Source organism: Metapseudomonas otitidis, assembly GCF_900111835.1.
Lineage (GTDB): Bacteria > Pseudomonadota > Gammaproteobacteria > Pseudomonadales > Pseudomonadaceae > Metapseudomonas > Metapseudomonas otitidis.
In genome coordinates this window covers 1-111,761 of sequence record NZ_FOJP01000013.1, presented here as the reverse complement: position 1 = coordinate 111,761, position 111,761 = coordinate 1, and the positions used below count along the sequence as shown (strand labels likewise).

At 67.5% G+C, this 111,761-nt stretch carries 104 protein-coding genes and 2 pseudogenes (1 of these 106 running past the window's edge); 58 read left to right on the top strand and 48 right to left on the bottom strand.

Annotated features, from left to right (window positions below):
* From BM198_RS17895 to BM198_RS17875, 5 genes and pseudogenes are all read right to left on the bottom strand, one after another.
* Window positions 1–383: the 5' portion of an REP-associated tyrosine transposase gene (locus BM198_RS17895; protein ID WP_074971589.1), read on the bottom strand. 82 nt of this gene lie to the left of the window's left edge; 383 of the gene's 465 nt are visible here — the first part of the coding sequence; its start codon is at window positions 381–383; its stop codon lies off the left edge, out of view.
* Window positions 384–456: 73 nt separating this feature from the next.
* Window positions 457–1,032: a cob(I)yrinic acid a,c-diamide adenosyltransferase gene (locus BM198_RS17890; protein ID WP_074971588.1), complete on the bottom strand. Its 576-nt coding sequence runs from the start codon at window positions 1,030–1,032 to the stop codon at window positions 457–459.
* A gap of 1 nt (window position 1,033) precedes the next feature.
* On the bottom strand, window positions 1,034–3,046 hold the full coding sequence (locus tag BM198_RS17885) for a sensor histidine kinase (protein WP_074971587.1): 2,013 nt from the start codon (window positions 3,044–3,046) through the stop codon (window positions 1,034–1,036).
* A 49-nt stretch (window positions 3,047–3,095) separates the two neighbouring features.
* Window positions 3,096–4,007 (bottom strand): putative 2-dehydropantoate 2-reductase, encoded by a 912-nt coding sequence (locus BM198_RS17880; protein WP_074971586.1) that lies wholly within the window; start codon window positions 4,005–4,007, stop codon window positions 3,096–3,098.
* A pseudogene (locus BM198_RS17875) lies at window positions 4,004–4,975 on the bottom strand (response regulator); the annotation flags it as partial. The gene BM198_RS17880 and the pseudogene BM198_RS17875, both read right to left, overlap by 4 nt.
* A 215-nt stretch (window positions 4,976–5,190) precedes the next feature.
* Between BM198_RS17875 and BM198_RS17870 the strand changes: the two are divergent.
* Both BM198_RS17870 and BM198_RS17865 read left to right on the top strand, forming a co-directional pair.
* Entirely contained in the window at window positions 5,191–5,670 is a 480-nt protein-coding gene (locus tag BM198_RS17870) for a YajQ family cyclic di-GMP-binding protein (protein WP_044409504.1), read from the top strand.
* 104 nt (window positions 5,671–5,774) lie between these two features.
* A complete protein-coding gene (locus BM198_RS17865) occupies window positions 5,775–6,599 on the top strand; it encodes a mechanosensitive ion channel family protein (RefSeq protein ID WP_074971585.1) in 825 nt (274 codons plus the stop codon).
* A gap of 40 nt (window positions 6,600–6,639) precedes the next feature.
* On the opposite strand, the gene BM198_RS17860 is transcribed toward BM198_RS17865, so the two are convergent.
* Window positions 6,640–8,385 carry an AmpG family muropeptide MFS transporter gene (locus BM198_RS17860; protein ID WP_074971584.1) on the bottom strand — a complete coding sequence of 582 codons (1,746 nt, stop codon included), beginning with the start codon at window positions 8,383–8,385 and terminating at the stop codon, window positions 6,640–6,642.
* A 75-nt stretch (window positions 8,386–8,460) separates the two neighbouring features.
* On the bottom strand, window positions 8,461–8,829 hold the full coding sequence (locus BM198_RS17855) for an MGMT family protein (RefSeq protein ID WP_044409498.1): 369 nt from the start codon (window positions 8,827–8,829) through the stop codon (window positions 8,461–8,463).
* A gap of 171 nt (window positions 8,830–9,000) precedes the next feature.
* Between BM198_RS17855 and BM198_RS17850 the strand changes: the two genes are divergently transcribed.
* Window positions 9,001–10,005, top strand: coding sequence for a DUF481 domain-containing protein (locus tag BM198_RS17850; RefSeq protein ID WP_044409495.1), 1,005 nt, complete (start codon window positions 9,001–9,003; stop codon window positions 10,003–10,005).
* Between the two features lie 60 nt (window positions 10,006–10,065).
* Here BM198_RS17850 and BM198_RS17845 read toward each other — a convergent pair whose 3' ends face one another.
* The gene (locus BM198_RS17845; RefSeq protein ID WP_044409491.1) at window positions 10,066–10,824 is read right to left on the bottom strand and encodes an SDR family oxidoreductase; all 759 of its coding nucleotides are present in this window, start codon (window positions 10,822–10,824) and stop codon (window positions 10,066–10,068) included.
* Between the two features lie 112 nt (window positions 10,825–10,936).
* Here BM198_RS17845 and BM198_RS17840 point away from each other — a divergent pair, with 112 nt between their 5' ends.
* The 8 genes from BM198_RS17840 to BM198_RS17805 all read left to right on the top strand — a co-directional run bounded on the left by BM198_RS17840 (window position 10,937) and on the right by BM198_RS17805 (window position 18,118).
* Window positions 10,937–11,668, top strand: coding sequence for a HugZ family pyridoxamine 5'-phosphate oxidase (locus tag BM198_RS17840; RefSeq protein WP_074971583.1), 732 nt, complete (start codon window positions 10,937–10,939; stop codon window positions 11,666–11,668).
* 66 nt (window positions 11,669–11,734) lie between these two features.
* Window positions 11,735–12,184: an FxsA family protein gene (locus BM198_RS17835; RefSeq protein WP_044409485.1), complete on the top strand. Its 450-nt coding sequence runs from the start codon at window positions 11,735–11,737 to the stop codon at window positions 12,182–12,184.
* Window positions 12,185–12,403: 219 nt separating this feature from the next.
* Window positions 12,404–12,697 carry a co-chaperone GroES gene (locus BM198_RS17830; protein ID WP_044409482.1) on the top strand — a complete coding sequence of 98 codons (294 nt, stop codon included), beginning with the start codon at window positions 12,404–12,406 and terminating at the stop codon, window positions 12,695–12,697.
* 40 nt (window positions 12,698–12,737) lie between these two features.
* Window positions 12,738–14,378: a chaperonin GroEL gene (gene groL / locus BM198_RS17825; RefSeq protein WP_044409479.1), complete on the top strand. Its 1,641-nt coding sequence runs from the start codon at window positions 12,738–12,740 to the stop codon at window positions 14,376–14,378.
* A 225-nt stretch (window positions 14,379–14,603) separates the two neighbouring features.
* Entirely contained in the window at window positions 14,604–15,287 is a 684-nt protein-coding gene (locus tag BM198_RS17820) for a response regulator transcription factor (RefSeq protein ID WP_044409476.1), read from the top strand.
* Window positions 15,277–16,563: a sensor histidine kinase gene (locus BM198_RS17815; protein WP_074971582.1), complete on the top strand. Its 1,287-nt coding sequence runs from the start codon at window positions 15,277–15,279 to the stop codon at window positions 16,561–16,563. The genes BM198_RS17820 and BM198_RS17815 overlap by 11 nt, the downstream gene beginning before the upstream one ends.
* A 251-nt stretch (window positions 16,564–16,814) precedes the next feature.
* Window positions 16,815–17,039, top strand: a complete 225-nt coding sequence (locus BM198_RS17810; RefSeq protein WP_074971581.1) for a hypothetical protein — start codon at window positions 16,815–16,817, stop codon at window positions 17,037–17,039.
* A 377-nt stretch (window positions 17,040–17,416) separates the two neighbouring features.
* Window positions 17,417–18,118 carry a lipopolysaccharide kinase InaA family protein gene (locus tag BM198_RS17805; RefSeq protein ID WP_074971666.1) on the top strand — a complete coding sequence of 234 codons (702 nt, stop codon included), beginning with the start codon at window positions 17,417–17,419 and terminating at the stop codon, window positions 18,116–18,118.
* A 55-nt stretch (window positions 18,119–18,173) separates the two neighbouring features.
* Here BM198_RS17805 and BM198_RS17800 read toward each other — a convergent pair whose 3' ends face one another.
* The 7 genes from BM198_RS17800 to BM198_RS17770 all read right to left on the bottom strand — a co-directional run bounded on the left by BM198_RS17800 (window position 18,174) and on the right by BM198_RS17770 (window position 29,684).
* Window positions 18,174–21,233: a multidrug efflux RND transporter permease subunit gene (locus BM198_RS17800; protein ID WP_074971580.1), complete on the bottom strand. Its 3,060-nt coding sequence runs from the start codon at window positions 21,231–21,233 to the stop codon at window positions 18,174–18,176.
* Window positions 21,234–21,254: 21 nt separating this feature from the next.
* A complete protein-coding gene (locus tag BM198_RS17795; protein ID WP_074971579.1) occupies window positions 21,255–22,409 on the bottom strand; it encodes an efflux RND transporter periplasmic adaptor subunit in 1,155 nt (384 codons plus the stop codon).
* A gap of 239 nt (window positions 22,410–22,648) precedes the next feature.
* Window positions 22,649–24,280: a methyl-accepting chemotaxis protein gene (locus tag BM198_RS17790; protein WP_044409464.1), complete on the bottom strand. Its 1,632-nt coding sequence runs from the start codon at window positions 24,278–24,280 to the stop codon at window positions 22,649–22,651.
* A 242-nt stretch (window positions 24,281–24,522) separates the two neighbouring features.
* A complete protein-coding gene (locus tag BM198_RS17785; RefSeq protein ID WP_074971578.1) occupies window positions 24,523–25,617 on the bottom strand; it encodes a DUF1513 domain-containing protein in 1,095 nt (364 codons plus the stop codon).
* A 1-nt stretch (window position 25,618) separates the two neighbouring features.
* A complete protein-coding gene (locus tag BM198_RS17780; protein WP_074971577.1) occupies window positions 25,619–26,683 on the bottom strand; it encodes an imelysin family protein in 1,065 nt (354 codons plus the stop codon).
* Window positions 26,684–26,693: 10 nt separating this feature from the next.
* The gene (locus BM198_RS17775) at window positions 26,694–28,121 is read right to left on the bottom strand and encodes a di-heme oxidoreductase family protein (RefSeq protein WP_074971576.1); all 1,428 of its coding nucleotides are present in this window, start codon (window positions 28,119–28,121) and stop codon (window positions 26,694–26,696) included.
* Between the two features lie 225 nt (window positions 28,122–28,346).
* Window positions 28,347–29,684, bottom strand: a complete 1,338-nt coding sequence (locus BM198_RS17770; protein WP_074971575.1) for an imelysin family protein — start codon at window positions 29,682–29,684, stop codon at window positions 28,347–28,349.
* 184 nt (window positions 29,685–29,868) lie between these two features.
* Between BM198_RS17770 and BM198_RS17765 the strand changes: the two genes are divergently transcribed.
* Complete coding sequence (locus BM198_RS17765) at window positions 29,869–30,441, top strand: LemA family protein (RefSeq protein WP_074971574.1); 573 nt, start codon at window positions 29,869–29,871, stop codon at window positions 30,439–30,441.
* Window positions 30,441–31,349: a GIDE domain-containing protein gene (locus BM198_RS17760; protein ID WP_074971573.1), complete on the top strand. Its 909-nt coding sequence runs from the start codon at window positions 30,441–30,443 to the stop codon at window positions 31,347–31,349. Before BM198_RS17765 ends, BM198_RS17760 begins: the two co-directional genes overlap by 1 nt.
* 37 nt (window positions 31,350–31,386) lie before the next feature.
* Here the strand turns inward: BM198_RS17760 and BM198_RS17755 are convergent, their stop codons facing one another.
* From BM198_RS17755 to BM198_RS17740, 4 genes are all read right to left on the bottom strand, one after another.
* On the bottom strand, window positions 31,387–33,453 hold the full coding sequence (locus BM198_RS17755) for a putative bifunctional diguanylate cyclase/phosphodiesterase (RefSeq protein ID WP_044409444.1): 2,067 nt from the start codon (window positions 33,451–33,453) through the stop codon (window positions 31,387–31,389).
* A gap of 339 nt (window positions 33,454–33,792) precedes the next feature.
* On the bottom strand, window positions 33,793–34,374 hold the full coding sequence (gene sodB, locus BM198_RS17750; RefSeq protein WP_044409441.1) for a superoxide dismutase [Fe]: 582 nt from the start codon (window positions 34,372–34,374) through the stop codon (window positions 33,793–33,795).
* A 193-nt stretch (window positions 34,375–34,567) separates the two neighbouring features.
* Window positions 34,568–35,170, bottom strand: a complete 603-nt coding sequence (locus BM198_RS17745) for a LysE/ArgO family amino acid transporter (RefSeq protein WP_044409437.1) — start codon at window positions 35,168–35,170, stop codon at window positions 34,568–34,570.
* 3 nt (window positions 35,171–35,173) lie between these two features.
* Window positions 35,174–35,578 carry an ACT domain-containing protein gene (locus tag BM198_RS17740; protein WP_074971572.1) on the bottom strand — a complete coding sequence of 135 codons (405 nt, stop codon included), beginning with the start codon at window positions 35,576–35,578 and terminating at the stop codon, window positions 35,174–35,176.
* A gap of 100 nt (window positions 35,579–35,678) precedes the next feature.
* Between BM198_RS17740 and BM198_RS17735 the strand changes: the two genes are divergently transcribed.
* Window positions 35,679–36,569: a LysR family transcriptional regulator ArgP gene (locus tag BM198_RS17735; protein WP_044409431.1), complete on the top strand. Its 891-nt coding sequence runs from the start codon at window positions 35,679–35,681 to the stop codon at window positions 36,567–36,569.
* 99 nt (window positions 36,570–36,668) lie between these two features.
* Entirely contained in the window at window positions 36,669–37,661 is a 993-nt protein-coding gene (locus tag BM198_RS17730) for an NAD-dependent epimerase/dehydratase family protein (RefSeq protein WP_074971571.1), read from the top strand.
* A gap of 1 nt (window position 37,662) precedes the next feature.
* On the opposite strand, the gene BM198_RS17725 is transcribed toward BM198_RS17730, so the two are convergent.
* A complete protein-coding gene (locus BM198_RS17725; RefSeq protein WP_044409426.1) occupies window positions 37,663–37,923 on the bottom strand; it encodes a hypothetical protein in 261 nt (86 codons plus the stop codon).
* Window positions 37,924–38,260: 337 nt separating this feature from the next.
* Here BM198_RS17725 and BM198_RS17720 point away from each other — a divergent pair, with 337 nt between their 5' ends.
* Window positions 38,261–39,115, top strand: coding sequence for an ATPase (locus BM198_RS17720; protein ID WP_074971570.1), 855 nt, complete (start codon window positions 38,261–38,263; stop codon window positions 39,113–39,115).
* A gap of 177 nt (window positions 39,116–39,292) precedes the next feature.
* Here BM198_RS17720 and BM198_RS17715 read toward each other — a convergent pair whose 3' ends face one another.
* The 3 genes from BM198_RS17715 to BM198_RS17705 all read right to left on the bottom strand — a co-directional run bounded on the left by BM198_RS17715 (window position 39,293) and on the right by BM198_RS17705 (window position 41,929).
* The gene (locus BM198_RS17715) at window positions 39,293–40,342 is read right to left on the bottom strand and encodes an alkene reductase (protein ID WP_044409422.1); all 1,050 of its coding nucleotides are present in this window, start codon (window positions 40,340–40,342) and stop codon (window positions 39,293–39,295) included.
* 15 nt (window positions 40,343–40,357) lie between these two features.
* Entirely contained in the window at window positions 40,358–41,521 is a 1,164-nt protein-coding gene (locus BM198_RS17710) for an MFS transporter (protein ID WP_044409420.1), read from the bottom strand.
* A gap of 84 nt (window positions 41,522–41,605) precedes the next feature.
* Window positions 41,606–41,929 carry an ArsR/SmtB family transcription factor gene (locus BM198_RS17705; RefSeq protein WP_044409417.1) on the bottom strand — a complete coding sequence of 108 codons (324 nt, stop codon included), beginning with the start codon at window positions 41,927–41,929 and terminating at the stop codon, window positions 41,606–41,608.
* Between the two features lie 150 nt (window positions 41,930–42,079).
* Here BM198_RS17705 and BM198_RS17700 point away from each other — a divergent pair, with 150 nt between their 5' ends.
* Window positions 42,080–42,658, top strand: coding sequence for an acyl carrier protein phosphodiesterase (locus tag BM198_RS17700; protein ID WP_044409415.1), 579 nt, complete (start codon window positions 42,080–42,082; stop codon window positions 42,656–42,658).
* Between the two features lie 93 nt (window positions 42,659–42,751).
* Complete coding sequence (locus tag BM198_RS17695) at window positions 42,752–43,609, top strand: universal stress protein (RefSeq protein ID WP_044409412.1); 858 nt, start codon at window positions 42,752–42,754, stop codon at window positions 43,607–43,609.
* Between the two features lie 9 nt (window positions 43,610–43,618).
* Here the strand turns inward: BM198_RS17695 and BM198_RS17690 are convergent, their stop codons facing one another.
* Together BM198_RS17690 and olsB are read right to left on the bottom strand one after the other, a co-directional pair.
* Complete coding sequence (locus BM198_RS17690) at window positions 43,619–44,392, bottom strand: lysophospholipid acyltransferase family protein (protein ID WP_074971569.1); 774 nt, start codon at window positions 44,390–44,392, stop codon at window positions 43,619–43,621.
* Window positions 44,393–44,396: 4 nt separating this feature from the next.
* The gene (gene olsB / locus BM198_RS17685; RefSeq protein ID WP_044409407.1) at window positions 44,397–45,167 is read right to left on the bottom strand and encodes an L-ornithine N(alpha)-acyltransferase; all 771 of its coding nucleotides are present in this window, start codon (window positions 45,165–45,167) and stop codon (window positions 44,397–44,399) included.
* A 139-nt stretch (window positions 45,168–45,306) separates the two neighbouring features.
* On the opposite strand from olsB, the gene BM198_RS17680 reads away from it, so the two are divergent.
* From BM198_RS17680 to BM198_RS17605, 16 genes are all read left to right on the top strand, one after another.
* Window positions 45,307–46,194 carry an acyl-CoA dehydrogenase family protein gene (locus tag BM198_RS17680; RefSeq protein WP_074971568.1) on the top strand — a complete coding sequence of 296 codons (888 nt, stop codon included), beginning with the start codon at window positions 45,307–45,309 and terminating at the stop codon, window positions 46,192–46,194.
* A 119-nt stretch (window positions 46,195–46,313) separates the two neighbouring features.
* Window positions 46,314–47,099 (top strand): oxygen-binding di-iron domain-containing protein, encoded by a 786-nt coding sequence (locus BM198_RS17675; protein ID WP_044409827.1) that lies wholly within the window; start codon window positions 46,314–46,316, stop codon window positions 47,097–47,099.
* A gap of 223 nt (window positions 47,100–47,322) precedes the next feature.
* Complete coding sequence (locus BM198_RS17670) at window positions 47,323–48,438, top strand: serine hydrolase domain-containing protein (RefSeq protein WP_074971567.1); 1,116 nt, start codon at window positions 47,323–47,325, stop codon at window positions 48,436–48,438.
* Window positions 48,435–48,767, top strand: coding sequence for an amidase (locus tag BM198_RS17665; protein ID WP_074971566.1), 333 nt, complete (start codon window positions 48,435–48,437; stop codon window positions 48,765–48,767). Before BM198_RS17670 ends, BM198_RS17665 begins: the two co-directional genes overlap by 4 nt.
* A gap of 119 nt (window positions 48,768–48,886) precedes the next feature.
* Entirely contained in the window at window positions 48,887–50,089 is a 1,203-nt protein-coding gene (locus BM198_RS17660; RefSeq protein WP_074971565.1) for a M20 aminoacylase family protein, read from the top strand.
* Between the two features lie 13 nt (window positions 50,090–50,102).
* Window positions 50,103–51,437 (top strand): citrate-proton symporter, encoded by a 1,335-nt coding sequence (locus BM198_RS17655; RefSeq protein WP_074971564.1) that lies wholly within the window; start codon window positions 50,103–50,105, stop codon window positions 51,435–51,437.
* Window positions 51,434–52,921, top strand: a complete 1,488-nt coding sequence (locus tag BM198_RS17650) for an amidase (RefSeq protein WP_074971563.1) — start codon at window positions 51,434–51,436, stop codon at window positions 52,919–52,921. Before BM198_RS17655 ends, BM198_RS17650 begins: the two co-directional genes overlap by 4 nt.
* 70 nt (window positions 52,922–52,991) lie before the next feature.
* Entirely contained in the window at window positions 52,992–53,762 is a 771-nt protein-coding gene (locus BM198_RS17645; RefSeq protein ID WP_074971562.1) for an IclR family transcriptional regulator, read from the top strand.
* 172 nt (window positions 53,763–53,934) lie between these two features.
* On the top strand, window positions 53,935–55,242 hold the full coding sequence (locus tag BM198_RS17640) for an OprD family outer membrane porin (RefSeq protein ID WP_074971561.1): 1,308 nt from the start codon (window positions 53,935–53,937) through the stop codon (window positions 55,240–55,242).
* Between the two features lie 109 nt (window positions 55,243–55,351).
* Window positions 55,352–55,933 (top strand): YceI family protein, encoded by a 582-nt coding sequence (locus BM198_RS17635; RefSeq protein ID WP_074971560.1) that lies wholly within the window; start codon window positions 55,352–55,354, stop codon window positions 55,931–55,933.
* A complete protein-coding gene (locus BM198_RS17630; RefSeq protein WP_074971559.1) occupies window positions 55,930–57,087 on the top strand; it encodes a phospholipase D-like domain-containing protein in 1,158 nt (385 codons plus the stop codon). Before BM198_RS17635 ends, BM198_RS17630 begins: the two co-directional genes overlap by 4 nt.
* A 76-nt stretch (window positions 57,088–57,163) precedes the next feature.
* The gene (locus BM198_RS17625) at window positions 57,164–57,715 is read left to right on the top strand and encodes a DUF2846 domain-containing protein (protein WP_044409350.1); all 552 of its coding nucleotides are present in this window, start codon (window positions 57,164–57,166) and stop codon (window positions 57,713–57,715) included.
* 85 nt (window positions 57,716–57,800) lie between these two features.
* Entirely contained in the window at window positions 57,801–58,382 is a 582-nt protein-coding gene (locus tag BM198_RS17620) for a DJ-1/PfpI family protein (protein ID WP_044409348.1), read from the top strand.
* A 142-nt stretch (window positions 58,383–58,524) separates the two neighbouring features.
* The gene (locus BM198_RS17615) at window positions 58,525–58,827 is read left to right on the top strand and encodes a ribbon-helix-helix domain-containing protein (RefSeq protein WP_044409347.1); all 303 of its coding nucleotides are present in this window, start codon (window positions 58,525–58,527) and stop codon (window positions 58,825–58,827) included.
* A 143-nt stretch (window positions 58,828–58,970) separates the two neighbouring features.
* A complete protein-coding gene (locus BM198_RS17610; protein WP_074971558.1) occupies window positions 58,971–59,471 on the top strand; it encodes a hypothetical protein in 501 nt (166 codons plus the stop codon).
* 102 nt (window positions 59,472–59,573) lie between these two features.
* Entirely contained in the window at window positions 59,574–60,890 is a 1,317-nt protein-coding gene (locus tag BM198_RS17605) for an Nramp family divalent metal transporter (RefSeq protein WP_074971557.1), read from the top strand.
* A 4-nt stretch (window positions 60,891–60,894) separates the two neighbouring features.
* Here the strand turns inward: BM198_RS17605 and BM198_RS17600 are convergent, their stop codons facing one another.
* On the bottom strand, window positions 60,895–61,293 hold the full coding sequence (locus BM198_RS17600) for a nuclear transport factor 2 family protein (RefSeq protein ID WP_044409344.1): 399 nt from the start codon (window positions 61,291–61,293) through the stop codon (window positions 60,895–60,897).
* A gap of 110 nt (window positions 61,294–61,403) precedes the next feature.
* On the opposite strand from BM198_RS17600, the gene BM198_RS17595 reads away from it, so the two are divergent.
* Together BM198_RS17595 and BM198_RS17590 are read left to right on the top strand one after the other, a co-directional pair.
* The gene (locus tag BM198_RS17595) at window positions 61,404–61,994 is read left to right on the top strand and encodes a GNAT family N-acetyltransferase (RefSeq protein ID WP_074971556.1); all 591 of its coding nucleotides are present in this window, start codon (window positions 61,404–61,406) and stop codon (window positions 61,992–61,994) included.
* Window positions 61,991–62,863, top strand: coding sequence for a carbon-nitrogen hydrolase family protein (locus tag BM198_RS17590; protein ID WP_074971555.1), 873 nt, complete (start codon window positions 61,991–61,993; stop codon window positions 62,861–62,863). The genes BM198_RS17595 and BM198_RS17590 overlap by 4 nt, the downstream gene beginning before the upstream one ends.
* Here BM198_RS17590 and BM198_RS17585 read toward each other — a convergent pair.
* From BM198_RS17585 to BM198_RS17570, 4 genes are all read right to left on the bottom strand, one after another.
* Window positions 62,860–63,402 (bottom strand): hypothetical protein, encoded by a 543-nt coding sequence (locus BM198_RS17585; protein WP_074971554.1) that lies wholly within the window; start codon window positions 63,400–63,402, stop codon window positions 62,860–62,862. The two genes, BM198_RS17590 and BM198_RS17585, sit on opposite strands and share 4 nt — an antisense overlap.
* Window positions 63,368–66,184 carry a M66 family metalloprotease gene (locus BM198_RS17580; RefSeq protein ID WP_074971553.1) on the bottom strand — a complete coding sequence of 939 codons (2,817 nt, stop codon included), beginning with the start codon at window positions 66,182–66,184 and terminating at the stop codon, window positions 63,368–63,370. Before BM198_RS17580 ends, BM198_RS17585 begins: the two co-directional genes overlap by 35 nt.
* A 54-nt stretch (window positions 66,185–66,238) precedes the next feature.
* Window positions 66,239–68,563: a type II secretion system secretin GspD gene (gene gspD, locus BM198_RS17575; RefSeq protein WP_074971552.1), complete on the bottom strand. Its 2,325-nt coding sequence runs from the start codon at window positions 68,561–68,563 to the stop codon at window positions 66,239–66,241.
* Window positions 68,564–68,976: 413 nt separating this feature from the next.
* Complete coding sequence (locus tag BM198_RS17570) at window positions 68,977–70,500, bottom strand: fumarate hydratase (RefSeq protein ID WP_074971551.1); 1,524 nt, start codon at window positions 70,498–70,500, stop codon at window positions 68,977–68,979.
* A 223-nt stretch (window positions 70,501–70,723) separates the two neighbouring features.
* Between BM198_RS17570 and BM198_RS17565 the strand changes: the two genes are divergently transcribed.
* From BM198_RS17565 to BM198_RS17555, 3 genes are read left to right on the top strand one after another with little or no spacing between them, the layout of a single operon-like run.
* On the top strand, window positions 70,724–71,851 hold the full coding sequence (locus BM198_RS17565; protein ID WP_074971550.1) for a GGDEF domain-containing protein: 1,128 nt from the start codon (window positions 70,724–70,726) through the stop codon (window positions 71,849–71,851).
* Window positions 71,844–72,785 carry an iron-sulfur-binding ferredoxin reductase gene (locus BM198_RS17560; protein WP_074971549.1) on the top strand — a complete coding sequence of 314 codons (942 nt, stop codon included), beginning with the start codon at window positions 71,844–71,846 and terminating at the stop codon, window positions 72,783–72,785. The genes BM198_RS17565 and BM198_RS17560 overlap by 8 nt, the downstream gene beginning before the upstream one ends.
* A gap of 24 nt (window positions 72,786–72,809) precedes the next feature.
* Window positions 72,810–73,583 (top strand): enoyl-CoA hydratase, encoded by a 774-nt coding sequence (locus BM198_RS17555; RefSeq protein ID WP_044413062.1) that lies wholly within the window; start codon window positions 72,810–72,812, stop codon window positions 73,581–73,583.
* A 95-nt stretch (window positions 73,584–73,678) separates the two neighbouring features.
* Here BM198_RS17555 and pyk read toward each other — a convergent pair whose 3' ends face one another.
* Both pyk and BM198_RS17545 read right to left on the bottom strand, forming a co-directional pair.
* Entirely contained in the window at window positions 73,679–75,130 is a 1,452-nt protein-coding gene (gene pyk / locus BM198_RS17550; protein WP_074971548.1) for a pyruvate kinase, read from the bottom strand.
* Window positions 75,131–75,226: 96 nt separating this feature from the next.
* Entirely contained in the window at window positions 75,227–76,033 is an 807-nt protein-coding gene (locus BM198_RS17545; RefSeq protein ID WP_074971547.1) for a tetratricopeptide repeat protein, read from the bottom strand.
* Window positions 76,034–76,201: 168 nt separating this feature from the next.
* On the opposite strand from BM198_RS17545, the gene BM198_RS17540 reads away from it, so the two are divergent.
* The 3 genes from BM198_RS17540 to BM198_RS17530 are packed head-to-tail and all read left to right on the top strand — an operon-like array spanning window position 76,202 to window position 77,443.
* Entirely contained in the window at window positions 76,202–76,570 is a 369-nt protein-coding gene (locus BM198_RS17540; RefSeq protein WP_074971546.1) for a tetratricopeptide repeat protein, read from the top strand.
* Window positions 76,571–76,599: 29 nt separating this feature from the next.
* Complete coding sequence (locus BM198_RS17535) at window positions 76,600–77,025, top strand: DUF4124 domain-containing protein (RefSeq protein ID WP_074971545.1); 426 nt, start codon at window positions 76,600–76,602, stop codon at window positions 77,023–77,025.
* A gap of 58 nt (window positions 77,026–77,083) precedes the next feature.
* Entirely contained in the window at window positions 77,084–77,443 is a 360-nt protein-coding gene (locus tag BM198_RS17530) for a PilZ domain-containing protein (RefSeq protein WP_044413075.1), read from the top strand.
* Between the two features lie 15 nt (window positions 77,444–77,458).
* Here BM198_RS17530 and BM198_RS17525 read toward each other — a convergent pair whose 3' ends face one another.
* The 7 genes from BM198_RS17525 to BM198_RS17495 form a co-directional block, all read right to left on the bottom strand.
* A complete protein-coding gene (locus tag BM198_RS17525; protein WP_074971544.1) occupies window positions 77,459–78,793 on the bottom strand; it encodes a DUF58 domain-containing protein in 1,335 nt (444 codons plus the stop codon).
* Window positions 78,790–79,926: an AAA family ATPase gene (locus BM198_RS17520; RefSeq protein ID WP_244165710.1), complete on the bottom strand. Its 1,137-nt coding sequence runs from the start codon at window positions 79,924–79,926 to the stop codon at window positions 78,790–78,792. Before BM198_RS17520 ends, BM198_RS17525 begins: the two co-directional genes overlap by 4 nt.
* On the bottom strand, window positions 79,923–81,254 hold the full coding sequence (locus BM198_RS17515) for a DUF4350 domain-containing protein (protein WP_074971543.1): 1,332 nt from the start codon (window positions 81,252–81,254) through the stop codon (window positions 79,923–79,925). Before BM198_RS17515 ends, BM198_RS17520 begins: the two co-directional genes overlap by 4 nt.
* The gene (locus BM198_RS17510; RefSeq protein ID WP_074971542.1) at window positions 81,251–82,891 is read right to left on the bottom strand and encodes a DUF4129 domain-containing protein; all 1,641 of its coding nucleotides are present in this window, start codon (window positions 82,889–82,891) and stop codon (window positions 81,251–81,253) included. The genes BM198_RS17515 and BM198_RS17510 overlap by 4 nt, the downstream gene beginning before the upstream one ends.
* Window positions 82,878–83,855 (bottom strand): stage II sporulation protein M, encoded by a 978-nt coding sequence (locus tag BM198_RS17505; RefSeq protein WP_074971664.1) that lies wholly within the window; start codon window positions 83,853–83,855, stop codon window positions 82,878–82,880. Before BM198_RS17505 ends, BM198_RS17510 begins: the two co-directional genes overlap by 14 nt.
* Window positions 83,852–84,589: an RDD family protein gene (locus BM198_RS17500; protein WP_044413092.1), complete on the bottom strand. Its 738-nt coding sequence runs from the start codon at window positions 84,587–84,589 to the stop codon at window positions 83,852–83,854. Before BM198_RS17500 ends, BM198_RS17505 begins: the two co-directional genes overlap by 4 nt.
* Before the next feature lie 94 nt (window positions 84,590–84,683).
* Window positions 84,684–85,436, bottom strand: a complete 753-nt coding sequence (locus tag BM198_RS17495; protein ID WP_074971541.1) for a DUF2189 domain-containing protein — start codon at window positions 85,434–85,436, stop codon at window positions 84,684–84,686.
* A 163-nt stretch (window positions 85,437–85,599) separates the two neighbouring features.
* Between BM198_RS17495 and sbcB the strand changes: the two genes are divergently transcribed.
* Window positions 85,600–87,030, top strand: a complete 1,431-nt coding sequence (gene sbcB / locus BM198_RS17490) for an exodeoxyribonuclease I (protein ID WP_074971540.1) — start codon at window positions 85,600–85,602, stop codon at window positions 87,028–87,030.
* 64 nt (window positions 87,031–87,094) lie between these two features.
* On the opposite strand, the gene mvaT is transcribed toward sbcB, so the two are convergent.
* Window positions 87,095–87,472, bottom strand: coding sequence for a histone-like nucleoid-structuring protein MvaT (gene mvaT, locus BM198_RS17485; RefSeq protein WP_044413100.1), 378 nt, complete (start codon window positions 87,470–87,472; stop codon window positions 87,095–87,097).
* Between the two features lie 301 nt (window positions 87,473–87,773).
* On the opposite strand from mvaT, the gene purU reads away from it, so the two are divergent.
* From purU to BM198_RS30195, 3 genes are read left to right on the top strand one after another with little or no spacing between them, the layout of a single operon-like run.
* Complete coding sequence (gene purU, locus BM198_RS17480) at window positions 87,774–88,625, top strand: formyltetrahydrofolate deformylase (protein ID WP_044413103.1); 852 nt, start codon at window positions 87,774–87,776, stop codon at window positions 88,623–88,625.
* A gap of 30 nt (window positions 88,626–88,655) precedes the next feature.
* Window positions 88,656–89,075 carry a CBS domain-containing protein gene (locus tag BM198_RS17475; protein WP_074971539.1) on the top strand — a complete coding sequence of 140 codons (420 nt, stop codon included), beginning with the start codon at window positions 88,656–88,658 and terminating at the stop codon, window positions 89,073–89,075.
* Window positions 89,076–89,085: 10 nt separating this feature from the next.
* The gene (locus BM198_RS30195) at window positions 89,086–89,262 is read left to right on the top strand and encodes a hypothetical protein (RefSeq protein WP_167368475.1); all 177 of its coding nucleotides are present in this window, start codon (window positions 89,086–89,088) and stop codon (window positions 89,260–89,262) included.
* Window positions 89,263–89,287: 25 nt separating this feature from the next.
* Here the strand turns inward: BM198_RS30195 and BM198_RS17470 are convergent, their stop codons facing one another.
* The 6 genes from BM198_RS17470 to BM198_RS17445 all read right to left on the bottom strand — a co-directional run bounded on the left by BM198_RS17470 (window position 89,288) and on the right by BM198_RS17445 (window position 97,601).
* The gene (locus BM198_RS17470; protein ID WP_074971538.1) at window positions 89,288–91,165 is read right to left on the bottom strand and encodes a methyl-accepting chemotaxis protein; all 1,878 of its coding nucleotides are present in this window, start codon (window positions 91,163–91,165) and stop codon (window positions 89,288–89,290) included.
* Between the two features lie 216 nt (window positions 91,166–91,381).
* Window positions 91,382–92,854, bottom strand: a complete 1,473-nt coding sequence (locus tag BM198_RS17465) for an inorganic phosphate transporter (protein ID WP_044413111.1) — start codon at window positions 92,852–92,854, stop codon at window positions 91,382–91,384.
* 153 nt (window positions 92,855–93,007) lie between these two features.
* Entirely contained in the window at window positions 93,008–93,205 is a 198-nt protein-coding gene (locus tag BM198_RS17460; RefSeq protein ID WP_044413114.1) for a hypothetical protein, read from the bottom strand.
* A gap of 427 nt (window positions 93,206–93,632) precedes the next feature.
* On the bottom strand, window positions 93,633–95,042 hold the full coding sequence (gene mapR / locus BM198_RS17455) for a GntR family transcriptional regulator MpaR (protein ID WP_074971663.1): 1,410 nt from the start codon (window positions 95,040–95,042) through the stop codon (window positions 93,633–93,635).
* Between the two features lie 78 nt (window positions 95,043–95,120).
* Window positions 95,121–96,530, bottom strand: coding sequence for a cytochrome c oxidase accessory protein CcoG (gene ccoG, locus BM198_RS17450; protein WP_044413121.1), 1,410 nt, complete (start codon window positions 96,528–96,530; stop codon window positions 95,121–95,123).
* A gap of 603 nt (window positions 96,531–97,133) precedes the next feature.
* Window positions 97,134–97,601, bottom strand: a complete 468-nt coding sequence (locus BM198_RS17445; protein WP_074971537.1) for a BRO-N domain-containing protein — start codon at window positions 97,599–97,601, stop codon at window positions 97,134–97,136.
* A gap of 565 nt (window positions 97,602–98,166) precedes the next feature.
* Between BM198_RS17445 and BM198_RS17440 the strand changes: the two genes are divergently transcribed.
* The 6 genes and pseudogenes from BM198_RS17440 (at window position 98,167) to pbpG (ending at window position 102,428) form a co-directional block, all read left to right on the top strand.
* Entirely contained in the window at window positions 98,167–99,210 is a 1,044-nt protein-coding gene (locus BM198_RS17440; protein WP_139233649.1) for a hypothetical protein, read from the top strand.
* Window positions 99,211–99,698: 488 nt separating this feature from the next.
* On the top strand, window positions 99,699–100,121 hold the full coding sequence (locus BM198_RS17435; RefSeq protein ID WP_082078335.1) for a GNAT family N-acetyltransferase: 423 nt from the start codon (window positions 99,699–99,701) through the stop codon (window positions 100,119–100,121).
* A 98-nt stretch (window positions 100,122–100,219) separates the two neighbouring features.
* Window positions 100,220–100,429: pseudogene (locus BM198_RS17430) on the top strand (4-hydroxy-2-oxovalerate aldolase); the annotation flags it as partial.
* Window positions 100,430–100,606: 177 nt separating this feature from the next.
* Entirely contained in the window at window positions 100,607–100,897 is a 291-nt protein-coding gene (locus BM198_RS17425; RefSeq protein ID WP_208610373.1) for a hypothetical protein, read from the top strand.
* Between the two features lie 127 nt (window positions 100,898–101,024).
* Window positions 101,025–101,360 carry a hypothetical protein gene (locus BM198_RS17420; RefSeq protein WP_074971534.1) on the top strand — a complete coding sequence of 112 codons (336 nt, stop codon included), beginning with the start codon at window positions 101,025–101,027 and terminating at the stop codon, window positions 101,358–101,360.
* 135 nt (window positions 101,361–101,495) lie between these two features.
* Complete coding sequence (gene pbpG / locus BM198_RS17415; protein ID WP_074971533.1) at window positions 101,496–102,428, top strand: D-alanyl-D-alanine endopeptidase; 933 nt, start codon at window positions 101,496–101,498, stop codon at window positions 102,426–102,428.
* A 1-nt stretch (window position 102,429) separates the two neighbouring features.
* Here the strand turns inward: pbpG and BM198_RS30675 are convergent, their stop codons facing one another.
* The gene (locus tag BM198_RS30675) at window positions 102,430–102,555 is read right to left on the bottom strand and encodes a hypothetical protein (RefSeq protein WP_256548389.1); all 126 of its coding nucleotides are present in this window, start codon (window positions 102,553–102,555) and stop codon (window positions 102,430–102,432) included.
* A gap of 179 nt (window positions 102,556–102,734) precedes the next feature.
* Here BM198_RS30675 and BM198_RS17410 point away from each other — a divergent pair, with 179 nt between their 5' ends.
* On the top strand, window positions 102,735–103,421 hold the full coding sequence (locus BM198_RS17410; protein WP_074971532.1) for a tellurite resistance TerB family protein: 687 nt from the start codon (window positions 102,735–102,737) through the stop codon (window positions 103,419–103,421).
* Here BM198_RS17410 and BM198_RS17405 read toward each other — a convergent pair.
* On the bottom strand, window positions 103,414–105,081 hold the full coding sequence (locus BM198_RS17405; protein ID WP_074971531.1) for a diguanylate cyclase domain-containing protein: 1,668 nt from the start codon (window positions 105,079–105,081) through the stop codon (window positions 103,414–103,416). The genes BM198_RS17410 and BM198_RS17405 overlap by 8 nt on opposite strands.
* Window positions 105,082–105,247: 166 nt before the next feature.
* Here BM198_RS17405 and BM198_RS30670 point away from each other — a divergent pair, with 166 nt between their 5' ends.
* From BM198_RS30670 to BM198_RS17385, 5 genes are all read left to right on the top strand, one after another.
* Window positions 105,248–107,257, top strand: a complete 2,010-nt coding sequence (locus tag BM198_RS30670) for a VIT domain-containing protein (protein WP_074971530.1) — start codon at window positions 105,248–105,250, stop codon at window positions 107,255–107,257.
* The gene (gene xrtQ / locus BM198_RS30310) at window positions 107,254–108,585 is read left to right on the top strand and encodes an exosortase Q (protein ID WP_208610372.1); all 1,332 of its coding nucleotides are present in this window, start codon (window positions 107,254–107,256) and stop codon (window positions 108,583–108,585) included. Before BM198_RS30670 ends, xrtQ begins: the two co-directional genes overlap by 4 nt.
* Window positions 108,586–108,674: 89 nt before the next feature.
* Window positions 108,675–109,770, top strand: a protein-coding gene (gene prfB / locus BM198_RS29705; protein WP_107330352.1) for a peptide chain release factor 2 whose coding sequence is annotated in 2 segments (ribosomal slippage) — window positions 108,675–108,746 and window positions 108,748–109,770 — 1,095 coding nt in all. Because the reading frame shifts where the segments join, the coding sequence is not laid out codon by codon here.
* A 123-nt stretch (window positions 109,771–109,893) separates the two neighbouring features.
* Window positions 109,894–111,399 carry a lysine--tRNA ligase gene (gene lysS, locus BM198_RS17390; protein ID WP_044413139.1) on the top strand — a complete coding sequence of 502 codons (1,506 nt, stop codon included), beginning with the start codon at window positions 109,894–109,896 and terminating at the stop codon, window positions 111,397–111,399.
* A gap of 96 nt (window positions 111,400–111,495) precedes the next feature.
* The coding region (locus BM198_RS17385) for a helix-turn-helix domain-containing protein (protein ID WP_074971528.1) at window positions 111,496–111,761 on the top strand (266 nt) is incomplete at its 3' end.

Here is a 111,761-nt window from a genome sequence, read left to right as displayed (position 1 = left end):
ACGACATAGCGAGCCAGGTCGATCACATCTTCTTCTGCGCGCAGCGCATGGTCGTGATAACCCTTCTGCCAAGCCCGCCCGTGCGTTCCAAGGTGTTGATTGACTGCCTTGGCACTTCGGGACTTGAAACGTCGCATCAGGCTTTCCAGCGAGTCGTGCTCCAGTTGCACCAGCCAGTGCAGGTGATCCGGCATCAGTACCCAGCAAAGCGTCTGAGCCAGTCCGCTGGACTGAGTTTCGCGCAGTTGCTCGACTACTTTTCGCCCGGCATAGACGTTGTCGAAAAGTAGCTGTCGTTCGTGAGTGACTGTCGTCAGCAGGTAGATCCGGCCCGTTTCGGACACGCGTCCACGACGCAGGGCGCTGCTTTGATAACGCTGCACATCGAATTCCCTCTCCTGGCGGCAAGGTTCGTTCTACTGCGTAGGAGCGAGCTCTGCTCGCGAAGCCGTGGTTTCAGGCCTTTGCCGCTGCCTGCCACAGCACTTCGCCGATCCCCTGTCGCCGGGCGATCAGGCGGGCGGCGACGAAGAGCAGGTCGGAGAGGCGGTTGAGGTAGGCGAGCAATTCCCCACGCAGGGGCTCCTCGGCGTTGAGGGCCTGGGCACGGCGTTCGGCGGTGCGGGCGGCGGAGCGGCAGACGTGGGCCTGGGCCACCAGGCGCGAGCCGCCGGGCAGGATGAAGTTCTCCAGGGGGCCGAGCTCCTCGTTCCAGCGGTCGATGGCCACTTCCAGCCGCTCCACTTCGCTGGCGCGCAGCGACTGGTACTCGGGCATCGAGAGTTCACCACCCAGGTCGAACAGGCGGTGCTGGCAGGGCGCGAGCACTTCGATCACCTCGGCCAGTCCGGGCCAGTCGGCCTGGCGCTCAGCCATCTCGGCCAGCAGCAGCCCGATCTGGCTGTTGAGGCTGTCCACCTCGCCGATGGCTTCGATGCGGGGGTGGTTCTTGGAGACGCGACGGTTGCCGGAGAGGCCGGTCTGCCCCTGGTCGCCGGTGCGGGTGTAGATCTTCGAAAGGCGGTTTCCCATGTCAGGCTCCTGGGGCGCTGGCATTCAACGGTAGGCGCAGGGTGAAGCAGGTGCCCTGTCCGGGCTTGGACTGCACTTCCATCTGGCCTTTGTGGTTGTTGGTGATGATGAAGTAGGAGACGGAGAGCCCGAGCCCGGTGCCCTGGCCCACCTCCTTGGTGGTGAAGAAGGGTTCGAAGATGCGCTTGCGCACGTTCTCGGGGATGCCCACGCCGTTGTCCTCCACCTGGATTTCCGCCCAGGGCGGCGCCAGGCGGGTGCGCAGGGCGATATGGCCTTCCTGTTCATCCTCGCGCTGGTGGATGGCCTGGGCGGCGTTCTTCAGCAGGTTGAGCAGCACCTGTTCCAGTTCGTTGGCGGTGCCGGGCACCGGGCCCAGCTTCGGGTCGAACTCGCGGGTGATGCGCATGCCCTTGAAGTCGAAGCCCTCGGTGAGGTCGAAGTCGTTGCTGGCGATCTCCACGGCCTGGTCCAGCAACTGGGGCAGTTGGCAGGGCTCCATCTGACGGTTGCTGCGGCGGCTGAACGCCAGCATGTGGGTGACGATCTTGGCCGCGCGGCTGCCGGCCTGGTGGATGCCGTCCAGCAGCTTGGGCACCTCGCGTGCTTCCAGGTACTGGTTGACGGCCTCCAGGCGTATGCCGGTGGCCTCGGCCTGCTCGCGGTTCTTCTCCAGCTCGGGGGAGAGGCGGCGGCGGATGTTCTGCACGTTGTGCAGGATGGCGCCGAGGGGGTTGTTGATCTCGTGGGCCATGCCGGCCGCCAGGCCGCCGACGGAGAGCATCTTCTCCGACTGCACCATCAGCTCTTCCATGGAGAGGCGCTGGGTGATGTCGTCGATGCGGATCACCACGCCACGCCCGGTGCCGCCCATCAGCGGGTAGAAGGTCAGCGCGTAGTGGTGCACCTCTTCCCCCATCAGCCAACTGACCCGCTCGACCTTCTCCACCCGGTGATACTCGGCAGTGCGCTTGATCTGCGGCAGGAAGGGCTTGAGCGAGGGGAAGGCGAGGAACACCGGCTGGTTGAGCGCGTCGTCCAGCGGGGTGCCGGAGAGGGCGGTGGCTTCCTGGTTCCATTGGGTGACGTAGAGCTGCTCGTCGAGGGCGATCAGCGCCGACGGCATCGAGTCGATGATGCTGTTGAGGTAGTTCTGGAACCCCGTCAGCTTCTTTTCGATCTTGCTGCGCACCTGCACTTCCAGCTCCAGCTTGCGGTTGGAGTGGCGTGTCTCCTCGGCCAGGGCCTGGGCCTGGTTGAAGGCCGCCTGGGACTCGTCCCGCGCGCGCTTGAGCTGCTGTTCGCGGGCTTCCATGCGGCTGAGCATGGTGTTGAAAGCGTCGGCCAGGCTGCCGATCTCGTCGCGGTGGCCGCGCTCGGCACGCAGGGAGTAGTTCTCCTCCCGGGTCACCTGGCGCGAGAGTTCTTCCAGTTCGTGGATCGGCCGGGTGATCAGGCGGCGGATCTGCCGGGCCACCAGCATCCACATCAGGACGCTGCAGGCGAGGATCGCCAGGCTGGCGCTGAGGGTGCCGGTATAGAAGGCGCCGGGCAGTTCGCTGGAGGCCACCAGCAGCAGGTGGCCGGGTGGGCCTGCCGGTTGCGGCAGCTCCACCACCTGGGTGGTGCGGAATTCATGCAGGCGCCAGCGCTTCAGGGCGTCGGCGTGCTGCGGGAGCTTCAGGCCGCTGCCGCTGATCCGTTCGGCCAGGCGCTGGCCCTGGCTGTCGTAGATCGCGGCGGCGCGCAGCGGTCCGTAGCCTTCCAGCTGGATGAGCAGATGCTCGGCGGCCTTCGCCGAGGACAAGGCTTCGCCAGCCAGTTGCGGGGTGGCGATGAGGCGGCCGAGGGTCTGCAGGGCCTGGGGCGCCATGCTCTCCTGGGAGATCCAGTAGGCGGCGCTGATGAAGGCCAGGTTGGCGATCAGCAGCACGGTGGCCAGCAGGACCAGCAGGGCGGCCAGCAGTTTGCGGCCGACGGACAGGTTCTCAAGGCGTTGGCGCAGGCTGTTCACGGGCAGGATCCAGGCAGGGCGCGGGGAAGGCGGCAGGTTAGCGCGGGGCTCAGTCCTGGGGCAATCCGTGGGCGGCCAGGTGCTGGCGCAGGGCGTCCAGCAGCTGTTCCAGGCGTGGCAGCGACACGCCCAGGCGCCGTGCCTCGGCAGTGGCGTGGCCGATCAGGTAGCGGATCTCGGTGCGCTGGCCGCGCGCCACGTCCTGGTACATGGAGGAGTAGTTGGCGGCGGTGGCGTCGATCACCCGCCACACCTCCTGGCGCAGGTCGTGTGCGGCGTCGGTCTGGCCGCAGGCCTGGAGCAGCCGGGCGAGCTCGTCGCACAGGCCGTTGACCGCCTCCGGCTCGGCGGACAGTTCGCCGTTGCGGCAATGGTGCAGCACCGTCAGCGGGTTGATCGCGCAGTTGAGCGCCAGCTTGCGCCAGAGCCGGGTTTCGATGTCGGCGGTCCAGCCGTGGGGGATGCCGGCTGCCTCCAGTTCGCCCAGCCAGGCCGGCGGGGCGGAGGCGAGTGGGTCGCCCAGCCAGGTGAAGCCCTGCCCTGCGAACACCACGCGGAAGTCCGCCTCGCGGAAGGCACCTTCGGTGCTGGAGGCGAGGATGCAGCGGGCCTGGGGCAGGCTGTCCGCCACGGCCTGCTGGCTACCGAGGCCGTTCTGCAGCAGCACCACCTCGGCACCGGGGGCCAGCCGTGCACGGACGCTGGCCACGGCGGCTTCGGCGTCATAGGCCTTGCAGGCGACTAGCAGGCGCTGGATCGGGTCGGGGGCGCTGGCGAGTTCGGCTGGCAGGGCGCAAGTCCGGGCCTGGCCCTGGGTCACCAGGGTCAGCCCGCCCGCCTGGCGGTAGGCGGCCAGGCGGGCTTCGTCACGCAGCAGCAGGCGCACGTCCAGGCCCGCCTGGGCGAGGCGGCAGGCCCACAGTGTGCCGAGGCTGCCGCTGCCGAGGATGTACCAGGTCATGCGCTGGGCAGGCGTACCGCGCTGACCCTGCCGCTGGCGTAGGAGTCCGGCAGGAGACGCTCGGCCCGTTCGAGCAGGGCCTCGACCTCCACCGGCAGGGCCTTGGCGTCCAGGCCCACCAGGCTGATGCCGGCCTTGAGGGTGATGAAGCCTTCGCTGGTCTTGAAGGCCTTGAGGTTCAGGCTTTCATGCAGGCGCTTGAAGCTGCTGGGGGAGCACTCGTGCAGGTCGCCCAGCAGGGTGATCAGGCCGAAATGGTTGTCGTCCAGCCGGGTCAGCACGTCCAGCGGGCGGACCAGCTGCTGCAGCCGGCGGGAAACGCCCTGCAGCAGTTCGTTGTAGAACGCCGGGCCGTACTGGTTGCGCAGCTGCGGCGCGTCCTGCAGGCCGATCAGCAGGTAGCACAGGGCGCCGCCACGGGACTCCACCTGGCGCAGGCTGTCGGCCAGCTTCTGCCGCAGGTAGCGGGGGTTGCCGAGGCCGGTGAGGGAGTCCACCAGGTTGCGCTGCTCCAGGCTGGCGATGTTCTGGGTCATCAGCCGGTTCTCGTGGAGCAGGCGCTGCAGGGTGTTGCACAGGCGGTCGGCGGCGTAGACGCGCGGCACCAGTTGCTCGTTCATCGAGGACTTGCTGATGAAGTCGTCCACGCCGCGGTCGAAGGCCTCGCCCAGCACGTTCTCGCCTTCCTTGCCGGTCAGCAGGATGACGTAGGTGTAGTGGTCGATCATCTCGTCGAGCTGGCGCACCCGCGCGGTGAGTTCCAGGCCGTCGATCTCGGGCATCAGCCAGTCCGCCAACAGCACGTTCGCCGGTCGCTCTTCCAGCAGGCGCAGGGCCTCGCCCGCACTGTTGGCGAAGCGGACGTCCTGATAGCCAGCCTGGCTCAGCGCCCGGCCGATCATCGCACTGGAGAACTTGGCGTCATCCACCACCAGGATGCTGAGGTGAGGGTTGGGCATGGCAGGCTCGCAAGAAAGGCAGAAGAGGGGAGGTTGATGGCTTGGTGATATCAGTGCCTATTTCAGCAGGTTTTCATGCCGACGGTTAGCGCTGAATGTGTCGCTGCCACGCATTCCCGCAAAAAAGGGAATCCTGATCGTTATAATGGGCGCCCATTCTCACCCGTCAAGCCAGGCGCATTCCTTACGTGATGTGGGTCGCGCCGTCTATCTGGAGGAAACCCATGCCATCGTTCGACGTGGTGTCCGAGCTGGACAAGCACGAACTCACCAACGCCCTCGACAACGCCACCAAGGAGCTGGAGCGCCGCTTCGACCTGCGCGGCAAGTGCAGCGTGGAGTGCAAGGACAAGTCCGTCACCATCACCGCCGAGGCCGATTTCATGCTGGAGCAGGTGCTGGACATCCTGCGTAGCTGCCTGATCAAGCGGAAACTCGACATCCAGTGCATGGAGCTCAAGGACCCGTACCCGTCCGGCAAGGTGGTCAAGCAGGAAGTGAACTTCCGCGAGGGCATCGACAAGGAGCTGGCGAAGAAGATCGTCGCCCTGATCAAGGACAAGAAGCTCAAGGTCCAGGCCGCCATCCAGGGCGAGCAGGTGCGTGTCACCGGCAAGAAGCGCGACGACCTGCAGGAAGCCATCGCCCTGCTGCGTGGCGAATCCCTCGGCATGCCGCTGCAGTACACCAACTTCCGCGACTGACCCGGTTGAACCTTCGCGGTCTCCCCGCGTCGCACATAGGCCCGCTTGCCGCCCTGCTGGCCAGGGCGGCTGCGGTTTTCTCGAGTCGATAGAAGGAGGTCCGCATGGACATGAACCTCGACAACCTGGTCAGGCAGTCCGAAGCCTGGCTCCCCGTCATTCTCGAATACAGCGGCAAGGTCACCCTCGCCCTGGTGACGCTGCTGGTCGGCTGGTGGCTGATCAACCTGCTCACCAACCGGGTCAGTGCCCTGCTGTCGATGCGCCGGGTCGACCTGACCCTGCACCGCTTCATTTCCAACCTGGCCAACATCGCCCTCAAGGTGCTGCTACTGGTCAGCGTCGCCTCGATGATCGGCATCGAGACCACCTCCTTCATCGCCGCCATCGGCGCAGCCGGCCTGGCCATCGGCCTGGCGCTGCAGGGTAGCCTGGCGAACTTCGCCGGCGGGGTGCTGATCCTGTTCTTCCGGCCGTTCAAGGTGGGCGACTTCATCGAGGCCCAGGGCATCTCCGGGACGGTCGACAGCATCCAGATCTTCCACACCGTGCTGCGCACCGGCGACAACCGCACGGTGATCGTGCCCAACGGCGCGCTGTCCAACGGCATCATCACCAACACCTCCAGCCAGCCCACCCGGCAGGTGATGTACGAGGTGAAGGTCGACTACGCCAGCGACCTGGGCAAGGCGCGCGAGGCCCTGCTGGCCCTGGCGGACGATCCCCGTGTGTTGCCTGATCCGGCACCCGTAGTGGTGGTGGCTGCGCTGACGGATACGGCTATCAACCTGTCCCTGCGTCTGTGGACGGCTGCAGGCGACTACGGTGCGGTGATCTTCATGCTCAACGAGCAGGTGCGTGACCGCTTGCGCGCAGCCGGCGTGGAACTGGCCCAGCCGCCCAGGCTGGTGCAGGTCCAGCCGGGCTAGGCCCGGATGATGGAAAAGGCCGGCGTGATGCCGGCCTTTTTCATGGGCGTTCGGAGGAGGGGGGCGGTGCCGGCTCCTCGGCCTTGGGGTCGGCGGGCTGCACGGATTTGCGCGATTCGCGGCTCCACTGGATGGCGATCAGCACCAGGGTCGGGATGCCGAGGATGGCAGTGAGCTGGAAGAACTGGTGATAGCCCAGGCTCTCCACCATCACCCCGGAATAGCCGCCGATCAGGCGTGGCAGCAGCATCATCAGCGAACTGAGCAGCGCGTACTGGGTCGCCGAGAACTTCAGGTTGGTCAGGCTCGACAGGTAGGCCACGAAGGCCGAGGTGGCGAGCCCGGCGCTGAAGTTGTCGCAGGAGATGGTGAGGATCAGCATCTGCAAATGCGCGCCCATGTCGCTGAGCACCACGAACATCAGGTTGGTGGCCGCCGACGCGGCACCGCCGATGAACAGGATGGGCAGGATGCCGAAGCGCACGATCAGCACCCCGCCGGCGCCGGCGCCCAGCAGCGTCATCACCAGGCCGAAGACCTTGCTGACGCTGGCGATCTGGTCCTTGGTGAAGCCCTGGTCGATGTAGAAGACGTTGGCCATCACCCCCATCACCGTGTCCGACATCCGGTAGGTGGCGATCAGCCCCAGCAGCAGCAGGGCCTGCCAGCGGTAGCGCTGGACGAACTCGCTGATGGGGGTCACCACCGGCGCCATCAGCAGGCGCCCCGGTGCGGAGAAGCAGGCCAGGGTGATCAGCACGAACAGCGTGCCCCGGGGCCAGGCGCCCGAGGCGTAGGCCTTGATGGCCGCCGCCGTGGTCACCAGGATCACGATCAGCACGATCATCGACACGGCCTGGTGCACGAAATCGAAGTTGGGAATCACCTTTCCCCGCGCTGCCGCCAGCAGTTGCCGGCGTTGCTGGCTGAGCAGGTCGCGCACCGGGGCGATCTGGCGGCGCCCCCAGGGCGACAGGCACGCCACCAGGAACAGGAAGTACAGCAGGGCCCGTGGCCAGGCGCGGTCGAGCATGCCGGTGATCATCGCCGGCAGGGAAATCAGCATCACCAGCAGGATCAGCACCGAGGCGAGCTGGTCCTTGAGGCGGAAGCGCGAGGTGCTGGTCTGCACCTGGGCGTCGATGTGGGGTTCTCGCATCCACAGGCTGGTGATCAGCCCCGGCAGCATCAGCAGCGCGAACACCAGGTAGGTGCTGGCCCAGGCGCCGTATTCATAAGCACCGGCGGTGGAGCCGAACCCCTCGGCGAAATACAGGGCGCCCGCCGTGGCGAGCAGGGCCGAGACCCGGTAGCCCAGCATGTAGCTGGCGGCCAGGGCGGCCTGGCGGCTGTCATCGGCGATTTCCAGGCGGTAGGCATCCACCGCGATGTCCTGGGTGGCCGAGGCGAAGGCCACCACCACCGCGAGGCCGATCAGCCAGGTCAGGTGTGCCTTTGGGTCGGCGAGGGCCATGCCGATCAGGCCGAGTGCAACCAGCGCCTGGGACAGCACCAGCCAGGAACGGCGACGGCCGAGGCGGCCCAGCAGCGGCAGGCGGAACTGGTCCAGCAGCGGCGACCAGATCCATTTGAAGGCGTAGGCCAGGCCAATGAGGCTGGCGAAGCCGATGGTCTCGCGGGCGACGCCGGCCTCGCGCAACCAGACGGAGAGGGTGGAGAACACCAGCATGTACGGCAAGCCTGCCGCAAAGCCCAGCAGGAGCAGGGCCAGGGTGGCCGGGCTGGCATAGGCGGCCAGGGCGGCGCGCCAGGTTCGGTGGGACATCAGGCGTGAGATCCAGAGGGCACGGGGCGGTCCTTGACGGCGTGCGCGCCTGGGGACCGCAACAAAGCGCGCACTCTAACCCTTGGGTGGCATGGGAAGCCAGCCGTGCCGACGCATGTCCACCCGTTCGTTGTGGATGAAGACCCCTTCGGCCCGCAAACGTGCCCGTTGTTCGTCACCGGAGACGGTTCCGGCGGGCAGGCTGAGCCGTCCGCCCGCCGCGATCACGCGGTGCCAGGGCAGGCGGGTGCCCTCCGGCAACTGGCCGAGGGTACGGCCCACCCAGCGCGCCGCGCGGCCCAGTCCGGCCATTTCGCCCAGTTGCCCATAGCTGACCACCTTGCCGGGCGGAACCTGGGCCAGCGTGAGGTAGAGGGCTTCGCGACGGGCTTCCGGGCTGGAGAGCCGCAAATCGTCCTGGGCAGGGGGCGTTGACGGGGGCATGGCGGGTTCCGGCGGGCGGTGGCGGCCAGCATAGGGCGGCGCCAGGGGAGGGGCAATGTGGGAGGCGGCGACGGGAACTTGGCGACGATACGTCGGTCAGTCCTTGCTCAGCCGCCGGGCTTGCGGATAATGCCCGGTTTTTCCGCAAAGTCCTGAGCCTGCGTATCCGCCATGTTGTCCAGAAAACTCCTTTGCCTGGCCCTTGCTGCCGCTTCGACCTCCACCTTCGCCGACACCGTCTGGATGAAGAACGGTGACCGCCTGACCGGCAAGATCCGCGTCTTCGACGGCGGCAAACTGATGTTGCAGACCGACTACGGCGGCTCCATCCCGCTGGACTGGTCCAAGGTCGCCACCCTGCAGAGCGACCAGGAACTGATGGTCAAGCAGGACGACCTCACCGGCGAGCGCGCCAAGACCCTGATGCCGGCCGAGCCGGGCAAGGTGATCCTGGCCAACGGCGAGGCGCCCAAGACCGTCGAGCTGGCCAGCATCGAGCAGATAATGAAGCCCAAGCCCTTCGTCGAGGACCTGACCTGGACCGGCAACGTCGACGTCTCGCTCGACTACAAGCGCGCCGAGAAGGACACCGACGACTACGACGTCGACTTCAAGACCAAGGCCCGTCATGGTCGCTGGCGGCACAACGCCAACGGCGAGTACAACCGCGAATTCCAGAACGAGGTGAAGACCACCGAGAACTGGGAGCTGGAGTACGCCCTCGACCGCTTCATCACCGACAAGTTCTTCTGGCAGGGCCGCGCCGGCTACAAGCGCGACAAGATCGAGGAGCTGCGTCGCCAGCGCACCGTGGGTACCGGCCCCGGCTACCAGTTCTGGGACGACGAGCTGGGCGCCTTCTCCCTGGCCTCCCTGATCAACCGCACCGACTACCAGTACGACACCGGCGAGAAGGACAACTTCTATGCCCTCGGCGTGAAGTGGGACTACAACCGCTACCTGGTGGGCAAGACCGTCGAGTTCTTCACCACCGGCGAAGTGGGCCGCCCGCTGGGCAACGCCGCCGATTACTCCCTGGATGCCGAGGTGGGCCTGCGCTACAAGGTCACCGACTGGGCGTCGCTCAACATGAAGGCCGAGCGCGACCTGGTCAGCGGTGCCGAAGGGGACACCGACCGCACCCGCTACACCGTGGGCTTCGGTATCGGCTGGTAACGCCGACCGGCATGAAAAAGCCCCGCTTCGGCGGGGCTTTTTCGTGGAGCGGGGCGTGCCTTACAGGCGCAGGCCACCGTCCAGTTCCAGCACGCGGCCGGTGAAGTAGTCGTTCTCCAGGATGTAGGCCACCGAGTGAGCGATCTCCATCGGCTTGCCCAGGCGCTTGAGCGGGATGCCTGCGGTCATCTTCTCCAGGGCCTCGGGCTTCATGCTGGCGACCATCTCGGTCTCGATGAAGCCGGGGGCCACGGCACCGACGCGGATGCCATAGCGTGCCAGCTCCTTGGCCCACACCACGGTATCGGCCGCCACACCGGCCTTGGCCGCGGAGTAGTTGGCCTGGCCCATGTTGCCGGCGCGGGAAATGGAGGAAATGTTGACGATGGCGCCTTCGTTCTTCAGCTCGATCATCTTGGCGGCCACTTCGCGGGTGCAGAGGAACACGCCGGTCAGGTTCACGTCGATCACCGCCTGCCACTGGGCCAGGCTCATCTTGGTCAGCTCGCCGTCCTTGACCTTGATGGTCAGGCCGTCGCGCAGGATGCCGGCGTTGTTCACCAGGCCGTTGATCGCGCCGAAGTCATCCGCCACCTGGCTGACCAGGTGGGTCACCTGCTCTTCGTTGGCCACGTTGCACAGGTAGGCGCGGGCGTCGCCACCGGCTGCCTTGCAGGCCGCCACGGCCTCGTCCAGGCGCTCTTGGTTGAGGTCGACCAGCGCCAGGCGTGCGCCCTTGGCCGCCAGGTATTCGCCCATGGCCCGGCCCAGGCCCTGGCCGCCGCCGGTGATGATGATGACCTTGTCTTTCAGCTGCATGGTGTAGCCCCTCGAACTGGGAATTATGGATCGCTGTGCCCCGCTGGCAGCCCGGAACCGTTATCCTGAGCGCCCGTCCGTTTACGACGGATTCTCTGCGAGGAGTCAGAAGGTGAGCGTGAAAGCCGCAAAGAATGCCCGAGAATTGCTGCTCAAGGAATACCGGGGCGTGCTCTCGACCCAGTCCAAGGCCATGCCCGGCTACCCCTTCGGATCGGTGGCCCCCTATTGCCTGGACGCCGAGGGGCGGCCGCTCATCCTCATCAGCCGCATCGCCCAGCACACCCACAACCTGCAGAAGGACCCGAAGTGCTCGCTGCTGGTGGGCGAGCGTGGTGCAGACGATATCCAGGCCGTCGGCCGCCTGACCCTGCTGGCCGAGGCGCGCCAGTTGACGGAGCCCGAGGCCATCGCCGCCGCCGGTGCGCGCTACTACCGCTACTTCCCCCAATCCCGTGACTACCACCTGACCCATGATTTCGATTTCTGGGTACTGGAGCCGGTGCGTGCCCGTTTCATCGGCGGCTTCGGCGCCATCCACTGGATCGACGAGGTGGCCCTGGCCAACCCCTTCGCCGGGGAAAGCGAGACCGGGATGGTGGAGCACATGAACGCCGACCATCGCAGCGCCATCGACCACTACCTGGTCCTGCGCGGCCTGCCGGCCGATCCGGCGGCCGAACTGGTGGGCATCGACAGCGAAGGCTTCCATGTCCGGCTGGGTCAGAGCATTCACTGGCTGCCCTTCCCAACATCCTGCAACACACCGGGTGCAGTCCGTCAGGCCCTGGTGGCGCTGGCCCGGGCCGACCGCTGGCCGGATGCCGAGGCCCCCGACGCTTGAATTCGCCGGAGGCCGGCTTCATGTAGCTGTCTTACCGGAAGCCGTTCTTCCGCGAAGGAAACTTTCATGCGTGTCTTTGCGTTCCTCTTCCTGCTGTTCCCGCTCATCGAGCTGGCCGTCCTGATCAAGGTCGGCAGCGTCATCGGCGTCTTCCCGACCCTGCTGCTGCTGGTGGCCACTGCCTTGCTGGGCAGCTTCATGCTGCGCATCGCCGGCGTCGCCACCGCCTGGCGCGCCCGTGAGCGGCTGGCCCGGGGCGAACTGCCGGAGCAGGAGATGCTCGAGGGTTTGATGATCGCGGTCGGCGGCGGCCTGCTGCTGCTCCCCGGCTTCATCAGCGACCTCTTCGGGCTGGTCTGCATCATTCCCTTCACACGTCGCCTGATCATCCGTCGTGTCCTGCAGCGTGCCGCTCGACAGGCCGAACGCCAGCGTGCCTTCTCCGACGACCCGCTGGCGCGCAATCAGCCGCGCCATAACGTCATCGAAGGCGAATACGAGCGTCGCGACGACTGATTCCGCCCCGTTATCGGGCGGCCCGAGGAATTTTTTTCGGGTGCCCCTTGAAATGCCGCCAGGCGACCCTATCTATCCGACACCGCAAGGTTACTGCCCCCAGGGGCAGTTCAGACTTCCGCAGCGTGCCTGGCGCGCTGCTGCCGGCACCGCCGGCTTTTGCTAACCCGCCGGTGATTTTCACCGGCGCCGGAAAACACTGATTGGGAGAGTTAGACCATGAAGCTTCGTCCCCTGCATGACCGCGTCGTGATCCGTCGCAGCGAAGAAGAAACCAAGACCGCTGGCGGCATCGTGCTGCCGGGCTCGGCTGCCGAGAAGCCGAACCGCGGCGAAGTGGTTGCTGTCGGTACCGGTCGCGTGCTGGACAACGGCGAAGTCCGTCCCCTGGCTGTGAAGGTCGGTGACCAGGTTGTGTTCGGCCCCTACTCCGGCAGCAACACCGTGAAAGTCGACGGTGAAGACCTGCTGGTCATGGGCGAGAACGAAATCCTCGCTGTCATCGAAGCCTGAACCCGACCCCTTTCCCACTTAGAGATTCGAGGAAGACAACATGGCTGCTAAAGACGTCAAATTCGGCGATGCCGCTCGTAAGAAACTGCTCGTAGGCGTTAACACCCTGGCTGATGCCGTTAAAGCCACCCTCGGCCCGAAAGGCCGCAACGTGGTCCTGGAGCGCAGCTTCGGTGCTCCGCTGATCACCAAGGACGGCGTTTCCGTCGCCAAGGAAATCGAGCTGAAGGACCGCATCGAGAACATCGGCGCCCAGCTGGTGAAAGACGTGGCCTCCAAGGCCAACGACGCTGCCGGTGACGGCACCACCACCGCCACCGTTCTGGCCCAGGCCATCGTCACCGAAGGCCTGAAAGCCGTCGCTGCCGGTCTGAACCCGATGGACCTGAAGCGCGGCATCGACAAGGCCACCACCGCCATCGTTGCCGAGCTGAAGAACCTGTCCAAGCCGTGCACCGACACCAAGGCCATCGCCCAGGTCGGCACCATCTCCGCCAACTCCGACGACTCCATCGGCAACATCATTGCCGAAGCCATGGAGAAAGTAGGCAAGGAAGGCGTGATCACCGTTGAAGAAGGCTCGGGCCTGGAAAACGAACTGTCCGTCGTGGAAGGCATGCAGTTCGACCGTGGCTACCTGTCCCCCTACTTCATCAACAAGCCGGACACCATGGTGGCCGAGCTCGACGGCCCGCTGCTGCTGCTGGTCGACAAGAAGATCTCCAACATCCGCGAACTGCTGCCGGTTCTGGAAGCCGTTGCCAAGTCCGGCCGTCCGCTGCTGATCGTGGCTGAAGACGTCGAAGGCGAAGCCCTGGCTACCCTGGTCGTCAACAACATGCGCGGCATCGTCAAGGTTGCTGCCGTCAAGGCCCCGGGCTTCGGCGACCGCCGCAAGGCCATGCTGCAGGACATCGCCATCCTGACCGGCGGTACCGTCATCTCCGAAGAAGTCGGTCTGTCCCTGGAAAGCGCCACCCTGGAGCACCTGGGCAACGCCAAGCGCGTCGTCCTGAGCAAGGAAAACACCACCATCATCGACGGCGCTGGCGCCCAGGCTGACATCGAAGCCCGCGTTGCCCAGATCCGCAAGCAAGTCGAGGAAACCTCCTCCGACTACGACAAGGAGAAGCTGCAAGAGCGTCTGGCCAAGCTGGCCGGCGGTGTTGCCGTGATCAAGGTCGGTGCGGCTACCGAAGTCGAGATGAAAGAGAAGAAGGCCCGCGTGGAAGACGCCCTGCACGCCACCCGTGCTGCAGTGGAAGAAGGCGTGGTTCCTGGCGGTGGCGTGGCACTGGTTCGTGCCCTGTCCTCCATCAAGGACTTGACCGGTGCCAACGAAGAGCAGACCGCAGGTATCAACATCCTGCGTCGCGCTGTCGAGGCTCCGCTGCGCCAGATCGTCACCAACGCCGGTGACGAGGCTTCCGTGGTTCTGGACAAGGTCAAGCAGGGTTCCGGCAACTACGGCTACGACGCTGCCACCGGCCAGTACGGCGACATGATCGAGTTCGGCATCATCGACCCGGCCAAGGTCACCCGTACCGCGCTGCAGGCTGCTGCCTCCATCGCCGGCCTGATGATCACCACCGAAGCCATCGTGGCTGACCTGCCGGAAGACAAGCCGGCTCCGGCCATGCCCGACATGGGCGGCATGGGCGGCATGGGCGGCATGATGTAAGCCACCCCAGCTCACGCTGATCGAAAAGCCCCGCCTTGTGCGGGGCTTTTCTTTTGGGACGCTCAACCAGGCCCCTGCGCCGACCGAGATGCCCCGCAACGTGGCTCTGCGCTTCCCAACCCAGGCCGCTCTCGCCAGAATGAGCGCCATTCACGGAACCTGCGTCCCGGCCGTGGTCAAAGGCCGGCGCCGCGACGTGCGGGCAACCTGTTCGAGGAGGGGGCGATGCGCATCCTGCTGGTAGAAGACAACAAGGACATCCTGGCCAACATGGCCGATTACCTGGAGCTCAAGGGCTACACGGTGGACTGCGCCCAGGATGGCCTGTCCGGCCTGCACCTGGCGGCCAACGGGCATTTCGACCTGATCGTGCTGGACGTGATGCTCCCCGGCCTGGACGGCAACAGCCTGTGCCAGCGCCTGCGGGAAGAGGCCCGCCTGGACACACCGGTGATCATGCTCACTGCCCGCGATGCCCTGGACGACCGCCTGCAGGGCTTCCGCTCCGGTGCCGACGACTACCTGGTCAAGCCCTTCGCCCTGTCTGAGCTGGCGGCCCGCATCGAGGCCGTCCTGCGGCGCAGCCGGGGCGGCGGCAAGCGTGCCCTGCAGGTGGGCGACCTGCACTACGACCTCGACACCCTGGAGGTCAGCCGGGGTGGCAAGCCGCTCAAGCTCAACCCCATCGGCCTCAAGCTGCTGGCGGTGCTGATGCAGAAGAGCCCGCACCTGGTGCGCCGCGAAGTGCTGGAAGAGGCCCTGTGGGGCGACGACTGCCCCGACAGCGATGCCCTGCGTAGCCATATCCACCAACTGCGCCAGGTCATCGACAAGCCCTTCGGCAAGCCCCTGCTGCACACCCTGCACGGCCTCGGCTACCGGCTCTCGGAGTCGATCGATGGAGTTTAGGCAGAGCCTCGCCCGCCGCATCGTCATCGCCTTCACCCTGATGACCGTGCTGGTGGGTGGCACCTTCTCCCTGGGCATCATCGAAGTGGTGCACGTGATCGAGGAGCAACTGATCTCCCGCGACCTGAGCAACGAGCTGGATCGCGTGCTGGAGCAGAACATCTACCAGGGGCGCCCGCCGATCCTGGACAGCGACACCCGTTTCTACATGGATGACGGCGGCCACAACCGCTATTCCATGCCCGAGTCCTACCGCGAGCTGAGCGAGGGTTTCCACGAGATCTTCGAGGGCGCGCTGTCCTACCACGCCCTGGTGCGGGATGTGCACGGGCGCCGCTACATGCTGCTGCAGGACCAGAGCGACTTCGAAGACCGCGAGCGCGTGCTCTACGGCGTGGTGCTGGTGGGCTTCGTGCTCAGCGTGCTGCTCTCCGCCGTGCTCGGTTGGCTGCTGGCGCGCAAGGTCATCGAACCCGTGGTGCGCCTGGCCCGCCAGGTCCGCCACCGCGACCAGTTGCTCGGGCTCGCGCCGCCACTGGCGCCGGACTACGCCACCGACGAGGTGGGTCAACTCGCCCAGGCGTTCGACGACACCCTGGGCCGTCTGCACCAGGTGCTGACCCGCGAGCGCCTATTCACCAGCGACGTCAGCCACGAACTGCGTACCCCGCTGATGGTGATGGCCTCCTCCTGCGAGTTGCTGGAGGAGAACCGCAGCCTCGACGGTCGTGCCCAGGCCCAGGTGGAGCGTATCGCCCGTGCCAGCGAGGAGATGCGCGACCTGGTGCAGACCTTCCTGATGCTCGCCCGCGCGCGCCAGGAAGAGGTCAACCTCGGTCCCCAGGCCAGCCTGCGGGAAGTGGCCGATGAGCTGGATGCCCTGTGGCGGCCCGCCATCGAGGACAAGGGCCTGGCCTTCACCTACCTGCCCGGCGAGGCGGCCAGCGAGGTGCGCTACAACGCTGCCTTCCTGCGCTCGGTCATGGGCAACCTGCTGCGCAACGCGCTGCACTACACCGACAGCGGCAGCATCCGCCTCGAGCTCTCCGGTGCCGCCTTCGTGGTGCAGGACACCGGCGTCGGCATCCCCGAGGAAGACCGCGAGGCGATGTTCCAGCCCTTCGTCCGCGGCGGCGCCAAGCGGGGCGATGGGCTGGGGCTCGGCCTCTCGCTGGTGCAGCGGATCTGCGACAACCAGGGCTGGAGCATCGCCCTCACCGCCGTGGAGCCCAATGGCTGCCGCTTCGAGGTCGTGCTCGGCAAGCGCCCGACCTGAATTGACGCTTTTTTCACCTCCGTTTGATCTCCCCTTGACCCCCATCCGCGTAGCGTACTGACGCGCGGATGGGGGTGGCAGGGAACCTCTAACTGAAACAATTGTCTGCCAGCCTCTGCCGTTGATTTTCTGCGGCGGTGTGCCGAGCACCCCGGACCCGAAGGACCGTTCGTCACTCCAGGTCACGGCCACCGCCAGGTGTTCTACGGTTAAGTCACAGCGTTTGGCAGCGCTATCAAGGGGTTGCGATCATGAAATTAGAAATCACGCGAGCTTTGTTCCTCGCCGGCGCCCTGGGAGTCGCCTCTGCGGCGGCAGCGGCCTGGCACGAGCCATCGCCCTCGGTAGTCAGTTCCAACGGTCTCGGCTACTGTCCGGTACCGCCCAACGCCCGCCACAAGCCCCTGGCCAGGCCCGACGATAACCTCCTGCTGCTGATGTACGGCCTGACCCAAGGGCTGCGCGGCCAGTCCTGATCCTCGCCATGGCGCTCCTCCCTCACCACAGGGAGGAGCCCGTCAACACCCTCCCTCCTCCTGCTCCAATCGCCATTCCTCGATTCCCTGCTTCAATACCCTGCTAGCGGTACGGCCTTTGCAGCATCGTCCGCTACGAGCCGACGAGCGCAGGGATGCTTCGGTGCAACTCCCGGACTAGAGACGCTGCCGTCCATCCAGGCGATGCGATTCGGGGATTGCCGTCGTGAATGGGGTTACCCCGTGCACGGTCCTGTTACCGCAGGCGACACAAAAAAGGGCAGGAATCATTCGCCCACTCGGACGGTCTCGATCAGAACGATGACCTGGAATTCACCAGGCGACGAACGGAGGGGTACCTGATGGCGGCAGGCGTGATGACGTTGACGAGGGCCATGGATGACCGGTTCGAACAGTTCTGGGATTGGCGAGGCGAATGGGTCGAGCCGCCGAACCTGAGGCGCGGCGGCGAGAGCGGGGTGGAGCGGGTGCGCCGCGACGACGGTGTGCTGCTCTACTGCAAGCGGCAGTGCGGCCACCTCTACCGCAGCCTGCTGCACCCCTTTGGGCGCCCGACGGTACTGCGTGAGCGGGATGCCATCCGTGCCTTCGAGCGCCTGGGCGTGCGCGTGCCACGGCTCGTCTACTGCGGTGCCCGGCGTGGCGGGGAGGCCGGTTGGCAGGCCCTGCTGGTGACCGAGGCGCTGGATGGCTTCATCGATTTCGAATGCTGGTACGCCTCCCTGGCGGGGCGGCCGGATACCGAGGATGAACGTGCCCGGGTGCTGGACCAGATCGCCACGGTCCTGGCCCGGTTGCACCGGGGTGGCTGGCAACATGGCTGCCTGTACCCCAAGCACATCTTCATCCGTCTCGGGGAAGGGCAGGGCGCCACGCCGGAAATTGCCCTGCTCGACCTGGAGAAGAGCCGTCGCCGCTTCGCCCAAGCGCGCGCGGCATTCAATGACGTCGGCAAGATCAAGCGCCACTCCGTCATCAGCGAGGCGGACTGGGTCCACCTGCTGACTGTCTACGAACGCGCCTTCGGCCACCGCGTAGAGGCCCTGCACCGGCTTTGAGCAGCCCCGAACGAAAAAGGCCCCGCATCTGCGGGGCCTTCTCGTTCTACGTGCCTCAGTGGCTCGAGACGGGCTCGGCCTGGGGCTGGTGCTGCGGGTCCTTGCGCGTCAGCAGCGTGTAGACGCACGGCAGGACGAACAGGGTGAACAGCGTGCCGATGGACATGCCGGTGGCGATCACCAGGCCGATGTCGAAGCGGCTCACCGCGCCCGCACCCGTGGCGAGGATCAGCGGCACCATGCCGAACACCATCGCCGCCGTGGTCATCAGCACCGGACGCAGGCGGATCGACGCCGCTTCCTCCACGGCCTCGCGCGGGGACAGGGCCTTCTCGCGGCGCAGCTGGTTGGCGAACTCCACGATCAGGATGCCGTGCTTGCTGATCAGGCCGATCAGCGTCACCAGGCCCACCTGGGTGTAGATGTTCATGCTGGAGATGCCGAGGAACAGCGGGATCAGCGCCCCGCAGATGGACAGCGGCACCGTCACCAGGATCACCAGCGGATCGCGGAAGCTCTCGAACTGCGCAGCCAGCACCAGGAAGATGATCGCCAGTGCCAGGCCGAAGGTGACGTACAGCGCGCTGCCTTCCTGGACGTACTGGCGCGAGGCGCCGGCGTAGTCGAAGGCGAAGCCGCGCGGGGCCTCCTCGCGGGCGATCTGGGTCACCGTCTCCACCGCATCGCCCATGCTCACCACCGGGAAGCCCTCGATGATCGCCGAGTTCAGCTGCTGGAACTGCTTGAGCTTGGTCGGGCGGGCGGTGTCATGCACGGTGATCAGCGTGGACAGGGGCACCATGGTGCCGCTCTCGCTCTTCACGTAGTAGTTGTTCAGCCAGCCCGGGTTGTCGCGGTAGGCCCGCTCCACCTGGGCGATCACCTTGTAGCTGCGGCCGTCGATGGTGAAGCGGTTGATCTCGCCTTCGCCCAGCAGCAGGGCCAGGGTGGAACCCAGGTCCTGCATGGAGACGCCCATCTGCGCGGCCTTCTGCCGGTCGATGTCCACCACCACCTCGGGCTTGTCGAACGCCAGGTCGATGTTCAGGAAAGCGAACTTCCCGGACTCCTCGGCGCGCTTCTTGATGCGCTCGGTCACCTGCAGCAGCGACTCGTAGTCGTTGGGGGTGTTGACCACGAACTGGAACGGCAGGCCCTCGCCGGTACCCGGCAGGGACGGCAGGTTGAAGCCGAAGATCTGCAGGCCGGGGATCTTGTCCAGCTTGGCCTGGACCTGCGGCAGCAGCTCCATCTGGGTACGCTCGCGCTCGTCCCAGGGCTTGAGCAGGAAGCCGCCGATACCCGCCTGCACGCCGTCGAAACCGTTGATCTGGAACGACGAGTAGTACTCGGGGAAGGACTTGAACAGGTCCACGAACTGCGCCGAGTAGGCGTTCAGGTAGTCCAGGTTGGTCGGCTGCGGCGCCTTGGCCATGAGGAACACGATGCCCTGGTCCTCGTCGGGGGCCAGTTCGCTCTTGGTGAACATCATCAGCACCGGGATCAGGCAGAACACCAGCACGGCGAACACCACCACCACCGGGCGGGTGTTGAGGGTGCCGTGCAGGGCGCGCTGGTAGCGGTGCTTGAGGCGCTCGAAGATCAGGTCCAGCCGGTGGGCCAGGCCGCTCGGGTTCTCCTCGTGGCGCAGCAGCTTGGAGCACATCATCGGCGACAGCGTCAGGGCGACGATGCCGGAGATGATCACCGCACCCGCCAGGGTCAGGGCGAACTCGCGGAACAGCGCACCGGTCAGGCCTTCGAGGAAGCCGATGGGGGCGTACACCGCCGCCAGGGTGATGGTCATGGAGATGACCGGCACGGCGATCTCGCGGGCACCCTCGATGGCGGCGTCGAAGGGCGTCTTGCCCTCCTCGATGTGCCGGTGGATGTTCTCCACCACCACGATGGCGTCGTCCACCACCAGGCCGATGGCGAGCACCATGGCCAGCAGCGTCAGCAGGTTGATGGAGTAGCCCATCAGCTGCATGAAGAACAGCACGCCGATCATCGACAGCGGGATGGTGATCACCGGGATCAGCACCGAGCGGAAGGCGCCGAGGAACAGGAACACGACCACGATGACGATCAGCACCGCCTCGCCGAGGGTCTTTACCACCTCGTCGATGGAGGCCTGGATGAAGCGGGTGGCGTCGTAGGCGATGGACACCTTCAGGTTCGGCGGCAGCTGCGCTTCCAGTTCGGGCATGATCGCGCGCACGTGCTTGATCACGTCCAGCGGGTTGGCGCTGGGGGTGCCCTTGATGCCGATGTACACCGAGGGGATGCCGTCGAAGGAGCTGATGGAGTCGTAGTTCTCCGCGCCCATCTCGACGCGGGCGATGTCACGCACCAGCACGCGGCTGTCACCCACGGTCTTCACCGGGATGGCAGCGAAGGCCTCGGGGGACTTCAGGTCGGTGGTGGCGTTGATGCTGGTCACCACGTACTCGCCCTTCACTTGGCCGGCGGCCGAGAGGAAGTTGTACTTGCGCACCGCATCGCTCACGTCGGTAGCGGTGACCCCGTAGGCGGCCATCTTCACCGGGTCCAGCCACAGGCGCATGGCGAAGACCTGGTTGCCGAGGATCTCCGCCTCCGCCATGCCCGGCAGGGTCGCCAGCTTGGGCTGGATGACCCGCGACAGGTAGTCTGTGATCTGGGGGTTGGACAGCTCGTCGCTGTAGAAGCTGATGTACATCAGCGCCGAGGCGTCGGCCGACTCCTTGGACAGCACGGGGTCTTCGGCGTCCTGAGGCAGCTGGTTCTTAACCTCGTTGGCCTTGGCCAGCAGCTCGGTGAACAGCCGGTCCGAGTTGGCGCCGATGCGCGCGTAGATCGAGATGACCGACATGTTCTGCTGGCTCGACGACGTCATGTAGTCGATGCCTTCGGCACTCGCCAGGCTCTGCTGCAGCGGCTGGGTGATGTAGCCCTGGATGGTCTCGGCGTTGGCCCCCGGGTAGGCGGTGGTCACCGTGATCAGGGCGTTCTCCATCTGCGGGTACTGGCGGATGACCAGCTTGCTGAACGCCTGGAAACCGAGCAGGACGATGAGCAGGCTGACCACGGTCGCCAGGACCGGTCGACGGATGAAGGGATCTGTGAAAGCCATATGCGATTCCTTGGCGTCGCCTTATTGGGCAGCGCTGGCTTGATCTTCCGTTTTGGGGGCGAGGACCGGGTCGTCCACCACCGCGACGTGGGAGCCGTTGTCCAGCTTCAGCTGGCCGGAGGTGACCACCTGCTCACCGGTCTTGAGGCCCTTGAGCACCACCACCTGGCTGTCGCGGCGCTCGCCGGTCTCGACGAAGCGGCGCTCGACCACCAGGTAGGGTTCGCCCTTGTCGTCCTTCTGCTCCTGGCCGTCCTCGCCCTTCTTCGGTGCGATGACGTACACGGAGTTGCCGTACAGGGTGTAGGTGATAGCGGTCTCCGGGACCACCACGCGTTGCTCTTCACCCGGCAGCAGCACGTCGAGGTTGGCGAACATGCCCGGCAGCAGCTTGTTGTCGGGGTTCTTCAGTACGGCGCGGACCTGCAGGTTGCGGGTGGTGTCCTCGACCTTCGGGTTGATCGCCGAGATGATGCCTTCGAACACCTCGCCCGGGTACGCCGCCACGCTCACCCGCACGCGCTGTTCCAGGGCCAGCTTGGGCACGGCCTGCTCGGGCAGGAAGAAGTCCACATAGAGGTTGTCCAGGTCCTGCAGGGTGGCGATGGTGGTGCCGGAGGAGAGGAAGTCACCCACGTCCACCTTGCGGATGCCGATGGTGCCGCCGAAGGGCGCGAGGATGCGCTTCTTGTCCAGGGTCGCCTTCAACTGGGCCACCGAGGCGTTGGCCTTCTGCAGCTCGGAGGACAGGCGGTCGAACTCGCTCTTGGAGATGTTCTGCCGGTTGACCAGGCTGCGGCCGCGCTCGAATTCGACGCGGGCCAGGGACAGGGTCGCCTCGGCGGTGGCCAGGCTGGCCTTCTCCACGTCGCTGTCCATCTGGATCAGCGGCTGGCCCTGGCGCACCTTCTCGCCGGAGCGGAACAGCACGTCCTGCACGGTGCCGGAGACCTCGACGGTCAGGTCGACGCCCTGGAAGGCCTTGAGCGAGCCGATCGCCGGCAGGCGCTCCTGCCACGGACGCTGTTCGGCCAGGGCGGCCGACACGCTGATGGCCGGTTTGGGCGCGGTGAACATCGCGATCTGTTGCTTGATGGAGAAGGCTTTGTAGGCGGCAAGGGCGAGCACCACGAGGATGACCGCGCCGAGCATGATGAGCATGCGGCGGAGCAACATATTCCGGTTCCTTGGCAAGGCAGAGTCGGGCCTGGGAATAGGCGAGGCGTGCACCTTATTCCTACCGGCGGGGGCAAGTCAAAGCCCCGGAATTGCAAAAGATTGCGCTTGGCGGGCGGTTTGCTGGCTGCTGTTCATGATCGGCGAGGATCGCCGAATATCGCGGATTTTATTTTGGCCGGTAGGCCGGCGCCGAACAGGCGAGGGGGAGGGGAAGGCACATCCCTGTGCCGGGAGAATCAGGCGCTGAAGCGGCGGGTGACGTCGTTCAGTTCGCCCGAGAGGCCATGCAGCCGCTGGCTGGCGCCTTCGGTGCGTTGCACGTTCTCGTTGTTGGTGTTGGCGATGGCGGTGATCTCGGTGAGGTTGCGGGAGATGTCCTCGGCCACCGAGGTCTGCTCCTCGGCTGCGGTGGCGATCTGCCGGTTCATGTCGCGGATCGCCTCCACGGCCTCGGTGATGCGCTGCAGCATCGCACCGGCCTCGGTGACCTGGGTGACGCTCTGCTCGCTGCGGTTCTGGCCGTTCTCGATGGCGCGCACTGCATTCACCGCGCCGGTCTGCACCGTGTCGATGATCTGGTGGATCTCGGCGGTGGATTCGGCGGTGCGCTGGGCCAGGGTGCGGACCTCATCGGCCACCACCGCGAAGCCACGGCCCTGCTCGCCGGCGCGGGCTGCCTCGATGGCGGCGTTGAGGGCCAGCAGGTTGGTCTGCTCGGCGATGCCACGGATCACTTCCAGCACCTTGCTGATGCGCCCGCTGTCGCTTTCCAGGCGACGGATCACCTCTGCGGTGGAGGCGATCTCGCCGCGCATGCCGGTGATGCTCTGGATGGTGGCCTGCATCACCCGCTCGCCCTGCTGGGCGGAGGTATCGGCCTGGTCGGCAGCGCCGGCGGCTTCGGCGGCATGGCGCGCCACTTCCTGGGCGGTGGCGGACATCTCGTGCATCGCCGTGGCCACTTGGTCGGTGCGGGAGAACTGCTCGCGCACGCCTTGGGCCATCAGCACGGCGATGGCGTTGAGCTCGCCGCTGGCGTTGTCCAGCTCGCTGGTGCTGTGCTTCAGCCGGTTGAAGGTGTCGGCGAGGAAGTCCCGCAGCACGTTCGCCGAATTGGCCAGGCTGCCCAGCTCATCCTTGCGGCTGCTGTCGACGCGCTCGCCGAAGTTGCCCTGGCTCAGGCGGGCGATGTGCTCGATGAGGGTGCGGATCGGCGCGATCAGGCGGCGGTTGATCAGCCACAGGGCCAGCACGCCGATCACCAGGCTGGACAGCAGCATGGTCACCAGGCCGCCAGTCACGGTAGCGCCGGCACTGGCGCTGATCTCGGCCGATTGCTGAATGCCGCGGTCATGCAGCTGGGTGACCAGGGCGGTCATCTGGTCGCTGGCGGCGCGGTCGATGCCCTGCACCGCCTTGTCGCCGGCGGTCGGGTCGGCCCCGGCGGCAAGGAAGGCCTCGCGGCCCTTGCGGTAGGCCGCCCCCAGGCTCTGGTGCTCGGTGCGCAGGCGCTCCACCTGGGTCTGCAGGTCGCGGTCGCCCATGTCGCGGGCTTCATTGACCAGCTTGCCGAGGATGTCCTGGACCTTGCGTTCCTGGTCCTCGAACTGGCCCCAGTACTTGGCCAGGGCGGCCGGGTCCTTGCCGCGCAGCAGCACGTTCTTCCATTCCTGGACCTGGCCTTTGAATTCGACGTTGGCGCTGTCGACGAGGCCGGACGCTTCCAGCGTGCCACCTACGAGATTGCGATAGGACTGGATACCACCAGACAGTGAATTGAAGCAGGCAAGCGCGACCACCAGGATCAGCAACAGGCTGCCACCCAACAGCGCGAGGAGCTGGCCTCGCAGGGAGTTTTGCAGGGACATGGAAGAACGCCTCAGGGAGGAGGAAGGGAAGTGCAGACAAAGTATAGGTCGGCCGCCATGGCCGAGGCGTTAGCAGGCTGTTGAAAAACTAACTGCGTTGCCGCTGCGGCGTTGAAAACGCCCTCAAAATGCTCATTTACCGTACGTAAACTGCGCTTTTTCGGGCGTTTTCGCCTTGCATCGGCTGCCTCGTCGACGCTTTTCAACGGCCTGTTGAACCATGGCGACGAAATGCTCGGGTTTCACGCCAGGTGCAGGTGGTTGTCCCAGAGCCCGGCGGGCAATTGCAGCGGTGTGGCGGTGGGGGCGGTCTGGCGGCAGTCGTAGAGGCGGCAGCGCCCCTGGCCGGAGGTGACGACGAAGCCGTCCTTCACCGCGCCCACGCCGGCGCAGTCGGGCAGTGGGGCGTCCAGGCGCAGGGCGCCGCTGTCCAGGTCCCAGATGAAGAAGCGATTGCCGCGTGGGGCGGTCAGGGCCACCAGGCGCAGTTCGTCGTGCACCGCCACGCTGGCGGTGTACTGGGCCATGGCCAGGCGCTGTTCGTCCGCCACGGGGAATGCGACGAACGGCTGGCCAGGGCGCTTGATGGCCAGCAGGTCGGCGTGGTCCCCGCCATCGCCCATGTACTGCTGGCCTGCCACCACGGTGCCGTCGGCGGCGACGGCCAGGTGGCGGATGCTGTTCATCTGCTGCGGCAGGGTCTCGCGGCTGATCAGGCTGCCGTCGCGACGCATCAGCACCAGGCTCGGCTCCATGGCGTCGAGGTTCATTTCCTTGCGGCTTTCCGCTTCGGTGCGGATACCGCCGTTGGCCACCACGAAGGTCTCGCCATCCGGCATCCAGGACACCTGGTGCGGGCCGAGGCCGTGGGTGGACAGCTCGCCCTGGAAGCTCAGCTGGCGGTTGGCATAGGCGTAGACGCCCAGCACACCGCGGCCGGGGTCGCGGGTGTCGTTGTCGGTGACGTACAGCCACTCGCCGCTCTTGTGGAACACGCCGTGGCCATAGAAGTGCCGGTCCGGCTGCGAGCGCAGGGTCTGCAGCAGGCGGCCGTCCTCAAGATCGATCAGGTAGCTCTCGGTGCCCGGGCGACGGGCGACGAACAGGGCCACCGCTTCGCTGGGGTGCTGGACGATGTCGTGGCAGCGCTGGGCGACCCGGGTGGCGAACACCTGGGTGCCGTCCAGGCGGTAGCCCACGGCGTAATGGCCGCCGTCGGCATCGTCACGGGCGGAGAGCAGCAGGGGCTCGCGCCCCTTGCGATTGAGCGACCAGCCGCCCAGCGTCACCGCGCCGAGCAGCAGGCTGCCGAGTGCGACCACCTGGCGGCGCAGCATGTCAGTCACCATCGTTGGCGTTGAAGCCCAGTTGTACGTTGAGGACGCGGGCCAGCTCGTTGGAATGCAGGCGGTGCACCACGTCCAGGCTGGCGTAGAAGACGCCCAATTGCTTGAGGCCCTCTTCGCTCTCCAGCAGCTTGCTCAGTGGCGGCTGCAGTGCGTCGAGCTTGCTGCGGGCGTCGGCATAGGCGGCGTCGATCTGCTCGGCCAGTGCCTTCTGGTCGCTGCCCAGCAGGCTGCGCAGGCCCTGGCCGTCGACGCCCTTCCACAGTTGTTCGGCGCTCAGCAGGCTGGCGCCGAGGCTGGCCAGGGAGGTGTCGCTGCGCCAACCGTCGGCCTGGTAGGGCTGGGGCACGCCCTTGCTCATGCGGCCCATGGGGGTGCCAAGCTTCTTCTTCAGGGTGTCGAGGGCAGTCACCTGCACGCGCAGCAGCTCCGAGATGGCCTCGTGGGAGTCGGCGTAGCGGGTGTTGGGGAACTTGGTCAGCTGTTCCAGCATGCCGTCCTTCTTGTTCCAGCTCGCGAGAATCTCCTCGGCCAGGGCCTTCTGGCGTTCGCCGATGGCTTCCAGCAGCGGGCAGTAGCGGGCTTTCTGCTCGGCATCGGCCAGGTCCAGGCCGCTGTCGAAGAGGATGTATTCGTAGGCGGACAGGCCCTGCACCACCACGCTGGACTTGCCCAGCCCTTCGGCGTCGATCTGCTGCTTGGCGTTGACCAGCTGTTCCACCTGGCGGCCCACCAGGTTCTTCTTGTCCGGCCAGAACTGCACCTGCCAGGCGCGGTTGCCTTCGGCCAGCGGGCCGACCATCAGCGGCTGCAGCTCGGCCCAGGCCTTCTGGGCGACGAGGAAGTCGGCGCGGGCCTTGGCCAGGTCCTCCTTGCCGGAGCAGAACGCCAGGGCGCTGGCGGCCAGGGCGCGGTCGGCTTCCACCCAGCGGCTGTAGGTGGGCAGGATCACCTGCTTGGCCAGCGCGGACGTGGCCTGGGCTTGCGGGTCCTGCGGGGCGCAGGCGCCGAGGGCAAGGGCGGCGAGGCTGGTGAAGAGCAGTTTGGGGCGGAACATGCAGGGCTCCTTACAAGGAATTCAGGAATGCCAGCAGCGCGGCTCGCTGCCCGGCGTCGTAGCGCATGACGGTCTGTTTCGCCGCCTCGGCCTCGCCACCGTGCCAGAGGATGGCCTCCAGCAGGTTACGGGCGCGCCCATCGTGAAGGAAGCGGGTGTGGCCATTGACCACCTCGGTGAGGCCGATGCCCCACAGCGGCGGTGTGCGCCAGTCGCGGCCGCTGGCCTGGAACTCGGGGCGGCCGTCGGCCAGGCCTTCGCCCATGTCGTGCAGCAGCAGGTCGGTATAGGGCCGGATCAGCTGGTTGGCCAGCTCCGGCTCGGCGGCATCGGCCCGGGTGGTGAAGCTCGGGGTGTGGCAGCCCTGGCAGCCGGCCTGGTGGAACAGGCCCTTGCCGTCCAGCACCTGCGGGTCGTTGACTCCGCGCCGCGAGGGCACGGCGAGGTTGCGGCTGTAGAACAGCACCAGGCGCAGGATGTTGTCGCTGACCTCGGGCTCGCCGCCGTTCACGGCATTCAGGCAGTCCACCTGGGTGGGCGTGCAGTCGTCGTGGGGCAGCAGGCTGGTGGTCAGGCCCATGTCGCCGGAGAAGGCGTGGGCGTTCTGCTGGTTCAGGCTGGGCTGGCCGGCCTTCCAGCCGAAGCGGCCGAGCACGGTCTTGCCGGCGGCGTCGTCCCAGACCTGGTTGGGGCGGCCGACGATGCCGGGGCCTTTGGCCTCGGACGGGCCGGCATTGGCCAGGATGGCCTCCTCGGGAATGGCCTCCAACAGGCCCAGGCCGATCATCGGCGGGGCGACCCGCGCGGAGAACATCGTCTGCGGGTGCATGGGGCCGTAGCCCAGCTGGGTGATCTCCAGGGTCGGCTTCTGCAGTTCCACCACGGTGCCGTCGCCCAGGGTGACGTTGAGCGGCTCGTAGCGCATGCGCACCTTGCCTTCCGGCGCGACGCCGGGGATGGCGACGTCCTGCAGCTGTCCGCCGTACACCGGCTCGGGCACCACGCCCAGGCGCTCCAGCATCTGCTGGTGCTCGGCCTTGGCTTCGGCGGGGATGGACAGGCGCACCAGCATCGACACGGCGTTGTCACCGCGAACGCCCGGTGGATGGCCGCGGCCGTCCTTCACGTGGCAGTTCTGGCAGGCGTTGGTGTTGAACAGCGGGCCCAGGCCATCCCTCGCGGTGGTGGAGGAGGGGGCGATCACCCAGGGGTTGCGGAAGAAGCTGTTGCCGACGTTGAAGTCCAGCCGGCGGCTCGGGGTGAGGTTGCCGGAGGCCTGGGAGAAGGCGTTGCGGTCATGCAGGTTGATGGTCGCGGCACCGCCTGAAAGCTGCTCGCCGGGTTCGGCCTGGGTGAAGCGGGGGGGCTTGTCGCAACCGGCCAGGGCAACGGCCAGCAACAGCGGCGACAGGTGGCGGAGGGCCGACGATACGGGCATTGGCGGGTCCGGCTGGGGAAAACAGGCGGGCAATGTTAGCAGGCGAACGGCTATTAAATAAGAGGGATTTGCGTTCGTGATAGCGAGTCCGGCTGGCCGCTGCGGAGCGGGTGTAACCCAGGCGTGACGTGCCTTCCAGCGAGACGAGAGGTGGATTTCCGGGCATGAAAAAAGCGGATGCGGCGATGGGCCGCATCCGCTTTGCGGGGCGCGCGGACGAGTCGATCAGAACTCGTGGTCGGCGTTGTCCGGCTTCAGGTCGCTGATGCCCAGCTTGGCAGCGGCCTGCTCGATGGCTCCGGTCTGCTTGACCAGGGCGGCGATGGCGTCACGCACCACCTGGTTGCCTTCGGCGTTGTCCGGGGCGATCAGCTGGTCGAAGTGCTCGCCTTTGTTGGCGCGGTCCACCAGGACCTGCAGCTTGGCCTCGGTGGCCTCCAGGTCGGCCTTCAGGGTGGCGTCGGCCTGGGCATCGGCTTTGGCGACCAGGGAGGACAGGCTCGGGCCGGTCAGGGTGGTGCCGTCGACCTTCTTGTACTCGCCCAGGTAGACGTTGCGGATGCCCTTGCCGTTGTAGAAGTGCGAGTTGTGGGTGTTGTCGCTGAAGCAGTCGTGTTCGTCTTCGGGCGAGTTGGCTTCCAGGGCGACCTTCATGCGCTCGCCGGCCAGTTCGCCGAGGGACAGGCTGCCCATGCCGAACAGCATCTTGCGCAGGCCGGACTCGGCCGGTTCGGCTTCCAGCTTGGCGCGGTAGTTGTCGGCCACGCCGGCTTTCCACTGGCCGACCATGTATTCCAGGTCGCTCACCAGCAGGTCGGTGACGGCCTTCAGGTAGGTGGCACGGCGGTCGCAGTTGCCGCCGGTGCAGTCCTTGCCCTGGGCGTAGTCGGTGGCCGGGCGGTTGCCGGCGCCCGGGCCGGTGCCGTTCAGGTCCTGGCCCCAGAGGAGGAATTCGATGGCGTGGTAGCCGGTGGCGACGTTGGCCTCGGAGCCGCCCAGCTCGTTCAGGCTGGCCAGCTTCTCGCCGGTGATTTCGGCGACGTCGATCTTGTCTTCGCCGACCTGGATTTCCTTGTTGGCGATGATGTTGGCGGTGGCGCCCGGGTTGCCCAGCGCGTGCTGGTAGTCCTTGGCGACGTAGTCGATCAGGCCTTCGTCCAGCGGCCAGGCGTTCAGCTGGCCTTCCCAGTCGTCCACCACCGGGTTGCCGAAGCGGAACACCTCGGTCTGCATGTAGGGCACGCGTGCGGCCAGCCAGGCTTCGCGGGCGGCTTTCAGGGTGGCGTCATTCGGGTTGGCGAGGAAGGCGTCCACGGCCTTCTGCAGGGCGACGCCGGTGGTGTGGGCGTCGGTGAACACGGCCAGGGCCAGGTCGGCGTAGTGCTTGACCACTGCCTTGGTCGCTGCCTCGTCCACCTTGGCGGCGGCCGGTGCAGCGGTGCTGCTGGCGGCTGCCGGGGCTGCGGCCTGGGGCGCGGCGGCCTTGTCCTTGTCGTCGCCGCAACCGGCGAGAGTGATGGCGATGGCAAGCAGGCTGGCGGTGGCCAGGGGCATACGACTCATGGCGGATTCCTTCGGTGGTGTTGGGAAGCGCTGCTGCGCGAAAACGGCGAACATAATGCGAAAGATTTGCATTTTTGAAAAGTGGCACTTTGTCTCGCTGTCGCGTTGGGTGTGCCCCGGGTCGCTGTGCCGGAGGGCGGTGGGCGCTAGAATCCGCCGGAACCGAAGACAAGGAGTCGTTCACATGTCCCTGAGCACCGTTGCCATCCTCGTCGCCCTGCTGCTGGCGGGCGCCTATGCCGTGATCCTCTACAACGCCCTGGTGCGCCTGAAGCACGGCGTGGGCAAGGCCTGGTCGAACATCGAGGTGCTGCTCAAGCAGCGCCACGACGAGCTGCCCAAGCTGGTGGAAACCTGCAAGCAGTACATGCAGCACGAGCGCAGCACCCTGGAGCGCGTGATTGCCGCGCGCAACGCCGTGGCCGGTGCCCGCGAGCGCGGTGATCTGGGCGCCCTGGGTCAGGCCGAGAGCGGGCTGCGGGCCGGCCTCGGGCAGCTGTTCGCGCTGGCGGAGAACTACCCGCAGCTCAAGGCCAACGAGAACTTCCAGTTCCTCCAGCAGCGCATCAGCGGGCTGGAGAACGGCATTGCCGACCGCCGCGAGCTGTACAACGAGGCGGTCAACCTGAACAACGTGCGCATCGAGCAGTTCCCTGATGTGCTGATCGCCCGCATGTTCGGCTTCCGTCCGGCGGAGCTGCTGGTGTTCAGCGAGGCCGAGAAGGCCGACGTGGACATCAAGAGCCTGTTCAGCTGATGGACGGTGGTGACGCCGGCGGCCTGGCGATGAGCCTGGCCTTCAGCCTGGGGGCCTTTCTCGGTGGCGGCTGGTGGTGCCTGAAGCGCTTCTACGAGGGGCGCCTGCTGCTGGATACGCCCACTTCGAAAATCCGCTCGGCAGCCCAGGGTTACGTGGAACTCTACGGCGTGCTGCACGAGCCGCAGCACGGCCTGTTGAGCGCGCCGCTCACCGGCAAGCCCTGCGTGTGGTGGCGTTTCCGGATCGAGGAGCGCAGCGGAAGCGACAAGGACAAGCGCTGGAAAGTGGTGGAAAGCGGCGCCAGTGACCAGTGGCTGGCGCTGGGGGACGGTACCGGCGAGTGCCTGATCGACCCGCGGGGTGCCGAGGTCCGACCCGCCTCCCGCGACGTCTGGCATGGCAGCCAGCGGCACCCGCTACGGGTGGAGTCCACCGGCTTCTTCGGCTCGCTGTTCGGTGGCGGCGACTACCGCTACACCGAGGAGCGCCTGGAACTGGGTGGCCCGCTTTACGCCATCGGCGAATTCGTCACCACCGGCGCGAGCCAGCAGGGCTTCGATGCCAGCCGCGCCGAGGGGGCGGTGATCCGCGAATGGAAAAGTGACTTCGCCGGCCTGCTGAAGCGCTTCGACAGCAACGGCGACGGCCAGCTGGACGAGGCGGAGTGGGGGCGGGTGCGTCTGGCGGCGCAGCTGGAGGCGGAGGATCGCCATCGCGCCACCAGTGCGGCACCGGCGGTGAACCGCATGCGTCGCCCGGGGGAGGCGCGGCCTTTCCTGCTGTCCAGCCATGGCGAGGACGTGCTGGCGCGGACCTTCTTCTGGCAGGCGCTGGGCGCGGGGCTGGTATGCATCGCAGGGGCAGTGGCAACGGTCTACCTGTTGCGCACCACCGGGTGGCTCTAGCGTCTGGCGGCCACCCGCAGGCGGTGCATGCGGCGTATCAGAGGGCTGCGGGGTTGGAGGCGGCGGCGCTCAGGCGGCGGGATTGCTTGAGGTAGCCGGTCAGCTCGCGGGCCGGTAGCGGCTTGCTGTAGAGGTAGCCCTGACCCTCGTTGCAGCCCTGGGCAATGATGTAGCTCTCCTGCTCGGGGGTCTCCACCCCTTCGGCGATCACCTGCATGCCGAGGCTTCGGGCCAGCTGGATGATGGCGCGGACGATGGTGGCGTCGTCCTCGTCCTCCAGCACGTCCTGGACGAAGCTCTTGTCGATCTTGATCTTGTCCAGCGGCAGGCTCTTCAGGTAGCTCAGCGAGGAATAGCCGGTCCCGAAGTCGTCGATGGCGATCAGTGCGCCGGAGCGGCGCAGGCTGAGCAGATGCTGGGCGGCGGTGGAGATGTCCTCCATCAGGCCGGTCTCGGTGACTTCCAGCTCCAGGCTGCGCGGCGGCAGGCGGTAGACCTGCAGCAGGTTGTTGACCACGCGCGGCAGCTCGGTGTGGTGCAGCTGCACGGTGGAGAGGTTCACGGCCATGCGCAGTTCGTTGAAGCCCTGGTCGTGCCAGTCCCGCAGCTGGTGGCAGGCCTGGTCCAGCACCCATTCGCCGATGGGAATGATGCTGCCGTTCTGCTCGGCCAGGGGGATGAACAGGTCCGGCGGCACGAAACCGTGTTGCGGGTGCTGCCAGCGCAGCAGCGCCTCGACGCCCACCACGCGGTGGTCGCGGTAGTCCACCTGGGGTTGGTAGACCAGTTGCAGCTCGTTGCGCTTGAGGGCTTCGCGCAGGTCCTTCTCCAGCTCGCGGCGGCGGCGCATCTCGCTGTCCACGCTGGCGATGTAGAACTGGTAGCGGTTGCGCGAGCGGCTCTTGGCCAGGGTCATGGTCTGTTCGGCTTTCTGCAGCAGCTTCTCGGTGCTGTCGCCGTCTTCCGGGAAGAGGGTGATGCCGATGGTGGCGCGCAGGCGGACTTCCTGCTGCTCCAGCGCGAAGGGGGCTTCCAGGTCGTCCAGCACGCTCTGGGCCAGCTCGGCGGCTTCATAGGGCTGCTCGATATCCGCCTGGACCAAGGCGAACTGGTCGCCACCCAGGCGGGCCAGCGCGCCGAGGCGGCCGCTGTGGCCACGCAGGCGATCGGCCAGGGCGATCAGCAACTGGTCGCCGGTCTGGTAGCTGTACTGCTCGTTGACGCCCTTGAAGTCGTCCAGGCCCACGCACAGCACGGCGACCCGGCGCTGCAGGCGGCCGGCGTCCTCGAGGATCTGGTCCAGCTGCTGCTGCAGCTGCTGGCGGTTGGGCAGGCCGGTGAGGAAGTCGTACTGGGCCATGCGCAGCAGGCTGTTCTCGGCCTCCCGGCGCAGGTGCGTATTGCGTTCGATGGACGCCAGCAGCTCGTTGGCGGTGTTGATCCACAACCCCAGCTCGTTCTTCTCGTTGCCCTTGAGCATGGGCAGCTTGTGCTCGCTGGGGCGGTCGGGGTTGATGTTGGTCAGGTGCTCGATGATCTTCGACAGCGGTTTGGTCAGCAGCCAGTGGTAGACGGAGTAGAGCACCAGGCCCATGGCCAGGGCGCGCAGCACGCCGGAGACGAAGATGATCACCGAGCTGATGACGAAGTCCTCGCCATAGGGCGCGGTGTCGAGGGTGATGGTCAGGTCGCCGTAGTACTCGCTGTACGGTCCGCGTCCCACCAGCTGGGTGGTGAAGTTCTGTTCCTTGCCGAGGATCGGGTCGGTGAGCCAGCGGGTGGGCAGCTCACTGAGCGGGCGGGTCTTCTCCGCCAGCATGGGTTCGTTGGGGTGGCCGATGCTGGCGAAGCGCACCGACTCATGCTGGAACAGGCCTTCGATCACCTGCATGCCCATTTCGCGGTCCAGGCTGTAGACGGCCTGGGTCGATGGATCGCGGAACATGCCGAGGATGCGGTGGGCGTCATTGGCCACCGCCTGGCGGGTCTTGTAGACGTCGAACACGATCTGCGCGCAGCTGAGCACCACGCCCACCACCAGTGCGGACAGCAGCACCACGCGGAGCAACTTCAGTGACAAGCTGTTTTTCAGATCCAGCTTCAAGTAGGAATTCCTTGTTCGATGCCGGTAAGTGCCAGGTGCCAGACCGCTTGAGTATTGGCAAACACGGGGTAGCCGTCAAAGGGCCAGTACGCAAAAAGCGGAACCCGGTCCCCGAATGGGACGTTCGCCAGGCTGGTGGATTAAGCGAACACGCCCCTGTGTCGGTGCGGCATCGGCTGACTTGAATGCCGGACGACGAATGGACAGCACCGCTGAGTTCAACGGGCGACCCGATTGGTTCTGCGGTTTAGGAGGGCAGGGGGAGTAGGACGACGCGAGCGCCGGCATGAACGAAAAGACCCGGCGCAAGGCCGGGTCCTTTCAGGTGCTGCGGGTGACTCAGGCGGCGAAGTTCTTGGCCACGAAGTCCCAGTTCACCAGGTTCCAGAACGCCTCGACGTACTTCGGACGCAGGTTGCGGTAGTCGATGTAGTAGGCGTGTTCCCAGACGTCGCAGGTCAGCAGCGGGGTGTCGCCGCTGGTCAGCGGGCAGCCGGCGCCGATGGTGCTGGCCAGGGCCAGGGAACCGTCAGCCTTCTTCACCAGCCAGCCCCAGCCGGAGCCGAAGGTGCCGACGGAGGTCTTGGTGAACTCTTCCTTGAACTTGTCGAAGGAACCGAAAGCAGCATTGATGGCGTCAGCCAGGGCGCCGGTGGGCTGGCCACCGCCGTTCGGGCTCAGGCAGTTCCAGTAGAAGGTGTGGTTCCACACCTGGGCGGCGTTGTTGAAGATGCCGCCCGAGGAGGTCTTGACGATCTCTTCCAGGCTCTTGCCTTCGAACTCGGTGCCCGGAACCAGGTTGTTCAGGTTCACGACATAGGTGTTGTGGTGCTTGTCGTGGTGGAATTCCAGGGTCTCGGCGGAAATGTGCGGCTCGAGAGCGTTCTTCTCGTACGGCAGCGGCGGCAATTCGAAAGCCATGTCTGTCTCCTTCATCAGGTCTGGATATGTGCGCAAGGCGCGGGGCCGTTCACGGGCGGCCGGTGAGCGGCTTTGAGTTCGTACTCTTTATGTGCCGCGAGGGCCGGATCATAGCACCCGACCAGAGGCTTAACCACGCAGTATCCGTGTGGAATAGCCCCTCCGCGGCCCGTGCTGCTTGGACCGCCCGGGTTCAGATCCCGTTCACCAATTGTGCCGCCATGGCGAACATCATCAGCGCCACGGTGAAGTCCAGCAGCCGCCAGGTGGCGGGACGGGCCAGCCAGGGGGCGAGCCAGGCAGCGCCCAGGGCCAGGGCGAAGAACCAGATCAGCGAGGCACTGGCCGCGCCCAGGGCGTAGGCACCGGGCACCGGCTGCTGGGCGCCGAGGGAGCCGATCAGCAGCACCGTATCCAGGTAGACATGGGGGTTGAGCAGGGTCACCGCCAGCGCCGCCAGCAGCACCGCCTTGCGTGAGCGTGGCCCGGCGTCGGCCTGCATCGCCAGGGTGCCCGGGCTCAGCGCGCGGCGCAGGGCCTGGCTGCCGTACCAGGCGAGGAAGGCCACCCCACCCCAGCGGGCGATGGCCAGCAGCATCGGGTTCTGTGCCAGTACGCTGGCCAGGCCGAACACCCCGGCGCTCACCAGCAGCGCGTCGCACAGCACGCAGAGCGCCGCCACCGGCAGGTGGTGCTCGCGGCGCAGGCTCTGGGCGAGGACGAAGGCATTCTGCGCGCCGATGGCGATGATCAGCCCGGCCGCCACCAGCATGCCGTTGAAGTAGCTCTGCCACATGCCTCAGCCCTCCACCGCGCTGGCGGCCAGCGCCCGCAGGATCGACACCGCGCACTCGGCGCGTTCGCGGGGCACGAACAGGTGGTCGTGGTGGTAGCCCGCCACCACGTTGCAGCTGATGTCGGCCTGGGCCAGTGCTGCCGCTACGGCGGCCGTCAGCCCCACCGCCGCCAGGGATGAGTGCACCTGCAGGGTGATCCAGGCGGCGACGTAGTCGTAGGGCAGGTCCAGGGCATCGGCCTGTTCACGCGGGAGGATCAGGCTCAACCCCTCGGCCTCGCGGATGCTGGCCACGGGTGTGCAATCGGTCGGGGCGTCAGACGCCAGGGTACAGAAGACGTAATCACCGTCGTCGAGACGGGGTTCCAGGCTGCGCAGCAGCACGGACAGGGCGGTTTCTCCGGCCATGGTCGGTTCCTTGAAAGGCGAAAGGGAATGCTGGCGAGTCTGCCGAGGGCGGCTGTATAAGGAAAACGAATCCTGCTGATCTCGCATAAGGAAAATCGATATGTTCGACTACAAGCTCCTGGCTGCCCTCGCCGCCGTGGTGGAGCAGGGTGGTTTCGAGCGGGCCGCCCAGGTGCTGGGGTTGTCCCAGTCGGCGGTGTCCCAGCGGGTCAAGCTGCTGGAGGCGCGGGTCGGGCAGCCCGTGCTGGTGCGTGCTGCGCCACCGGCACCGACGGAGATCGGCACCCGCCTGCTCAACCATGTGCAGCAGGTGCGCCTGCTGGAGCGCGACCTCCAGGCCCAGGTGCCGGCGCTGGACGAAGGCGGCCTGCCGGAGCGCCTGCGCATCGCCATCAATGCCGACAGCCTGGCCACCTGGTGGGCCCCGGCGGTGGCGGACTACTGCTCCAGCCACCGCGTGCTGATGGACCTGGTGGTGGAAGACCAGGAGGTCGGCCTCAAGCGCATGCGTGCCGGTGAAGTGGCCGGCTGCATCTGCGCCGCCGAACGCCCGGTGGCCGGGGCCCGCAGCCTGGCGTTGGGCGCCATGCGCTACCGCGCCCTGGCCAGCCCGGGGTTCGTGGCCCGGCACTTCTCCCGGGGCGTCACGGCGGAGGCGCTGCTGAATGCGCCCTCCATCGTCTATGGCCCCGACGACCAATTGCAGCACCGCTACCTGGCCGCGCTGGGCATCCAGGGCGCCTTTCCCCACCACCTCTGCCCCTCGTCCGAAGGTTTCGTCCGCCTGACCCAGGCGGGCCTTGGCTGGGGGCTGGTGCCCGAGCACCAGGTGGAGGGTGAGCTGGCCCGAGGGGAGCTGGTGGAGCTGATTCCCCAACGGCCCATCGACGTGCCGCTCTACTGGCACCACTGGCGCCACGGTGGTGAGCTGCTGGCCAGCCTCACCGACCACCTGGCCCGGGCCGGCGGGCGCTGGCTGGTACGGGACTGACCCGGGTGGCCGGCAACGGGCGCGTGCTGGCTCGCCGCGCCACGACGGCATGCCGGGGCGCTGCTAGAGTGCGCAACACACGACAGGTGGGGGACGGCAATGAAGATTCTGGTGACCGGAGCGAGTGGCTTCATCGGTGGGCGCTTCGCCCGCTTTGCCCTGGAGCAGGGGCTGACGGTGCGGGTCACCGGCCGTCGGCCCGAGGCCGTGGAACACCTGGTGCGGCGGGGCGCGGAGTTCGTCGCCGGTGACCTGGGGGACCCGCAACTGGCCCAGGCCCTGTGCCGGGACGTGGAGGCCGTGGTGCATTGCGCCGGCGCCGTGGGCGTCTGGGGCCGCTACGAAGACTTCCACCGGGCCAACGTCGAAGTCACCGAGAACCTGGTGGAAGCCTGCCTCAAGCAGCGGGTCAAGCGCCTGGTGCACCTGTCCTCGCCGTCGATCTACTTCGATGGGCGCTCCCACGTCGGCATCACCGAGGATCAGGTGCCCAAGCGCTTCTCCGACCACTACGGCGCTACCAAGTACCTGGCCGAGCAGAAGGTCTTCGCCGCCGAGGAATTCGGCCTGGAGGTCATCGCCTTCCGCCCACGCTTCGTCACCGGGGCCGGTGATACCAGCATCTTCCCGCGTCTGATCGCCATGCAGCGCAAGGGTCGCCTGTCGATCATCGGCAACGGCCTGAACAAGGTCGACTTCACCAGCGTGCACAACCTCAACGACGTGCTGTTCAGCGGCCTGCTGGCCGCCGGGCCGGCGCTGGGCAAGGTCTACAACATCAGCAACGGCGAGCCGGTGCCGCTGTGGGACGTGGTCAACTACGTGCTGCGCCGCCTCGACCTGCTGCCGGTCACCCGGCACGTGCCCTTCGGTGTGGCCTACGCAGCGGCGACCCTCAATGAAACGGTCTGCCGGCTGTTGCCGGGGCGCCCCGAGCCCTCGCTGTTCCGGCTGGGCGTGGCGGTGATGGCGCGGGACTTCAGCCTCGACATCAGCCGCGCCCGGCACTACCTGGAGTACGACCCCCAGGTGAGCCTGTGGACGGCCCTCGACGAGTTCTGCACCTGGTGGAAGGCGCAGCAGGGCGCCTGATTCAGCCGCGCAGCGGGCCAGCGTACTGGGTGTACTTGCGCACCAGCTCTTCCTCGGTCAGCACCTTCGGCACGCGTACGCCGGTCAGTTCGCTGAGGCGCTCGCCCAGGCTGATCACCGCCTCGCGCCGGGATTCGGCACAGGCCTTGAGCATCTGCTGGATGGCATCGGGTTGGCTGAGACGGATGTCCAGGGCCTGTTCCTCGCGAATCTGGCGACGAAGGCTCTGCATGCAATCCAGCACGGCTTTGGTCAGTTCCACGCGTATTCCCCCCAAGGTGTGAAGAGAGCTCCGGCCTGTCGTCCTGCCCGGACGGAGCGCGTCGGACCCGTTCAGCGGTGGGTCCGTCCGGCGCGGCACGGGCCGCGCATGGAGCGCCCCCGGACGCCCCGCAACGACCAAAGCAAGCTGCGTACCAGTTCACAATCCCAGGAACCATGGGGCCTGCAGCCGGTCCATCAGCCTGGATGCGCACCGACGAAGGGCACCCGCACCAGCATGGCGCGGCGCTGATGCCGGCCAAGCGAACCGGTATACTGGCGCCCCTCGGCCCTGGGTGCCGACCCCGATTCCTTGCTCCTCCTGCCGAAGGTCAATCATGCGTAACGATGCTCTCGATGAACTGGACGATGTCCCCAGCCTGTCAACCGACGCGCAGGACCGCGACGAGTTCGGCCACCACCCACGCCGTGTCGCCTCCACGCCGGCCCGGGGCGGTCGCACGGGGTACGAGCCCGAAGCCCGAGGCGGTGCCAGCACCGGTCCGCTGTGGGCCTTGCTGGGTGCCACGGTCATCGCCTTCTGTGGCCTCGGCTGGTGGAGCTTCCAGCAGATCTCGATGATGGAGCAGCAACTGGTGGCCACCCAGGAAAGCTTCGCCCGCATCAGCGAAGAGGCCGCCGGGCGCATCAAGGACATCAGCGGCAAGGTGGTCGCCACCGAGTCCAACGTCACCAGCGGCAGCGAGTCCATCAAGCTGGACATCCGCCAGCTGCAATCCCGCCTGGCCGAGGTGGCCAAGCAGCAGCAGGCCCTCAGCGCCCAGCTGGGCAGCCAGGACAAGCGCGTCGAGCAGCTTTCCGGCGATTTCAAGACCCAGAGCGGCTCCGCCGGCCAACTGGACAGCCGCCTGCAAAGCCTGGCCGAAGAACAGGCCCGCCTGAAGGCCGCACAAGGCGACGCCGCCAAGCTGGACGAGCGCATCAAGGCGCTGGCCGGTGAAGTGGAGGCCCTGAAGAAGCAGGGCAACCCCAGCCAGGCCATCAAGAGCCTCGAACAGGACCTGCTGGTCCTGCGCAGCCAGCTGGACAGCCGCCCGGCCCAGGCCCCGGCAGCTGCGGGCGGTGGTGCCAACCAGGCCGAGTTCGATGCCTTCCGCGCGCAGATGACCCGCAACATCAGCACCCTGCAGAGCCAGGTGCAGAACCTGCAGCAGCAGATCAACGCGCGCTGATCCATCACCGCAGTGAACGAGCCCCGCTCCGCAAGGACCGGGGCTTTTTCATGCACGGGCTACGCCGCCCCTGCAAGGGGGACCTGTAGGGGCGAGTTCATTCGCCCGCATCTACCCACTGCCACGAAAAAGCCCCGACCTTGAAGGCCGGGGCTTCGTTCATCGCAGCGTTGCCGCTTACAGGCGCGGGTAGTCGATGTAGCCGACCGGGCCCTTGCCGTAGAAGGTTTCCGGGTGCGGCTCGTTCCAGGGCGCATCCTTCTCCAGGCGGGCCGGCAGGTCCGGGTTGGCGATGAAGGGGATGCCCCAGGCCACGGCGTCGGCCTTGCCTTCGGCGATCCAGGCGTTGGCCTGGTCCTTGGTGAAGCGCTCGTTGGCGATGAACACGCCGCCGAAGGCTTCCTTCAGTTGCGGGGCCAGGCTGTCGTCGGCTTCCTTCTCGCGGGCGCAGATGAAGGCGATGCCGCGCTTGCCCAGTTCACGGGCCACGTAGCCGAAGGTCTCGGCACGGTTGGAGTCGCCCATGTCGTGGGCGTCGGCACGTGGTGCCAGGTGCACGCCGACACGGCCGGCGCCCCAGACCTTGATCAGCTCGTCGGTGATCTCCAGCAGCAGGCGCGCGCGGTTCTCCAGGGAGCCGCCGTAGCGGTCGGTGCGGGTGTTGGTGCTGTCCTGCAGGAACTGGTCCACCAGGTAGCCGTTGGCGGCGTGCAGCTCGACACCGTCGAAGCCGGCAGCCAGGGCATTCTCCGCGCCGAGGCGGTAGGCCTCGATGACGTCGGCGATCTCCTCGGTCTCCAGCGCGCGGGGCACCGGGTAGTCACGCAGCGGGCGCAGCAGGCTGACGTGGCCCTTGGCAGCGATGGCGCTGGGGGCCACCGGAGCTTCGCCGTCCAGGTAGCTCGGGTCGGAGATGCGGCCCACGTGCCACAGCTGCAGGACGATCTTGCCGCCGTTGGCGTGCACGGCCTTGGTCACGTTGCTCCAGCCCTTGACCTGATCGTCGTTCCAGATGCCGGGGGTGTCGGGGTAACCGACGCCCATCGGGGTCACGGCGGTGGCCTCGCTGATGATCAGGCCGGCGGACGCGCGCTGGCTGTAGTACTCGGCCATCAGCGCGTTGGGCACGCGGCCTTCGTCGGCGCGGCAGCGGGTCAGGGGGGCCATGATGATGCGGTTGGCCAGTTCCAGGTCGCCCACTTTGATCGGATCGAACAATGTTGCCATTTTGAACACCTCGTCTTAGTCGAGAGCGGTTTCCAGCTCGGGTTTGCGTTGGCTGAAGGTCAGCAGGGTGGCGACCAGCGCCAGGATGGCGAGTACGGCAGCGGCGAGCGGCACGCGGGTCAGACCCAGGCCCTGCTCGATCACCACGCCACCGACCCAGGCGCCGAGGGCGTTGCCCACGTTGAAGGCGCCGATATTGAGGGTGGAGACCAGGTTCGGCGCACCGGCGCCGAACGCCACCACGTTCACCTGCAGGGCCGGCACGGCCGCGAAGGCGGCGGTGGCCCAGAGGAACAGGGTGATCTCCATGGGAATCAGGTACGGGCTGGCCAGGTGCACCACGGTGGAGGTGACGGCCAGGGCGATGAACACGCCCATCAGCGTCTGTGCCAGCTTCCAGTCGGCCAGGCGGCCGCCGATGAAGTTGCCCAGGGTCAGGCCCAGGCCGATCAGCAGCAGCGTGCCGGTCACGCCGCGTGGCGACACCCCGGTGATCTCGCCCAGCAGCGGCGCCACGTAGGTGAAGATGCAGAACACCGCTGCCGAGAACAGCACCGTGGTCGACAGCGCCAGCCACAGCCCGGCCCCGCGCAGGGCGGCCAGCTCGGCGCGCATGTCGGCGGCCTCTTCGTCATCCTGGCGTGGCAGCACGCGCCACAGCCCGATGAAGGCCGCTACGCCGATCAGCGTCACCGCCCAGAAGGTCGAGCGCCAGCCCGCCACCTGGCCCAGCGCGGTGCCCAGGGGCACGCCCAGCACGTTGGCCAGGGTCAGCCCGGTGAACATCAGCGCCACCGCTGAAGCCTTGCGGTTCGGCGGTACCAGGCTGGCGGCCACCACCGAGCCGATGCCGAAGAAGGCCCCGTGGCAGAGCGCCGTCACCACCCGCGCCAGCATCAGCAGGTCGTAGTTCAGTGCCGTGGCACACAGCAGGTTGCCGAGGATGAAGATCGCCATCAGCGCCAGCAGCGCCGCCTTGCGAGGGAAGCGTGCCGTGGCCATGGCCATGAACGGCGCGCCGACCGCCACGCCCAGGGCGTAGCCGGTCACCAGCCAGCCGGCGACGGGAATGCTCACGGACAGGTCCGTGGCGACATCGGGCAGCAGGCCCATGATCACGAATTCAGTGGTGCCGATGGCGAATGCGGACAAAGCCAGGACGAGAAGCGCGGTTGGCATGGGCCAGCTCCTGAGTGAATGGGGGCAGGTGGCAAAGGGGCCGAGGTGAGCCCGCCGGGCGGGACTCTTGATCGGGTACTGCGGTCAGAGTTCGGTGCTCATCCGCTGCAGGAACGCCTCGATTACGGCCTCGTTGCGCTTGAAGAAGTTCCACTGGCCGATGCGTCGGCTGGTCACCAGGCCAGCCTTCTGCAACGTGGTCAGGTGGGCCGATACGGTGGACTGGGAGAGCCCGGTGCGCTGGTCGAACTTGCCGGCGCACACGCCGATCTCGAACGGGTGGTCCTGCTCGACGAAGTAGCGCTCCGGCTCCTTGAGCCACAGCAGCATGTCGCGCCGTACCGGGTGGGCGAGGGCCTTGAGGATCTCGCCCAGGTCGATGTCGAGGCTGTCGGGGGTGTCGGTCATGGCCGTCTCCACCAGTCATATCGGAATGGAGCGAACTATATATCGAGCAAAAACGATACGGGATCGTTTCCCGCGATAGTCATCATCAGCCCGGCTGATGGGCATGCGCCGACACAACGGAGTTTTTCAGCAGCCTGCTAAGCTGGCGCGATGAATTACCTCGCCCACCTCCACCTCGGCGGCCCCGCGCCCCACCAACTGCTCGGCAGCCTCTACGGCGACTTCGTCAAAGGGCCGCTGGATGGCCGTTGGCCCCAGGGCATCGAGGCCGGCATTCGCCTGCATCGGCGCATCGACCTGTTCACCGACACCCACCCGCTGGTGCGGGACGCCCGCGCCCTGTTCCCGGCGGCTCGGCGGCGGGTGTCCGGCATCCTGCTGGACCTGTTCTTCGACCACTGCCTGGCCCGCGACTGGGCCGACTACGCCGAGGTGCCGCTGCCCGCCTTCACCGGGCAGGTCTACCGGGTGCTGGCCGACCAGGCGGCGCTGCCCGGCGCCCTGGCCCGCATCGCCCCGCGCATGGCCGAGCAGGACTGGCTCGGCAGCTACCGCGAGTTCGACACCCTGGCAGCCGTGGTGGGTGGCATGAGCCGCCGCCTGTCCCGCCCCGAGCTGCTGGCCGGCGGCTTCGACGAACTGGCCGAGCGCTACCAGCCCCTGAGCGATCACTTCCGGCGCTTCTACCCCGAGCTGCAGCGCTTCGCCGCCCAGGCCGGCATGGCTTGACCTGCATCAAGCCCCGGTAGCGCATCGGGGCGTGCAATGCGTGGACTCCGGACCGCCCCGGTCCGGCCTGACGAGAACAGTGGAGGTGCTCCGATGAAAGCGCTGCTCCTGGCGACCGACCTGTCCAACCGCTCCGAACGTGCCCTGCGTCGTGCCGCCCAACTGGTGCGGCAGTTCCGTTGCCCCTGGACGGTGCTGCACGTGGTGGATGCCGACCAGCCCCAGGCCCTGGCCAGCGCCTGGAGCGCCCAGGTCCACGAGGCCCTCGCCTCGCACCTGGGCGAGATCGCCGAACTGGCGGGCGCCGCCCCGGCGCTGCGTGTCGAAGTGGGGGACCCGGCCGAGCGCATCGTCGACTTCGCCCGCAGCCAGGGCTTCGACCTGCTGGTGATGGGCTGCCACCGGCGCAACGCCCTGCGCGACGTGTTCGTCGGCACCACCCTGGAGCGCGTGCTGCGCACCGGGGACACACCGGTGCTGGTGGTCAACCGCGAGACCGACGGGCACTACCACGACATCCTCGTCGGCCTCGACCTCTCGCCCTGTTCGGCCCGCGCGGCCCAGGCGGCTCGTGAACTGGGGATTCTGGAGCTGGCCCGCAGCCGTGCGCTCTACGCCTTCGAGCCCTTCGCCCGGCTCACCCTGCTGGGTGCCGGGCTGTCCGACAGCGCCCTGGAGGACCATGAACAACGCGAAGCCGTGGCGGCCCGTTCGGCCCTGGCGCAGTTCCTTGGCGAGCAGGGGCTGCTGGGCGTGTTCAGCCAGCATTCGGCGGAGGAGGGGTTGCCCATCACCGTGCTGCGCCATGCACTGCAGCAGGCCGAACCGGACCTGCTGGTGCTGGGCACGCGGGGCATGAGCGGGGTCAAGCGGGCATTGATCGGCAGCGTGGCGGACGCCGCCCTGCGGGAGTTCGATTGCGACATGCTGGTGGTGCCGCCCGCCCGCTGAGGCAGCGGCTCAGGCCGCCAGCTCGTCGGACGGGGCTTCACCGAACAGCGCCACCTGCACCGCCTGCTGGGCCTCGCGGGCCAGGGCGTTGCGGTGGCGACCGCTGCTGGGGATGGGCGTCAGCAGGCGGATCTCCACCTCGCTGCACGGGCTGCGCAGCAGGCGCACCAGGTGGGACACCAGGTCATCCTCGCCAATGAACGGCGCCACGCTGTCCCGCTCGCCATCGCGCAGGTAGCGGATCGCCACCGGCTGCACCGCCACTCCGGTCTCGCAGGCGCTGGTCAGCAGGCGGCCATGGAAGGTGCGCACCAGGCTGCCATCGGTGGTGGTGCCTTCCGGGAAGATCACCAGGTTGCGGCCCAGCCCCAGGTGCCGGCCCAGTTGCTGCCCCACCAGGTTGCTCTCCCCCGAACCCCGGCGGATGAACAGCGTCCCGGCCTTGTGCGCCAGCCAGCCGGCCACCGGCCAGGCGCGCACCTCCGCCTTGGACAGGAAGGACAGCGGCGCGAGCATGCCCAGCAGCGGGATGTCGGTCCACGACACATGGTTGCTGACCCACAGCATCGGCACCGTCGGCACCTCGCCTTCCACCCGCACCCGGAAGGGCAGGGCGCCGGCCAGTCGCGCCAGGAACCAGCGGGTCAGGCGCTGCCGGCGCGGCATCAGGTCCCGTCCCCGGGCCAGCCGTTCCAGCACCACCACCCCGCTCGCCAGCAGCAGGCCGAGGCCGATCACCGCCAGCAGGCGTAGCACCCGCAGGTAGAAGCGCAGCCCGGCCACGGCGTCAGACCGCCGCCTTGAAGTGGCGGGCGTAGCGCGGGCACAGCTCGTCGCGCTTTAGCAGGATGAACACGTCGGCGACCTGGAAGTCCGGGTCCCAGCACGGCTCGCCGCAGATCTTCGCCCCCAGGCGCATGTAGGCCTTCAGCAGCGGCGGCATCTCGGCGATCACGTTGCCCGGCAGCTCCAGCGCCGGCAGCGGGGTGCGCGGCTCGGCACGCAGGTGCTCGGTGCACAGGTAGCGTTCGCGCAGGCGCTGCATGATGGCCTGGGCCTGGATGCCGCCGTCCTGCATGGGGATGCTCGCGCAGCCCATCAGGTAGCGGTAGCCGCCCTCGTTGAGCACCTCCGCCAGCTCGCTCCAGAGCACCGCGATGGTGCCGCCGTTGCGGTAGGCCGCATCGACGCAGGTGCGGCCGATCTCCAGCACCGGGCCCTGCAGCTCGCCCAGGCCTTCGAGGCGGAACTCCTCCTCGCTGTAGAAGCGGCCGATGTCGTGGGCGGCCTGGTGGTCCAGCAGGCGGGTGGTGGCCACCAGCTCACCGCTGTCCAGGTCGCGCACACCGATGTGCTGGCAGTGCGGGTCGAAGTCATCCATGTCGAGGCCGAATTCGGCGCCCTTGAGCTTGGCATCGAACTCCGCGCTGAACACCCGGTAGCGCAGGGCCTGGGCTTCACGCAGGGCAGCCACCCCGCTGAGGCGCTCGGCCTGCAGGCGGCGTGGGCTCTTGTCGCCGCGTGCGGCGTTGTCGCGGGTGATAGCGATCTGAGTCATGAGTAAGCCTCCATTTGGGCCGGCTAGATCCCGGTTGCAGCCGGACGATCTTGTTGTGCAAGCTCAGGCTAGGCAGACCCGGTGTCACCTCCGTGACGTTTCCGTGATGCTTGAATGACAGCCCCCAAGGAGACCGCCCATGACCTGGCAACGCCTGCTCGAGACCCGTGACCGCTTGCCCGCGCAGCCTCTCGAAGAGTGGTACGGCAGCCTGCTGGAGCGCCTGGGCGAGGCCACGCCCTTCGAACTCGCCATCCTCGGCGGGCGCCTCGCCGCCACCCCGGGGCTGGCCTTCCTCGCGGGCTACCAGGGCGCGCTGCGCCTGCTCTGGCCCTCCGCTCCGCGCAGCCTCGGCGCCCTCTGCGTGACCGAAGCGCGCAGCGTTCGCCCGGCGGACATGCAGGTCCGCCTCGACGGGCTCAGCCTCAATGGCCGCAAGGACTTCGTCACCGCCGCCGACGCTGCCGACTGGCTGCTGGTGGCCGCCCGCGAGGAAGCCGACGGCGAGGCCCCGCGCCTGGCCCTCACCGTGGTGCGCAACGGCGCGCCCGGCGTACGCATCGAACCCCTGCCAGCGCTGCCACTGATGCCCGACATCCCCCACGCCCGCCTGCACCTGGACGGCGCCCATTGCGAGCGCCTCGCCGGGGACGGCTGGGATGCCTACGTCAAACCCTTCCGCAGCCTGGAAGACCTCCACGTCCTCGCCGCCCTCAGCGCCTGGCTGCTGGGTGTCGGTCAGGACAGCGGCTGGCCGCCGGCCCTGCGCATGCGCCTGCTGGGGCTGCTGGCCGGCGCTGCCGAAGTGGCCCGGCTGTGCGCCACCAGCCCGGTGATGCACGTCATGCTGGCCGGCCTCTTCGCCGAGTTCGACGGCCTGCGCAGCGAACTGGACGCCGCCTTCGCCAGCGGCCCCGCGCCGTGGGCAACACTCTGGACGCGCGACCAGGGCCTGTTGGCCATCGCCGGCGCCGCACGCGCCACGCGCTTGGCCAAGGCGCGGGAGGCACTGGGGTGGGTGGATTGAGACGCAGCGCGCCTCCCTGCGACCTTTGCGCCCTTGACGAAGGGGGCGCTTGACGCAGATCAGTACGCCCGGACAAGGGGCTCCGCATGCTGTGCGCCGCAACCGAATCCGAGGTGTCCATGCGCCGTGAACCCATCGTGCTGTTCGACAACGGCACCCACCAATGCATGCTGTTCGACGATCTGGTCAGTGGGGACGGCATCCAGTCCAACCAGTTCCTGATCACCGACCATGACCAGTACCTGCTGCTCGATCCGGGCGGCGACCTGACCTACACCCCGCTGTCGCTGGAGCTGTCCAAGCACATCCCGGTGCAGGACCTGACCTACATCTTCGCCTCCCACCAGGACCCGGACATCATCGCGTCCCTGGACAAGTGGCTGCTGCACACCCGCGCCAAGGTGGTCTGCTCCAAGCTCTGGGCGCGCTTCCTGCCGCACCTGACTGCCAACTACCTGGCCATCAGCCATGGCATCTCCACCTACGACCGCATCATCGCGCTGCCTGACCGTGGCCAGTCGATCCCGCTCGGCCGTTGCAACCTCAAGGCGGTGCCGGCGCACTTCCTGCACTCGGTGGGCAACTTCCAGCTGTACGACCCGGTGAGCAAGATCCTCTTCTCCGGCGACATGGGCGCGTCCATGACCGAAGACGCCTCCCCGGTGCGCGACTTCACCAACCACGTGCCGGAGATGGAAGGCTTCCACCGGCGCTACATGGCCGGCAACAAGGCCTGCCGCCTGTGGGCCGCGATGGTCCGTGGCATGGACCTGGAGATGATCGTGCCGCAGCACGGCCGTCCCTTCGTCGGCAAGGAAATGATCAGCGCCTTCCTCTATTGGATCGAGAACCTCGACTGCGGCCTCGACCTGATGGGCCCCGAGGACTACCAGCTGCCTCGCTGACAGCCCGAGGCGAACGCACCAGCAGCAGGCTCGCGTTCGCCAGGCGTGCACATAGAAACCGGCCGGAAGCCTGCGCCTCCCGCCGGTTTTTTACGGGATCGCCCACGCCGTGGCGCCACCCCGAAGTTGTCTGGAATGGCCACCTTTCGCGGCGCGTTCGGCGCTTTTGGCTGTCATCAACCCGTGCTAGGGTCGGCCTCTTCCTACAACAAGAGGCCTGCCGATGCCCATGCCCCTGCTCCGCGCCCTGTGCCTGGCCCTTGGCCTTGCCGCCGTGCTGCCCGCCCAGGCGGAACGCTGGCCCGACCCCGACTGGACGACCACCCCCACCGCCAGCAGCCCCGCCCTCGACGCCTTCGAGCGCTACGCCTTTCCCGCCCGTGACGATGCCCAGCGCCAGGGCGTGCGCAGCGACGCGGTGGTGGTGATCCGTGATGGCGAGCTGGTCTACGAACGCTATGCCGGCCCCACCCAGGCGCAGACGCCGCACCTCACCTGGTCGGTGAGCAAGAGCCTGCTGGCCGCCACCCTGGGTGTGGCCTTTGGCGAGGGGCGCTTCAAGCTGGACGACCCGGTCGCCCGCCACTATCCCGCCTTCGCCAGCCACCCCGGCGTGCAGGTGCAGCACCTGCTGCACTGGGCCTCCGGCCTGGCCTGGCAGGAGGACTACGAGTACGCCCCGCTCAAGTCCTCCGTGGTGGCCATGCTCTACACCCGAGGCCGTGGCGACATGGCTGCCTTCGCCGCCGAGCACCCGCTGGACGCCGTGCCCGGCAAGCGCTTCCGCTACTCCAGCGGCGATAGCAACGTGCTCTCCGCCGCCCTGCGCGGCATGGTGGGCGAGGCCGCCTACCCGGACTACCCCTGGACCGCGCTGTTCGAGCCCCTCGGCATCCGCTCCGCCGTGTGGGAGCGGGACGCCGCCGGCACCTTCGTCGGCTCCTCCTACGCCTACCTCAGCGCCCGTGACCTGGCCCGGGTCGGCCTGCTCATGCAGCGCAACGGTCGCTGGGGCGAGCGGCAACTGCTGCCTGCCGAGTGGGTGGCCTTCAACCGCACGCCCTTCGCCGACTACCGGCCGGATCCGAAACAGCCCGGCGAAGCCGTCCCCGGCGGACACTGGTGGCTCAACCGCGTGGTAGAGGGCGCGCCGAAGCCCTGGTCGCATGCCCCGGAAGACGCCTTTGCCGCCCTCGGCCACTGGGGCCAGGCGCTCTACGTGCTGCCCACCGAGAAGCTGGTGATCGTGCGCTACGCCGATGACCGCGACGGCACCTACCAGCACGACCGCTTCCTCGAACTGGCCCTGGCCGCCTTCGCCCCGGAGGTGAAGCCATGATCCGCCGCCGTCCCGTGCTCAGCGTCCTCGTCCTGCTGCTGCTCCTGCTCGCCGGCCTGGCCTGGCACAACCGCGTCCACCTGCAGGCCTTCCCCGGCATCATCAGCGCCTACACCGCCAAGGAGTACTGCTCCTGCCGCTACGTGATGAACAACGCGGCGGACTACTGCCAGGGCTACGTGAAGCAGTACGTGCCCATCAGCGGCTTCCTCGACGATGCCGCCGGCAAGCGCGTGACTGCCCGTGGCCTGGGGCGCAGCAACACTGCCGCCTGGCTCGGCGAGCGCCAGGGCTGCCAGTTGCTGGCGGAGCCCGACCCGCTGCCCTGAGGCCGCGCGCTCGGGTTCCACCCTGTGGAACCACCTTCGATTGTTCTCCTCCGCCCCGCGCGGTTAGCTGGAGACCGACCGCCCCGGGCGGTCTCCACCGGACGAGGAGAACAACAACAATGACCCGCTTCGCTCCCATCCAGGCCTGGCTCGACGGCATCGCCGACGAGCTGCGTGCCTTGCGACACGACATCCACGCCCACCCCGAACTCGGCTTCGAGGAGCACCGCACCGCCGAGCTGGTGGCACGCCTGCTGCGCGACTGGGGCTATGAGGTGCACACCGGCATCGGCCGTACCGGCGTGGTCGGTGTGCTGCGCCGTGGCCGGGGTACGGCGCGGCTCGGCCTGCGGGCCGACATGGACGCGCTGCCCATCCACGAGGCCGGCGCGGCCGCCCACATCAGCCGCCATGCCGGCTGCATGCACGCCTGCGGGCACGACGGCCACACCGTGATGCTGCTGGGCGCCGCCCGCTACCTGGCCCAGGCCGGACGCCTCGACGGCACCCTCAACCTGATCTTCCAGCCCGCCGAGGAGGGGCAGGGCGGCGCCCTGGCCATGCTGGAGGACGGCCTGCTGGAGCGCTTCCCCTGCGATGCGCTGTTCGGCATGCACAACATGCCGGGCCTGCCGGCCGGGCAACTGGCCTTCCGCGCCGGGCCGGTGATGGCCTCCCAGGACCTGCTGGAGGTCACCCTCGAAGGCGTCGGCGGGCACGGCTCCATGCCGCACCTGTGCGTTGACCCGCTGGTGGCCGGTGCCGACATCGTCATGGCCCTGCAGACGGTGGTGGCCCGCCACATCGATGCGCAGCAGGCGGCGGTGGTCAGCATCGGCGCCTTCCAGGCCGGCGAGGCGGCCAACGTCATCCCGCAGACGGCCCGCCTGCGCCTGAGCCTGCGTGCGCTGGACCCAGCGGTGCGCGAGCGCCAGCTGCAGCGGGTGATGGCGATCATCCGCGGCCACGCCGCCAGCCATGGCTGCCAGGTGCAGATCGAGCACCGGCCGGCCTACCCGGTCACCGTCAACCACCCGGCCGAGACCGCCTTCGCCCGGCGTGTCGCCCTCGACCTGGCCGGTGCCGACGCCGTGCAGGACGCGCCCACCCTCATGGGCAGCGAGGACTTCGGCTGGATGCTGCAGCGCTGCCCCGGCAGCTACCTGATGATCGGCAACGGCGACGGGCCGATGGTCCACAACCCCGCCTACGACTTCAACGACGCCATCCTCCCGAGAGGCGCCGCCTACTGGGCCGCCCTGGCCGAATCCTGGCTGCAGGTGACGCCCGTGCGCCTCGCCGAACCCGCTGCCCACGCCTGACCCGGAGACCGCCATGAAACCATCCGCCAGCGGCGCCTCGCGCGGCCGCCAGGTGACGGCTGCCGTCATCGGAAACGCACTGGAGTGGTACGACTTCATCGTCTACGGCTTCCTTTCCAGCATCATTGCCCGGCTGTTCTTCCCCTCGGACGACGAGTACGCCTCGCTGCTGATGGCCCTGGCCACCTTCGGCGTCGGCTTCTTCATGCGCCCGGTGGGCGGCATCCTCCTGGGCCTCTACGCCGACCGCCGCGGGCGCAAGGCGGCCATGCAGCTGATCATCCTGCTGATGACCGTCTCCATCGCCATGATCGCCCTGGCCCCCGACTACGCCGCCATCGGCCTCGGCGCGCCGCTGCTGATCGTGGTGGCGCGGATGCTCCAGGGCTTCGCCACCGGCGGCGAATACGGCAGCGCCACGGCCTTCCTGGTGGAGAGCGCACCGGCCCATCGGCGCGGGCTGTATGGCGCCTGGCAGCTGTTCGGCCAGTGCCTGGCGGTGTTCGCCGGCTCCGGGATGGGCGCCCTGGTCACCCACGGGCTCTCGCCCGAGGCGCTGGATGCCTGGGGGTGGCGGGTGCCCTTCCTGGTGGGGCTGCTGATCGGCCCGGTGGGGCTGTGGATGCGCCGGCACATGGCCGAGACCGAAGCCTTCCTGGAGGCCCGTGACACCCAGCGCGGCGAGCACATTGGCTTCGGTCGCATGCTGCGGGAGAACGGCCGGGCCGTGCTGGTCACCCTCGGCTGCACCATCAGCGGCACCGTGGCTTTCTACGTGGTGCTGGTGAACATGCCCACCTTCGCCCACAAGCAGCTGGGGCTGCCGCTGGACCAGGTGTTCATGGTGCAGATGGCCGCCGTGGCCTGGATGACCCTGGTGATCCCCCTGGCGGGGCACCTGTCCGACCAGGTCGGGCGGCGCCCGGTGCTGCTGGTGGGCACCTTCGCCTTCCTGGTGATGGTCTACCCGCTGTTCAGCTGGGTGGCGGCCGCGCCCGGCCTCGGCCGCCTGCTGGTGATGCAGCTGCTGCTATGCAGCGCCATCGGCAGCATCTACGGCCCCGGGCCCACTGCCAGTGCCGAGCAGTTCCCGGCGGCGGTGCGCTCCACCGGGCTGGCGCTGTCGAACAACCTGGGGGTGATGCTGTTCGGCGGGTTCGCCCCCTTCATCGTCACCTGGCTTACCCAGACCACCGGCGACCCGGTGGCACCCGCCTACTATGTGGTCTTCGCCGCCAGCCTCGGCCTAGTCGCCAACTGGCACCTGCGCGAAGGCGCCCCCGCCGCCCTGGCGCGCCGTGCCCGCCGGCTTTCCCTGTCCCAGCCCACCCGGAGCCTTGCCGAATGAGCCTGACCCGACCCCCCGCACCTGCCCGCTCCCTGCGCGAGGAGATCGTCGCCCTGGACGCCCTGCCGCTGTCCGAGGCCATCCGCACCCGCCAGGTGGCCTGCCGCGAGGTGATGCAGGCCTACCTGGAGCACATCCACGCCCTCAACCCGGTGGTCAACGCCCTGGTGGACCTTCAGCCCGAGGAGCGCCTGCTGGCCGAGGCGGAGCAGCGCGACCGGCAACTGGCCAATGGGCAATGGCTGGGCTGGATGCATGGCATGCCCCAGGCACCGAAGGACCTGGCCGCCACCGCCGGCCTGCGCACTAGCCTCGGCTCGCCGCTGTTCGCCGACCAGGTGACCCGCCACGACGCCCACGTGGTGGCCCGCGCCCGGGCGGCCGGCGCGCTGTTCATCGGGCGCAGCAACACCCCCGAGTTCGGCCTCGGCTCGCACACCTACAACCCGGTGCACGGCATCACCGGCAACGCCTACGACCCCAGCCGCAGCGCCGGCGGCAGCAGCGGCGGGGCGGCGGTGGCGCTGGCCCTGCGCCTGCTGCCGGTGGCCGACGGCAGCGACATGATGGGCTCGCTGCGCAACCCGGCGGCCTTCAACAACGTCTACGGCCTGCGCCCGTCCCTGGGGCGGGTGCCCTTCGGCCCGACGCCGGAGCTGTTCGTCCAGCAGCTGGCCACCGAAGGGCCCATGGGCCGCAGCGTGGCCGACGTCGCCGCGCTGCTGCGCACCCAGGCCGGGCCGGCGGCGGGCGTGCCCCTGGCGCAGTTGTCCAGCCAGGACCTGGAGGGCTCGCTGGAGCGGGACTTCACCGGCACCCGCATCGGCTGGCTTGGCGACCTGGGGGGCCACCTGCCCATGGAGGCGGGCCTGCTGGCGCTGTGCGAGGCTGGGCTGGCGGACTTCCGCGCCTTGGGCTGCGAGGTGGAGCCGGTGGTGCCGGACTACGACCCGGAGCGGCTCTGGCGCTGCTGGTGCGTGCACCGCCACTGGCTGGTGGCCGGCAGCCTGGGGCCGCTGTATGCCGACCCGGCGCGGCGCGCGCGGCTCAAGCCGGAAGCCTGCTGGGAGGTGGAGGGCGGCCTGGGCCTCAGCGCCGAGGCGGTGCACCAGGCCTCGGTGGACCGCAGCGACTGGTACCGCGTGGTGACGGCGCTGTTCGAGCGTTACGACTTCCTGCTGCTGCCCAGCGCCCAGGTGTTCCCTTTCGACTCGGCGCAGCCCTGGCCCACCGAGGTGGCCGGCCGCGCCATGGACAGCTACCACCGCTGGATGGAGGTGGTGATCGGCGTGAGCCTCGCGGGCCTGCCGGCCATGAGCGTGCCGGTGGGCTTCGGCGAGGCTGGGCTGCCCATGGGCGTGCAACTGATCGGCCCGGCGCGTGCCGACCTGGCGGTGCTGCAGCTGGCCCATGCCCACGAGCGGCAGACCCGCTGGGTGACGCGGCGCCCGCCGGCGTTGCTGGGTTGGCCACCCGCGAACTGAGCGATCACGGGCCGGCCAAGGCCCGTATCTTGCTGGCGCCTGTCATCGCCATGGGGGAGGGGAGGCGGGTATGCAAACACGAGAAGACAACGGCACGGTGCGCTCGGTGGAGCGCGCCTTGGGCATCCTCGAACTGCTGGGCGCCCATGACGCCCTGGGATTGGAGGAGCTGCACTACCTCACCGGCCTGCCCAAGGCCACGGTGTCGCGCCTGTTGCACACCCTGCAGGAGCAGGGCTGGCTGTACCGGGGGCTGTGCGACCGGCGCTACCGGCTCACCGCCGAGCGCCTGTTCGGCGACCCGCAGCAGCGCTTCCTCCGGCAACTGGTGGAGCGCGCCTCGCCGCTGCTCTGCGAGCTGGCCGAGCGCACCGGCCTGGTGGCCGACCTGTCGTTCTTCGACGGAGACGACCTGCTGGTGGTGGAAAGCGCCGTGCCCCAGGTGCTGCGTCGGCGCTACCCGAACAACCGCCTGGTGGTGGGGCTCAAGGCCAGCCTGCACCAGTCGGCCATGGGCAAGGCCTGCGTCGCCGCCCTGGAGCCCACCGACCTGGAGCGCCTGGCCGCGCGCCATGGCCTGCCCGGCGAGGCGCTGCAGCGGGTCCATGAACAGGCCCACCGCCAGGGCTATGGCGAGCGCACCGAGGGCAGCTGGGAATATGCCGTGCGCCTGCCCTTCCTGATCCGCGCCGTGGCCTTGCCGGTGCGTCGCCAGGGGCGTGTCGTGGGCAGCGTCGCCCTGCACTGGCCCCGCGACCAGGACAGCGTCGAGCGGGTCAGCGGCCAGCACCTGCAGGACCTCGCCGGCACCGTCGACCTGTTGCAGGGCCGGCTGGCCTAGGCCGCCGGCCCACCCTCCCGCGTCCGGCTTCCTGTCGCCTGCACCATCGTCCCGCCCGCCATTCCACCCGGTGGAACCCATTTCGATTGCCTGTCGGGGGCGGCCGCCCACAATGGGCCTGCCTGTCCGGACAGCCTCACCTTTCATCCAGAACAACAAGAAGGACAACGAGATGAACCTGCGAGAGAAAGGCCTCGCCGGGCTGCTGTGCCTGGCGTCCGGCTGGGCGTGCCATGCCGAACCCTTCATCGACGACAGCCGCACGTCGCTGCGCTACAGCCAGTTCTACTGGAAGGAGAACGACGGCGGCGAGGTCGGCCCCAACCGCGACGAATGGGTGCAGGCCGCCCTGTTCAGCTTCAACTCCGGCTGGTACCGCGACCTGTTCGGCGTGGACTACGCCTACGGCCTGGCCGATGCGCTGCACGTGGGCCACGAGGCCACCAGCATCAGCAACCTGGAAGCCGGGCGCAGCGTGCAGTCGCCCCACGGCATCGCCAAGCCGGTGGAGGCCTACCTGCGCGGACGGCTCCCGGTGGCCGACGGCTACCTGCAACTGGGGCTCGGCAAGAAGAGCCGGCGCTACGGGCAGTACTACGACGACCCCTTCAGCCGCATCCTGCCGCCCTCCACCCTGGGGACGGACCTGGAGTGGCGCGCCGAGGGCCGCGCTCTGCGCTACAGCCGCCTCACCGGCTTCAGTGCGCGCAACGAGTCGGGCTGGTCCGACACCCTGCGCAACTTCCGTGGCCAGCGCATCGAGGCGCTGCACCTGGCGGCCGTGGAATGGACGCTGCCCACCACCAGCCGCCTGACTGGCGAGTACAGCCTGGCCGAAGACTACCTCAAGGTCGGCTCCATCAAGCTGGAGCACAGCCTGGCCCTGGGGGATGAGCGCTTCATCGACCTCGCGGGCACCCTCGGCGCCCAGCAGGACGCCGGGCGCCTGTTCGAGCACGAGGGCGTGCGCGGCCTGTTCGAGGCGGAGCGGCAGCACCGGGCCCGCTACACCGACCTGTCGCTGAAGTACCGCACGCCCACCTACACCCTGGGGGCGGCCTACAACCGGGTGCGGGGTGGCGACTTCGACCGCCCGTTCTTCCGCCAGGACCACGGCACCTGGAACAGCAGCGCCAAGCTGTTCTACTACTTCGGCGCCGAGGACGAGGCCATGGTCAAGCTCATGGCCGGGATGGACTTCAGCGCCTTCGGCCTGCCCCAGCTGCGGCTGGACAGCCACTACGCCTTCTCCGACCACGCCGCCGGCTACCGCGACTTCTCCCGGCGGGAGTTCCAGAGCCTGCTGCAGTACCGCTTCGACGGGCCGCTCAGGGGGCTCAGCCTGGCCTGGCTGCACAACCGCTTCCACACCGAAGGCGTACCCGACGGGGTGGACCGCCGGCAGGCCTCGCGCGGGCCGGCGGGCATCATCACCCACCACGCCGAACGTTTGTACCTGAACTACGTCTATAGCTTCTGATCCGAAGGACAGGCCGGCCCTCGCCCTGCTGGCGACGGGCCGGCGACCCTGGTTTGCAGGTGCGCTGGCCGGCGGTTTAAGGTGGCGCCGATTTGCAACAGGAGTCCCCATGCGCACGTCCATTCCCCTCGTCTTCGCCCTGCTGGGCGCCCTGGCGCTGCCGGCCCACGCGGGCTGGTACCTGGACAACGAGTCCTCGCGGCTGTCCTTCATTTCCACCAAGGGCGGCAGCCTCTCCGAGGTGCACCGCTTCCTCACCCTGCACGGCAACATCGGCGAAACCGGCAAGGCCCACCTGCGCATCGAACTGGAGTCGGTGAGCACCGGCATCCCCCTGCGGGACCAGCGCCTGCGCGACCTGTTCTTCGAGATCGAACGCAACCCCGAGGCCGAGGTGCACGCCCAGATCGACCTGCGCCCCATCACCGACCTGGCCCCCGGCGCCCAGCTGGAGCTGCGCCTGCCGCTGAAGGTGACGCTGCACGGCCGCGAGCACGAGTACCAGGCCGAGCTGCTGGCCACCCGCCTGGATGACCGCCGCTTCCAGGTGGTGACCCTGGCCCCGCTGGTGCTGCAGGCGGAGGACTTCGGCCTGATGGAAGGCCTGGGCACCCTCAAGCAGTTGGCGGGGCTCTCCTCCATCAGCAGCTCGGTGCCGGTGGGCGCCGTGCTGATCTTCACGGCGCGCTGATGGGCCACATCTTCCCCTGGAAGTCCGGCAACCGCTTTGATCTGCTGATCGACGGGCCGAGCTTCTTTCCCGCCATGCTGGCCGACATCGACCGGGCCGAGCACCACGTCAGCCTGGAGCTCTACCTGGTGGAGGACGGCCGTTGCAGCGAGGCCCTGGTGGAGGTGCTCTGCCAGGCCGCGCGGCGGGGGGTGAAGGTGCGCTGCCTGTTCGACGGCTTCGGCAGCCAGAAGCTCGGTCAGGCCCTGCGCGGGCGGCTGGCCGAGGCCGGTGTGCTGCTGCAGTTCTACAACCCCATCCGCTGGCGGCGTGGGGCGAACAACTTCTACCGCGACCACCGCAAGATCCTGGTGGTGGACGACCGCGTCGCCTACGTGGGCGGCACCGGCTCCACCGACGACTTCTGGCAGCCCGGCGAGGCCGAAAGCCATTGGCATGAGGCCATGGTGGCGATCCAGGGGCCGCTGGTGGTGCATTGGAAACTGATCTTCGACTTCCAGTGGCTGGCCAACCTGCGTCGCCGTCCCTGGCTGCCGGACGAGGCGCCGGGGCTCAGCCACCTGCCGCCCTATCCCTCGGCCGGCGTGGGCATGGGCCGGGTGGCCTACGCCGACGCCCGCCAGCACCTGGACATCGTCCAGTCCCTGGTGCGCAGCCTGCGCAACGCCAAGGAGCGGGTGTGGCTGGCCACGCCGTACTTCCTGCCCAGCTGGAAGGTGCGCCGCGCCCTGATCAAGGCCGCCCGGCGCGGCGTGGACGTGCGCCTGCTGCTCACCGGGCGCAACACCGACCACCCGCCGGTGCGCTTCGCCGGGCAGCGCTACTACCCGCGCCTGCTGCGGGCCAACGTGCGGATCTTCGAGTACCAGCCGCGCTTCCTGCACCTGAAGATGGTGCTGGTGGACGGCTGGGTCAGCGTCGGCTCGTGCAACTTCGACCACTGGAACCTGCGCTTCAACCTCGAAGCCAACGTCGAGGCCCTGGACCGGCACTTCACCGAGCAGGTGGCGGCCTCCCTCGGCCGCGACTTCGACGACAGCCGCGAGATCACCCTGGAGGACTGGCACGCCCGGCCGCTGCTCAAGCGCTTCTACCAGCGCCTGTGGGGCTGGCTCGACCGCCTGGCGGTGAACCTGCTGGACCGCCGCCGCTGAGCCGAACCTTTGTCGGGTGTCGGCAGTGGCCCGCCGCCGGCTACGCTCCCTGCACCCCATAACGAGAGATGTGCCCATGCGCCGTCCGCTGCTGTTGCCCCTGCTGGTCGTGCTGTTGTCCGCCTGTTCCACCCCCGGTGCCTTTTTCGGCGCCACCGACGGCCCGGCCTTCGAGGCGCTGGCGCCCCGGGACGGCGACCATGCCCTGGTCTACATCTACCGCCCCCGCAGCGACTGGGCCGACCAGGAGCTGGAGGCGCCTGGGCTGTTCCTCGACGGCCGGCTGATCGGCACCCTGCCGAGCAACGGCTACCTGGCCCTGGAGTTCGACGTCGCCAACTACCGCCTGGAGATGCGCCGCCCGCTGATGGGTACCTACTGGACGCTGCTGGCCGGCGGCTATTTCGACTTCACCCAGATCACCAGCTTCGCCTTCGAGGCCGGTGCCGGCGGCACCTACTACCTGCGCTACGACGAGCTCAATCCGCCGCCGAAGAACGCCGAGCTGCCGCCCCAGGGCGACGGCCCGCTGCAGCTGGTGGGCGAGGCCCTGGGCCGCCAGGAGATCGCCGCCACCCGCCAGGTGCAACCGCTGCTGCGCATCGACGCCAACGGCCAGCCGCTGTAGTAGCCGGGTGTTACCCAGGGGGCCACGCTGGGGAGGATGATTGGCTACCTTTGTCACCCTGAGCCCTGACTGGGAGGACCCCGCAATGGCAGCCAAGAAGATCCTGATGCTGGTCGGCGACTACGCCGAAGACTACGAAACCATGGTGCCGTTCCAGGCCCTCGGCATGGTCGGCCACACCGTCCACGCCGTGTGCCCCGACAAGGTCGCCGGGCAGACCGTGCGCACCGCCATCCATGATTTCGAAGGCGACCAGACCTACAGCGAGAAGCCCGGCCACAACTTCGCCCTCAACTTCGACTTCGACCGCGTCCGCGCCGAGGACTACGACGCCCTGCTGATCCCCGGCGGCCGTGCCCCCGAATACCTGCGCCTGAACGCCCGGGTGATCGAGCTGGTGAAAGCCTTCGACGCCGCGAAGAAACCCATCGCCGCCGTCTGCCACGGCCCGCAGCTGCTGGCCGCCGCCGGCGTGCTCAAGGGCCGCTCCTGCAGCGCCTACCCGGCCTGCGCTCCGGAAGTCGCCCTGGCCGGTGGCGAGTTCGTCGACATCGCCGTGGACCACGCCCACGTGGACGGCCACCTGGTCACCGCTCCCGCCTGGCCGGCCCATTCGGCCTGGCTGGCGAAGTTCCTCGAGGTGCTGGGGACGCGGATCAGCCTGTAACGAGGCGCAGAATCCCTGCGCCGTCCTGCATACTGCGGTGCGGCCGCCAGGGGCGCGACCATCACGCTGGCGCCGTGGCGCACCGCTGGGCGACCGAAGCCGCCCCTGCACGATTCAGGACCCCCGATAAAGGACCCACCCCATGTGCGAGCTCTATGTAAAGGCCGACCCGATCCTCTACGAATCCCGCTCGCGCTCCCTGCGCATCCGGGGCGTGGTCACCACCCTGCGCCTGGAGAACCAGTTCTGGGACATCCTCCGGGAGATCGCCGAGGTGGACGGCATGACCACCAACCAGCTCATCACCAAGCTCTACGACGAGGTGATGGACTACCGTGGCGAGGTGGTGAACTTCGCCTCCTTCCTGCGGGTGAGCTGCACCCGCTACCTGGCCCAGCGCAGCACGGCAGCCGGGCTGAGCCTGGTCCCGCGCCGCACCGGGTGACCGATCGGTCTGAAACATGAGGCGGTCGGCGGATCGCCCCGGCCGACTCGGTTAGTCTTGCCCCCGCGCGTGGCAGGGAGGCCACCGCCGCGCGTCCACCGGCTGCATCCGCTGTCGGGGTTCGATGGCCCCAGGAGTTGTTCATGGCTGCCAAACGCTTCATCACCCTCACCGCCCTTGCTGCCTGCCTGTTGGCCGGTGTGCCGGCCTTCGCCGAGCCGTCCCTGGCCGAGCGTCGCGCCATCACCGCGTACGAGCAGGGCGTCTACGTCGACCAGGTCAAGGCCATCCAGGCCGCTGCCGGCTACGAGCTGCCGCTGGACGTGCAATGGAACACCATTGCGCTGCCGGACCAGTCCGCCAACTACGCCCAGGACGGTTTCTGGACCCAGATCTACTTCGTGCCCCTGCAGAAGGCCCTGTCCGCCATTGCCGTGGACGACATGGGCAAGCAGGCCCTGAAAGCCAAGCTGAGCAAGGTGGTGGTGCGCTACGACGAGGCCACTGCGCCCTCCAGCGCCTACCAGGACGGCGTGGCCTTCGACGGCGGCGTGCTGGACCTGAACTTCCGCCCGTTCAGCAACGTCGACGACGTGGACGCTCGAGCCGAGGCGATCCGCAAGGCCCTCGAAGCCAAGCTCTGATTTGTGCCCGGCAACCGGCCTCCCGGCCGGTTGCCACGACGCCTTTGCCCGCGCCGGCGAGGGGTCTAAGCTGCGCTATCTCCCTTCCTGGCGCGTTCCGCGATGTACAAGCTGCCCACCACGGCCACTGCGCCGTTCTGCCCCTCCGCCGTCAGCCACAGCGTGACCATTCCCCCCGGCGCCTCCCTGGGTCGCCGGCTGATGCTGTTCCTCGGCCCGGGCCTCTTGGTCTCGGTCGGCTACATGGACCCCGGCAACTGGGCCACCGCCATCGAGGCCGGGTCGCGCTTCGGCTATGCGCTGCTGTTCGTGGTGCTGCTGGCGAGCCTGTCGGGCATGGTGCTGCAGAGCCTCTGCTCGCGGCTGGGCATCGCCACCGGGCGTGACCTGGCGCAGCTCTGCCGCGAGCGCTACCGCCCCGGCGTGGCGCGGGGGCAATGGCTGCTGGCGGAACTGTCGATCATCGCCACCGACCTGGCCGAGGTGCTCGGCGCGGCCCTGGCCTTCCACCTGCTGCTGGGGGTGTCGCTGACCGTGGGCGTGGTACTGACGGCGTTCGACACGCTGATCGTGCTGGCGCTGCAGGGCGCCAACTTCCGCCGGCTGGAGGCCATCGTGCTGGGGCTGATCGCCACCATCGGCGCCTGCTTCTTCATCGAGCTGCTGCTGGTGCGGCCGCACTGGCCGGAGGTGGCGGCGGGGCTGCGGCCCAGCTGGGAGTTGCTCAGCGGGCAGGAGCCGCTGTACCTGGCCATCGGCATCCTCGGGGCGACGGTGATGCCGCACAACCTCTACCTGCACTCCTCGGTGGTGCAGACGCGGGTCAACGGCGAGGACGAGGCCAGCAAGCGCAGCGCCATCCGCTTCGCCCGGTTCGACACCATCGGCTCGCTGTCCCTGGCGCTGCTGGTCAATGGCGCCATCCTGGTGCTGGCCGCCGCGGCCTTCCATGGCAACGGCCACACCGAGGTGGTGGAGATCCAGGACGCCTACCACCTGCTGGACCCGCTGGTGGGCGGTGCGCTGGCCAGCTTCCTGTTCGGCTTCGCGCTGCTGGCGGCGGGGCAGAGTTCCACCTTCACCGGCACCATTGCCGGCCAGGTGGTGATGGAGGGTTTCCTGCAGGCGAAGATCCCCTGCTGGCAGCGGCGCCTGATCACCCGCGCCCTGGCGCTGGTCCCGGCGATCGCCGGGGTGCTGTGGCTGGGGGAGGGGGCGGTGGGCAAGCTGCTGGTGCTGAGCCAGGTGGTGCTCAGCCTGCAACTGCCCTTCGCGCTGTGGCCGCTGATCCGCTTCACCAGCGACCGCCGGTTGATGGGGCCGTTCGCCAACAGCCTGCCGGTGGCGCTGCTGGCCTGGGCGCTGTTCGGGCTGATCGCCCTGGCGAACCTGACGCTGCTGTACTTCTGGCTGGCCTGAGGCCTCAGCTGACCTGCTCGATCCAGTCGGTCAGGTTGTAGTAGTTGGTCACCCGCGCGATCTTGCCGGCGTGCACGTGGAAGAAGGCGCCGGCCGGCAGCACGTAGGTCTGGCCGCGTGCCGGCGGCAGGCCCTCGTCACCCACCAGGTACTGGCCGTGCACCACGAACTCGGCGGCCACGCGGCTGCCGTCGGCGCTGGGCATGATGACGATGTCGGTCAGGCGCTCCTTGTAGCAGCGGTTCATCTTCTCCATGAAGGCGGCGAACACCGCCTTGCCCTGCTGGCGCTCGCCCTGGTTGATGTCGTGCACCACGTCCTCGCTGAGCAGGGCGAGGAAGGCCGGCATGTCCCCGGCGTTGAAGGCGTCGTAATAGGCTTTCACCAGTTCGGCTGCGGTCATGGTCAAGGTCCTGTCGCAAATGGGTCGGTTCGGGGTTGCGCTGCATGATAGGGTCTTGTCCGCCCCCGCTCTTAGCCAGGGGCGTCATCGAGGCTGGCAAAACGACGACCATGGACATCCGACGCTACCAGGGCGCGGCCATCGCGCCTTTCATCGACGACCTCGCACGGCTGCGCCTGACGGTGTTCCGCGAGTACCCCTATCTCTACGACGGCACCCTGGACTACGAGGCGCGCTACCTGGCCACCTACGCCGAGTCGGCCGAGAGCCTGTTCGTGCTGATGTTCGACCAGGGTCGGGTGGTCGGGGCCTCCACCGGGTTGCCCCTGGCGGACGAGACCGACGCCTTCCAGCGGCCCTTCCTTGACCAGGGCTGGGACCCGGCGCGGATCTTCTACTTCGGGGAGTCGGTGCTGTTGCCGGCGTACCGGGGCGGCGGCCTGGGCGTGCGCTTCTTCGCCGAGCGCGAGGCCTATGCCCGTGCGCTGGGGCGTTTCCAGTGGTGCGCCTTCTGCGCCGTGGAGCGCCCGGACGACCACCCGCGCCGCCCGCCCGGCTACCAGCCGCTGCACGGGTTCTGGGCCCGTCGCGGTTACCGCCACCACCCCGCCTTGCGCACCGAGTACCACTGGCGCGACCTGGACGAGCGCGAGGAAAGCGCCAAGCCCATGTCGTTCTGGCTGAAGGAGCTGACCCCGTGAAGATCGCCGCCTGCCAATACCACATCGACCTCTTCGACACCTGGGACGCCTACGCCGAGCACCTCACCACCCTGTGCGAGGCCGCTGCCGGCGAGGGCGCGGAGCTGTTGCTGCTGCCGGAGTACGCCGGCCTGGTACTGAGCGGGCAACTGCCGCCGGCCCAGCGCGGCGACCTGCAGGCCTCCATCGACGGCATCCAGCCGCTGCTGCCTGCCTGGCGGGCGCTGTGCGCGGACCTGGCGCGGCGCCTCGGCGTCTACCTGCAGCCCGGTTCGGTGGCGGTGCGCGATGCCGACGGCCAGTACCGCAACCGCGCCTGGTTCTACGGCCCGGACGGCGAGCTGGGCCACCAGGACAAGCTGATGATGACCCGCTTCGAGCGCGAGCACTGGCACATCGCGGCGGGGCAGGGGCTGCGGGTGTTCGACACGGCGTTCGGGCGCCTGGGCATCCTCATCTGCTACGACAACGAGTTCCCCCTGCTGGCGCGGACCCTGGCCGAGGGCGGCGCCGACCTGATCCTCGCCCCCAGCTGCACCGACACCGAGGCCGGCTACCACCGCGTGCGCATCGGCGCCCAGGCCCGCGCCCTGGAAAGCCAGATCGCCGTGCTGCAGTCGCCCACCGTGGGGCTGGCGCCCTGGTCCCCGGCGCTGGACGAGAACATCGGCCGCGCCGGCCTCTATGTGCCGCCGGACTACGGCATGCCGAGCAACGGCGTGATCGCCGAGAGCCCCGAGCTGTGCCCGGACGGCAGTCGCTGGCTGCTGGCCGAGCTGGACCTGGAGGAGGTGCGCCGGGTGCGGCGGGAGGGGCAGGTGTTCACCCGGCGGGACTGGCCGGAGCAGTTCGAGCGCGTGAGGAGCTAACGCCCGCTCTCGTCCGCCAGCGACGGGCATCCGCCCAGGGCCTGCAGTTCGTCCAGGGGGACGCCTCCGAGGGCGAAGGCTTCGCAGTCGGGCGGCAAGCTGGGCAGGTTGCCGGGGGCCTCGCTGGCCATGGAGGCGACGGCGCTGTCGCCCGCGCCCGGTGCGCGGCCCAGGATCACCAGTTCGCCGAGCTCACGGCCGCGCCGCAGCAGCAGGCGGTCGCGCTGGATCGCCAGCACCTCGACGCCGCCGGGCAGGCGGTCGCCGGTCCGGACGCTGAAGGGCGGCCCGTCTTCAAGGCTGAGGGTGGCGCTGCCCTGGCCATCCCCCCGACTGAACACCCCGTGCAGGCGCCATGCGCTGAGGCCGGGCAGTGCCCCCAGCGGCTGCAGGTGCAGCCGGGGTGGGGCCAGCAGCGCGGTGGGCAGCTCCACTGCGGCAAGCGGCAGGGGCAGCAGTGCCAGCAGCAGCGCCGGGCCCCATGGGGCCCGGCGCCGGTGGGCCTCAGGGGGCCACGGCTTGGGCGCGTTGCTCGGCATAGGCGGTGAAGGCGGCGATGTTGCGGCTTTGCAGCAGCGGCAGCAGGCCGTTGTCGCTGAGGGTGGGGCCGTACCATTTCTGGTTGGCGCCGCCGGTGCAGCCGTAGAGGATCAGCTTGCCGCGTCCGTTGGTGAGGTAGCCACCGGAGAGGTCCAGGCAGCGGCTGCCGGCCTTCAGCTGTGGCAGTGCGGAGAAGTCCCAGGACTGGGCGTCCTGCTGGCTGTCGCAGGCGCTCAGGCCCACGTCGTTGCTGGCGGTAAGACATTGGGTGGGCTGGGCGACGCTGCGGATGCGACCGCTGGCGTCCACCCGCCACTGTTCCTCCGCCGAGCCGGTGCACTGGGCCTTGGCCAGCACGTAGGGCTGCCAGGCGCCGTCCACCTGTTCCACCCGCACGCAGTTGCCGTTGCCTAGGGTGAAGCCCTGGCGCGGTGGCAGCAGGGTGCGGCTGTCGAACTGCAGGGTGGTCAGCAGGGCATCCAGGGCCTGGCCGGCGTCGGCGCTGCCGGCCAGCTGGGCGCCGTAGGCGTCGAGCCAGCGATTCAGGCGCAGGGCGCGGGCCTGTTGGTCCAGCAGGCGTTGGCGGACCTGCTGGGCCGTGGCCGAGAGGCCGTCGGGCTGGTCGCTGTAGCTGTCGAAGAGCACCCGTGCGTTGCCCTTGAGCGTGGGCACGAGCTGGCCGGCGAGGGCCGTGAGGGCGGCGTCGAGCTGGGGCAGTTCTTCCTGGCGCAGGGCCTGGAAGCCGGCTTCGCGACCGACGATCACCGGCGGCGGCAGGGCGGGCAGGCCCTGGGGAATGACCACGCTGGCCAGCTCGGTGGTGGCGGCGCCGGCCGTGTCGCGGCATTGCAGGGCCGCGGCGACGGGCTGTTCGGCCTGGGCCAGGTTGACGTGCAGCTTGTTGGCGTTGCTGCCCAGGCGCGTGGGGGCGACGGCGATGCGCTGGGTCCTGTCGTTGGCGAAGCTGACCTCCAGCCAGCATTGCCGGCTGGTGGCTGCGGCGTCGGGCGGCGGCAGGTCGTAGACCTGGCCCCAGTTGCCACGCAGGGCCGGGTAGAGCACGGCGGCGCCGGTCTCCGGGTCGTAGCCGCCGAGCAGGGTGATGACCGGGACGCCGAACAGGCGCGGCTTGCGGTAGGTGCCGTCGGCGCTGTTGTACCAGACGGTGCGGGAGGTCGGCGTCTTCGGCTGGAACACCTCCATCTTGCGGCTGGTGGCGTCCCACTTGCGGTAACCGGTGGGGGAGTCGGGCGCCCAGACGGCGCGGTTCAGCGCCGGCTGGATCTTCTGCCGCGTGCTGTAGCCGGTGTAGTGGGTGTAGCGCGACAGGCCGCTGGCGAAGTTACCGCCGGCCATGGCGTCGGTGGCGAAGCTGTAGGCATCGGCGTAGATCGGCATGCCGTTGAGGCCGCCGGTCTTGGCGCGGGTCCAGTGCAGGTTGGCGCGCATGCGCTTGCGGTAGGCGATGTAGCCCCAGCCGCTGTCGTGGTGGTGACCCGACCAGAAGTAGTTGTCGCCACTCTGCCCCGGGTAGTGGCCCAGGCCGTAGTGGTGGCCGATCTCGTGGCTGAATTCGTTCCCCACCGAGTCGATCAGGGTGAGGATGCCGTTGCCGCCGCTGAGGCCGTGGTTGACGGTGCCGTTGCTGTACAGGCCGCGGGCGTGGTGGATGACCGCCGAGTTGGTCAGCTGCGGCTGCTCCTGGCTGGCCATGCCGGCGCTGGTGATGCCCCAGTTGGCCAGGTTGATGCCGGTGCTGAAGGTGGACTTGGCGGTGTTCTCGCGCATGTCGCCGCTGTACACGTCGCCGGTGGTGGCGCTGACCTGGCCCTGGTCGGCGTCGTAGATCGTGCCGTTGGCCACCATCACCTTGCGCAGTAGCACGTCCTCGTACCGGCTGGCCACCATGCGGGCGATGGGCACGGTCTGGAAGTAGTCGGTGGCGGCCTGGGCCGGCTGGGTGTTGAACCAGTGCTGGCCGCCCGGGACCTCGGGGGTGAGCATGCCGATGCGGATGGCCTGGACCAGCAGTTCGGCAGGCGGGGCGAAGTCGAAGGCCTCGGCGCCGCGCTGGCCGCTGCGGCCCTGGTCGTCGCTGAGCTGCAGGCTCATGCCGGGCACCACCCAGTCCCAGGGCAGCACGGCGGACCAGGCGCGGCGCGAATACACCACGTCGGGGCGGGCGTCGCTGCCGGTGCGGTCGGCACGGTAGAGCTCGTCGGGGTGGCGCAGCGTCAGGTCGCCCTTGAGGGCGCCGTCCAACAGCACCTGCACGCGCAGGGACCTGGGCAGGGGCTGGTCCGGGTCGGGGGTTACCAGCAGCAGGGCTTCGCGCTCGCTGGTCAGGCGCGGCATGTTCTTCGCTTCGTTGCCTTGCGGGTCCACCGAGTGGCTCTGCACGAACTGCAGCATGGCCGCGAGGGTGCCGGTGAGGTCGTTGCGCACCGGGCGCGGCTGGCCGTCGGCGGTCTGGTCGTAGAAACCGAGGGCTCCGACCTCATCTACCACGGCGGCACTGGGCTCGGGGAAGCGGTTCTCCGGTTGGGTGACCGGCGGCTCGGTGGGCGGCGTGACCGGGGGCGTGACCGGTGGCTGCGGGGTCTCGGGCGTTTCCGGATCGGGGCGGGTGCCACCACCGGCGGGCGGCTGGGATGGCGTCTCCGGGGTGCTGGTGGCCGGTGGGGCGGGGTTGCTGGAGCCTCCGCCACCCCCGCCGCCGCCCAGGTCCAGGCAACCGGCCAGGCTGAGCAGTCCGTAGATCAGTACGAGCTTGCGAAACATGTCCCCTCGCTTTCAGTTCGGCTTTGTTGTGATTGTTGTGAGCCGGGGCGAGCGCTAGAGCGCCATGACCCGTCCCCGATGGCTGGGCAGTGTGGCCGGCAGGTCGCGCAGGGCGCGCTCGGCCAGGTCGGCCTGGGAGTACTCGCCGTAGAACATGCGGTACCAGTCCTGGCCGTTGCGCTGCGAATGCTGGATGCGCAGGGGCGCGCCGGGGTGGCGGGCCATCAGTGCGCGCATGTACTGCTCGCTGCTGCCTTCGATCAGGTTGATGCTGTAGCGCCGCGGGGCGGCCGGGGCTGGCGCCGGAGCGGCGGCAGGCTGTGCCGGAGCCGCGGGCGCCGGGGGTTGTGTCGCTGGCGTGGTGGCTGCCACGGGTTGGGCGCTGCGCTGCAGGGGCGTTTCAGCCGGGGCGGCGTAGGGTTGGGCCGGGGCCGGGGCCGGCTTGGGCGCAGGTGCCGGTGTTGGTGCCGGTGCCGGTGCCGTCGCGACCGGGGCGGCCGAGCGGGTGGACTTGAACAGCTGCGCCGGCTCCTGGGGCAGGCTGCGCTGGGCGTTTGGCCCGGCGGCCTGCTGCCGCAGGTCGAGGTACTTCTCCTGGCTGAGGTCGGCCAGGCGGTTGCCGTCGCGGACCACGCTGGGCCGCAGGAAGACCATCAGGTTGCGCTTGACGTTGACGTCCTTGCTGGAGCGGAACAGGCCGCCCACCAGGGGCATGTCGCCCAGCAGCGGTACCTTGCTCTCGCTGCGGGTGACGTCGTCCTGGATCAGGCCGCCGAGCACGATCACCTGGCCGTTGTCGGCCAGTACGGTGCTCTTGATCATGCGTTTGTTGGTGACCAGGTCCACCGCGCGGGAGGCGGCGCCGGTGCTGGGGGCGATGGAGGAGATCTCCTGCTCGATCACCAGGCGCAGGGTGCCGCCTTCGTTGATGTGCGGGGTGACCTTGAGGGTGACGCCGACATCCTTGCGCTCGATGGTGGTGAAGGGGTTGTTGGCCCCGGCGGCGTCGGTGGTGTAGGAGCCGGTCTGGAAGGGCACGTTCTGCCCCACGAGGATCTCGGCCTTCTGGTTGTCCAGGGTCAGCAGGCTGGGGGTGGAAAGCAGGTTGCTGTTGCCGTTGGCGGAGAGGGCGGTGATCAGCGCACCGAAGTTCTTGTTGCCGATGCCGACGATGGCGCCGTCGGGCAGGCTGACCGGGGTCTTGGCGTCGATGGCGCCGAGCAGGGTGCCCACCGAGAGCCCGGTGTTGCTGAAGTTGCTGCCGCCGATGGGGCCGCTGTCGGAGCGCCCGTCGATGGCCCACTGCACGCCGAGGGCTTCGCTGACGTCGCCGGACATCTCGACGATGGCGGCCTCCACCAGCACCTGGGCGCGGGGTACGTCGAGCTGGTGCACCAGGTCTTCCAGCTGCGCCACCATGTCCGGCTCGGCCATCAGGATGAGGGCGTTGATCCCCTCGTCGGCGCGGATCAGCACCGGGGCCTGGGTGGTGGTGGGCGAGGCGGTGCCGCGCAGTTGCTCGGAGAGGTCGCTGAGGGTCTTGGCCAGGTCCTTGGCGTCGCCATGGCGCAGGCGCACGACCCGGGTGTTGGCCGAGCGCACAGGCTGGGTGTCCAACTGGCGGGCCATCTTCAGCAGGCGCTCGCGGGCCTCGGGCGGGCCGAGCAGCAGCAGGCGGTTGGTGCGTGGGTCGGCGATCACCTGGGCGTTGCCGTTGCCGGCCGGCTGCCCGCGCCGCAGGCTCTCCTGCAGCATCGCGGCGACGTCGCGGGCCCAGGCGTGCTTGAGGTCGTAGAACACGCTGTCGTTGGCTCCGGCGCTGTCCACCTGGGCGATCAGGGCGATCAGCCGTTCGATGTTGGCGCGCTTGTCACTGACGATCAGCGAGTTGCTGGAGGGGATGGCCGCCAGGTGACCGTTCTGCGGCACCAGCGGGCGGATCAGCGGGAGCAGTTCGTTGACCGGTGTCTGCTGCACCTGCAGCAGGCGCGTCTCGAGGGTTTCCGGGCCGCTGCCGACGGGGCTGTTGGCCACGCTGCGGCCCTCCACATCGGGCACGATGCGCGCCTGGTTGCCCTGGGTGACCACGCTGTAGCCGTGGGTGCTCATCACCGAGAGGAACAGCTGGTAGACCTCGCTGAGGGTCAGCGGCGATTCGGAGATGACGGTGACCTGGCCCTTGACCCGGGGATCGAGCACCAGGGTCTGGCCACTGATGCTGGCGACCTGCTCGGTGAAGTCGCGGATGTCGGCGTCGCGCATGTTGATGGTCCAGCGCTCCTCGCCGTCCTGGCTGGCCGGCTCTGCCCACAGCAGCGGGCACAGCAACATGCAGGCCCAGGCGAGGCGGGCCAGGCAACGGGGCAGGCACAGGCTCATCGGCGGGGCTCCCGGATGCTCGGGCAATCGGCTACGGGCAGCCGCGTGCCGGCCGGAAGGCGCAGGGAGAGGGCAAAGGTCCAGGGCATAGAGAAAGCTCGACAGACTGCTGCGCATCCATGCGACGTGTTGGTTTCCTATGGCGACCTGCCTGGGGGAGACCCGACAAGCGGGCGAGAGAATAAGGAAAGCGGCACGTCCGTTCGACTGGTCGGAGTACAACTGTGCATGGGCTCACACTCCTGAAATTGACCGGTTGGTCATATCAGGATGTGGGTCCCGTTTTGGGGATTTGGTGGGCAGTAGGTTGGCGTCTGGAATCCGCTTGGCGCTGAACTGATCAGCAGCGCGTTACCGGAAGAGCGCCAAGAAAAAGCCCGGCGCGAGGCCGGGCTTTTCAATTGCGGTGTGGCTTACTTCACTTCCACCGCGAGGCTTTCGGCGATCTTCTTGTTCCAGATCGCCGGGCCGGTGATGTGCACCGACTCGCCGTTGGTGTCGACGGCGACGGTGACCGGCATGTCCTTCACGTCGAATTCGTAGATGGCTTCCATCCCGAGTTCGGCGAAGGCCAGGACCTTGGACTTCTTGATCGCCTGGGCCACCAGGTAGGCAGCGCCGCCGACGGCCATCAGGTACACGGCCTTGTTGTCCTTGATCGCTTCGATGGCGATGGGGCCACGCTCGGACTTGCCGATCATGCCCAGCAGGCCGGTGCTTTCCAGGATCTGGCGGGTGAACTTGTCCATGCGGGTGGCGGTGGTGGGGCCTGCCGGGCCGACCACTTCGTCACCGACCGGATCGACCGGGCCGACGTAGTAGATGAAGCGGCCCTTGAGGTCCACCGGCAGCTCTTCGCCCTTGTTGAGCATGTCGACCATGCGCTTGTGGGCGGCGTCGCGGCCGGTGAGCATCTTGCCGTTGAGCAGCAGGGTCTCGCCCGGCTCCCAGCTCTGCACGTCCTCGGGGGTGATGCTGTCGAGGTCGACGCGGCGGGCGCTCGGGCCGGCTTCCCAGACGATTTCCGGGTAGGCGTCCAGCGGCGGGGCCTCCAGGGCGGCCGGGCCGGAACCGTCGAGCACGAAGTGGGCGTGACGGGTGGCGGCGCAGTTGGGGATCATGCACACCGGCAGCGAGGCAGCGTGGGTCGGGTAGTCCATGATCTTCACGTCGAGGACGGTGGTCAGGCCACCCAGGCCCTGGGCGCCGATGCCCAGCTGGTTGACCTTCTCGAACAGTTCGAGGCGCATTTCCTCGATCTTGTTCTGCGGGCCACGGGCCTTCAGTTCGTGGATGTCGATCGGGTCCATCAGGACTTCCTTCGCCATCACCGCGGCCTTCTCGGCGGTGCCGCCGATGCCGATGCCGAGCATGCCCGGCGGGCACCAGCCAGCACCCATGGTCGGGACGGTCTTGAGCACCCAGTCGACGATGGAGTCGGACGGGTTGAGCATGGCCATCTTCGACTTGTTCTCGGAGCCACCGCCCTTGGCGGCCACGTCCACTTCCACGGTGTTGCCGGGGACGATGGAGTAGTGGATCACCGCCGGGGTGTTGTCCTTGGTGTTCTTACGGGCACCCGCCGGGTCGGCCAGGATGGAGGCGCGCAGGACGTTCTCCGGCAGGTTGTAGGCGCGGCGCACGCCCTCGTTGATCATGTCGTCGACGCTCATGGTGGCGCCGTCCCAGCGCACGTCCATGCCCACGCGGACGAACACGGTGACGATGCCGGTGTCCTGGCAGATGGGGCGGTGGCCGGTGGCGCACATGCGCGAGTTGATCAGGATCTGCGCCATGGAGTCGCGCGCGGCGGGCGACTCTTCGCGCAGGTAGGCCTCGTGCATGGCCTGGATGAAATCGACGGGGTGGTAATAGGAGATGAACTGCAGGGCGTCGGCGACGCTCTGAATCAGGTCGTCCTGCTTGATCACGGTCATGGGTGCGCTCCTCTTCAATTCGGGAACATCAGGAAGCGCCGGACCACGACCCGGCGCGCATTGGATTGGGGGTGAAAATGGCGCGGAAGTATACCGCGTGCTCAAGGCCGGGCACACCCGCCAAGAGTCGACCCCGGGCGCTCGGCGAACCGCTTGCGTCCCCTAGGTTTTTCGTTTTCACGCGCGTAGAGTGGCGGCATCGTGCCAGCACGGGACGGAGCCCATGAGCACATCCAGTCGAGGGTCCACCCAACGGGGCCTGCAAAGCCTGCTGCTGAAGCGCTTCGGCATGGCAGTGGCAACCTATGCGCTCGTGCTGCTGCTGTTCTGGCTGGCGGTGCTGGGTGGTTTCTACCAGCGCTCGCCCTGGGTGGCGCTGGGCTTCACCGGACTCATCGTCATTTCCCAACTCGTGTTCTTCGCGCTCCTGCGCAGCGGCCGCAACCTGCGTTTCCCCGACCCCAGCCTGACCGAGGCGCAGATCCTCGTGGCCATGACCTGGCACACCCTGCTGATGGCCGACCTGGGCGCGGCCCGGGGCGCACTGCTGGTGGTGTATGTGCTGATCCTGCTGTTCGGCGTGTTCCAGCTGCCGCCACGGGTATTCCTGCGCTGTGCGGGCTTCGGGCTGACGGCCTTCGCCGGCCTGAACCTGCTGGAGGCGTACCAGATGCGCCTGCAGTCGCCGGCCTTGGCGCTGCTGCAGGTGTGTGCGCTGTTCGTGCTGCTGGTGTGGCTGGGGCTGTTCGCCAGCTATGTCCAGGCGATGCGCCAGCGCATGCGGCAGCGGCGCTTCGCCCTGCAGGCCCACCAGGACACGCTGCGCGGGATGATGCGCCAACTGGAAGACCTGGTGGCCACCGACGAACTCACCGGGCTGTTCAACCGCCGGCACTTCCTGCGCATGGCAGCGCGGGAGATGAAGGGCGTGCCGCCGGGCCGCTTCCATGGCCTGGCGCTGATCGACCTTGACCACTTCAAGCGCATCAATGACCAGCATGGCCACGCGGCCGGCGACCGGGTGCTGCAGACCTTCGCGGCCGTGGCGCGGGCCTGCCTGCGCGATGGCGATCTCCTGGCCCGCTACGGTGGCGAGGAGTTCGTGCTGCTGTTGCCCGACTGCGATGCCGACCGCCTGACCAGCTGCTGCGAGCGGCTGCGGGAGGCTTTCGCCAGCGCCGAGCCGGTGGGGGTGCAGGTGGGGGCGCTGAGCCTGTCTGCCGGCATGACCCTGATCGGTTGCAACGATGACCTGGACGACGCCCTGCAGCGGGCCGACCAGGCGCTCTACCGGGCCAAGCGCAATGGCCGCAACCGCTGCGATGCGGCATGGGAGATCCAGGGTGCCTGAACTCGAAGCCGCCGGGCGCCGCTGGAGCGTGGCGCCCGCCAGCAACCTGCTGGATGCCCTGAATGCCGGTGGCTGCCGCGTGCCGTTCAGTTGCCGTGCCGGCAGCTGCCATGCCTGCCTGGTGCGGGTGACCGCCGGCGAGCCGGCCGATGCGCGCCCCGATGCGCTGGATGCCGAGCGTCGTGAACAGGGATGGCGCCTGGCCTGCCAGTGCCTGGTGGTGCAGGACCTGGCGGTGGAGCTGTTCGACCCCCAGCGCGACGGCACCCTGGCCCGGGTCGCGGCCTGTGACTGGCTGGGGGGCGAGGTGCTGCGCCTGCGCCTGGAACCACAGCGACCGCTGCGCTACAGCGCCGGCCAGCACCTGCTGCTGTGGACGGGGGAGGGCGTGGCCCGGCCCTACTCGCTGGCCAGCCTGCCGGGGGAGGCGCCCTGGCTGGAGTTCCACATCGATTGCCGTGCGCCGGGCGCCTTCTGCGATGCCGCCCGGGCGCTGGTGCCCGGGGATGCGCTGCGCCTGGGCGAACTGCGCGGCGGTGCGCTGCACTATGACCCGGCCTGGGACGCCCGGCCGCTGCTGATGCTGGCTGCCGGCACGGGGTTGGCACCGATCTGGGGTGTGCTGCGGGAGGCGCTGCGCCAGCATCATGCCGGCCCCATCCGGCTCATTCACGTGGCCCATGACGAGGCTGGCCACTACCTGGCGGAGCCCTTGCGTGCGCTGGCGGCCGAGCATGCCAACGTCACGGTCGAGCTGGTGACGGTGGCGCAGCTACAGGCTGTTTTGGCCGAAATCCGGCTTGTGAGCCGGCAAACCGTCGCCCTACTCTGCGGGCGGCCGGAGCGGGTCGAGGCCTTCGCCCGCCGGCTCTATCTCGCGGGCCTGCCCCGCAACCAACTGCTGGCCGACGAATTCCTGAGCCGCTCCGTCTGAGGCGGCCACCGCCGAGGACCCACCATGAGCGAACACATCCACCTGGAACGCGAGCAGGGCCTGCTGACCCTGCGCATGGACCGCGAGGACAAGAAGAACGCCCTGACCCGCGCCATGTATGGCGCCCTGGCCGATGCGCTGGACGCGGCCGACGAGGACCGCAGCGTGCGTGCGGTGCTGATCACCGGCAGCGAGACCTGCTTCACCAGCGGCAACGACGTGGCCGACTTCATCCAGGCGCCGCCGTCCGGGCTGGACAGCGAAGTGTTCCGCTTCATGAAGGCACTGTTCGACTTCAGCAAGCCGGTGGTGGCCGCCGTGAGTGGCCCGGCCGTGGGCATCGGCACCACGCTGCTGCTGCATTGCGACCTGGTCTACGTGGCGCGCGACGCCAAGCTGAAGATGCCCTTCGTCAACCTGGGGCTGTGCCCGGAGTACGGCTCCAGCCTGATCCTGCCGCGCCTACTCGGTCACGCCCGTGCGGCGGAGCTGCTGCTGCTGGGCGAGTCTTTCACCGGTGAGCAGGCGGCTGCCTGGGGCATTGCCAACGAGGCCCTGGCGGACGGCGCCGCAACCCTGGCCCGTGCCCGCGAGATGGCCCAGCGCTTCGAGCAACTGGCGCCCTCGGCGGTGGCGGTGAGCAAGCGCCTGATGCGCGAACCCGGCCGTGAGGAACTGCGCCGGGTGATCATGGAGGAGGGCGAGCTGTTCGGTCAGCGCCTGCGTACGCCCGAGGCCATCGAGGCGCTGTCGGCGTTCATGCAGCGGCGAAAACCCGATTTTTCCAAGTTCGCCTGAGTGGTCCAGCAGGGCGGGCTTCAGCCCACCCCTCCCGTTTCGGCACATGAAAAAAGGCCGCTCGATGAGCGGCCTTTTCACGTGCTGCAGATGCCTTACACCAGCGGGTCGCCGACGTGGAGGATCTTCATGGTGTTGGTGCCGCCGACGGTGTGGTAGCTGTCGCCCTTGGTCAGGATGACCCAGTCGCCCTGCTGCACGACGCCGCGCTTGAGCAGTTCGTCCACGGCAGCCTGGCTGACCTTGTCCGCCGGCAGTGCGGCCGGGTCGAAGGGGATGGTGGAGACGCCACGGAACAGCGCCACGCGCGCCTGGGTGGCGCGGTGGGGGGAGAAGGCGAAGATCGGCACCGAGGAACGGATGCGCGACATGATCAGCGGGCTGTAGCCGCTTTCGGTCAGGCAGATGATGGCCTTCACGCCCGGGAAGTGGTTGGCGGTGTACATGGTCGCCAGGGCCACGCTCTCGTCACAGCGGCTGAAGGTGTGGCCCAGGCGGTGGCTGGATTTCTGGCTGGTGGGGTGCTTTTCGGCACCGACGCAGACGCGCGCCATGGCCTTGACCGCTTCCACCGGGTATTCGCCAGCGGCGCTCTCGGCGGAGAGCATCACGGCGTCCGTGTAGTCGAGCACGGCGTTGGCTACGTCGGAGACTTCCGCGCGGGTCGGCATGGGGCTGTGGATCATCGACTCCATCATCTGGGTCGCGGTGATCACGGCTTTGTTGTAGCGGCGGGCGTGCAGGATGATCTTCTTCTGGATGCCCACCAGCTCGGCGTCGCCGATTTCCACGCCGAGGTCGCCACGGGCCACCATCACGGCGTCGCTGGCGCGGATCAGGCCGTCGAGGGCCTCGTCATCGGCCACGGCTTCGGCGCGTTCGATCTTGGCCACCAGCCAGGCGCTGCCACCGGCTTCGTCGCGCAGGCGGCGGGCCAGTTCCATGTCGGCGGCGTCACGGGGGAAGGAGACGGCCAGGTAGTCCAGCTCCATTTCGGCGGCGAGCTTGATGTCGGCCTTGTCCTTGGCGGTCAGGGCCGGGGCGGTGAGGCCGCCGCCGCGACGGTTGATGCCCTTGTGGTCGGACAGCGGGCCGCCGATCAGCACGGTGCAGTGCAGTTCGTCGGCGGTGGTGGCGTCGACGCGCATGACCACGCGGCCGTCGTCCAGCAGCAGTTCGTCGCCGACGCCGCAGTCCTTGATCAGGTCCGGGTAGTCGATGCCGACCACGTCCTGGCTACCGGCGTCACGCGGGTGGGTGACGGAGAAGCGGAACTTGTCGCCTTCGGCCAGTTCGATGCGCTTGTTGGCGAACTTGGCGATGCGGATCTTCGTGCCTTGCAGGTCGCCGAGCAGGGCGACGAAGCGGCCGTGCTTGGCCGCCAGCTCGCGCACCAGGCGGGCGCGTGCCTTGTGTTCTTCGGGGGTGCCGTGGGAGAAGTTCAGGCGGGCGACGTCGATCCCAGCGATGATCAGTTGCTCCAGCACCTCGGGTGAGTTGCTGGCCGGGCCGAGGGTGGCGACTATCTTGGTACGGCGGAAGGACATGCGAAGGCTCCAGTTTCAAAGCAGAGCCCGAGGCTACACCGCCCTTCGGCTGTAGTCTCGTTCCATTTCTACTACCCGCGCGGCGGGTGCACGGCGTCACTTCACGCCGGGGTTCAGCGCCATGTCCAGGTGCCGGGCGGCAGGCTCGGCCTGCTCGGCGTCGGGGAACTCGGCCAGCAGGCGGCGCAGGTAGCCCACGGCCTTCTGGCGGTCGGCATGGGGATTGGCCGGCGCCAGGTTCATCAGGGCCATCTGGTACAGGGCGCGGGCCTTTATATCCGGCTGCACGTGGTCGTCGATCAGGGCCAGGGCGTAAAGCTGCTCGGCTTCGCCGACCCGGTCTTTGAGTACAGCGCGGCGGGACAGCAGCGTCATGTCGGGGTCCAGGTCGCGCTGGTAGAGGTCGAGGTTCTGGCTGGGCTTCCAGTCCGCCAGCAGCTCGCGGGCGGTCTTCTGCACGGGCGCTTCGGCGCGTTTCTGGATCATCAGGATGCGCGCCTGGGCATGCTCGGCGGCGTGGGTGCCGGGGAACTCGTTGGTGACCTGGTAGAACAGGTTGAGGGCCCGGGTGTCGTCGCGCTGGTCGTTGTAGCGGCTCATGTAGATGAGGCCGATCTGGTAGAGGGCGATGGCGCGGACTTCGGGGGTGAACTGCCGGTCGCGGTAGCCGGTCATGTACAGCGCTTCGGCTTTGGCGCTGGTGCCGTCGCGGATGGCCATGGCGCTGTAGGTGAGCAGGTCGCCTTCTTCCTCCACGGCCGCTGCCATGCGGGCGTTCTTCAGGGCCTTCTGCTCCACCACTTCGTTGGTGGTGATCTGGGCGATGAACAACGGGGTGGTGGGGGCGCAGGCGGACAAGGCGAGCAGGCAACTGGCGAGCAGGGCAGGGCGGAGGTGGCGCATGGGGGCTCCAGGTGGGCTCTCGGGCCGGACGGCGGGAGTCTAGCAGCGCCGCCGGGGGCGTCGTTGCGGAGCCGTGCAAGTCCCATCGGAGGTTGTGCCCGGCCGCTGGAAGGCGTTGCAGAAATCCCCGGGAGCGCCGATATACTCGCCAACGGAGGAGACACCCCAATGCGCACGTTCATCATCCTGGCCCTGCTGGTCGGCCTTGCCGGCTGCACCCGCTGGTCCCTCGACCGTCACCTGAACAACGCCTACCAGGCCTATGACGAAGGCAACTGCGAGGAGGCGATGCTCGAGCTGTCCATGGCCGAGCGCAGCAGCCGCTCGCGCAGCTACATGCAGCCGGAGATTTCCCTGCTGCGTGGCCAGTGCCTGGAGCGCCAGAGCCTGTTCGTGGATGCGGCGCAGACCTACCATTTCATCATCAACCGCTACCCCAGCAGTGAATACGCCTTCCGCGCCAAGGCTCGTCTTGAGACCCTGGAGCGCATCGGCCAGCTGGGCAGCGCGGCCAAACCGAACGCGGCGCCCCTCTGACGGTGGGCGTGGCGGGACAGGGAGAATCCATGCGTCACCTGCTTTTCTGCCTGCTGGCCTGCTCCAGCCTGGCGTCGGCCGAGATCTACCGCTGGACGGATGCCAACGGCCGGGTGCACTTTAGCGAGCAGCCACAGGAGGGCGCGCAGCAGGTCGAGGTCCGCCCGCCGGCCCTGGATGACGACGCGCCGACCCGGGAGCGTCTGCAGCGCACTGAACAATTCTTCGATGCGCGTCGCCAGGAGAAGGAGGAGGCCCGCCGCAAGGAGGCCCAGGCCCGCAACGAGCGGGCGAGCCAGTGCGTGCAGCTGCGTTCCCAACTGTCGCAGATCAAGCGCGAGGGCAAGTATTTCAGCGTCGATGCCAAGGGAGAACGGCAGTACTACAGCGCCGAGCAGGTGGACGCCGCTCGTCGCAAACTGACCGACGCAATCAAGGAGCGTTGCGGGCGGTAGTTGGTTTGGGTGCAGTAGTGAGGCCATACTGAACGGCCATCAATAGCGATTCGCCATCATGCGTAGCCAGCGCCATATCGAACGCCATCAACTGCCGTACTACCTGAAGGTGTTCAACCGCATCACCGACAAACCCATGGGTTATCTGGGCAATGTGTCCCTGGATGGCCTGATGCTCGTCAGCCAGCTGCCCATGCTGGTGGGGGCCCGTTTCGACATGCGCCTGAAGATCCCGGCGCATGACGGGCAGATCCGCTTCATCGATTTCTACGCCACGTGCCACTGGAGCCGGGAGGATGTGAACCCCGGCAACTACGACTCGGGCTTCTCGCTGGTGGCGCCGCCGCCGGAGTACGCGGAGCTGGTCGAGGCGTTGCGTTACTACTTCAGCTTCCGCCCGTTGGCCGCCTCCGCCTGATCGGGGCGGAGCGACTCAGAAGACGCCGGCCTTCTTCCAGGCCAGGTAGCGGCTGACCAGCTCGGGACCGAGCTCGGAAGGGCGGCAATCCAGAACCGGGACACCGTGGGCGGCCAGCCGCTCGTGCAGGCCGTTGCGGGCATTGAGGTAGCTCACCGTGCCGCAGTAGCCGAGGGCTTCCTCGTAGCGCTGCACGGGCGTGTGACGGAGCGTATCGAGCACTTCCTCGCGCAGGCTGGCCACCAGCACACGGTGTTGCCGGCCCAGGCGCTTTACCGCTGTCAGCAGTTCCTCGTCGTCCTCGTCACGCAGGTTGGTCACCAGCACCACCAGGGCGCGGCGGCGTTGCTTGGCCAGCAGCGCGTCGATGGCGGTGGCGAAGTCGGCGGGGCGCTGGCTGCTTTCCAGGTCGTACACCGCGTTGAGCAGCACCGAGAGCTGGGCCTGGCCCTTGACCGGTGCCAGGTAGCGATCCGCGCCGGTGCCGGCGAAGGTCGACAGCCCCACCGCGTCGCCCTGGCGCAGGGCCACGTAGCTGAGCAGCAGGCTGGCGTTGAGGGCGTGGTCGAAGTGCGAGAGGTCGCCGTCCTGGCTGCGCATGCGGCGGCCACAGTCGAGCATGAAGACGATCTGCTGGTCGCGCTCGTCCTGGTACTCCCGGGCGATCGGCGTGCGCTTGCGGGCGGTGGCCTTCCAGTCGATCTGCCGCAGGGTGTCGCCGTCGCGGAATTCCCGCAGCTGGTGGAACTCCAGCCCCAGGCCACGGCGTGGGCGCTGGCGCACGCCGAGCTGGCTGATCCAGTCGTCCACCGCCATCAGCTGGGCGCCGTAGAGGCGGGCGAAATCGGGGTAGACGCGGGTTTCGTCGCTCATCTCCAGGCGTCGGCGATGGCCCCAGAGCCCCAGCGGGCTGGGCAGCTCCACCTCGCAGCGGGGGAAGACGAAGCGGCCGCGGGCCAGCGGGCGGACGCGGTAGCCGAATTCGGTGGTGTTGCCGGGCTGCAGGCCGACCACCTGGGGCAGGTGCTCGAACTCCATGCCTTCGGGCACGTGGTCGAACACCTTCAGTGCCAGTTCGCGGGCGTAGGGGTGGTGCACAGTCATGCGCACTTCGCCCCAGCGGCCGAGGGACAGGTTGCCGTGCAGCTGGCGCTCCAGGCGCGGCGAGGGCAGTTGCCGGAGCCAGGTGGCGTCGAGCGCGGCGATGAAGCCCAGGGCGCCGAGCAGGCCCCACCAGATGAGGTGGAGCTGCGCCGGCGCACCGACCTTGAGGGCATCCAGGGTGCCGAGCACGATGCCGAGCGCCAGCAGGACGCCCAGCAGGGCCAGCAGGAGGCGCGATGGCTTCATAGGCGGGGTGCCGGCACCTGGTCGAGCAGTTGCTGGAGGACGTCGTCGACGGAGCGGCCTTCGATGTCCAGCTCGGGCGACAGGCGCACACGGTGGCGCAGCACGGCCAGGGCGCAGGCCTTGATGTCGTCGGGGAGCACGAAGTCGCCGCCGCGCAGCAGGGCGCGGGCACGGCCACCACGCACCAGGGCGATGGAGGCGCGCGGGCCGGCACCCATGGCCAGGCCCGGCCAGCTGCGGGTGGCGCGGGCCAGGCGCACGGCGTAGTCGAGCACCTGGTCGTCGATCGGCAGTTCGCTGGCGATGCGTTGCAGGGCCTGGACGTCCTTGGCCTGCAGCAGGGTGCGCAGGGGCGCTACCTCCAGCATGTCGGCACGGGCGGAGCGGGTGACCTGGCGCACCAGGGCAAGCTCTTCGCCGGCCTCGGGGTAGTCCATGCGCAGCTTGAGCATGAAGCGGTCCAGCTCGGCCTCGGGCAGGGGGTAGGTGCCTTCCTGCTCGATGGGGTTCTGGGTGGCCATCACCAGGAATGGCTGGGGCACGGCCAGGGCGCGGCCTTCCAGGGTGACCTGGCGTTCCTGCATCACTTCCAGCAGGGCGGCCTGGGTCTTGGCGGGGGCGCGGTTGATCTCGTCCGCCAGCAGCAGGTTGGTGAACACCGGGCCCTTGCGCAGCTTGAACTGCTCGCTCTGCATGTCGTAGACGGCGTGGCCGGTGACATCGCTGGGCATCAGGTCGGGGGTGAACTGGATGCGCGAGAACTCACCGCCGAAGCAGCGCGCCAGGGCACGTACCAGGAGGGTCTTGCCGAGGCCGGGCACGCCTTCCACCAGCACGTGGCCGCCGGCCAGCAGGGCGGTGAGCACGTCGTCGATGACCTGCAGCTGGCCGACCACGGCCTTCTGCAGTTCCTGGCGCAGGGCTTGGGCCAACTGGCTGGCGCGCTGGCGCTGGGAACTGGCGGCAGTGGCTTGCGTGGGCGCCGGCTGCGGGGCAGGCGCCGGTGCGGCAGCAGCCGGTGTGGGTTGGGCGGGCTGGGGCTTGGCGGTGGCGTCCGAGGTCACGTCGGCGAGGTCCAGGTTGAGGCCTTCGGCTTCGTCGGTGATCGGCTGATCGGGCTTCTGTTCGCTCATAGGGCATTCCTGAGGCTTTGCAGGTGGGCGACCTGGCGGGTGAATTCGGAGGCGCTGAGGCGCTGCTTGGGCAGCGGCCGCATGGCCTGGCTGATGGCGCTGGGGGGCAGGCGGCTGAGGCGGCTGAGCACCTGCCACTGCTCGGCCACGCCGAGGCGTTCGAAACCGGGGTGACGACGACGGGCGCGGCGCAGGATGTCGCCCTGCAGGTGGCGCAGCAGCACCTGGTTGCCGCTGCGGCGCAGGAGGAAGTCGGCGCTGGCGCGCAGGTGCTCTTCCAGTTGCCGGCGCGCGCGGTTCGCCGGGGCGATCTGCGGGCCCTGGCGCAGGCCGACGTGCCACAGGCCGAGCAGCACCAGCAGGGCGAGGGCGGCCAGGGCTTCGGGGAAGTGGCGGCCGAGCAGGCTGGCCAGGTCGTCGCGGTCGGCGTTGTAGAGCAGCGTGGCGTGGGTGTCCTGGGTCAGGTACCAGAGCAGCCAGGCGTTGTCGTGGCTGGCGATGTTGTCGTTCTGCCAGATCCAGCTGTCGGTGAGCACGGTGACCAGGCCGTTGCCGTAGTTCATCTGCAGCATGTGGGTGGCCTTGTCGCTGTTGGCCCAGGCGTGGGCGCGGTCCTCGCTGTCGTACAGGTGGAAGCGGGTGTCGAAGTCGATGTAGGCCGGTGCGTCTTCGTTCTCCAGATACAGCTTGGTCAGCTCGGGGTAGGGCTCCTTGCTGTTCTCGCCATCCGCTTCCGGCTGCTCGTCCGCGTTCTGTTCATCGGCGGGGGCTTCGGCCTGCTGGGTCTCTTCGTCGATGCCTGCGTCGGCGTCTTCGTTGCTGTCGGCCTCGCTGTCAGCGTCTTCGCTGTCCGTTGCCTGCTCCTCGTCCGCTGCGCTCTCGGGCGCATCCTCGTCGACGTCGTCGAGTTCCTCGGCGTCGAACTGCTGGATGCCGAGGCGGTTGAGCAGCAGGTCGTCGCTGGTGCCGGTTTCCTCGTCGTAGAGGGCTTCGGCCACGAACAGCAGGTGGCCGCCTTTGCTGGCCCATTCCAGTACGCGGTCGGCCTGGGAAGGCGTCATGTTCTCGCGGCTGGCGATCAGCAGCAGGGTGTTGCCGGGGGCGGGCAGGGTGTCCAGCACGCTGAGGTTGTCGGCCCGGCTGGCTTCGATGCCCTGGCGCTTGAGGTAGTACTGGGCGGCCAGGTAGTCGTCCTGGCGGGCCTCGGGGGCTGCGCCCAGTTCGAGGGTTTCCTCGTAGGGCTCCAGGCGGCCGAGCAGGTAGATGGCAATGAGCCCGATGATCAGGAACGCAAGGGCGCCAAGGATGAACTGGCCGCGACGGCTCATGCGCTGGCCCCCTGGGCGAACAGTCGGCGCCAGCCTTCACAGAGGCCGCGCTTGAGGGTTTCCGGCGGCATCTGGTGGCCGTAGGCGAGGTTCTGCCAGTGGCGGGTCAGTACCTGGGCGAAGCGCCCGAGGTCGTCACGTTCCAGGGCCTGGACCAGTTGCAGCACTTCGCCTTCGGTGTGGGAGCCCTTGAGGGGCAGGCGGAAGTCGTGCAGCAGCCGGCTGAGCAGGGCGCGGTAGAGCAGGCCGAGGGCTTCGCGGGGGTGGTCGCTCCAGAGGCGTTCGGCTTCGGCGGCGACATCGTCGGGCAGGCTTTCGGGTGCCACTTCCAGGCCGAACAGCTGGGTGGGGGTGTCGCGGTGGATGCGGGCGGGCAGGCCGATCCGGTCGACGAAGGTGGAGAGCCATTCGCGGTAGCGCCAGACCAGCAGCAACACCAGGCTGATGACCAGGGTCCAGAGCAGGACCTCGATGACCTTGGCGAGGAAACCGAGGGATTTCCAGAAGTCCCCCAGGGCCATGAGGCCACGGATGAAGCGTTCGAAGGCGTCCTTGTCCTCCTGGCTCAGCTCTTCCTTCTTCTTCTCCGGCTTCTCGTCCTCGTGCAGGCGCCAGCGGGTCACCGTCTCGCGGTTGGTGAAGGGCGGGGCGTCGAGAATGGCCTTGATGTTGTCCCGGGAGGCGGTGCTGGTGAGGGGCTGGTTGAGCAGGCGGTCGGCGTCGGGCCCCATCGGGTCGACCTTCTCTTCCGGTTTGGCGGCCTTGTCGCCGGCAGTGGCCGTGTCGGGCACCGGCTCGGCCGTGGCCTCCTCTGCGACGGCGGGGGCGGAAGGCAGGGTGAAGGCCAGGCCGACGCTCAGGCCCAGCAGCAGGGCGTAGGCGACTCCGGTGAGGCGCTGGCGCAGGCGGCGGAACACCAGCTCGATGTCCCAGGCTTCCAGCTGGGTGCGGCGGTTCAGGTAGAGGGTGAAGCCGCAGGCGACGTAGACCGGCTCCCAGATGATCAGCACGAAGGCGTAGAACAGGTTGGACAGGTGCTCGATCCAGACCCAGTCACCTTCCTGGGCTTGCAGTAGCTTCTGCCAGTCCATGTCGATGATCAGCTGCTGGGGCAGCATCAGGTAGAGGAGGGTGATGAAGCCGGTGAACAGCGCCCACTCCAGGTGCATGCCGATGATGGTCAGCCAGGTGGCCCCGCCGGCGTCGCGCTGGCCCAGCACGGCCAGGCGCTGGCTGCGCGGGATGCCGGACAGGCCTTCGAGCTGCATGACCGGCATGTCGAAACTGCGGGTGGGGCTGAAGCGGCGCCAGGTCAGGGTGGAGATGATCTGCCGCTTGGCCAGGGTCGGCCAGGCCTTGAGCGCTTCGCGCAGGGTCGGGGTATCGCCGAACAGGGCGCGGGAGAGGATGTACAGCGGCAGGCGTTCGAACAGCGGCTTGAGCCACCAGAAGGCGATGAAGGCCCAGGTGGAGTACTTCCACAGCAGCAGGCTGATGACGATGAACACCGGCAGGGTGGCCAGCGCCCAGCTGGCCATCAGCAGGCCGGCGTGGCGGCGGGCCAGCAGGACGCCCAGGTCCATGGCTTCCCAGGCGCTGCGTGGGCGGATGGCGACGGAGGCGTCAGTCAGGCGCATGGCCACCCCGTCCGGCAAAGGTGAAATAGCTGCCCACCAGCATCCACAGGCTGCCGCCGACCACGTACTTCACCAGGGGCGTGGCGAAGGTCATGGAGGACCAGTAGGCCTCGATGAAGGCGGCGATCAGCAGCATCAGGATCACCCCGGCCACCAGGCGCACGCTGCGGGCACCGGCCAGGCGCAAAGATTCGGCACGGGTGTAGCGACCGGGTGCCAGCAGCGCCCAGCCGAGCTGCAGCCCGGCGGCGCCGGCGAAGGTGATGGCGGTGAGTTCGAAGGCGCCATGGCCGATGACGAAGGACCAGAAGGTCTCGCCGTAGCCGGCCTGGGTCAGGTGGCCGGCGATGGCGCCGATCATCAGGCCGTTGAAGAGGATGAAGAACAGGCTGCCGACCCCGAAGAGCAGGCCGCCGGCGTAAGTCTGAAAGCCGATGCCGATGTTGTTCATGATGTAGTGGCCGAACATCATCCAGTCGTCGCTGGCGTCGCGCTTGCTGGCGCCGATGCGGTGGGCGTCCGGCTCGTACATCGAATCCATCTCGCTGACCTGTTCCGGCGAGACGACGCTGTAGACCAGATCGGGGAAGCAATACACCAGCACGCCCATGAGGATGAGGGTGCCGTAGAACAGCAGGCTGGACACGGCGATGCTGCGCCACTGTTCGCGCACCAGGCGCGGGAAGCCGCCGAGGATGAAGCCGAGGATCTGCGCACCCAGGTGGCTGCGGTGGCGGTAGAACTGCTGGTGGCCACGCATGGCCAGGTGCTGCAGCTGGTCGATCAGGTGGCTGCTGTAGCCGCGCTCCTGGGCGAGGGAGAGCTGCTGGCAGAGGTGGCGATACTCCGCGGCGAAGGTCTCGCAGCTGGCGGGGTCGGCCTTGCCGCGTTCCAGGGCGTCGAGCTGGGCGGCGAAGCGGTTCCAGCCGGCCTGATGGCGGTGTTCGAAGAGGCTCTGTTTCATGGGCTTCCCAGTAGGCCGCGGGCAATGCCGTTGAGCGTGGCTTCGGCCTGTTCGGGCGGTGTTTCCAGGGGCGCGGCGAGGATGCCGGCCAGCTCGGCACGGCGGCCGCTGGAGAGGCCGGCCTGGCGCTCGGCGAAGCCGAGGATGGCGCGCTGCTCTTCCAGGCTCAGGGGCACCGGAGAGCGTAGGGGTGTGGCCTCGGGCAGGTTCGGGCGGCTGGCCTTCTCTTCGCGGTAGACCACCAGGGTCCCGGCGGCGATGTCGCCCAGGCGCTTGAAGGCCGGGTTGAGCAGGCTGCTGATCAGCCCGAGGGTGTAGCCGAAGGGCAGCAGGTCGATGAAGCGCAGCAGGTTGCGCACCAGGGAGGAGGCCCAGCCCACCGGGGTGCCGTCGTCATGCACCACGCGCAGGCCCATGACCTGCTTGCCGGGGGAACGGCCCTGGTTGAGCACCTCGAACAGCACCATGTACCACCAGTTGACGAGGAACAGCAGGATCATCCCCAGGCCGATGCCGAACTGGCCGAGCAGGGCGAGGACCACGAACATCACCAGGAGGATGCCGCCACGGATCAGCAGGTCGATGAAGAACGCCAGGGCGCGTGGCAGGAGGCTGGCGGGGCGCAGCAGCAGGTCGATGCCTTCGGGCGTCTCGACGCGGTAGCGGGTGTCCAGCGGAGCGGTCAGACCCTGCTCATTTCCGTATGGGCTGTTGTTGCCGGTCGTAGAAGACATGGTCCGACTGCGTGGAGGGGGTGGCCGATGCTAGCGAGCAACGGGGTGGCGAGGCAACCGATCCGCGCCGGCAGATCGGTCCGGGCTCCGCGGATTACTGGGGGAACTGCTGGATGCCGAAGATGCGCTGGTACAGCAGGGCCACCACCACGAAGCACATGGGCAGGGTCCAGACCAGGCCGATGAACAGCGGCAGGGCGCTGAGCATGACGATCAGGCCGAGCAGGGTGAACAGGCCGAAGCACTTGAACCAGCGCTGGCTGATGGCGCGCCGCGAAGCTTCCATCGCCTGCCAGGGCGAGAGGCCGCGCTCCACCACCAGCGGCATGGCCAGGGCATAGGCGATGCCAAGGTAGATACCGGGAATGACCAGCAGCAGGAAGCCGGCATAGACCATCAGCGGGATCAGCAGGCTGAGGATGGCCAGGGGGACGAACTTGCCGGTGTGGGCGAAGACTTCGTTGAAGTTCAGCGGTTGGCCGGTCACGTGACGCATGGCCAGCATGTACAGGCCGGCCATCACCGGCGCGGCGCAGGCACCGGCAATGATGCCGATGACCAACTGGCCGATCACCAGCAACACGCTGTCACTTGCAACGAACAGCCCCAGCACCAGGCCGAGGATGAAACTGACGAACTGGCTGACCACCGAGTAGACCAGCAGGCCGCCGATCATCATGCCCTTCAGGCCCTGGATGCGTTGCCAGCTTTCGCTGATGAGTTCGCCGATGCGGAAGTCATAGCCGCGGGCGAGTGCGTCTTCGATGCTGGGCACATTGTCTGCCGGCGGACGTTCTACCAGCTCGCTGCGCGGTGCGGAGTAGGGGTTCTGCTGGAGTTCGCTCATGACGCTTCCCTGTGCCTTGGGCCTGGATATGAATGGTGGGCGAGTTTCTGGAGTTGTCCGGGCAATTGCAATCGGCTGCATCACGATTTGGCGATTTGCCTTGGGAGGGGGCTGTTAGACTTCCGGCCCATTGCGACCCTGCGCCCGGATTCAAGGAGGCGGCGTGACCCCCAGCATCTTCTGGTACGACTACGAGACCACCGGCATCAACCCGCGTAGCGACCGGGCCATCCAGGTGGCCGGCATCCGCACCGACGAGGCCCTGAACGAAGTCGGCGAACCGGTGAACCTGTATTGCCGCGTCAGTGACGACATCCTGCCCCACCCGGCGGCCTGCCTGGTGACCGGCATCCTGCCGTCGACCCTGCAGGACAAGGGGCTGGACGAGGCAGCCTTTATCCACCGGGTGCATGCCGAGCTGTCGCGCCCGGGCACCTGCGGCGCGGGCTACAACACCCTGCGCTTCGATGACGAGGTGACCCGCTACAGCTTCTACCGCAACTTCATCGACCCCTACGCCCGGGAATGGCAGGGCGGCAACAGCCGCTGGGACCTGATCGATACCCTGCGCACGGCCTATGCCCTGCGGCCGGAAGGCCTGCAGTGGCCCACCGAGGAGGGGCGGGTGACCCTGCGTCTGGAGCGGCTGACCGCTGCCAACGGCATCGACCATGGCCAGGCTCACGACGCGCTGTCCGACGTGCGTGCCACCATCGGCATGGCCCGCCGGGTGCGCGAAGCCCAGCCCAAGCTGTACGACTACCTGTTCCAGCTGCGCAGCAAGCACAAGGTGATGGAGCAGATCCGCCTGATGCAGCCGCTGGTCCACGTATCGGGCCGCTATTCGGCGGAGCGTCATTTCCTCGCCGTGGTGCTGCCGCTGGCCTGGCTCCCGCGCAACCGCAACGCCCTGATCGTCTGTGATCTGCAGGTGGAGGTTTCGCCTTTGCTGGACCTGGATGCCGAGACCTTGCGCGCCCGTCTCTATACCCGGCGGGATGCCCTGGCCGAAGGCGAACTGCCGGTCCCACTGAAACTGCTGCACATCAACAAGTGCCCCGTGGTGGCACCGCTTTCCGTACTAAGGCCGGCGGATCGGGAGCGGATTGGCGTCGACCTGGCCGCCTGTCAGGCCAAGGCGGATGAACTGGCACGGCAACAGGCGAACTGGCAGGACAAGTTGGCAATGGTTTATGCCGAAGAGTCCTTTGCCGGCAGCGAAGATCCCGAGCAGCAACTTTATGACGGCTTCCTCGGGGATCGTGATCGTCGACTGTGCGAGCAGGTGCGCAATGCCGATCCGCAGCGACTGGCACGGGAAGTATGGCCATTCGATGATTCGCGCTTGCCGGAGTTGCTGTTCCGTTACCGGGCGCGAAACTTCCCGGAAACTTTGAGTGCGGAGGAGCAGTCGCGCTGGCAGGAGTTCTGTCGGAATCGGCTTATGCATCCCAATTACGGAGCACCCAATACCTTGGCGGCATTCACCGAAGCGGTGCTGGAGTTGCGTGCAACTGCGTCAACCGATCAGTTGGCGATTCTTGATGCCTGGCAAGCCCATGCCGAAGTAATGCGTCAGCGTTATTCGCTGTAGTCCTGTTCGAACAGGCAATAAAAAACGCCAGCATCCGCTGGCGTTTTTGTTGAAACCGACTGAATCAGCCCAGCAGGGTGGCCCAGCTTTCAACGGTTTCGGCGCCCCACTTGGCTTTCCACTCTTTCAGGGTCTTGTGGTTGCCACCTTTGGTTTCGATGACTTCGCCGGTGTTCGGGTTCTTGTACTGCTTGACCTTGCGGGCACGCTTGGTACCAGTGGCCGGCTTGGCAGCGCGCGGTTGCTTGGCGGCTTTGGCCTCGGGGTCGAGCAGGGCAATGATATCGCGCAGGGACTTCTGGTATTCGCCCATCAGGGTGCGGAGTTTGCCTTCGAATTCCAGTTCTTTCTGCAGCTTGTCGTCCTGGGACAGGTTCTTCAGGCGCTCCTGGAGTTCTTTGATGGCTTCTTCAGTGGCGCGGTATTCATTGATCAGCGACATGTCGGCGTCCCTTGGTGAATTAGGGGTGAATGATGTGGAGGGATAATAGTCAGGACACTAAACCAAGTAAACATGTCAGGAAAGTATCAATCGAATATTTTTTACCAATGAATGCAGGCGGGCCTGTTAGTTGTTCGCACGTAACTGGCATGAACAACTCCCCGCCAATTGAAGACCCGCGTGCTAATACCCATGCCCCTGGCAGGGGCACGCGGGACGTCGGATGAAGTGCTCGGGCCTGCTGAAGTTTTCACCGCGTGCCGCTAGAATGGCCGCCTTTGCGAAGTATCTGGAGTTTCCCATGCGCACATTTCGTCTGGTGATTGCCTGCCCGGACGGCGTCGGCATTGTCGCCAAGGTGAGTAATTTCCTGGCCACCTATAACGGTTGGATTACCGAGGCAAGCCATCACTCCGACAACCAGAGCGGTTGGTTCTTCATGCGGCATGAAATCCGCGCCGACTCGCTGCCGTTCGACCTGGACGGTTTCCGCCAGGCCTTCGCGCCGATTGCCCGGGAGTTCTCCATGTCCTGGCGCATCACCGATTCGGCGGTGAAGAAGCGCGTGGTGCTGATGGCCAGCCGCGAGTCCCACTGCCTGGCCGACCTGCTGCACCGCTGGCACAGCGGCGAGCTGGATTGCGAGATTCCCTGCGTCATCGCCAACCATGACGACCTGCGCAGCATGGTCGAGTGGCACGGCATCCCCTACTTCCACGTACCGGTGGACCCGAAGGACAAGGCCCCGGCCTTCGCCGAGGTGTCCCGCCTGGTCGACGCACACAATGCCGACACCGTGGTCCTGGCGCGCTACATGCAGATCCTCCCGCCGGACCTGTGCCAGCGCTACGCCCACCAGGTGATCAACATCCACCACAGCTTCCTGCCCTCCTTCGTGGGTGCCAAGCCTTACCACCAGGCCTCGCTGCGTGGCGTGAAATTGATCGGCGCCACCTGCCACTACGTCACCGAAGAGCTGGACGCCGGCCCGATCATCGAACAGGACGTGGTGCGCATCAGCCACCGCGACGACATCGAAGACCTGGTCCGCCTCGGCAAGGACGTGGAGAAGCTGGTGCTGGCCCGTGGCCTGCGCTACCACCTGGAAGACCGCGTGCTGGTGCACGACAACAAGACCGTCGTCTTCGACTGATCGCACACTGCCGGAACAAGGAACGATCCCATGCTCAAGTCCGTCCAGGTTCGTGACTACATGACCCACCACCAGGTGACCTTCCGGCCGGAGACCGACCTGTTCCTGGCTATCGAGCGCCTGCTGGAGCACCGCCTGAGCGGTGCCCCGGTGGTGGACGCCCAGGGCCACCTGCTGGGCATGCTGTCCGAATCCGATTGCCTGCGCGGCATCCTCTCCGGTGCCTACTACGATGCTGTAGGCGGTGTGGTGGGCGCGTGCATGCAGGCGCAGCTGGACAGCGTCTCCCCCGACGAGGACGTGGTCGACGTCTGCCAGCGCCTGCTGCGTGAGCAGCGCGAGGCCTTGCCGGTGGTGGAGCGGGGAGTGCTGGTGGGCGTACTCAGTCGCCGTGATGCACTGCGGGCGATCAAGGCCTTCGCCCAGCACGACGCCAGCCGCCTGGCCTAGGGGACTGCCCATGCCCGATCCGCTCGATCGCGCCACCTCGAAAGCCCCGCCCACCCTCGGCGAGGGCTGCGTGCGGCGCTATGACCCCGAGGCGCTGGACGAGGAGGACGGCACCGACTTCCCGGATGCCGAAGCCCTCTGGAAGCAGATCCAGGACGAAGCGGAAGACACGAAAAAGGCGCCTTGAGGCGCCTTTTTCATGCCCGGACGGTTCAGATGCGGAAGCTGTCCACCAGGTGCTTCAGGCGGGCGGCCTGTTGCTCCAGGTCCGCACAGGCACGCAGGGTCGCCTGCAGGTTCTCCACGCCTTCCTGGTTGAGCATGTTGATCTCGTTGATGTCCACGTTGAGGGACTCCACCACCGAGGTCTGCTCTTCCGTCGCGGTCGCCACCGACTGGTTCATGCCGTCGATCTCGCCGATGCGCAGGGTCACGCTGGAGAGACGCTCGCCGGCCTGGTTGGCGATGGTCACGCTCTCCTCGCTGTAGCGCTGGCTCTCGGTCATGGTGTTGACCGCCTCGCGAGCGCCTACCTGCAGCTCCTCGATCATCTTCTGGATCTCCTGTGCCGACTCCTGGGTACGGTGGGCCAGGTTGCGCACTTCGTCCGCCACCACCGCGAAGCCGCGCCCGGCTTCGCCCGCGCGGGCGGCCTCGATGGCCGCGTTCAGCGCCAGCAGGTTGGTCTGCTCGGAGATGCCCTTGATCACCTCCAGGATCTGCCCGATGTTCACCGTCTTGGCGTTGAGGGCCTCGATGTTGGCGCAGGAGGTGCTGATCTTCGCCGACAGGTCGCTCATGGCCTTGATGGTCTGCTCCACCACCTGGCGGCCGTCTTCCGACTGGTCCTTGGCATCGGAGGCCTGGTGGGAAGCATCCGCCGCGTTGCGGGCGATCTCCTGGGCGGCCGCGCCCAGCTCGTTGATCGCCGCCGCCACGCTGTTGGTGCGCTGCGCCTGCTCGTCGGAGTTGCTCATGGAGGAGTTCGAGGCATTCAGCACCAACTGGGCGACCTCGTTCACCTGGCGCGTGGTGGCCGAGACCTCGCGGATGGAGGCGTGGATCCGCTCGACGAAACGGTTGAAGGCCTGGGCCAGCTCGCCGAATTCATCCTGGGAATGCACCTCCAGCCGACGGGTCAGGTCGCCTTCGCCCTGGGCGATGTCGCTCATGGCACGGCCCATCAGCAGCAGCGGCTGCATCAGGAAGCGGATCAGCATGCCCAGCAGGAGGATGATGATCACCACCGAGATCACCATGACGATGATGGCCGAGGTGCGGAACTCGTTGAGCATCGAGAAGGCCTGGGCCTTGTCGATGGACAGGCCGATGTACCACTTCACCGTCGGCAGCCCCTTGATGGGCGCGAAGGTGAGGATGCTGGGCTTGCCGTCCAGCTCCGTCTCGGTGAAGTCGGTGCTGATGCGCGGGGTGTTGGTCGGGTAGACCTCCGCCAGCTTCTTCATCACCAGGTTCTTGTTGGGGTGGACCAGGATGGTGCCGTCCTCGCTCACCAGGAAGGCGTAGCCCATGCCCTGGAAGTCCAGCGAGTTGACGATCTGCTGCATGGTTTCCAGGCTCAGGTCGCCGCCCACCACGCCCTGGCCGGGCGCCGGCGTGGCGATGGTCATGATCAGCACCTTGGTCGCCGCATCGATGTAGGGCTCGGTCAGGGTGGTCGAACCGGCGGCGATGGCGTCCTTGTACCAGGGGCGCTGACGGGGGTCGTAGCCGGCCGGCATCGCCTCGTCCGGGCGCATGGTGAAGGCACCGTCCTGGGTGCCCAGGTAGGTGAAGGCGAAGGTGGATGTCAGCGCCTTCTGCTCCAGCAGCTTGGCCACTGCATCCGGCTCGGGGTGCTGGGCAATGTTCTGGGCCAGGTTCTCCACCATCAGGATCCGGCCGGAGAGCCAGTTCTGGATGTTGCCGGCGGTGACGTTACCCATTTCCTTCAGGTAACTCTCCAGGTCTTCCCGGATCGCATTCCGTTGCAGGTAGTCGTTGTACAGGGTGAACAGCGAGAAGGCCGCGATCACCACCAGCGAGGCGGCGAGCAGGATCTTGTGGCTGAACTTCATATTTTTGGTCATGGCTTCGTGCGTCCGGTTGGGGCGGGGTGCCGAGTGCGGCAAGTGCGCGGCTTCTGGTGGTCGCGTCCCCCACTGTGTCGGTCATTACCCATTAAAGCTTGAGGCTGGCGAAATGCCTGTATGTCGGAACTTTCCACAGGTATTCAGCGACGCCCCGGCCGGCGAGCAGGCATGAAAAAGGCGCCCTCAGGCGCCTTTCTCGATGAAGCCGATGACTCAGACGAACAGCGTGGTCGCCAGCCAGAACAGGCCGGCGGAGAGCGCCATCGAGGTGGGCAGGGTCAGCACCCAGGCCATCAGGATGTTGCGCACGGTGCCGCCCTGCAGGCCGCTCTTGTTGGCGACCATGGTGCCGGCCACGCCGGAGGAGAGCACGTGGGTGGTGGAGACCGGCAGGCTGTAGATGTTGGCCATGCCGATGGCGATGGCGGCGGTGATCTGCGCGCTCATGCCCTGGGCGTAGCTCATGCCCTGCTTGCCGATCTTCTCGCCGACGGTGAGCACCACGCGCTTCCAGCCGACCATGGTGCCGATGCCCAGGGCCAGGGCCACCGCGATGATCACCCAGAAGGGGGCGTACTCGGTGGTGGCGGTCAGGTCCTTGCGCAGCTTCTCCAGGTCGGCCTTTTCACGGGCCGGCAGGTCGGACAGCTTGCCCACCTTCTTCGCCGTGTCGTCCAGGCAGAGCAGGTAGCGGCGGGTCTCGACGCGCTTCTCCTCGCTCATGTCGGCGTAGCTCTGCACGCCCTGAAGGTTGCCCAGCAGGCCGGCGATGGTCGCCTCGGTCTGCTTCGGCTCGCAGCGGAACGCCTGCGGCATCTCGCTCACGTTGGCTTTGCCGAGGGCCAGCATCTCACCGAGGGTGTCGGTGTGGCGCTGGTAGAACTGGCTCAGGTGAGTGGCGGCGTCGCGGGTGCGCTCGATCTGGTAGGTGGTGCTGTTCAGGTCCAGCACGAACTTGGCCGGAACGATGCCGATCAGCACCAGCATGATCAGGCCGATGCCCTTCTGGCCGTCGTTGGAGCCGTGCACGAAGCTCACGGCCATGGCGGAGAGCACCAGTACCAGACGGTTCCAGAACGGCGGGTGTTTCTTGTCGTCCAGTTCCTTACGGGTTTCCGGCGTCTTGTGCATCTTCGACAGCGGATACAGCCACTTCAGGCTCAGCAGCACCAGGGCTGCGACCATGAAGCCGGCCGCCGGGGAAAAGATCAGCGACAGGCCGATGTCGATGGCCTTGCCCCAGTTCACGCCCTCGCCCAGGGGCAGGTCGGAGATCAGCGCGTTGGCCAGGCCAACGCCGAGGATCGAACCGATCAGGGTGTGGGAGCTGGATGCCGGGATACCGAAGTACCAGGTGCCCAGGTTCCAGGTGATGGCCGCCGCCAGCAGCGAGAACACCATGGCCAGCCCGTGGCCGGTGTTGACGTTGATGAGCAGCTCCACCGGCAGCAGGTGGACGATGGCATAGGCCACGCCGACTCCACCCAGCAGCACGCCGAGGAAGTTGAAGATGCCGGAGAGCACCACCGCCCGGTAGGGCGACATGGCCTTGGTGTAGATGACCGTGGCGACCGCGTTGGCGGTGTCATGGAAACCGTTGATGAACTCGAAGGTCAGGACGAATGCCAGGGCGAGCACCAGGCTCAGCACCAGCCAGGCATCAAGCCCGCTGAAGAGATCGAACATGAAGGTTGTATGACGGCTGGTTAGGGGGCGCGGATTATGCCAGAAAACCGCTTCCCGCCCAGCTCCGGACCGCCGATTGGTCGTATCGTTCCGTGCGTCATGGCAGCGCAGCCCTAGAAGCGAGGGCTGCGCAGGCTTTGTTTAAAAATCGTTTCAGTCCGATTGCTTGAGCTCTTTTTCCATCTTCTGGAGCTCGCGCTCGAAGGCCTGGTCCAGGTAGTTGGGGCGTTTGCGCCAGGGCTTGCGTTCGGGGTCCGGCTGGGCGGCGTAGGTGGTGACTTCCCCGCCATATACATCCTTGTAACGTTTCTCCTGGCGCTCGAGTTCGGCGCGCAGTTCGTCTTTCGTCACGTAATGATCCGCTTGTGTGCTGTTGAAATGGTCTTGATCCAAGTTCCGGTGATGAAGGGTCGAATGCCCTTTGCAACTTTCGCCGGAAGAGGAGTGTGCGTGCCTTGCACAATCCTGTTGCAACCTCGAGGTTGTCTTCGTGATCCGCCCAGGCCGCATGGCGCCTGTGTTACAGCGAGGTCGCAATGCGTATCGGGAGGTGGGCGAAGTATATAGGCAAACTTGCCGCCAGCTCTAGGCTCGCGTGAAAAGTTCATACACCGTCACAGGCGGAACATGGGGCCGCCCGCGTGATTCAAACACCGCCGCACTTCGCTGCCATGGCAACTTCGTAGCGACTGTGTATCGAACCTGAAGCATAGAACACACAAAAGCCGGCAAAGTTCAGGTCAATGAACGAGCCGGCCATTGATGTGGGGAAGGGCGCTCAGAGGGACTTGATGATGCGCCCGAGGGTCTCCACCGCCTGCTCGCTGCGGGGCGTCCAGGGGTGGCCGTAGTTGAGGCGGGCGCAATGCCCGTAGCTGCGGGTCGCGGAGAAGATCGGCCCCGGCGCGATGCTGATGCCCTGGGCCAGGGCCAGCTGGAACAGCCGCAGCGCATCCACCTGGCGGGGGAATTCCAGCCAGAGGAAGTAACCGCCGTCGGGCCGGCTGACCCCGGTCTGCTCCGGCAGGTGTCGGGCCACCGCCGCCAGCATCGCGTTCTGCTGGCTCTCCAGCGCATAGCGCAGGCGCCGCAGGTGGCGGTCGTAGCCGCCGTGCTGCAGGTAGTCGGCAATGGCCGCCTGGGCCGGCACCGAAGCGGAGATGCTGGTCATCAGCTTCAGCCGCTCGATCTCCCCGGCATAGCGCCCACCCGCCACCCAGCCGACCCGGTAGCCCGGCGCCAGGCTCTTGGAGAACGAACTGCAGTGCATCACCAGCCCTTCGTTGTCGAAGGCCTTCACCGGCTTGGGCGCGTGCTGGCCGAAGTACAGCTCGGCGTACACGTCGTCCTCGATCATCGGCACCTGGTAGCGGGCCAGCAGCCCCGCCAGGTGCTTCTTGCGTTCCTCGGTCAGGCTCGCCCCGAGCGGGTTGTGGAAGTTGCTCATGAACCAGCAGGCCTTGATCGGCAGGCTCGCCAGGCTGCGCTCCAGCACCTCCAGGTCGATGCCCTCGCGCGGGTGCACGGGGATTTCCACCGCCTTCAGCTTGAGCCGCTCCAGCACCTGCAGGCTGGCGTAGAACGCCGGTGACTCGATGGCCACCAGGTCGCCTGGCCGGGTCACCACCTGCAGGCAGAGGTTCAGCGCCTCCAGGGCGCCGTTGGTGATCACCAGCTCCTCGATGGGCAGCGGCAGCCCGCCGACCATGTAGCGCAGGGCGATCTGCCGGCGCAGGCCGTGGTTGCCCGGTGTCATGTCGGCCACGGTGGAGCGCGGGTCCATGTCGCGCACCGCATGGGCCATCGAGCGCGCCAGGCGTTGCAGGGGGAACAGGTCCGGGCTGGGGAAGGCCGAGCCGAAGGGCACCGTGTCCGGGTCACGGATCGAACTGAGCACCGAGAACACCAGCTCGCTCACGTCCACCTCGGTGGTGGCCGCCTCGCGGCTGCTCACCTGGGGCTCCTGCAGCGGCCGCTTGACGTGCTGGCAGACGAAGTAGCCGGAGCGCGCGCGGGCCATGATCAGCCCGCGGCTCTCCAGCAGGTAGTACGCCTGGAACACCGTGGAGGCACTGACCCCGTAGGTGCGGCTGGCATGCCGCACCGAGGGCACCTTCTGGCCCGGCGCCAGGACGCCGGTGCGGATCAGTTCGGCGATCTCGTCCGCGAATTTCTCGTAGCGCTTCATCTTGTCCTGGGGAAGGTTGGCCGGGGAGGCCCACTCTAAGCGCTGCGTGCGGCTACCGCCACGGCCGTGCTCCATGGCTCAGCGCCTCGGGCTGACGAAGGTGCTGCTGGCGCTGGCCTGGGCATCGCCCTCCACCGCGCGGATGCGGAACACCAGCTCGCGGGGGCCGCTGCGGCCATCGTCGTCCACCAGGGCCACCGACACCGGCAGGTCGAGGATCTCCCCGGCTTCCACCTTGATCAGCGCCGGCGCCTCCAGCTCCAGGCCATCGCCCTCGGCCAGCTCCAGGCGGTAGCGCAGGTCCTGCTGGGTCTTGTTGATCAGCTTCAGGTTGTAGATGTTCTCGATCTGCCCGGCCGCGTTCTCGCGGAACATGCCCCGGTCCTTGATCACATCCAGCGACACCTCCGAGCGCGTCGCCAGCAACCAGGCGAAGGCCCCGATCATGATCACCAGCGCAGCGGCGTAACCCACCAGGCGCGGACGCAGCAGGTGCGTGGTACCGCCTTCCAGCTCGCGTTCCGAGCTGTAGCGCACCAGGCCCTTGGCGTAGCCCATCTTCTCCATCACCGAATCGCAGGCGTCCACGCAGGCCGCACAGCCGATGCAGGCGATCTGCAGGCCATCGCGGATGTCGATGCCGGTCGGGCACACCTGCACGCACACCGTGCAATCGATGCAATCGCCCAGGCCCTGGCTCTTCGGGTCCACCCCCTTCTTGCGCGCCCCGCGCGACTCGCCCCGGGCGGTGTCGTAGGAGATCACCAGGGTGTCCTTGTCGAACATCACGCTCTGGAAGCGCGAATACGGGCACATGTGGATGCACACCTGCTCACGCATCCAGCCGGCATTGATGTAGGTGGCCGCAGTGAAGAACACCACCCAGAACAGCGCCACCCCACCGGCTTCCAGCGTCAGCAGGTTCATCGCCAGCTCACGCACCGGCGTGAAGTAGCCGACGAAGGTCACCGCCGTGGCCAGGCTAATGGCCAGCCACAGACCGTGCTTGGCCACGTTGCGCGCCACCTTCTCCGCACCCCAGGGCGCGGCGGCCAGCTTGATGCGCTGGTTGCGGTCACCCTGGGTGCGCTGCTCCACCCACATGAACATCCAGGTCCAGACGCTCTGCGGACAGGTGTAGCCGCACCACACCCGGCCGGCGAACACCGTGATGAAGAACAGCCCGAAGGCACAGATGATCAGCAACCCCGACAGCAGGATGAAGTCCTGCGGCCAGAAGGTCGCACCGAAGATGTAGAACTTGCTGTCCTCCAGACTCCAGAGCACGGCCTGGCGGCCGTCCCAGTCGAGCCAGAGGGTGCCGAAGAACAACAGGCACAACAGCCCCGCGCCCAACCGGCGCAGGTTGCGGAAGCGCCCGGTGAAGCTGCGGGTGTGGATCGGTGCACTGGAGGCATACAGGGACGTGGCAGCGGGGCGACTCGTTGGGTCGACCTCTACCTGCCGGACGGGGATGGTCTCGCTCATGATTCAGGCCTTTTGGGCTATGACGGCGAGGCGGACTATAGGGAGGCGCTGATACCGGAAACAGATTCAGGTAATCAGGCAAAAACCATATCAGATGACCCCGCAGCACCCCCTGGCCCTTGAAACCCGTGGTTCCTGGCCGCGCGGGCGAAGGCCCTGTCGGGATCGCGGCAATAGGTCGCAGTGCAGATGATCAGACGGCACGCCTCACACACAGACGCTCCACCGCAGTCACCCCGTGGGCGCGAATTCACTCGCGAAAGCCCCCCGCACGCCCCACCCGGAATACACCTGTAGGGGCGATTTCAATCGCCCAAGGGCAACGCAGTTGCCCCAAAGGCCCTTCCTGACACCGAGAGGGGCGTAGGTGCGGGGCCAAGGCAAACGCCATTAGTGGTTGGAAAGAGCGCCATCCCCTCTACGCCTGACCGCAGGCACCCCGTGGGAGTGAATTCATTCGCGAAAGCCCTCCGCCCGCCCCACCCGGCATACACCTGTAGGGGCGATTTCAATCGCCCAAGGGCAACCCCGTTGCCCAAAGAGGCCCCTCCCGATACCGAAAGGGGCCAAGCCCAGCTCAGCGACCGGCAGCCGGAGTACCGGTCACCCCGTCACCTCCGGCTCGCCAGCCATGAAGGACGGCAAATCCCGCCAGGCCACCCACAGCTCCCCTTGCCAGCGCACCACCCCCAGCCGACGCCCGCCGTAGTTCAACACCTCACGGCTGGGCGCAGCATCCGGCGTGCGGTGGTGGTCATGCAGCGTCGGCACCAGCACCTCGTTCAGCCAGCGGCCCACCTCGCCGTGCTTCGGCTGACCGAATTGGAACAGCGCCCGGTAGGCACCGATATCGCTGACCACCGCCACCTCTTCGTGGAAGTCATCGCTGTAACCCAGGCAGAGCGTTTGCTGCTCGTGAGGCTCCAGGGCCGGGAGCAGGGGTGCGGCATCGGCCAGGCCGATCAACTGCGCGAAATCATGGGCGACGAACCAGGGCAGGTTGTCGACCATCACGGCGCGCAGGCGTTGGTGGTGGTGATAGAAAACGAAAGGGGTGAAAGCCTTGTTCATGGCATGGGTTCCTTGTCGATGGACCACTTCGCCATTCCTCGCTGTCATTCGAAGGGTGGCGAATCGCGCGGGGTTGACAGACCGGGACAAGAGACCGGCAGACCGCGAGGGTCTCCCCGCGCGATCCGCCATGAAGCCGTGCAGTTGAAAACTGCATGCGTGCTCGTGCCTGCAAAAAACATTCGCCGTTTTTCGCATGCACCGTGTGGCGCACCGCGCCTTGTCATCGGGCTGTCAAACCCGGCCACGGGATTGACCGTGGCCGGGGGAGGATAGGGAGGCAGGACTTTGAGGGCAAGGGTGTGGCAGTGGTTTGCCTGGTGGATCGTGAGGCGGGCGGGCAATTAGCGCTAACTAATGAGTCTGCTGGTTGTGACTGGCAGGAAACGGCCAAGAGCGGACTTTCGGTGATGTCTACGAAATGGGCGGCGATTCAGGCAGATGATTGCTAGTAGAATTCCTGCGCTTCTCTTTGGGAGTCAGCGCCAGGTCAGGACTAGGTATTGCATAAATGGCCTGGCCGTCAGCAGTATGCGAGGAAATAAATTTTTAATAAGGGAAATTTATGGCTATATCACACCGACATGGAGTTGCCAGGGCTGCATATGCCTTTACATCTGCCTTGGCGCTCCTTTTGAAACGTTTGGGTGAGCACAATGTCATGGAGGAGCCAAATATACTGGGTATGACCCCAGATATCACATTTGGTCAGCAAGACTCGCTGACTATGATTGAAACAAAGTTTTATCGTCGCAGCTCTCCGCCGCCAGCTTCTATTTTTAAACGCGCTTTAGAGTACGCACATGAAAGTGGTAGTAAGATCGGCGCTGTCAAAGTTGTGCTGGCAATCTCCTGTCCCATGGGTGAGCGTTTTTTGAATGTGGCCCAGGCATTCCCCACTGTTGAGGTTTGGGACGAAACGAAGCTATTTGAGATGGCAGCCCCGTTCCCTGAGATCTTGACCCGATTCGAGGAGATATTCGAAGCTGACACACCTAAGAGTGCTGAAACTCTGAGCCTTAGTTCGCCAACGCCCGCGATGCCTGGTGCTGATGAACCGGCATCGGAGCCTAAAAAAGGTAAGTTGTTGGCCGAGGCCTTAGCGGCAATCGAGCGCGGCCGAGATATGGCTACAGATTTCGAGAGTGCCTGTATTAACGCCCTTAAATATCTCTTCGAAAAGGATCTACACGGTTGGCACGAGCAGTCTCGCACCGTAGACGCCTTGCATCGTAGAGATATGGTGTGCCGGATCTTGGCAAGGGCAGCCGAGGTGTGGCGTCTGATGCTCGAAGACCTAGGAAGCAGATATGTGGTCTTTGAATTTAAGAACTACAGCAAACCCATTACCCAAAACGAGATCGTCACTACAGAGCGTTATCTGTATCCCTCCGCCCTCAGGAAGGTTGCGATTGTGATTTCACATGAGGACTGTGCAGACTCTGCTAAGGCCGTAATTGCTGGGGCGATGCGAGAACATGGGAAGCTGATCATCCCCCTGTCTGTGCCGGAGATAATCGATTTGCTGAACACTAAGGATGAAGGCTCAGATCCGAACACCTACCTGTTCGAACGCGTTGACCAGTTTCTTTTAGGGCTTGGAAGGTAGCACTGCGGATCGGCCCCCAGGGCTGCTTGAACGTGAGGCCTCAGAGAGGATCACGATGCTATTCCATGACTCGCCCCTGGTTTCGTCGGCCCCCCAAACCCTCAAGAATCGAGCCATCCTTAAACGTCCACTTTTGGCCGAAATCGGCCCTCCATGTTGAGTAAGTGGCTTCAACTAATCGCACGTACGCTAGCCACGGCCGTGCGATGAAATTTGAGCTGCCCTACGTGTTTTAGTCGCTTATTTTCCTTAATGGGGGCTCAGCGGGCCCCGAGCTGTGGCAGCGCTTTTATATGTAGACGCCGTGGCCTGCCATTCACATCCCCCAAGCAGTACAGCAGTTGGAGTCGGGTTTCCTGGAACTGGCAATCCTGCTTGAGCAGGTGAACTGCCTCCCCATCGACAAACAGCTTCTGTCCATACCCAGCGAACATCTGGCCTACTAGCCCATGCCTCGGCCCCCCTCACACCCCACCACGGTGACGCCATTGACTGACTATTCCTGCCTGCTCGAAACCCCTTCCGTCCCGGTCTATCAGGCGCTGCGCACGGGCTCCGGCCTCAGCGGCAAGACCGATGAAGCAGCGGTGCGCGGGCTGCCCAATACGCTCTTCGCAGTGCAGATTCTTCATCAATCGCAACCCGTGGGAATGGGGCGGGTGATCGGTGATGGCGGATGCTTTTTCCAGGTCGTCGACATCGCCGTGCTCAAGGCGCACCAGGGCAAGGGGCTGGGTAAACGCATCATGGGCGAGATTCTGAAGTACATCGAAACCCATGTGCCGGAGAGCGGCTACGTCAGCCTCATCGCCGATGGCCAGGCGCAGGACCTCTACGCGCAGTTCGGCTTCGTGCAGACCGCGCCGCGTTCGGTGGGCATGGCCTACCGGCGACCGGAGTTGAAGCGCTGACCGGAGTGGTAGCGCTCCAGCCCAGAGTGATCCCTCAGTCAGCTGTTCAGCCGGGTCATTTTCGGCGTTCCGGAAGCGCCATCAACACAGCCGGCAAACGACTCGGTCGCCCCCCGCTGACCCTGGGCTATGCCGGCGTGTACAGCTCGTTCCTGCTGTTTGCCAAGCGCGCCGAGCAGAAGTACGGCATCCAGGCCGGCGAGCTGCTGGTGGAGCTGGGCCGGCGCGGCACTGTGGGTGGGCAGGAGGACATGATCGAGGACCTGGCCCTGACCCTCTCCCGCCAACGCGGCGTACTCCCCACCTGACGTAGCCCGGGCTTCAGCCCGGGAAGGGCGGTTCGAACACCGCCCTATCTCCGCCGTTCGCTGAGACCTTTCATATCGTCTGCCGATCGATTCTCCCTTCCCTGCCTGCCATGTACACAAGGCTCGTGCCTTCGTAATCTCTGGGCTGTTTTTGTGGGAGGATCCGAAGGAGCCGATATGACAAGCATCAAGCTGCCCAGCGGTCGCTCGTGGGATCCAGGCATCGATCCATATGCCTACCAGCGTGCGACGGAGGGTAACCGGGAGCTGATCGAGCGAAGCGACAAGTGCGGATGCATCGGCTGTGGAGAAATCTTCGCGCCATCCGAGATCGTGAAATGGTGGGACGGCGGCGAAACGGCCTGTTGTCCTCACTGCTGCATGACCAGCGTGGTCGTGGGATCGGCGTCTGGCCTGCCTATCGATGAGGAGTTTTTATCTATTGCAGGGGGGCATGTGGTGTATTAGGCCGCGCTCCGGCCACCTCCCGATTCCCCACCACTGATCCGAAACCCATCCCAGCCCCGAACCCAAGCCCTGGAGCGGTTGCCCAACGGACGTATCATCGGCATCCATCCCTCAGCGAGGTACGGCCATGAAGCTCTTCCGTTGTGCGCTGCTGGCCCTGGTGGCGAGCGGTGCGATTCCCGCGCTGGCCGCCGAGCCGAACGGGCAGCAGACCATCCGCGTCATCCCCAGGACCTACGTCAGCCCCGGCGCCAGCGGCAGTGTGGACACCTACGAGCGCAGCGAGCGCTACAACGTCTACGGCGGGCAGCCCGTGCCCCAGGGCACCACGCGCTACAGCACCGGGAGCGGCAGCCAGGTGATCCAGCAGCAGGGCGGGATTCGCCAGAGCACGGAGTACCCCAACGGGGTGATCATCGAGCGGACGCCGGGGCAGGGGAGTTACCAGTACCAGCAGCGCTGACGGGGGCATTTGCGAGCTGAGAGTTTTCTTGCAGAAAGCGATGAAAGTGACTGAAGGAATTGGCCTTCGGGGATCTATAATGTGCGCCAGTTCGCACAGGCGATCTTCATCCCACTCTTCATCCGGTAGCCTCCCGTGAAAATCCGAACCGCTCTGCTCAAGGCTCTGTTCTTCTGCACCAGCCTGGCCGTCGCCGCCCCCCTCGAAGCCCAGGCGGCCACCCCGGTCCGTGACCCCGCCCAGCTGCAGCTCGCCTCCGGCAGCGCCATGCTGGTGGACCTCGCCACCGGCAAGCTGATCTACGCCAACAACCCCGACCTGGTGGTGCCCATCGCCTCGGTGACCAAGCTGATGACCGCCCTGGTGGTGCTCGAAGCCAAGCAGTCGCTGGACGAGATCATCAGCATCGACATCAGCCAGACCAAGGAAATGAAGGGCGTCTACTCGCGGGTGCGCGTGGGCAGCCTGGTGAGCCGTCGTGACGTGCTGCTGATGGCGCTGATGTCTTCCGAGAACCGTGCGGCGGCGAGCCTCGCCCACCACTACCCGGGCGGCTACGGCGCCTTCATCGCGGCGATGAACGCCAAGGCCCGCGCGCTGGGCATGAAGCACACCCGCTACGTGGAGCCCACCGGTCTGTCGCTGAACAACGTCTCCACCGCCCGCGACCTGGTCCAGCTACTGCTGGAAAGCCGCAAGTACCCGCTGCTGAGCCAGATGAGCACCACCAAGGAAAAGACCATCACCTTCGTCAAGCCGCGCTACAGCCTGGGCTTCAGCAACACCAACCACCTGACCCGCAAGAGCGACTGGGACATCGAGCTGACCAAGACCGGCTTCACCGACGAGGCCGGCCACTGCCTGGTGATGCGCACCCGCATGGGCAACCAGCGGGTCGCCATGGTGCTGCTGGACGCCTTCGGCAAGTACACCCACTTCGCCGATGCCACGCGCATGCGCCGCTGGGTCGAGACCGGCAAGGGCGGCCCGATCCCCGAGGCGGCCAAGGCCTATCGCCAGCAGAAGGACGCGGCCCGTCGCCAGCAGATGGTCGCCTCGCCCAACTGAATCAGGCGCGCCAGTCCTCTTCGCTACGGTCTTCCTTCAGGCCGTAGCGAATGTACAGCCGCACACCCAGGTGCAGGCCCACGGCCAGCAGCACCCATCCCCACCCGCCCAGCGACAACCCTTCCATGACGGCCTCCTGACGAAACGGCCTACAGCCTAGCCGGTAGGCGTCGGCAGGGCTACGCGGCACGGGACCGGTGATAGCGGTTTCGGGACGCAATATCTCGAAGCACTCCGCCTGCGCGACATGAGGAAGACTGGCGGTAGAGTGCGCCCCATCGTCCATTGCGACCTTGGAGGCCCCCCATGAACACCCGTGGATTGCTCGACCAATTGCTCAAGTCCGGCCAGGACCTGCTGCAGAAGAAGGCCGGCGGCAAACCGTCCGGCATCGGCGGCGGCCAGCTCGGCAGCCTGCTCGGTGGCGCGGGCGGTGGTGCCCTGGCTGCCGGCGCGCTGGGCCTGCTGCTGGGCAACAAGAGCGCGCGCAAGCTCGGCGGCAAGGCGCTGACCTACGGCGGTCTCGCCGCCCTTGGCGTGCTGGCCTACAAGGCCTACAGCAACTGGCAGGCCAACCAGCCCACCGCGCCCCAGGGCGAGCCTCGTACCCTCGACCGCCTGCCGGCGCCCCAGGCTGAGCAGCACAGCCAGGCCATCCTCAAGGCCCTGGTGGCGGCGGCCAAGGCCGACGGCCATGTGGACGCCCGCGAGCGGCAACTGATCGAGAGCGAACTGGCCCGCCTGACCGACGACCCCAGCCTGCGCGGCTGGCTGGAAACGGAGCTGAACAAGCCGCTGGACCCGTCCGAAGTGGCCCGCGCGGCGGCCACCCCGGAGATGGCGGCCGAGATGTACCTGGCCAGCGTGCTGATGGTGGACGAGGAGCACTTCATGGAGCGCGCCTACCTGGACGAACTGGCGCGGCAGATGCGCCTGGAGCCGGGGCTCAAGGCGGAGCTGGAAGCCCAGGTGCGGGACGCCCAGGTCAGTTGACGGCGGGGCCTGCAGCGATGTGCACCGCTTCGTCTTCGTCATGCAGGAAGGCCCGGTTGCGGCCTTCCCGCTTGGCCCGGTAGAGCGCCTGGTCGGCGCGTTCCATCACCTCTTCCAGGCGTTCCCCGTCACGGGGCCACAGGGCCCCGCCGATGCTGCAGCCGATGCCCAGGGTGCGCCCCTCCAGCAGCATCGGCTCTCCCAGCACCTGCAGCGCCCGCTGGGCGACCCGGCTGATGTGGCTCAGGCCGTCGTCCTGCTGCAGCTGCAGCACCATCAGGAACTCATCCCCGCCCAGGCGCGCCAACAGGTCCCCGTCCCGCAGGCAGCCGCGCATCCGCTGGGCGGCCTCGCGCAGCACCAGGTCGCCGACGGCGTGGCCGTGGGTGTCGTTGATCGGTTTGAACCCATCCAGGTCCAGGTAGAGCAGCCCCAGTGCGCCGCCGGCCACGTGGCAGCGTTGCTGCAGCCGGGGCAGGTGCTTCTCCAGTGCGGCGCGGTTCGGCAGGCCGGTGAGCGGGTCGTGATGGGCCTTGTTCTCCAGCAGGCCGAGGGTGAGCTGCTGCTGGGTGAGGCTCTCCACCAGGTGGGCGATGGATTTGCTCAGCGTGCGGATTTCCCGGGTGCCGGTGCCGGAGGGGATGACGGCGATCTCCCCGGCGCTGAGGCGGTCCGCCGCGTCGGCGATGCGCTGCAGCGGGCGCGTCACCCGGGCCGCCAGCACCCAGCCGAGGACGGCGAAGAAGATCGCCAGCGCGCCGCCCCAGAGGTAGATCTCCCGCTGCAGGGCGTGGGCGGGGGCGAAGGCTTCTTCTTCTGCCTGGCGGGTGACCACGATCCAGCCGAGGCCGGGGTAGTCGCGGTAGCCGTGGCTGGGGGCGAAGCCGGTGAGGTAGCGGCGGCCGTCCGGCCAGCGCTGCACGCTCCAGAAGCTCTTGCGCGCGTCGATGCTGGCCAGGGCCGGCAGCTCCAGCTTCTGACCGATGCTGCTCGCCGGGCCCAGCAGCACGCTGTAGTCGCTGCTGAGGATGAAGAACTCCACCCGGCGGTGCGTCTGCATGGGCTCGATCAGCGCGCGGCGCACCTCGTCGGCCCAGGACCAGGACAGGTGCGAGGCGAGCACGCCAACGGTGCGTCCGTCCGGCCCCTTCACCGGCAGGGCGATGTCGACGAACTTCATCGCCTCCCCGGTGGGGTTGGGCAGCAGCCTGGCCAGCAGCACGGCCTCGTGCACGTCACCGATGAAGCGGCCCTGGATGCCGCGCTGGTAGACCGGCCGCTGGGCGATGTTCACCCCTTCCAGCACGCCGTTGCTGGAGGCCAGGACCAGGCCATCGGGGTCGGTGAAGCCGATCCAGGCGATATCCGGCAGCTCGTGCTGCAGGCTGTCCAGCAGGGCGCGGACCTGGCGGATGTCGTCCGGCTGGCGCAGGGCCTTCAGCTCGCTGATGACCTGCAGCAGGCGGGCGCGGTTGTCCATGTCGCGGTCCAGCCGATCGACCATCTGGAACGACAGCTCCGCCAGTCCCTGGCCGAATTCCTCGCCCATGCGCTCGCCGGAGCGCTGGCCGATCAGCGTGCCGAGCAGCCAGCTCAGGGCACACACCAGCAGGGCGACGGACAGGGCGATGCGGCTACGCAGGCTGTGGGGGCGACGCATGGGGAGGATCTCCGGGCGATGACTGCGGGCGAGCCGGCCGGTAAAGCATAGTCCGCTCCGTTTTGGCTCGGCCGCATAAAACCACAGAAACACCACACACCCTGCACGAAGCCTCCACGGGCGCGGGCGAGGCTGGGTTTCCGATACACGCAAGGAGCCACGTCCCATGTCCCGCCCTGTCACCCTCCCGCGCCGCCGCTGGTGGAGCCTGTTGTTGTTGCTGGTGCCGATGACCGTCCTGGCCGACGCGCCGCAGCCCGCCCCGGAAGGGCCCTATTTCGTGGTGGAGAACGCCGAGCCCGGTGTCGACGGCCTGCCCCTCAAGGCCACCGAGGTGAAGGCACGGGTGCTGGGGGTGATCGCCGACGTCAGCGTCACCCAGCACTACCGCAACGAAGGCAGCCGGGCGCTGGAGGCGCGCTACGTGTTCCCCGGCTCGACCCGGGCGGCGGTGCACGGCATGACCGTGCGCATCGGCCAGCGGGTGATCGAGGCGCGCATCGAGGAGAAGGGCAAGGCCCGCGAAGACTACGAGGCGGCCAAGGTGGCCGGGCAGACCGCGGCCCTGCTGGAGCAGCAGCGCAGCAACGTGTTCGAGATGAATGTCGCCAACATCCTCCCCGGCGATGCAGTGGATGTGGAGCTGCGCTACACCGAGCTGCTGGTCCCCCGCGATGGGCTCTACTCCTTCGTCTTCCCCACCGTGGTCGGCCCCCGCTACACCGGCCGGCCGGGGGGCGCCGTCGAACCCTGGACGGCCACCGCGCACCTGCCGGAAGGCGAGCCGGGAACCGCCGGATTCAGCCTGGACGTGGACCTGCAGGCCCCGGCGGACATCGCCGAGCTGGCCTCGCCCAGCCACCGCATCCTGCGCCAGGGGCAGGACGCCCGGCACGTGCGGGTGAGCCTGGACCCGGCCGGCGGCGCGGCGGCCAACCGTGACTTCGTGCTGGACTACCGCCTGGGTGGCGAGGGCTTCCAGAGCGGGGTGCTGCTCAGCGAGGGGGCCGAGGAGAACTTCTTCCTGGCCATGGTGGCGCCGCCCCGGCGCGTGCCCAGCGAGGCGGTGGTGCCCCGTGAATACGTGTTCGTGGTGGACATCTCCGGTTCCATGCACGGCTTCCCCCTGGACACCGCCAAGCACCTGCTGCGCCGGCTGATCGGCGGCCTGCGCCCGCAGGACCGCTTCAACGTGCTGCTGTTCTCCGGCAGTGCCAGCCTGCTGGTGCCGCAGTCGATCCCTGCGGATGCCGAGCACATCCAGCAGGCCCTGGGGCTGCTGGACACCGAGATGGGCAGTGGCGGCACCGAGTTGCTGCCGGCCCTGCGCCAGGCCCTGGCGATGCCGGCGGAGGCGGGGCGTTCGCGCTCCTTCATCGTGGTCACCGACGGCTTCGTGGACGTGGAAAGCGAGGCCTATGCGCTGGTGCGCGGCAACCTGGGCAAGGCCAACCTGTTCGCCTTCGGCATCGGCAGCTCGGTGAACCGCGAGCTGATCGAGGGCCTGGCCCGCGCCGGCCAGGGCGAGCCCTTCGTGGTGCTGGACGCCGCGCAGGCCGATGCCCAGGCCGAGCGCCTGCAGCGGATGATCGAGTCGCCGGTGCTGGTGCGCCCGAAACTGACCTTCGACGGGCTGGACACCTATGACGTGGAGCCCCTGGAGCTGCCGGACCTGTTCGCCGAGCGGCCGCTGGTGGTGTTCGGCAAGTGGCGCGGCGAGCGCCGGGGCTTCCTCCGCGCCCAGGGCCTGACCAGCCGGGGCACCTGGCATGCCGAGGCGCCGCTGCTGGCCGGGCAGGCCGTGGAGGGCAGCGCCCTGGCGCACCTCTGGGCCCGCCAGCGCATCGCCTCGCTGATGGACCAGGAGGCCATCGAAGGTGGCTACGCCTACAACTACAGCCAGCAGATCCTCGACCTCGGCCTCAAGTACAGCCTGCTGACGCCCTACACCTCCTTCGTCGCGGTGGATGAGCAGGTGCGCAACCCGGCGCCGCAGGACGCGGCGGAAGTCGACCAGCCGCTGCCCCTGCCCCAGGGCGTCAGCGCCCAGGCCGTGGGCGGCAGCGTCAGCGGGCCGATGGTGCCGGGCACGCCGGAGCCGGCGACCAGGGCGCTGTTGCTGGTGGGCTTGCTGGGCCTGGGATGGGCATTGCGCCGTCAGTGGGGCCAGGCGTGACCCGCGCGCTGCCCGTCTGGGCCTGGCTGGCGCTGCCGGCCCTGGCGCTGTGGCCGGTGTGGCGCTGGGCCGTTGCCCGCATGGGTGATGGCTCGGACGATCCCTGGGGCGCGGTGGCGCTGGTGGTGCTGTTGGCCTGCCTGTGGCGTGACCGTCACGCGCTGCTGGCGGCGCCGCGCCTGCCCGGGCTGCTCGCCTCCCTGGGGCTGACGGCAGCCGCGCTGCTGGTGCCGGGCGTGCCGGCCCTGGGGCGCGGGTTGCTGGCGGTGCTGGCAGTGCTGGTGATGGCCTTCGCCCTGCGTCGGCCCGGCCAGCCGCTGCTGGCCTGGCTGGGGCTGGGGGTGCTGGCGCTGCCGATCCTGGCGTCGCTGCAGTTCTTCATCGGCTACCCGCTGCGGGTGATCACCGCCGAGGCCAGCCTCTGGGCCTTGCGCGGACTGGGCTTCGCCGTCACGCGCCAGGGCAGTGCGCTGGAGGTGGGCGGTCAGCTGGTGATGGTCGACGCGCCCTGTTCCGGCGTGCAGATGGCCTGGGCCGCCTACTTCGTGGCCTTCACCGCCGCCGCCTGGCTGCGGGTGGCGGATGCCCGGCTGCTGCGCCGGCTGCCCTGGCTCAGCCTGCTGATCCTCGGGGCCAATGCGCTGCGCAATACGCTGCTGGTGCTGCAGGAGGCCGGGCATTGGCAGGGGCCGGCCTGGCTCCATGAGGGCATCGGGTTGGCGGTGTTCGCCGCGCTCTGCGGGCTGGTGCTGCGCCTGGTGGTGGGGTTGCCGGCCCAGCCGGCGAACCGGGCGGATGGCCTGCCCGGCGCGGTGCGTCCGTGGTCCTGGGGCGTGCTCTTCGTCGGCCTGGCGGCGTACAGCCTGGTGCCGGGCGCGGGCGGGGAGGGCGCGCGCCCGGCCGGTTTCGTCGAGTGGCCGAGCACCTTCGAGGGGCAGGCCTTGCGCCCGCTGGCGCTGACGGCGGTGGAGCGGCGCTTCGCCGAGGATTTCCCCGGTCGCCTGGCGCGCTTCGCCGCCGGCCCGCGCACCCTGGTGCTGCGCCAGGTGCAGGTGCCGACCCGCAAGCTGCACCCGGCAGCGGATTGCTACCGCGCCCTGGGCTTTCGCATCAGCGCCATCGCCCTTCACCGCCGGGCCAGTGGCGAGGGCCTGCAGCGCTGCTTCCTGGCCAGCGCCGCCTCCGGTCGGCTGCGGGTGTGCGAATACATCGAGGACGCGGCCGGACGGAGCTTCAGCGACACCTCCGCCTGGTACTGGTCGGCCCTGGCCGGCACCTCCCCGGGGCCCTGGCGGGCGGTCACCGTGGCCGAGGCGGCGGGCCTGTAAACGGTCATCGGCGCAGGCTGCCCGAGGCGAATCGACTCGGGTATACTCGCCGGCTTTTCCGAAAGTTTTGCCAGTGAGAGCTTCCCGCCATGGAAATCAACCCGATCCTGAACAGCATCAAGGACCTCTCCGAACGTACCCAGGCCATTCGGGGGTATCTTTGACTACGATCAGAAGCATGATCGTCTCGTCGAAGTAAACCGCGAACTCGAAGACCCCAACGTCTGGAACAACCCCGAATACGCCCAGAACCTGGGCCGCGAACGCTCCATGCTGGCGCAGGTGGTCGAGACCCTCGACGAACTCACCAGCGGCCTGGCCGACTCCAGCGACCTGCTGGACATGGCGGTCGAGGAGAACGACGAAGGCGCCGTGAACGACGTCGCCACCGAAGTCGAGCGCCTGCGCGAGATCCTCGAGAAGCTGGAGTTCCGCCGCATGTTCAGCGGCGAGATGGACCCCAACAACGCCTACCTGGACATCCAGGCCGGTTCCGGCGGCACCGAGGCCCAGGACTGGGCCAACATGCTGCTGCGCATGTACCTGCGCTGGGCCGACAAGAACGGCTTCGCCGCCGAGATCGTCGAATTGTCCGAAGGCGAAGTCGCCGGCATCAAGGGCGCCACCGTGCACATCAAGGGCGAATACGCCTTCGGTTGGCTGCGCACCGAGATCGGCGTGCACCGCCTGGTGCGCAAGAGCCCGTTCGATTCGGGCAACCGTCGTCACACCTCGTTCACCGCGGTGTTCGTCTCCCCGGAGATCGACGACAACATCGAGATCGAGATCAACCCGTCCGACCTGCGCATCGACACCTACCGCTCCTCCGGTGCCGGTGGCCAGCACGTGAACACCACCGACTCCGCGGTGCGGATCACCCACGTGCCCACCAACACCGTGGTGGCGTGCCAGAACGAACGCTCCCAGCACGCCAACAAGGACACCGCCATGAAGATGCTGCGGGCCAAGTTGTACGAGCTGGAGATGCAGAAGCGCAACGCCGCCTCCCAGGCTCTGGAGGACACCAAATCCGACATCGGCTGGGGGCACCAGATCCGCTCCTACGTCCTCGACCAGTCGCGGATCAAGGACCTGCGCACCGGCGTCGAGCGCAGCGACTGCGACAAGGTGCTGGATGGGGATCTGAACGAGTACCTCGAGGCCAGCCTCAAGCAAGGGCTGTAACGCCGCCGCGCCCGGCCAGCCCGCCTCAAGCAGCGGCTGGCCTGCGTCCGCCAGGCTTTGCTGCCGCTGTTATGCAATCCGTTTCCACAGGCAAGAGCGCCTAATCAGGAACCACCGAAGACCATGAGCGACCAACAACCCGACCAGCACGAACTGCAACAGGAAGAGAACAAGCTGATCGCCCAGCGCAAGGAAAAGCTTGCTGCCGTGCGCGAAGCCAAGGCCATCGCCTTCCCGAACGACTTCCGCCGCGACGCCTACTTCGCGGACCTGCAGAAACAGTACGCGGACAAGACCAAGGAAGAGCTGGAAGCTGCAGCCATCCCGGTCAAGGTCGCCGGTCGCATCATGCTCAACCGCGGCTCCTTCATCGTCCTGCAGGACAGCAGCGCTCGCCTGCAGGTCTACGTGAACCGCAAGACCCTGCCGGAAGAGACCCTGGCCGAGATCAAGACCTGGGACCTGGGCGACATCATCGGCGCCGAAGGCACCCTGGCCCGTTCCGGCAAGGGCGACCTGTACGTCGACATGACCAGCGTGCGCCTGCTGACCAAGTCCCTGCGCCCGCTGCCGGACAAGCACCACGGCCTGACCGACACCGAGCAGCGCTACCGCCAGCGCTACGTCGACCTGATCGTCAACGAGGAAACCCGCCACACCTTCCGCGTGCGCTCCCAGGTCATCGCCCACATCCGCCGCTTCCTCAGCGAGCGCGGTTTCCTCGAAGTGGAAACCCCGATGCTGCAGACCATCCCCGGCGGCGCGGCGGCCAAGCCCTTCGCGACCCACCACAACGCCCTGGACATGCCGATGTTCCTGCGCATCGCCCCGGAGCTGTACCTCAAGCGCCTGGTGGTCGGTGGCTTCGAGAAGGTCTTCGAGATCAACCGCAACTTCCGTAACGAAGGCGTCTCGACCCGGCACAACCCCGAGTTCACCATGCTCGAGTTCTACCAGGCCTACGCCGACTACGAAGACAACATGGACCTGACCGAGGAGCTGTTCCGCGAGCTGGCCCAGGCCGTGCTCGGCAGCACCGACGTGCCCTACGGCGACAAGGTCTTCCATTTCGGCGAGCCCTTCGCCCGCCTGTCGGTGTTCGACGCGATCCTCAAGTACAACCCGGACATCACCGCCGCCGACCTCAACGACGTCGAGAAGGCCCGCGCCATCGCCAAGAAGGCCGGTGCCAAGGTCCTCGGCCACGAAGGCCTGGGCAAGCTGCAGGTGATGATTTTCGAGGAGCTGGTGGAGAGCAAGCTGGAACAGCCGCACTTCATCACCCAGTACCCCTTCGAGGTCTCCCCGCTGGCCCGCCGCAACGACAAGGACCCGAGCGTCACCGACCGCTTCGAGCTGTTCATCGGTGGCCGCGAGATCGCCAACGCCTACTCCGAGCTGAACGACGCCGAAGACCAGGCCGAGCGCTTCATGCTGCAGGTCAAGGAGAAGGACGCCGGTGACGACGAGGCGATGCACTACGACGCCGACTTCGTCAACGCGCTGGAATACGGCATGCCGCCCACCGCCGGCGAAGGCATCGGCATCGACCGCCTGGTGATGCTGCTGACCAACTCCCCGTCGATCCGCGACGTGATCCTGTTCCCCCACATGCGGCCCCAGGCCTGAGTGGGATGAGAAAGCCGCCTTCGGGCGGCTTTTTTGTGGCTGCTGTCCCGTCCTGAATAAGGTTTACACCTTCGCCCTTATTTCAGGAGAGTCCCGATGGCAGAAGGTATCCGTCGCAGTCAGCGTGATTACACGCAGGCTTTTAAACTGGCAGTGGTCGATCAAGTCGAAAAAGGCGAAATGAGCTACAAGGAGGCTCAGGCTCGCTACGGCATCCAGGGCCGTTCGACGGTGCTGGTGTGGTTACGCAAGCATGGTCGGCAGGACTGGAGTCAAGGAGCCTCCATTCGATCCGCCAGGAGCAAGTCGATGTCCGAACCCAACCTGCCACTGACGCCGGAGCAGCGCATCAAGGAGCTGGA

Excerpts from the sequence above, each read along its gene's own strand:
- BM198_RS17890 (WP_074971588.1), bottom strand. The coding sequence starts at position 1,032 with ATGGGAAACCGCCTTTCGAAGATCTACACCCGCACCGGCGACCAGGGG.
- BM198_RS17880 (WP_074971586.1), bottom strand. The coding sequence starts at position 4,007 with ATGACCTGGTACATCCTCGGCAGCGGCAGCCTCGGCACACTGTGGGCC.
- BM198_RS17870 (WP_044409504.1), top strand. The coding sequence starts at position 5,191 with ATGCCATCGTTCGACGTGGTGTCCGAGCTGGACAAGCACGAACTCACC.
- BM198_RS17865 (WP_074971585.1), top strand. The coding sequence starts at position 5,775 with ATGGACATGAACCTCGACAACCTGGTCAGGCAGTCCGAAGCCTGGCTC.
- BM198_RS17860 (WP_074971584.1), bottom strand. The coding sequence starts at position 8,385 with ATGTCCCACCGAACCTGGCGCGCCGCCCTGGCCGCCTATGCCAGCCCG.
- BM198_RS17855 (WP_044409498.1), bottom strand. The coding sequence starts at position 8,829 with ATGCCCCCGTCAACGCCCCCTGCCCAGGACGATTTGCGGCTCTCCAGC.
- BM198_RS17850 (WP_044409495.1), top strand. The coding sequence starts at position 9,001 with ATGTTGTCCAGAAAACTCCTTTGCCTGGCCCTTGCTGCCGCTTCGACC.
- BM198_RS17845 (WP_044409491.1), bottom strand. The coding sequence starts at position 10,824 with ATGCAGCTGAAAGACAAGGTCATCATCATCACCGGCGGCGGCCAGGGC.
- BM198_RS17835 (WP_044409485.1), top strand. The coding sequence starts at position 11,735 with ATGCGTGTCTTTGCGTTCCTCTTCCTGCTGTTCCCGCTCATCGAGCTG.
- BM198_RS17830 (WP_044409482.1), top strand. The coding sequence starts at position 12,404 with ATGAAGCTTCGTCCCCTGCATGACCGCGTCGTGATCCGTCGCAGCGAA.
- groL (WP_044409479.1), top strand. The coding sequence starts at position 12,738 with ATGGCTGCTAAAGACGTCAAATTCGGCGATGCCGCTCGTAAGAAACTG.
- BM198_RS17820 (WP_044409476.1), top strand. The coding sequence starts at position 14,604 with ATGCGCATCCTGCTGGTAGAAGACAACAAGGACATCCTGGCCAACATG.
- BM198_RS17815 (WP_074971582.1), top strand. The coding sequence starts at position 15,277 with ATGGAGTTTAGGCAGAGCCTCGCCCGCCGCATCGTCATCGCCTTCACC.
- BM198_RS17810 (WP_074971581.1), top strand. The coding sequence starts at position 16,815 with ATGAAATTAGAAATCACGCGAGCTTTGTTCCTCGCCGGCGCCCTGGGA.
- BM198_RS17805 (WP_074971666.1), top strand. The coding sequence starts at position 17,417 with ATGACGTTGACGAGGGCCATGGATGACCGGTTCGAACAGTTCTGGGAT.
- BM198_RS17800 (WP_074971580.1), bottom strand. The coding sequence starts at position 21,233 with ATGGCTTTCACAGATCCCTTCATCCGTCGACCGGTCCTGGCGACCGTG.
- BM198_RS17795 (WP_074971579.1), bottom strand. The coding sequence starts at position 22,409 with ATGTTGCTCCGCCGCATGCTCATCATGCTCGGCGCGGTCATCCTCGTG.
- BM198_RS17790 (WP_044409464.1), bottom strand. The coding sequence starts at position 24,280 with ATGTCCCTGCAAAACTCCCTGCGAGGCCAGCTCCTCGCGCTGTTGGGT.
- BM198_RS17785 (WP_074971578.1), bottom strand. The coding sequence starts at position 25,617 with ATGCTGCGCCGCCAGGTGGTCGCACTCGGCAGCCTGCTGCTCGGCGCG.
- BM198_RS17780 (WP_074971577.1), bottom strand. The coding sequence starts at position 26,683 with ATGTTCCGCCCCAAACTGCTCTTCACCAGCCTCGCCGCCCTTGCCCTC.
- BM198_RS17775 (WP_074971576.1), bottom strand. The coding sequence starts at position 28,121 with ATGCCCGTATCGTCGGCCCTCCGCCACCTGTCGCCGCTGTTGCTGGCC.
- BM198_RS17770 (WP_074971575.1), bottom strand. The coding sequence starts at position 29,684 with ATGAGTCGTATGCCCCTGGCCACCGCCAGCCTGCTTGCCATCGCCATC.
- BM198_RS17765 (WP_074971574.1), top strand. The coding sequence starts at position 29,869 with ATGTCCCTGAGCACCGTTGCCATCCTCGTCGCCCTGCTGCTGGCGGGC.
- BM198_RS17760 (WP_074971573.1), top strand. The coding sequence starts at position 30,441 with ATGGACGGTGGTGACGCCGGCGGCCTGGCGATGAGCCTGGCCTTCAGC.
- sodB (WP_044409441.1), bottom strand. The coding sequence starts at position 34,374 with ATGGCTTTCGAATTGCCGCCGCTGCCGTACGAGAAGAACGCTCTCGAG.
- BM198_RS17745 (WP_044409437.1), bottom strand. The coding sequence starts at position 35,170 with ATGTGGCAGAGCTACTTCAACGGCATGCTGGTGGCGGCCGGGCTGATC.
- BM198_RS17740 (WP_074971572.1), bottom strand. The coding sequence starts at position 35,578 with ATGGCCGGAGAAACCGCCCTGTCCGTGCTGCTGCGCAGCCTGGAACCC.
- BM198_RS17735 (WP_044409431.1), top strand. The coding sequence starts at position 35,679 with ATGTTCGACTACAAGCTCCTGGCTGCCCTCGCCGCCGTGGTGGAGCAG.
- BM198_RS17730 (WP_074971571.1), top strand. The coding sequence starts at position 36,669 with ATGAAGATTCTGGTGACCGGAGCGAGTGGCTTCATCGGTGGGCGCTTC.
- BM198_RS17720 (WP_074971570.1), top strand. The coding sequence starts at position 38,261 with ATGCGTAACGATGCTCTCGATGAACTGGACGATGTCCCCAGCCTGTCA.
- BM198_RS17715 (WP_044409422.1), bottom strand. The coding sequence starts at position 40,342 with ATGGCAACATTGTTCGATCCGATCAAAGTGGGCGACCTGGAACTGGCC.
- BM198_RS17710 (WP_044409420.1), bottom strand. The coding sequence starts at position 41,521 with ATGCCAACCGCGCTTCTCGTCCTGGCTTTGTCCGCATTCGCCATCGGC.
- BM198_RS17705 (WP_044409417.1), bottom strand. The coding sequence starts at position 41,929 with ATGACCGACACCCCCGACAGCCTCGACATCGACCTGGGCGAGATCCTC.
- BM198_RS17700 (WP_044409415.1), top strand. The coding sequence starts at position 42,080 with ATGAATTACCTCGCCCACCTCCACCTCGGCGGCCCCGCGCCCCACCAA.
- BM198_RS17695 (WP_044409412.1), top strand. The coding sequence starts at position 42,752 with ATGAAAGCGCTGCTCCTGGCGACCGACCTGTCCAACCGCTCCGAACGT.
- olsB (WP_044409407.1), bottom strand. The coding sequence starts at position 45,167 with ATGACTCAGATCGCTATCACCCGCGACAACGCCGCACGCGGCGACAAG.
- BM198_RS17680 (WP_074971568.1), top strand. The coding sequence starts at position 45,307 with ATGACCTGGCAACGCCTGCTCGAGACCCGTGACCGCTTGCCCGCGCAG.
- BM198_RS17675 (WP_044409827.1), top strand. The coding sequence starts at position 46,314 with ATGCGCCGTGAACCCATCGTGCTGTTCGACAACGGCACCCACCAATGC.
- BM198_RS17670 (WP_074971567.1), top strand. The coding sequence starts at position 47,323 with ATGCCCATGCCCCTGCTCCGCGCCCTGTGCCTGGCCCTTGGCCTTGCC.
- BM198_RS17665 (WP_074971566.1), top strand. The coding sequence starts at position 48,435 with ATGATCCGCCGCCGTCCCGTGCTCAGCGTCCTCGTCCTGCTGCTGCTC.
- BM198_RS17660 (WP_074971565.1), top strand. The coding sequence starts at position 48,887 with ATGACCCGCTTCGCTCCCATCCAGGCCTGGCTCGACGGCATCGCCGAC.
- BM198_RS17655 (WP_074971564.1), top strand. The coding sequence starts at position 50,103 with ATGAAACCATCCGCCAGCGGCGCCTCGCGCGGCCGCCAGGTGACGGCT.
- BM198_RS17650 (WP_074971563.1), top strand. The coding sequence starts at position 51,434 with ATGAGCCTGACCCGACCCCCCGCACCTGCCCGCTCCCTGCGCGAGGAG.
- BM198_RS17645 (WP_074971562.1), top strand. The coding sequence starts at position 52,992 with ATGCAAACACGAGAAGACAACGGCACGGTGCGCTCGGTGGAGCGCGCC.
- BM198_RS17640 (WP_074971561.1), top strand. The coding sequence starts at position 53,935 with ATGAACCTGCGAGAGAAAGGCCTCGCCGGGCTGCTGTGCCTGGCGTCC.
- BM198_RS17635 (WP_074971560.1), top strand. The coding sequence starts at position 55,352 with ATGCGCACGTCCATTCCCCTCGTCTTCGCCCTGCTGGGCGCCCTGGCG.
- BM198_RS17625 (WP_044409350.1), top strand. The coding sequence starts at position 57,164 with ATGCGCCGTCCGCTGCTGTTGCCCCTGCTGGTCGTGCTGTTGTCCGCC.
- BM198_RS17620 (WP_044409348.1), top strand. The coding sequence starts at position 57,801 with ATGGCAGCCAAGAAGATCCTGATGCTGGTCGGCGACTACGCCGAAGAC.
- BM198_RS17615 (WP_044409347.1), top strand. The coding sequence starts at position 58,525 with ATGTGCGAGCTCTATGTAAAGGCCGACCCGATCCTCTACGAATCCCGC.
- BM198_RS17610 (WP_074971558.1), top strand. The coding sequence starts at position 58,971 with ATGGCTGCCAAACGCTTCATCACCCTCACCGCCCTTGCTGCCTGCCTG.
- BM198_RS17605 (WP_074971557.1), top strand. The coding sequence starts at position 59,574 with ATGTACAAGCTGCCCACCACGGCCACTGCGCCGTTCTGCCCCTCCGCC.
- BM198_RS17600 (WP_044409344.1), bottom strand. The coding sequence starts at position 61,293 with ATGACCGCAGCCGAACTGGTGAAAGCCTATTACGACGCCTTCAACGCC.
- BM198_RS17595 (WP_074971556.1), top strand. The coding sequence starts at position 61,404 with ATGGACATCCGACGCTACCAGGGCGCGGCCATCGCGCCTTTCATCGAC.
- BM198_RS17585 (WP_074971554.1), bottom strand. The coding sequence starts at position 63,402 with ATGCCGAGCAACGCGCCCAAGCCGTGGCCCCCTGAGGCCCACCGGCGC.
- BM198_RS17580 (WP_074971553.1), bottom strand. The coding sequence starts at position 66,184 with ATGTTTCGCAAGCTCGTACTGATCTACGGACTGCTCAGCCTGGCCGGT.
- gspD (WP_074971552.1), bottom strand. The coding sequence starts at position 68,563 with ATGAGCCTGTGCCTGCCCCGTTGCCTGGCCCGCCTCGCCTGGGCCTGC.
- BM198_RS17570 (WP_074971551.1), bottom strand. The coding sequence starts at position 70,500 with ATGACCGTGATCAAGCAGGACGACCTGATTCAGAGCGTCGCCGACGCC.
- BM198_RS17565 (WP_074971550.1), top strand. The coding sequence starts at position 70,724 with ATGAGCACATCCAGTCGAGGGTCCACCCAACGGGGCCTGCAAAGCCTG.
- BM198_RS17555 (WP_044413062.1), top strand. The coding sequence starts at position 72,810 with ATGAGCGAACACATCCACCTGGAACGCGAGCAGGGCCTGCTGACCCTG.
- pyk (WP_074971548.1), bottom strand. The coding sequence starts at position 75,130 with ATGTCCTTCCGCCGTACCAAGATAGTCGCCACCCTCGGCCCGGCCAGC.
- BM198_RS17545 (WP_074971547.1), bottom strand. The coding sequence starts at position 76,033 with ATGCGCCACCTCCGCCCTGCCCTGCTCGCCAGTTGCCTGCTCGCCTTG.
- BM198_RS17540 (WP_074971546.1), top strand. The coding sequence starts at position 76,202 with ATGCGCACGTTCATCATCCTGGCCCTGCTGGTCGGCCTTGCCGGCTGC.
- BM198_RS17535 (WP_074971545.1), top strand. The coding sequence starts at position 76,600 with ATGCGTCACCTGCTTTTCTGCCTGCTGGCCTGCTCCAGCCTGGCGTCG.
- BM198_RS17530 (WP_044413075.1), top strand. The coding sequence starts at position 77,084 with ATGCGTAGCCAGCGCCATATCGAACGCCATCAACTGCCGTACTACCTG.
- BM198_RS17525 (WP_074971544.1), bottom strand. The coding sequence starts at position 78,793 with ATGAAGCCATCGCGCCTCCTGCTGGCCCTGCTGGGCGTCCTGCTGGCG.
- BM198_RS17520 (WP_244165710.1), bottom strand. The coding sequence starts at position 79,926 with ATGAGCGAACAGAAGCCCGATCAGCCGATCACCGACGAAGCCGAAGGC.
- BM198_RS17515 (WP_074971543.1), bottom strand. The coding sequence starts at position 81,254 with ATGAGCCGTCGCGGCCAGTTCATCCTTGGCGCCCTTGCGTTCCTGATC.
- BM198_RS17510 (WP_074971542.1), bottom strand. The coding sequence starts at position 82,891 with ATGCGCCTGACTGACGCCTCCGTCGCCATCCGCCCACGCAGCGCCTGG.
- BM198_RS17505 (WP_074971664.1), bottom strand. The coding sequence starts at position 83,855 with ATGAAACAGAGCCTCTTCGAACACCGCCATCAGGCCGGCTGGAACCGC.
- BM198_RS17500 (WP_044413092.1), bottom strand. The coding sequence starts at position 84,589 with ATGTCTTCTACGACCGGCAACAACAGCCCATACGGAAATGAGCAGGGT.
- BM198_RS17495 (WP_074971541.1), bottom strand. The coding sequence starts at position 85,436 with ATGAGCGAACTCCAGCAGAACCCCTACTCCGCACCGCGCAGCGAGCTG.
- mvaT (WP_044413100.1), bottom strand. The coding sequence starts at position 87,472 with ATGTCGCTGATCAATGAATACCGCGCCACTGAAGAAGCCATCAAAGAA.
- purU (WP_044413103.1), top strand. The coding sequence starts at position 87,774 with ATGCGCACATTTCGTCTGGTGATTGCCTGCCCGGACGGCGTCGGCATT.
- BM198_RS17475 (WP_074971539.1), top strand. The coding sequence starts at position 88,656 with ATGCTCAAGTCCGTCCAGGTTCGTGACTACATGACCCACCACCAGGTG.
- BM198_RS30195 (WP_167368475.1), top strand. The coding sequence starts at position 89,086 with ATGCCCGATCCGCTCGATCGCGCCACCTCGAAAGCCCCGCCCACCCTC.
- BM198_RS17470 (WP_074971538.1), bottom strand. The coding sequence starts at position 91,165 with ATGACCAAAAATATGAAGTTCAGCCACAAGATCCTGCTCGCCGCCTCG.
- BM198_RS17465 (WP_044413111.1), bottom strand. The coding sequence starts at position 92,854 with ATGTTCGATCTCTTCAGCGGGCTTGATGCCTGGCTGGTGCTGAGCCTG.
- mapR (WP_074971663.1), bottom strand. The coding sequence starts at position 95,042 with ATGAAGCGCTACGAGAAATTCGCGGACGAGATCGCCGAACTGATCCGC.
- ccoG (WP_044413121.1), bottom strand. The coding sequence starts at position 96,530 with ATGAGCGAGACCATCCCCGTCCGGCAGGTAGAGGTCGACCCAACGAGT.
- BM198_RS17445 (WP_074971537.1), bottom strand. The coding sequence starts at position 97,601 with ATGAACAAGGCTTTCACCCCTTTCGTTTTCTATCACCACCACCAACGC.
- BM198_RS17440 (WP_139233649.1), top strand. The coding sequence starts at position 98,167 with ATGGCTATATCACACCGACATGGAGTTGCCAGGGCTGCATATGCCTTT.
- BM198_RS17425 (WP_208610373.1), top strand. The coding sequence starts at position 100,607 with ATGACAAGCATCAAGCTGCCCAGCGGTCGCTCGTGGGATCCAGGCATC.
- BM198_RS17420 (WP_074971534.1), top strand. The coding sequence starts at position 101,025 with ATGAAGCTCTTCCGTTGTGCGCTGCTGGCCCTGGTGGCGAGCGGTGCG.
- BM198_RS30675 (WP_256548389.1), bottom strand. The coding sequence starts at position 102,555 with ATGGAAGGGTTGTCGCTGGGCGGGTGGGGATGGGTGCTGCTGGCCGTG.
- BM198_RS17410 (WP_074971532.1), top strand. The coding sequence starts at position 102,735 with ATGAACACCCGTGGATTGCTCGACCAATTGCTCAAGTCCGGCCAGGAC.
- BM198_RS17405 (WP_074971531.1), bottom strand. The coding sequence starts at position 105,081 with ATGCGTCGCCCCCACAGCCTGCGTAGCCGCATCGCCCTGTCCGTCGCC.
- BM198_RS30670 (WP_074971530.1), top strand. The coding sequence starts at position 105,248 with ATGTCCCGCCCTGTCACCCTCCCGCGCCGCCGCTGGTGGAGCCTGTTG.
- lysS (WP_044413139.1), top strand. The coding sequence starts at position 109,894 with ATGAGCGACCAACAACCCGACCAGCACGAACTGCAACAGGAAGAGAAC.